Origin of the sequence: Stutzerimonas stutzeri (assembly GCF_024448985.1) — a bacterium.
GTDB classification, from domain to species: domain Bacteria; phylum Pseudomonadota; class Gammaproteobacteria; order Pseudomonadales; family Pseudomonadaceae; genus Stutzerimonas; species Stutzerimonas stutzeri_AP.
The window spans coordinates 1-92650 of record NZ_JAMOII010000015.1 but is presented as its reverse complement, the minus strand read 5'-3'; the positions used below and the strand labels follow the sequence as shown (position 1 = coordinate 92650).

Below are 92650 nucleotides of genomic sequence, written 5' to 3'. Positions count from 1 at the left end.
ACCTCAAAAATTCTCTCGGCTCCGATGACACGCTCTGCCAGATGGGCTAGGACACCGATGTCACGCAAAAGCGTCTGGGGTTCTTGCGCACGTATCCAGATGGTCATTGACCACCTTTTGAACGCCCAGCGCGCCGCCGCGACGGACTCCAGCGGCTGTAGGCAAATGTTTGCAAGCGTTCGCGTAGCGCGCGACTGTTTATCGTATGGTCGTTATGCTTAGAATTAACAGACACGAGGCCAAAAGCCTCCTAATGTATTTAAGCGAGTTCTACTGCAACCCCTCCTTATTGCTCCAGTTGGGGTTTGCCCAGCCTGAACCAGAGGCGCGCAGGTCAAGCTGCGCGCCTTTTTTTGGGCGATTGGCGGTTCGATAGGCAAGGTCGGACGAGCAAGTACCCTAACAGCCCCTAACGGCCCATTAGCGCCTGACGCGTCGCTGGATTCGAACACTGTACTTAGGAACACGATGATGGCCGGTCAGGATTGGGCAGTACGAGCCCCACAGACAAAGCTTGAGCGTATGGAAGCGTACTTTGGTGGCTTTGGTTTTGAGCCTCACAGACACGACACCTACGCAGTTGGTCGCACCCTTGCAGGGGTTCATCGTTTCCGTTATCGAGACGGCATGAAACACAGCCTGCCGGGCGGCACAATAGTCATTCATCCAGATGAATTGCACGACGGTGAGGCAGGTAGCGCTGATGGGTTTCACTACCGAATCCTGTATGTCGAGCCCGCACTGCTGCAGGAAGCCTTAGGCGGAACCACGTTGCCGTTTGTACCCGACGGGATTTCACGGGATCCGCATCTGTACGCAGCTACCCAGACGCTGATGCAAGACATGGACTGCGAGATCGAGCCGCTTGAAGAGGAGGATGCGATCTACGACCTAGCGCATGCTCTCGCCCAAGTTTCAGGCATAAGAAAGCGTCGACGGACGCTTAACTACAGAGCAGCTGAACTGGCTCGTGAGTATATTCATAGTGCACTAGATAGCACTATTTCGCTTGATGAGCTCGAAGCTGCCAGCGGCCGTGATCGTTGGAGCCTGTCTCGTGACTTCAGGGCGCTATATGGAACGAGCCCCTATCGATATCTGACGATGCGGCGTTTAGATCAAGTGAAACGACAATTACTGCTTGGGCAACCATTGATCGATGTGGCTTTCAACGTCGGGTTCGCGGACCAAAGCCATATGACACGACATTTCAAAAAGGCTTACGGAATCTCTCCGGCGCGGTGGCTTGAGATGCTCCGACGCTGCTAATTGTCGCCCCTCCTCAAAGCTGCACGATCGTTCAATACCGCCGCATAGCCTCTCTCTAGACTCGGTCCCGCAGCGTGTTCTGCTCGCGAGCATCGCTTCGCGGCACTCCGTTGCGTCTCAGGTCGGCTCCTTCTATCGACCTGGGCTGACACTGACTAATGACCAGGGCTCCCGAATCTATCGGTCCTGAAGGCTATGAGAGGATTCCTAATGAACACAAATCACATGAGCTCAACAATCGACGATACCGGCCAGGAGCTGTTGAAACCTACCGTAAGCAGCGGCCGATACAGGCGAAGATTTTGACCGGCGAGGCTCAGACAAGAGAAGAGGAACTGACCCGGCAACTCATTGCTCGGCATATCCTCGTACCGGCCAGTTCTCTTCGGATGCCGAGTGAGCCTGCAAGGTCAACATCATCCAATTGATTTTGGCTAATGCCTGCAATTTCGGCTGTACGTATTGCTTCGAAAGCGTTCAGGGCAAGGAAATGTCTACAGAAGATGAATACAACAAAGTTGACAGCTCCAGGCTTATCGCCCGTGAAGGAATAAAGGTAAACACCGAAAACTCGATATATGCCTCGAAGGAGCGCTTTGATCATCAGTCCGACCCGAAGAACAGATCGATGAAGCCGGCAGATCATGAAAAATGTCCTGAGTCTTTTCGTTAGGGTCGCAAGCTTGCAACGCGCTGGGGGAAGCGTTACTGCCCTCCAGCGTGTTACTCCGACGGCTCTGGCAATCGTTCCGGTAAGCATGCTGTTTGGTGTGCTTGCCGCGCGGGCTGACTGGACGTTGCTAGAAATTCTCGCGGTAAGTGCGCTGGGGTTTTCTGGAAGCGGCCAATTCACGCTGCTGCCCCTGGCCGAGGCTAACGCAAGCTTCCTAACAATGCTGCTCGTTACCGCCTCGATCAATAGCCGATACCTTCCAATCGCTTACGCATCAGCAAGGCGCCTGCCACGATCCACTGCCAGACGTGCGTTTGTTGCTCATATGCTGGGCGATGAAGCGTATGCAACAGAGCAGGAGTCCGACAGCTGGCAATCAGTGTTTTTGATACGAGCAGTGATCTTTGGGGCATGGGTGGCTTCAGGCTTGATTGGTGCACTGCTCGGGCAGTTCATTCCGGCGGAATGGTTAGGTGAGAGCGTAAATCTAGGCCTCCCAGCAAGCGTTGTTCTTATGTACCTGTCGGTGTGTCAGCTCCGGTCCAGGTTGTGGCTGTCGCAGAGCGGTTTGCATGGTCGTTACGGTTTACTAGCCGCCGCCGGATTGTGTGCAGGCATCGCACTGCTATTGATCAACCTGATCGGTGCTCACTACTTCTGGATACCGAGCGTACTGATTGCTACCGTCATCTTAGGTTGGACAAAGCTATGAGCCAGTCGCCCGAGATCGCCATCGCTGCTTTGTTTGTGACGAGCTGCCTGGTACGGATCCTTCCTGTATTCATAAGGGTGAAATTGGGACCCGAGAGCCAACGCTATCTAGAGCGTGTCCTTCCTGTTGCGGTGTTTATCAACTTCGCCGTCTACATTACGTATACAGAAGCGCTGCAAGAGCCAACTGCCGCTCTGGTCTCGCTTGGCGTGGTCGCTGGCATCGCTTTGCTGAATCTGTTTGGATTGATCACTGCTGCGGGGATTGGAACCGCTGTTTATTTTGTGCTCGTTGCTTGAAGCCTCGACACCATACCCATCAGCAAGCTGACCCACCCGCAGCTGCAGTGTGGTCGCCACCCTGGACAACATTTACGGCTCCCGAGCGCATATCTTCCAGCCACATCGGTTATCCACCTTTGTTTGACGTGAAGGGTGCAAAGTGTTCACCCCATATGCGCTGGGATGGTTGCGCCGCGTGCCGCATAAAACATGCGCACGCGCACAGGCCAGGAACGCCAGACCGGTTTCAGACCCGAGCAACACTGGAACAATCGCAGTCAGCCCATGTTGAGCCAGGCATTCCCTATGACCAAGGCACACAGGCATGACCAGGCGCACCTAGTCCGAAGATAAAAAACAGCCGAACAGCAGCGAGATGAACGGGCAAAAAACGACCCCTCAAAAACAGCACAGCTTGTAGTCGCGCCGGAAGGTGTCCGCCGATACACGCAGCCTCGCCAGCTCGTCCTTCGTGAGCTGGAAATTGGTGATCTGGTCGAGCTGCAACTGGCAGCCTACCCGCACACCGATTGGCTGGTAGGCGTCGACCTGCTATGGCCGCGTCGCCCGGGCAGTGGCGTGGCTGAGCGCTGGCTCAAGGCACGTTTGATGCAGAGCAAGGTGTTCGAACTGGACGCCAAAGGCCAGGCAACGACGCTGTGAACTGCCCTGTGTGGATTGACGCGGAAGTCTGGGATGGCCTAATCAAGAACACACATTTTGGCCCTGTGGGCTGGGGAGTGGCGGCGATAGCGTTTGCTCACCGCTTGCGCAAAGGCACCGGTGCACTCTCACTACCATAGGAACAACGCCATGTCCCAACGTCTTGATTACTTCAAGCTATCTCCCGACGCCGCCGGCAAATACATCGAACTTACCCAGCTGTTGAACGAGAAGCCGTTTCTGTCCGAGGTGGGGCATCTCGTCACGCTGCGGGCCTCGCAAATCAATGGCTGCGCATTCTGCGTGGACATGCATGTAAAAGAGGCAAAGATTCATGGGGAGCGTGAATTGCGCTTGCATCACGTGACGGTTTGGCGTGAGTCGACGCTGTTTTCGCCCCGTGAGCGTGCCGCGTTGGAGTGGACTGAAGCATTGACTCGGCTTGGGCCGCACGGTGTGGCGGACGAGATCTACAACGACATGCGCGAGCATCTGTCTGATGCAGAGCTGGTGGATTTGTCCTTCCTCATAATTTCCATCAACGGATGGAACCGCCTGAGCGTAGCGTTCCAGGCTGTGCCTGGGTCGGCTGACAAGCTTTACGGACTGGAAAAGGCCGACCTCAACTGAAGGTCGAGCCGAACGGACGCGACGGGCCGAAGGTGCGCGGATTGTGCAGCCGGCTGTCCGTACGGAGGGCAGGGCATCAGTCGAGAAGTCCGGCGACGCGCGCGGCGAGGTCCGCCGCCGCGTCCGCATCCTTCACATTGGTGAACCCCATCAGCAACCCTTGGCGCGCGGGCGCGTCCCGGTACCATTCCGAGAGCGCCTGCACGGCCAGGCCGGCACGCGGCGCACGCGCGGCTATGACGCTGTCCACCAACCCGTCGGCCAGGCAGCCCAGCACGTGCAGGCCCCCGGCTCGTAACTCCAGATGCATGCGGCCGGCGAGTGTTGCGGTCAGGGCATCGCTCAACAGTGCTCTACGATGAGCGTACAGGCTGCGCATCTTTTTTAGATGGCGGGCGAAATGGCCTTCTTCGATGACGGTCGCGGTGGTGCGTTGCAGCAATTGCGGGCAATGGTTGTGCAAGGCATCGGCCATCCGCGCGAAGTGCCCAACCTGCTCGTTCGGTACCACGAGATAGGCCAGGCGCAGGCCGGGTATCAGCACTTTGCTGAACGTTCCGGTGTAGAGCACGCGCCCTTGCGTGTCGAGGCTCTTCAAGGCGGGCAACGGTCGCCCGATGTAGCGGTACTCGCTGTCATAGTCGTCCTCGATTATCCAGCTGCGCTGGTCGCTTGCCCAGGCCAATAGCACCTGCCGACGGGGCAGGGACAGGGATACGCCCAAGGGGCTCTGGTGCGATGGGGTTACCACAGCAAAGCGTGCATCGGCGCGCGCTCGATACCGATATCCACGCGCAGACCATGTTCGTCCACCGGAACAGGAACCAGCGGCGTGTTTGTTTCTTCAAAAAACCGCCGGGCGAGAAAATAGCCTGGGTCTTCGAACCAGCCGCGGTCACCTGCGTTCAGCACGCTGCGCGAGATCAGCTCCAAACAGGCCCGATACCCTGCGCAAATGAACACTTGATCTGGTGTGCAGGCGATACCGCGGGAAATGGCAAGGTAGCGGGCAAGGGCCACGCGCAGTGCCTCATCGCCCTGCGGATTGGGGTAGATCATACCGTCCAGGCCGCCTTGTTGAATGGCACGGCTGGCGAGCCGCGTCCAGGTCTTGCGTGGGAATGCATCGAGTGCCGGCAAGCCCATCTGCAGAGGCAACGGCGCGCGACCCGTGTGGATCCCCGTACACGCCGTAGGCGCAGGCGAGGCTGGAGCTACGCGGGAGACTGGTGATGACAGCTGCGGGCACACGATCGTACCCGCCGGACCCCGAGCCTCCAGATACCCCTCGCCGATTAGCAATTGATATGCCGCTTCCACCGTGCCCCGTGCCAGATTCAGCTCGGATGCCAACGCCCGCACTGATGGCACACGATCGCCCGGCTTCAACCGGCCGGAGCTGATGGCGTCGCGGTAGCGCACGTACAGTTGGCGGAAAACAGGGACGGCGTTCTCGCGATTCGGCACTTCGCGACCTGACATCGTAGACCTCCTGGAGATGGCCATCGGATAGTAGCGCAAGCGCGCATATCGGTAGGAGAGCGTGGACCGTGGCGCAAGCTGATCGTTTATTGCTTCGGATGGGGTCGAGCCGTCACGCGCGGCGATGGCCCATGCATTGCGGTCGTTCTTGGCCCTGTGGTCGGAGCTGCGGTCGACTTATGGTGAAGGCCCATCTCGATGAGACATGACCATGAAGACTGTGCCAACCGTTCGTTATCTGAGCGAGGAAACCGACCTGCGCGTAGCGTTCGAACTAATGCGCGAGCTACGGCCGCATTTGCTGGAAGAGGCTGCATTCCTCGCTCAGATCGCGCGCCAGTTCGAGAAGCATTATCGTCTGTTAGGGGCATGGCTTGGCGCTGAACTGATCGGCCTGGCGGGCTTCCGTGCGCTGGAGAATCTGCTCTATGGCCGTTTCGTCTATGTGGACGATTTGGTGGTCGCGCGATCACAGCGTCAGAACGGAATAGGCGCGCAGCTACTGGATGCGGTGCGACGCGAGGCTATCGCCGATGAATACGCGCATCTCGTGCTTGATACCGGTTTGCACATGCCGCTCGCGCAGCGGTTCTACTTCCGCGAAGGCCTGCTTGCCAAAGGCATGCACTTCATTCAGCCGCTGCGAGAGGAGGGACCGCGCCATGCGTGAGGTTCTGTTGATCAATGCAAGTCCGCGCCCCGATGCGTCCATTGGTTATCAGCTGGCGAACGAACTGGTCGATGCCCTGCGCGTTCGCCGTCCCGAGCTGATCGTGACACGGCGGGATCTCGGAGTCGCCACGCTCGCGCCGCTGGACGATGCCTATGCCGATGCGCTTACCCGTCGAACACCGGATACCGCTCCGGTCTTCGCCTTGTCGGAAAACCTGATTGGCGAGCTCGAGCGCAGCGATGCGATGTTTATCGCCACGCCCATGCACAATTTCACGCTACCGGCGGCGCTCAAGCTCTGGATCGATCACGTCGTCCGGATCGGACGCACCTTCGCGGCGACACCCGATGGCAAAGTCGGTCTACTAGAGGACCGTCCGGTTTATGTGATCGTCAGTTCTGGCGGCTTTCATCGCGGCGCTCGAGCCCGTCAGCCCGATTTTCTGACGGCTTATTTGCGCCATGTGCTGAGCACCATCGGCCTGTTCGATGTGCAGTTCGTGTATCTGGAAGGGCTGGTCTCAGGGGCGGAAACGGTTAAGGCTGAACGTGAGGCAGCGCGCCAACGATTACTTATGGAGCCGCTGTTCGTAGGGCTTGCATCGGCCTAGTCGCAGAGCGTGATGAAAGCGTGCGCAGGGTTCGCTAGTAAGACCAACCGCTCTGACTCGCGCGGTCGAACAGATCGATCGGCATGCTGACGGCCATTCGCCGCACGCTGGATCTGCTGCGCCGGCACGGCCGAGGGGATCTCACGTTGGCGACCATTCCGGCTGAGGATGCGGCCACCTACCGCATGATCAGCCAGGCCGACACCCTCGGGGTATTCCAGATCGAGTCGCGGGCGCAGATGGCCATGTTGCCGCGCCTCAAACCCAGACTTTCTACGACCTGGTGTTCGAGGTGGCGATCGTTCGCCCAGGGCCCATTGTCGGCGACATGGTTCATCCCGACCTGCGTCGGCGCAACGGCGAGGAACCGGTGGTTTATCCGTCCGAAGAGCTGAAGGAAGTCTTCGAGCGCACCCTGGGTGTGCCGCTGTTCCAGGAGCAGGTGATGAGACTGGCCATCGTCGCCGCCGGCTACGGCGCGGGTGAGGCCGATCAGCAGCGGAAAGGGCGCCCTCGGTGCCCAGAGCCACTCGGTGGCCTATTACAAAACGGCATGCCCCGCATCGCACAGTTCTATTAGTGCTGCGCGAAAACTCTTGGATAGCATCGCTGGCAGTTCCTCTCGGTTCACACCGCCACTGGGATAAAAATAATGAAACCAAGCGATGCCCCTATACCGAACACCTGTGCTTTCAGCCGTTGCGGACCGCTGCTTGGCGCCATGCTTTTCGCAGTCTGTGCCGTGCAACCTGTGCTGGCGGCAGGTATTGCCAGCACTGACGTCATGCAGGGTTTTCCGCCTGCTGTGGAGATGCGCGTGAACAAAGCCAATGCGTTCATTCAGCCCTATTTGCGTTGGTCGATGCGTCACGCCCGCGAGGTGTCACCTACTCGCAGCATTCTCCGCGCAGAACGTCCGCTATCGCTGCCCGTCGGTACTCGCTTGGACCTGGGCGCGCTCATGTTCACGGCAGGCGACGAGACGCTTGATCTTGAAACGTATCTACAGAAAACAGTGACCGACGGCCTGATCGTGCTACATCGGGGCACGATTGTTTTTGAGCAGTACATGGATGGTTTTAATGACCGTCAGCCCCATATCTGGGCGTCCATGACCAAGTCGGTCACTGGTTTACTCGCCGCGCAATTCATCGCCGAAGGCAAACTCGACCCGCACGCCAGGCTTGCCCGGTACGTGCCGGAACTGAGCGGTACGCCTTTCGGTGAAAGTACGGTACGCCAGAACCTCGATATGCAGGTGGCAGTGACCTATCCAGATGTTCCCCCGGACCTGGGGCTGTTCGCGGCTACCGGGTTGATTCCGCGCAGGCCCGATATGCCGGGTGACATCTACTCATTCCTGCAGGTGTCGGAGATGGCCCAAGGCACTGTTTCGCAGCCTTTGTTCTTCTATCAGAACGGCTCGCCGGAGGCACTGGCATGGGCGTTGCGGCGCATATCCGGACAGAACTGGGCCGAGCTGGTGTCAGAGCGGATCTGGTCACGCTTCGCCCAAGAGGACGCGTATGTCCAAGTCGATGAGTTGGGCACCGAAATGGCCAGTGGCGGCATTAGCAGTAACCTGCGCGATACGGCGCGCTTCGCCGAGCTGGTGCGTCGAGAACTTGGACGTGACGTTGCGGGTGATAGCTTCAACCAGGCCGTTCGCAGTCTTCTGGATACCGGTGACGCGGAACTCTTTGCCAAAGGCAATCTCGGACCCGGACGTCCCGGCTACGCCTACCGCAATTATTGGCTGCAGAAGAACGACGGCGACGGGTCGCTGGAGGCCAGCGGACGTTTCGGCCAGAAGATCTACATCAACCCGAAACGCGAGATCGTGATCGTCAAGCTGTCAGCGACTCCCGACCAGGCCCGACGAGCGACCAGTGCGGACGGCCCGGCCAAGGTGGCGTCCAGGGTGATCGACGCTCCGGTCACCTTCAACAACATGGTTAGCGCGATGCTGGACGCCATGCCGCAGTAAACAAAGCGTTGCCCCCCCGGAAAAAACTGCGCAAGCGACTGCGCATCGGCGAGCTATTGCCCGCAAAACACCGCAACCCGGACCCGACAAAAACAACGAGAGGGTTACATGAAAACCTTGATTGCTTGGCATCCGACACATCGACAACGCTTCACCCGCACCGCGCTTGCGCTCGGTGTCGCGCTGGCCAGCCAATGTTCGCTGGCGGCCACCTGGGATTTCGAGAACGACTGGAGCCTGACCACCAACACCACCTTGTCGCTCGGTACCAGCTGGTCCCTGCAGGACGCCGACAGGGGGCTGCTGAACAAGGCGGACGCCGCCAGTATCGGCAAGGTCGGCGTAGGCACCAACTACAACGGTGACGACGGCAAGCTCAACTTCGATAAGGGCGACACCATCTCGACCCTGTTCAAGGGGCTGACCGAATTCGACCTGAACGACGGTTCCCAGGGCGCCTTCATCCGGTTCAAGTACTGGTACGACCATGCCATGGAAACCGGCAACGGCGATTTCCGCCGCTTCGACGACTCTGGGTGGCAGGATCTAGCCAAGTTCAAGGGATTCCAGGTGCTCGATGCCTACGTATGGAAGGATTTCGAACTGGCCGAGCGTCCCCTCAGCCTCAAGGTAGGTAAGCAGGTACTCAGTTGGGGCGAGGCGCTGTTTCTGCAAAACGGCGTCAACGCGATCAACCCGCTGGATGTCTCGGCATTCAATCGGCCCGGCACCGAATTGAAGGAAGGCCTGCTGCCAGTAGAAATGATTTCCTTCAACTACGATCTGGCCGACAACCTCAGCGTCGAGGGCTTCTGGCAATACAATTTCCGTCCCTCGGTGCTGGAAGGCTGCGGTACGTTTTTCAGTAACAACGACGCGCTTCAGGAAGGCTGTCAATACAACAAGCTGATCGCTGGCGGCATCTCTACCACCGATGTTTCCAGCATCGAGAATGTCATCGACGCGCCGCCGGGCATGCAACCGGCGGCGGAGCGCTACCTTCGTCGCACGGCGACCGAATGGGCCAGCGACACGGGCCAGTACGGCTTGGCCATGCATTACCTGATCGAGTCGCTCAACCATGCCGACCTTGGCCTCTACTATCTCAATTACCACAGCCGCACGCCGCTGCTGTCCGGTGTGATTGCCCGTCAGGCTCCCAACGCTGGCGGAAATCCGGGAGCCAATCTCAACACGGGTGATTACTCGACCATCTACCCGGAGAACATCCGGCTGTTCGGCGCCAGCATCAGTGGCGTGGTGGGCAGCACGGCGGTGTTCGGCGAGCTGAGCTACCGCCCCAACATGCCCCTGGGCTACAACTCAGCCGATATGATCAACCTGCTCGCGGGCCAGACCAACAGCTGGATCATGCCGATGAGCCCGGCTGAACTGGCCAACGCCCGTGGCAGTCGGGTCGACGGATATACCCGCAAAGAAGTCTGGCAGGTCAGCCTGGGGGCTGCCGATAGCCTGTCCAACGTGCTCGGCGCCCAACGCCTGGTATGGGCGGCGGAAGTAGGTGGCAACTGGATCGCGGGGCTTGATCCACAGGACCAACGCCTTGGCCGCGCAGGCTCGTTCGGCCGCACGCCGACGTCGGACGGGGGGGCCTGTTCGACGCCCTCTGCACAAAACCCCGCAGGTCTGACGGACGCCGAGCTCGCCGCCGCTACCAACTGCAACACCAAGGGTGTCATGACCGCGCTTTCCTGGGGCTATCGCCTGCGCGCTGGCCTGAACTACGAAAACTTGTTTCCGGCTACGGTCGTAACCCCTTCGGTCAGCTGGCGCCACGACGTAGAGGGTTATGGCCCCAACTTCCAGGAAGGACAGCAGGCCCTGGGTCTCGCCCTGACCTTCGACTACCGCAACGAGTACTCGCTCGAATTGGCCTACAACAGCTTTTTCGGCTCGAACGAGTTTTCCCTCATCGATGACCGCGACTATGCCTCGGTCACTGTCAAAGCGAGCTTCTGACCATGACTGCCATAAAGATGCTTCCTCTTGCCCTTGGCCTTCTGGCTGCCTGCACCCTTGCCCATGCCAAGGAAAACGACCCGGCACGCCTGGACAGCGTGTTGACACCCGTGGGAGCCGAGCGCGCCGGCAATGCCGATGGCAGCATTCCTGCCTGGGATGGCGGTATGAAGCCCGGCGTGGCGGCGATCAGTGCCAACGGCGATTACAGCGATCCGTTCGCCGCCGAGCAGCCGCTATACGTAATCACCCAAGCCAACGTCAGCAAGTACAAAGACCAGTTGAGCGTCGGCCAGCAAGCGATGCTCGAGCGCTATCAGGACTACCGCATACCGGTATACCCGACGCACCGTAGCGCCTCGTTGCCCCAGGCGTACCTCGATGAGAGCAGGGCGAATCTCGATAAAGTGACCCTGAGCGATAATGGCAACGGCCTGGACGGTTACAACTTCGGTGTCCCGTTTCCCCAGCCCACCGAAGGCCTGGAAGTCATGTGGAACCACCTGACGCGCTATCGCGGCGGCTCGATCCGACGGCAGTTCGCATCGGCGACCGTGCAGGAAAAAGGCGACTACACCCTGGTCAGTTCGGACGGCCTGACTGGCTTTCGCGAGCGCATCAGCGACCTCGACCCGAACGAGAACGTATTGCTGCTCAATCGTGTGCTTACTACCGCTCCGTCACGCTATGCCGGCGAAGTGACGCTTGTGCATGAACCGCTAAACCTGGCGGAGGACACACGCTCGGCATGGCGCTACAACCCGGGCCAGCGACGTGTGCGCAGGGCACCGACCGTGGCGTACGACAGCAGCGCGCGGTACAGCTTCGGTCAAGTAATCGCCGATAGCGTCGATGGCTACAACGGCGCCCCCGATCGCTACGAATGGCAACTGCAGGGCAAGCGGGAAATGCTGATTCCCTACAACGCCTATCGCATGGCCAGCAAGCAGACCAAGTACAGCGAGCTGCTGACGCCGAGGCACCTCAACCCTGAGCACGCGCGTTACGAGAAGCATCGTGTGTGGGTCGTCGAGGCAACACTCAAGGAAGGCGTTCGGCATGTGTACTCCAAACGTCGTTTCTATCTCGACGAGGACACTTGGCAGATCGTCGCTTCGGATATCTATGACAGTCGCGGAGAGCTGTGGCGCAGCTACGAATCCCATATCGTCATGCTGCACGATATCCAATTGCCGATGACGGCGGTTGAAGCGACCTACGACCTGATCTCTGGACGCTATGCGGTCAACTATCTAGCCAATGAGGTCACCAGCAAGGCGCAATTTGGCGAAACGCTGTCGAAGTCCGAGTTTACTCCCGCGCGGTTGAAGCGCCTGGGTAGATAAAAACTCAGCGCCCAGCCGGTCGGACGATCGCCGGGGAGGTTGCCGGCGCGGGTCTCTCGCCACAGCTGGGCGCATATGCTGCATATTTTTATCTATAACAAGATTGGAAAGAGCCTAACCTCATGCCTAGTTTTCGCCTTAGCGCCTTCACCCTGGCGCTTATCGCGTTCGGTGTTCATGCCGAGCAGCCCTTACCTGCCAAGCCCGCTACCGAAGCCACCCACGAGCGCAACCAGGCCTGGCTGCAGCGTCTGTCGTTCGAGGACCGAGCCGATTTCGATAGCGCCCGGCGGGGGCTGATCGAGCCCTTCGAAGGGGTGATCGAGAACGCGGACGGAAAGCCGGTATGGAACCGCATGGCGTACAACTTCCTCGATGGCAACGATGCGCCGGCGAGCGTCAATCCCAGTCTCTGGCGCATCGCCCAGCTCAACAACATTGCCGGCTTATTCGAGGTGCGCGAACGCGTCTATCAGATTCGCGGCATGGACTTGTCGAACATGACCATCATCGAGGGCGACAGCGGTGTGATCATCATTGACCCGTTGATCAGCACCGAAACAGCCCGCGCCGGTCTCGAGCTGTACTACAAACATCGCCCGCGCAGGCCGGTAGTGGCGGTGATCTACAGCCATTCTCACGTCGATCACTTCGGCGGCGTGCGCGGGGTGATCGACGAGGCCGACGTGAAAGCCGGAAAGGTGATGGTGATAGCCCCCGAAGGCTTCTATGAACATGCGGTTAGCGAGAACGTTCTGGCCGGCCCGGCAATGATGCGCCGTGCGCAGTACATGTACGGCTCGCTGCTGCCGCGGGGCGAGCGTGGGCAGGTCGACTCCGGCCTCGGCAAGGGCACGCCGACCAATGCCACCGTGACCTTGATCGCGCCGACCGATCATATCGTCGAGCCGCTGGAAGCGCACAATATCGATGGCGTGGATATCGAGTTCCAGCTTACCCCCGGCACCGAAGCCCCCGCGGAAATGAATATGTACTTCCCGCAGTTCAAGACTCTGTGCATGGCGGAGAACGCCACCCACACCCAGCACAACGTGCTGACGCTGCGCGGCGCCCTGGTACGTGACGCCAAGGTCTGGGCCCACTATCTGGACGAAGCGCTGGTGCGGTACGGCGACAAGGCAGAGGTGCTGTTCGCCCAGCACCACTGGCCGACCTGGGGCCGCGGCGAAATTCGTAACTACCTGGCCGACCAGCGAGACATGTACGCCTTTCTCGACAGCCAGACGTTGCGCCTGATCAACCAGGGGCTCGGCCCGACCGAGATCGCTGCCAAGCTGGAGTCATTGCCGCCGCGCCTGGCCAATAAGTGGTACAGCCGTGACTACTATGGGTCGCTCAGCCACAACGTGCGTGCCGTGTACCAGCGCTACATGGGGTTTTACGACGGGAACCCTGCCAACCTCGACCCGCTGCCCCCTGTGGATGCGGGACGCCGCTATGTGGCCGCCATGGGCGGTGCCGACGCGGTGCTGAAGACCGCCCGGCAGGCCTTCGCCGACGGCGACTACCGCTGGGCGGCGCAGTTGCTCAATCACTTGGTGTTCGCCGATCCGGAGAACGCGGCGGCGCGCGAGCTGCAGGCCGATACCCTGGAGCAGCTCGGCTACCAGAGCGAGAACGCCACCTGGCGCAACGTCTACCTGAGCGGCGCCCACGAGCTGCGCGAAGGGGTGACCGAAACCCGCGCGCGCAATGGCGCGCCGGACATGGTGCGGGCGCTGACCCCGAGCATGTTCTTCGACTATCTGGCAGTGCGCATCGACGCGATGAAGGCCGCCGACGAGGATCTGCTGATCAACTGGCGCTTCACCGATTTCGACGAAGACTACGCCCTGACACTGCGCAACGGCGTGCTGACCCACCGCCAGAAATCGCGCCACGCTCGGCCGGATATAAGTGTGAGAATGACCAAGGCCCTGCTTGACCGTATCGCGCTCAAAGAAACCGGGTTCCTCAAGGAGGCCACTATCGGTGGTGGTATCGACATCGAAGGTGGGCGTATCAAGCTGCTCAAGCTGCTCGGCGGCTTGGACGAGGCGAACCCGCAGTTCAATCTGGTTACTCCTTAACCGCTCATCAAAAACAGCCCCGTCCGGCCTTAGCCGGGCGGGGCTTTTTCATTGGTAGCAAATATAGAGGAGTCCGGGGCGGCGTGTGCAGCGGTTCAAACGCCATGGAAAGCGGACAGGGCCGGTGCGTATGGCGCAACCTGCGGGGGCGAAACCGGCGGCAGCGATGGCTCACGGCAGCGTACGGATGGCCGATGGCAGCCAGCGCTGTTCCAGCACCGCGGGTAGCGGCCAGTACAGGCGCAGGAACAGGTAGCCGAGCTCGCTGCCGAGGTGCTGCAGTGTGGACTGCTCCAGGTTGCAACCGTTGTTGAGCAGCCCGGCGGCGCGGATGCGCTCGAGCATGGACGCGTCGTCGGCGCGGGGCGGGTTGTCGCGTTGCAGCTCGCAGAAGGCGATAAAGAAAGCTTCACGGCTCCAGCCGGCCAGTTGCCGGTCCGGTCTTTTGCCTGGGTCCAAGGCTGGCAGTCCGACCATGGCTGCGGGGGCAGGCGCAACTGAGCGGCCCTGCCAGGCACTGAGCGGCATGAGGCGGAAGCGGTCCTGTAAGGCATGGGTTTCGGCGTCGTCGGCCGGGCTGCGGCTTTTGATGCGTCCGATCATCCAGGCCAGTTGCGTGGGGACGCGGATCGGCTCCATGCCTGTCGGTATTTCCCTCCGCCAAGTGGGGCCGACGACCAAGAAAGTCCGTGCGCCGGTGCCTATGGTTCGGGTACCGGGGCTGCTAACAACGTTCGCCCAGGCATCCATGATTGGCAACGCGTAGTCATACCCGGTGGTGTCCGGAATGCTCATGACCACCGGTTCCTGGCGCAGGTCGAAATGAACGATGCTGTGCAGGATATCGACGTTCGGTGAAACCACGCTGCTGAAGCCGGCATCCGGGAAGCGCTGGTTGTACCGAAAGACGTTGATAGCGGCGGTGTCGAGTAGCGTCTGGTGCTGTTTCGTCAGCTCCATCAGTACCAGCGGGTAGGCGAACAGGTAGGCCTGCGCAGTCTCCCGCGCCTGTTCAACCACGCGGTGGCCCGCCAAGACACCAGCCAGCAGAGCAATGCTGGCTACCCCCAAGCCCCAGCGGCTTTTTTTGTGGATTTGTCTACCTCTGATCCGCTGGAAGGCATGCTGGGACGCATAGCTTCGTTGCGAAGATCTGATCATCGTTGCTATCTCCAGTTTGAATGGGCCATCCGCCGACTTGGCGAAGCGGGGCGGCGATAGGCGAGCGGCCTCATCACATTTGGCAGATCGTCAGCGCGTGGAGCATCGCAAGAGCAGCCATCGCCACGAGCATCAGGCCGGTGCCCAGCACCGTTAGCACCCGCGCCTGTCCGCGTTCTTCGCGCAGCATCGCCAAGCTGTGTTGGTAGCTCCGTTGCTGACGTAGCCAGATAAGGCCGGCGGCGATCAGGCCGATGAGCACTACCGCGGCGTTCTGTCCGCGCAGGGCCAGGCAGGCGACCACCAGCAGTGAGAGCTGCGTACGGCGCCAGGCCAGCTCCGTGCGTTCGGCCTGTAACCCGGCATCGACCGAGGTGTCAGCCATGCCAGCGAGGCCAGAACAGAGCGGCCAGCACCAGCGCCGCGAGGCAGCAGCCGAGCGCCAGCAGCGGCACAAGCACTGGCAGAGGTAGGGCGCGGCGATGGCGCAGGGCGCGCTCGACCGACAGCCAGCGCAGGCAGGCGCCGGCGCTGATGAGGACGCTCAGCGACAGCAGGCCGAGCGTGATGGTCAGTCTTAGAGACAGTGAAAACGCGTCATCGGCGAAGGCCTCGACAGCGATGCCGCCACCGAGCAGGGCCAGAGCGGTACGGATCCAGGCCAGGAAGGTGCGTTCATTGGCCAGAGTGAAGCGTGGGTCGGGTTCGTCGCCACCGAGCAGGAACTGAATAAGCGGTTTGCGGGACGTCGAAGCGGGCATGGCGGTCCGGAATAAGAAAATTGTCGAGCGGGAAGTTGAGGCCAGAGAACCTCCGCACCCCGATCAGGCGAGAAATATTCGCTCGCGCAAAACGACGGATCGCGCCGAAGGATTAATGCGGCTAGTTACCGTCTGAACTGTAACGCCGAGCCGCGGATACTCCCCTTCGTGTCAGCGTTTCAGGGATACTAGGGAGCCTCGAAAAGCCCCACAAATAGTGTCTTCGGATAGATGCCATAACGCTTCGGCATGGACCAGGGAGAACCGTATGACCCTCAAACAGCTCCGTTATCTGATCGCCATCGCCGAGGCCGGGAGCTTTTCGGCTGCCGCCAGGCGTGCCTACATCGCGCAGCCGGCACTGAGTCGGCAGATCGGCCTGCTGGAGAGCGAATTGCGGATGCAACTGCTGGAACGCCAGCATGATGGTGTAGCGCTGACCGACGCCGGGCGGCGACTCTATGAAGTGGCACGTTCGGTAATGCAGAAGCTCGACTCGGTGAAAGACGAGCTGGCTTCCACCGGTGGCGATCCCAAAGGACACGTTTCCATCTCGATCCCGGCGACCGCATCGGCGCTGCTGTTACCTGAAATCATTGCGCGGGCTACCGCGAAGTTTCCCAGCATCACCCTGACGGTGTGCGACGGTCTCACTCGTGAGGGTGGCTTGGCCATCGAGCTGGGGAAGGTGGATTTCGGCGTAGTGCCAAATGCCGAGGAGCTGGAGCATGTTGCTGCTGAGCCGATCTTCACCGAGGATTTGTATTGGGTTGGAGAGGGCGCCGACACGCAGGACGGCTCACCCATCACGCTGGCCGAGGCGGGTGCCACACGCCTGGTAATGGCCCCACGCGCGCTGCACCTTCGCCGACGCATCGACCAGGCAGCAATGGAGGCGGGTGTGGTACTCAATGTGGCCTACGAGCAACAGTCGGCGCCGGGTATCGCCAGTCTGGTGCGCAGTGGGCTGGCCGCGACCATATGCAACTGGCCGCCACTCGAAGAGCTATATCAACCAGCAGCGGCGAGGCTGGTCATCGAGCCGCGTATTACCCGTACGGTCTCGATCGCCTATTCAGTGCACAAGCCACTGTCGTTCGCGGCCTCGTGCATGCGCGACCTGGTGCGCACCATCCTGTTGGAAGCAGTGAGCACCGGTCGCTGGCGCGGCAGTCTGATCGAGCGTAGCGAGTTGGAGGACACTCAGGCCCGAGAGTAGATCGCTGGCGCTTCGTCCTGAGCCAGGCGTTCGCGCGAACGCTGCGGGTTCATGCTGACCAGACCGATCAGACCCGCTGCCACCATCACCAGGCCGCATACCAGGAAACCTTGGGCGTAGCCTTCCGGATGGCCGGCTCCGGCGTCTTGAACCAGCAGGCCGGTGATCACTGGCGCCGACAGGCCGGCCAGCGAAGCCACCGCATTACCGATGGCGAGGATGCCGCCCCGCTGGCTGCTGGGGGTGAACTCGGCGAGCATCGCCGGACCCACCGAATACATCACCAGCGCCAGGCCGCCGCTCAGCGTGAGGGCAATGATACGCGCGCTCACTGACAGCTCGGTGAGCATCAGCGAGGCGGAGAACAGTCCTCCGGCGATCAGGCAGGCCGAGACGAAGGCGCCGCGAGCCAGGCGTGAGGGCACGCCCCGGCGCATCAGGCGCTGAGAGAGCCAGGCCATGAACAGGCTCAGGGGTGTGGTGATCACCACGAACAGGACGAACATGTGGCCCGTCTTCAGCGGGTCGATGCCCAGGCCAATCTCCAGATAGCTAGGCACCCAGGTCAGGGTCAGCGCCAGCGACCAGTTGGCGGCGAAGTGGCAGGCGTAATTGCCAAGCACGCTGCCGTCACTGAGCAGCCGTCGATAGGGTACGCGGTGATTGTCTGTGGCCACCTGGCCGGCGCGTAGGTTATCCAGCGTGCCTTCGCGGCCTAGCATTAGCCACAGCGCGCACCAGACCAGGCCAATGGCGGCGAGCACGGCGAAGTTGGTGCGCCAGCCGTAGTTCAGGCTGATCCAGGGAATCATCGCACCGGCAACCAGCAGACCCATGGCGCTGCCGGAGTGCAGCAAGGCAACCGGCAGGCTCCGACGGTCGTCGGGGAACCACTTGTACAGGGCATGGGTGGCCACTGGCGAGGCCGGCCCTTCGCCGATGCCGAGAAGCACGCGACAGGCAACGATCATCCACAGCGAGCTGACGAATAGCATGGGCAGCTGGATCAGTGCCCAGAACAGGCCCATGCCGAGCAACAATGTGCGGGTCGGTCGGCGGTTGGCGAGGAAGCCGCCGACCACGGCGGAAACGGCGAATAGCCAGTGCAACGCGCCGCCAATCAGGCCGAACTCGGTCGGTGTCAGGCCCAATTCCTGAGTCATGGGTACACCGACAAGGCCGATCACGACCTTGTCGAGGAAGTTGACCAGCATCATGAAGGCCAGCAGGAAGGCAATCGTCCAGGCGCTACGCGGACGGAAGCCCGTTTCTTCTCGGGTCATGGGAGCTCTCTCTTGTTGTTGTGAATGCCCGTCCGTCTTCCCAGGCGGACGGGCTGGGCCGCTTCATCAGCTGGGCAGCAGGATGCCCTTGGCAATGGTGTTGCGCTGAATCTCGCTGGTACCGGTGAGCACGCGCATCATTCGGGTTGCGCGGAACAGCCACTCTACCGGGTGCCCTTTGATCAGGCCTGTCCCGCCATGGATCTGCACCGCCTTGTCGGCGATGCGAAAAGCGGTTTCCGAGGCGAACAGCTTGCACATCGGCGCCTGGACCTTGATGTCGCCACCGGCGTCGTTGTTCGCCGCAGTGGCATACATCATGCTGCGCGCGGCGTACAGCTCGGTGGCCATGTCGGCAAGCATGTGGTTGATGGCCTGGAACATGGCGATGGGTTGGCCGAACTGTTTGCGGGTGCGAGAGTGGTCCAGCGAGCGGTTTAGGGCCAGACCGGCCATGCCGAGCATGGTGGGGCAATGCAGCAGGCGATTGAGGGTGATACGCCCCATGGCCAGCTTGAAACCGGCACCTTCGTCGCCGATGCGGTTTTCCACCGGGACACGCACATCCTCCAGGGTGATGTTGCCGTGGGCGCCGCCACCGGACATTACCGAGTAGTCGTTGTCGATGCTGACGCCGTCACCGTGTAGGTCGACAAAGAATGCCGAGATGCCGTGCGGGCCGCGGCCCGGACCGGTTACCGCGAGCAGCACGGCGAGGTCGGCGTAGGGTGCGCCTGAGATATAGCGCTTGGCGCCCCGCAGCACGTAATGGTCACCGTCGCGGCGCGCCTCGGTACCAATAGCGGTGGCATCGGATCCGGCCTCGGCCTCGGTGAGGGCGAAACAGACGGCCTTTTCGGCGCGACAGATCGGCCGCAGGAAAGCTTCGATCTGATAGTCGCTGGCCACCTTAAACAGGTGACCGACGCGTGGCGGGCCGGACAGTTCGCCCAATATGTGCGGGGCGAGGGGCGAGCCGGTCAGTACCGCCGCCTCCTTCACCGCACAGAGATCGACGACGTTGAGCCCTGCGCCGCCCAGCGCTTCTGGCAGCATCGCGTTGTAAAAGCCCAGCTCGCAGGAGCGTTGCCAGATGTCGTTGAGTAGCGGCCGGGCGACAGGCTCGCCCCAGATGATGTTTTCGCGCGCAGCCAGCGGCGCCAGTTCGTCACGCACGAAGGCGTTGATGCCGTCGATAAGGCGAGCGGCCTTTTCGCTTGGTTTGATCATGTGTCTTTCCTCAGATCCGTCGATCGCTGTTGTGCCAGTACGCTTCGCGGATCAGGCGACGCACGACCTTGCCGTTGGGGTTCTTTGGCAGCTCCTTGACGAAGTCCACTGCGCGAGGCTTCTTGAAGCCCGCGAGGGTTCGACCGCAGTGTTCGATGACGTCTTCGGCGCTGAGCGTCTCACCGTCCTTGAGCACCACCACCGCCCGAACCGCCTCGCCCCATTGCTCGTCGGGTACACCGATCACAGCAGCCTCGAAGATCTGTGGCAGGGTGTAGAGCACCTGCTCCACTTCGGTGGGATAGATGTTGAAGCCGCCGGAGATGATCATTTCCTTCTTGCGGTCGACGATGAACACATAGCCTCGCTCGTCCACCGTGGCGAGGTCGCCGGTGAGGTAGTAGCCGTCGCGCATCACCTCGGCGGTCAGCTCCGGTGCCTGCCAGTAGCCCTGCATGACGTCCGGGCCCTTGACCACGATTTCGCCAATTTCGCCGGGCCTGACGTCCTTGAACGCTTCGTTGACCACGCGTAGATCGGTCTCGAAATAGCACCGCCCGCACGAAGCCAGGCGGCTGTGATCGTCGCCCTCGAGTAGATGGTCCTGTTCGGTGAGCACCGTCACCAGGGAACAGGTTTCGCCAGCGCCGTAGCCTTGCGCGAGAATCGGTCCGAATACTTTGATGGCGCGGTTGACCAGCGCTGGCGCCATGGGCGCTGCGCCATACATCACCAGGCGCAGGCTGGAAAGATCGAAGCGCTGCACGTCTGGAAAGTTGACCAGCCGGTTGATCATGGCCGGCACCAGGAACAGACGGGTCACCCGCTCACGCTCGATGGTTTCCAGCAGCAGTCGATCGTCGTAGCGCTCCAGTAGCAGGTTGCAGGCACCCAACGCCAGTAGCGGCATGACCTGCATGCCGCTGGCATGAGTGATCGGCCCGACATGTGCCATCACGTCGCCAGGCGCTGCGCGGCGGGTAGGGCTGGCGATGCTTTTGCGGATCAGTGCCTTGCGGTTGCCGAACGACAGCATCGCGGCCTTCAACACGCCGGAGCTGCCGGAGGTGTAATGCAGCACCGCCAGCGCATCATCGGCTGGGTCGCTGTATACCTCTGCGTCGTTCCCGCGCTCCAGCACGACGGGATAGCTGGCGTCGCCGGTGTCGCCATCAAGGGAGATGATCCAGCGCAGGCGAGGGAGCTCGGCCCGGCGTGCATGCAGGGCGGCGGCGAAGCGACCGTCGGCGATTACGGCCTGGCTGTGCGAATCGTCCAGCACCTGGATGATTTCATCAAGAGATAGCCGGGCATTGATTGGCACTTTGACCATCGCGGACTTGTAGAAGGCGATTTCCGCTTCCACCAGCTCGACGCGGTTGAGCGCCAGTATCGCCACATGGGTGCCCCGGGCCACGCCCATCGCCAGTAACCCGGAGGCCAAACGATTGGTGCGTAGTTCGAGCTGAGCGAAGGTGATGCGCTGTTGAGCATCGACCAAAGCTTCGTCGTCGGGCCAATACAAGGCGCTGCGACTGATGATTTTTCCTAGATTCAATTTATTGTTCTCATCGGCAGGACAACTGCGTCGATGCTAACCAAGCGATTTCGAGTGGAACTAATAGAACTGTGCGATGCGAGGCATGCCGTTTCGGAATGGGTAGCGGGTCGGAAGAGGGGCGGCGTTACGCTTCTTCGCTGCGGCCATTGCGGTTCGTCCGCTGAGCGTATGGTGCTGCTTTGCGTCTTGAACGTGCGGGTGCTTCGCGTGTTGCGCTGAGCTCGATCTTAATCGCCCGAATTCTCGACTTCGGGTCGCGCCCGTTCACCTAAGCCGTACGGCTTATAGTTCAGGGAGCTGGGTGCTTCGGTCAGCAATAACTGCCTAACGCTGAGGCAGTTGCCCAATGGGTCGCTCATAGTGGCGCTGGATGCGCGCTAGCTCGCCCGAGCTGCGCAGCTTTTCCAAGGCACTGGCCCACTCGGCTACCAACTCATCGTCGCTGTCGGGGCTGAATGCAATGTAAAGCGCTGAACGATAGATCTCGACAGGAATCCGCCGCAGCGTACCTGGCGCGATTTTCAACCGGTTGCTGTAATAGGCGACCCCCGCATCGGTGTCGCCGATGATGATGTCGGCGCGCCCAGCGAGCAGCATGCGATAGAGCTGAGGGCTTCTCGCTACGCTTTTATCGAGGTTGTTGAACCCCCGCGATTGTAGGAGATCGGGCACCAGGCCGGCATGTCGCGTGGTGATCTTGGGGGCGCTGAGTAGCTGTTCCATAGACGTTACTGGCTGCGGTGAGGTAGCCAGCTGATAAGGATGAATAGATGCTTCCAGTATCGGCCCTACCCACTTATACAGCGGCTCTCGCTCGGCTGTGCGGAATAGGGCGAACATGATCGTCTTGTCCCGAGTCTGCAAAGCGCGGGTGGCTCGCATGCTGGGCAACAGTTCCATCTGAAACTCATCTCCGGTCAGCGCCATGATGGCCCGGATGATATCCGTGGCCATACCGGTTATCTGGTCGTTCTCCAGATAGTTGTAAGGTGCCCAATCTTCGGTAACGACCTGATAGTCATCGGCTTTGGCAAAGAAGCTGAACAATAGCCCGAGCAGCGTCGCGGTGAGGGTTAGATGCTTCACGTTAGTTGCCTGACGCACTGTTCGTTTCAAGGGACGCCGACTAGAACAAGCATAGACCCCGGTTAAAACGAGTTTGCAAAAGCCGATCGTGTGGGTTCCGTCTTCGTTCTCGAGCAGGCTTGCATAGACCGTGGCGGGGAAGGTCGAGTCATCCAGGCTCACTGACAGGTAACGGCGTTCGGATTGGCTGAGTTTCTTCCAAGCGGCGCTGATCTCGTATCCACCTGCGGCCACGATGCGGTAGTCCGGTGCGTTCGCGCTACCCTTGTCGTTGGGAACGATGGCGACCTTTGCTTGCGGCGTAAGGGTGCGCAGCGTGCCGGTGAAGCCGTCGTCGAGCGTTGTGAAAGAGCAGCTTGATAGGCCCAGCCTTGACTAGCACCAAGGCTGGGCCTATCGCTCGATCTCGAGGAAACCTACGTCGTCACGGCGCGCTGGCGTGGTCCAGCACGCCGGCTCTATGATCGAGCCGATACGAGCCTTGGTGCAGCACTAGGCTGTTAGTCGGCTCGCCCAAACGACTTACTGACCCTGGGTCACGAAGGCCGAATTTCCAGTACCGTTTTGCATGATGAGCGCCGTTTCCTGAGTGATGCTGCTGGAGTTTCCGATCTGCACCAGCGATGCATAGTTCTCAGTGCCTGTCTGCTGGATGTCGCCGACACCGTAGTAACCCGTCTGGTCAACGTCGATCTCGTTGCGAGTGCCGTTCTGGGCGATGGTAAGACTGCTACCGTCGGAGTTCTGACGAATGTCTACCCGGTTGAAGTCGCCGGTGGAGGTGCCTTCTACCGTGGTCGAGCGACCGCCGTGCTGGGCGGTTAGCTCATTTCCCGTTCCGTCCTGGGTGAAGCTGAAGCTGCCGAAGCCGCTGCTTTCCGATACGTCGGCGATATTGTCCGTGCCGACCTGTACCAAGCGTACGTCGCCTGCGCTGTATCGACTGGCTTGCTGTGAGAGGTTGACCTCGTTACCGGTACCGTCTTGACTGATCGAGGCATAAGCTCCTGAAAACCCGCCGTCCTGGTGGAAGTCGATGGCATTGGCATTCCCGGTCTGGCTTATATAGGCAGTGGTATTACCGAACTGCTCGACCAGAGCGGTATTCCCGTTGCCGGTCTGCTCCGCGCCGAGATGGTTGGCGGTCATTTGCTGCGACACATCGACAGAGTTGCCTTCGCCGTTCTGGTAAATGTCAGCGACGCTGACGGCACCGTCGACCTGTTCGACATAAGCGAGATTCTGGCTGCCGACTTGCGAAATGGTCGCCGTATGGCCCACTTCCCCGTATGCCTGCTGGTAAACGGTGGCGAGGTTATAGCTGCCGTCCTGTGAAACGTCTGCCTGACTGATTAACCCGTCTTGCTCGATCATTGAGATATTGCCCGCGCCGCGCTGCTCGCTAGAGGCTGTCAATTCCGATCCGTTCTGTAATGTGTAGGCAACATTGGCATCTCCGTCCTGAATCTGACTGCTGTAGTTGTCTGTGCCGGTCTGCTGTACCACATCGGCATAATTGTCGGTGCCGGTCTGGTCTTGTTGTGCCTCGTTGAGGGCCGCAGCTTGGTTGGCAATCAGTAACGAGATAGCGCCTGCTAACAGTGTTTTTGTTTTAATCATTTCAGATTCCTTTTTGAATGGGCGGGAGCCCGGCTTTTAACTGGCGCGTTCCCGGCGGGGAATAAGCCTCATGGGCTATACAGGCTGAACGGCGAATTAATCCCAAAACGAACCGTGCTGAAAGGTCGAGAAGTCGTGCTTAATCGGCAAAAAGGCCATCATTGTGCTTTGTATTTTGTTGGAATAAAGAGACTAACGCTTTCATTAATTTGGAAATAAAGCGAAGAAATTGCTCGAACTTTTCCGCCTATGTACGGACCATAGCCATCGATACCACCGCGCGCTTCTACGAGCGTGCCAATCGGAAAAAGAGGAAAAGCATGAACAGCAAGGTCGTATTCATCACCGGTGCCACATCAGGTTTTGGTCGCGCTACGGCTCGCCGTTTTGCTGAAGCAGGCTGGTCGCTGGTACTGACCGGTCGACGCTCGGAGCGACTGGAAGCACTGAAAGAAGAGTTGGCCGACAAGGTTCCGGTGCATGTTGCAACGCTTGATGTACGCAAGAGCGAGGTGGTCGCAGACGTCGTCGCCGAACTGCCTGAAGCCTTCCGTGCCGTGACTTGCCTGGTTAATAACGCGGGCCTGGCACTGGCTCCGGAACCTTCGCAGAAAACCGATCTGAACGATTGGCACACCATGATCGACACCAATATCACCGGCCTCGTCAACGTAACCCATGCGTTGCTGCCAACGTTGATCGAGACAGGCAAGGGCGCCAGCATCGTCAATATAGGCTCGGTAGCAGGCCAATGGCCCTATCCGGGGAGTCATGTCTACGGGGCCAGCAAGGCGTTCGTTCAGCAGTTCAGCTACAACCTGCGCTGCGACTTGATCGCCACGGGCGTACGGGTCACCGACATCGCGCCTGGCATGGCCGAAACCGAGTTCACGCTGGTGCGGACCAAGGGCAATCAGGCGGCGTCCGATGCGCTTTACAGCACCACCACGCCGTTGTCCGCCGAAGACATCGCCGAGCAGATTTTCTATGTCGCCACGCTACCGGCGCATATCAACATCAACCGGCTGGAGATCATGCCGTCGCGGCAGGCTTGGGCGGGCTTTGCGATCGACCGCGACAAGTGAGTCGCAGCGACGAATGGAGTTGGCGTGGCCGGGTCGAGAGCCGTATGCGGCGACAAAGCCGACGCTTCGTTACGGTTATACCTGAGGGCAAATGTAACGGGGGGTGGAGCGGGGTGCGCGACCGGGCGATCAGCGCCTGGACAGGCGCTGCGTCCGTAAGGACGTCAGCGACCCGGTATCCCGAGATACGGATGGATTAGTTCACCGCATCCTTCAGTGACTTGCCTGGCTTGAAGCCTGGCAGCTTGGCCGCGGAGATCTTGATCGTTGCGCCGGTCTGCGGGTTGCGGCCGTCACGGGCGGCGCGCTCCTTGACAGCAAAGGTGCCGAAGCCAACCAGCGTCACGCTGTCCCCGTTCTGCAGGGTATTGGTCACGCTTTCGGTGAAGGCGTCCAGTACGCGAGTGGCGGTGCTCTTAGGGACATCGGCGGAGGCTGCGATCGCTTCAATCAACTCGGCTTTATTCACGGGTGTGACTCCAGATTGGATGGGGGGACAGTATAAGCAGCGTCTCGCTCTGTCGCCTGCGGCAAATTTCCTCTTTTTTAAAAAATATCCCGCGCGGGCCGACAAATCCGCATGCTGCGGCTGATTCGAACGCTTCTGTCTGGACAGCGGCTTTTCGGCTTCGGTTCATTCATCTGCAGCCCGGCCATCGGCAGCGCCGACGATGGTGTGGGTGTTGCAGAAAGTATGACCGGATACAAATCCCGTCTGCCTTTTCAAGTAGTGAGGTGCCGCTTGCTCAACCGGAACCTGGGCCACCATCAGTAGCGAATATCAATGTCGATTTCGCTCGGCGCGTCGCCGGCTACCTGGAACTGACTGTCTTCGAACGCTGGCGGGCCCATCACCTTCGGGTTGTTGGACAAGCCGTATCCCTCTGTCGGGAACATGCCGAGACGACGATCCAGCTCGCCGTTACCGTTCTCGTCGTGGTACGCCATGATGGCGTATCGGCCAGCCGGAACGTCGTCGAACACTAGATTGACTGTCCCGGTTTTTGCCGGCTTTTCGCCTGAAGCGAATGCCTGATCAGCTTTACGGAAGGTTTTCGGGTCGGCGAACAAGGCAACTCGAACGGTACCACGATCATGTTCAATGCCATTGAGCCGGACGGTCATAGGCTGGCCTTCTGCGGAAACTGTTCCGCTTGCCGTAGCTGCTGCCAAGATTAGCGCTACACGTAAAATCATAGATTCGCCCCTGTGACATGGCATGTTCGATGGACTGCAGAGCTACGAGCCTGAGTCGCCCCTCTCGAAGATGTGATATTGCTCCGCTTTGCGATGAACCACTAGCGCATCGGCACGCTGGAGGATGGGTCATGGCTACTGTCGCAGCATTTTCATCGCTCTTGTCAGGCTGGCGCGTGATAGCTCGCCGAGATGGCTGCCGACTTGCCGACCGTCTGCGTCGTAGAACAGAGTGGTCGGCAAGGCTCGCGAGCCGACGTGCTGTCCAAGGCGACCACCGCTGTCGATCAGCATATTGCGTAATCCAAGGTTGTGACTCTGTAGAAATTGCCTGATTTCGCCTTCACCTTCGCCCTGGTTGACGAAAAGGAAGACCAGCTCCTGGTTGTTCGCTTGCGCCTCGGCGAGTACCGGCATTTCACGGCGGCACGGCGGACACCAAGTGGCCCAAAGGTTGATGACCATCGGCTTGCCGCCGAAGTCGGCCAAGCTGACCGACCTGCCATCTATGTCGCGCAGGGCTATCTCAGGCAGACGCGTCCCTCGTTCGAAGGCATGCCAGCCAAAGCTGGCGAAGGTCCAGCTGGCGAGTCCCACCACCAAGGCGAGGCCCAGTGGTTTGCGCAGTTCTCGGTCACGCCATATCAGCCAACCACCGGCCAGTAATGCGGCTCCGACACCCGGCCAGGCGATGAAGCCGCCGTCGCGGATATCCAGTACTCGCCACCAGGCGCCGGAAAAATCGTCGATGTAGACCGCTACGAAGGACAGGCGCGCAACCAGCACAGCCAGCAGCATAAGCCGGAATATCTGTCGCTCGGGGTTTCGCCCGTGCGGTCGGCCCGCCCACCAGCCGGTCAGCGTCGCCAGTAACAAACAGCCGACCAATAACAGATGGGGTGTGCCGATCGTCAGCGGGCCCAGGCTCAGCGTGAGCATTTTGTCTCGTTCCTTTGCGTTGATTGATTTCGAATAAGGTTCGCACTTTACCTGTCGTGTCTGGCGGCGCTGTGTTCGACAGGTCGCCGGATGTTGCAGAAAGGCGCATCCAGCCGGCGTGGCTCTGTGGGCGTAGCGATGCCATGCTAGAGGCCCAGCACTACCGTCCCGAGCCTGCATGAACAAGACCGATCTCCAAGCACTTATCATCGAAAAGCTGCAAGCCGATCTGACTATTGCCAAGGACGCGCTGAAGGCTTCCCACGAGGCGGCGACGCATGCCGAGAGCAAGGCGGAAAACAAGTACGACACCCGCGGACTCGAGGCTGCCTATCTTGCTGACGGACAGCGTCGCCGTGTGCATGAGATCGAGATGGCGCTGACCCGTTATCGCAATTTGCCGGTGCGCTCGCAGGTCGACGAGCCGATCACGCTCGGCGCGCTGGTTTCGCTGGAGCAGGCCGGCGTCGGGCGCTGGGTCTTCCTCGGCCCCGATGCCGCTGGGTTGCGAGTGGACGTCGCGGAAACAGCAGTGCTGGTCATTTCACCGCGATCGCCTCTGGGCCAAGCGCTGCTTGGGCGCCGCGATGGTGATGAGGTCGAAGTGCTTGTGGGCGGGCGCCGCCAGCAATACGAGATAGTTGAGGTTCGCTAGCGGGCCATCGTTGTCGCCACGTCATGGTCCGCATAGCCGGCGGTTGAAACCCCACTCGCTTCACCCCCTTCTTAAAGCCAGCCGCAACCGCGTTCGACCTAAGCGCCAGCAAACCGTCCCCGCCGTCAGCAAACAGAAATAATTTGACGCATCTATCGCCGATGACTATCGTTGACGCCAGCAAATGATAATCAATCCCATTATTGTTACGTGGAGGTGGTGGTGAACGCATTGACTCGCGTCGCCTACAACGGACCAGGCGTGGGATATAAATTCCCGCCGTCGTATCGATTTTATTCACCAGCAGGGGGCATCGAAGCCAGCGGTTGTTTCAAGGCGATAGACACGCCGGCAGAGGGCGCGGGACCAAGCTTGGAGCGTGACGTTCGGCAAGCTTTCGCCGAGGCGCAGGCAGCCGGTTTGAGCAATCCCGTGCTGGTTGGTGTGATTCCCTTCGACAAGCAGCAACCCTCCAGTCTGTTCATTCCGCGTCACGTTTCCCATCTCCCTCCGGCATCTCCGCCGACCGCGGTTTGCGGATTCGCCTGCGGCGCGGCGCGCCAGTGCACCGAGCAACCCAATCAAGCTGGTTTTCAACAAGCCGTTACCCGTGCGTTGGCGGCGCTGCGTAATGGCCGTCTGGACAAGGCGGTGCTGTCTCGTTTGCTGCAACTGGAATTCGATGAGCCGCCGTGTGCAGCGACTATTTTTCAAGGCCTGCGTCAGCAAAACCCGGAGGCCTACCACTTCTTCGCCGATCTGCCGGACGGTGGTGTTTTGATCGGCGCCAGCCCTGAGCTTTTGCTGCGCAAAAAAGGTCAGCGCCTGGAAACCAATCCACTGGCCGGTTCCGCCAGACGCTACGCCGATTCAGCAGCAGACGAGCGGTCGGCGCAAGACCTGCTCGATTCTGGCAAGGATCAGCACGAGCATCGGCTGGTTATTCAAGACATGGCGCGTCAACTACGCCCGCTATGCCGCGAGCTGCAGATACCGGCCGCGCCCGCCCTGATGAGCACCGCCAAGCTCTGGCATCTGTCGACGCGGATCGAGGGCGAGCTGGCCGCGCCGATATCGGCCCTGAGCCTGGCGTGCCAGCTGCACCCGACGCCGGCGCTCTGCGGTTTCCCCACCGCGGCGGCCAAGCAGCTGATCGCGGAGCTGGAGCCTTTTGACCGTGGTGTGTTCGGCGGCATCGTCGGTTGGTGCGATGCGGCCGGTAACGGCGAATGGGCCGTGGTGATCCGCTGTGGTGTGATCGATGAGCGCAAGGTCCGGCTGTTCGCCGGAGCGGGGCTGGTGTCAGCGTCGTGCCCCGAATCGGAGTGGCGCGAAACCGGTACCAAGCTCGGCACCATGCTTGCTGCGTTCGGCCTCGATCGGGAGGCGGTATGAACTTGGTTCCGTTCACCCGCTGGCCTGAAGCTTTCGCAGAGCGTTATCGACGCGCTGGATGTTGGCGGGGCGTGCCACTAAGCCAGATGCTCATCGAGCAGGCCAGCCTTCAGCCGGACGCCATCGCAGTGGTTTGCGGTAACCGACAGCTCAGTTACGCCCAGCTGGATGAGGCATCGACGCATCTCGCCCAACGGTTGGCCAATCGTGGCCTGGGGCAGGGCGATAGGGCGTTGGTTCAGCTGGGCAACCAGGCTGAGCTGTACATCGTGTTCTTCGCGCTGATGAAGGCGGGCATCGCCCCGGTCAACGCCTTGTTCAGCCACAACCGTCTGGAACTGGTCGCCTATGCCGCGCAGATTCGTCCGCGGCTGTTAGTGGCAAGCCGCGAGCATGCGCTGTTTGACGGCGATGCATTTATCGATGAGCTGACCGAGTTGATTACTGAACTCGACACCGTCCTGCTGCATGAGGATGAGCAGCCGGAACGGTGCCTGAGCAACTGGTTAGAGCCTGCACCGGCAGAACGCCCATTCACTCCGACTCCGGCCAGCGAAGTGGCTTTTTTCCAGCTGTCCGGCGGCAGCACCGGCACGCCGAAACTGATCCCGCGCACCCACGATGATTACCTCTACAGCGTCCGGCGCAGCGTCGAGATTTGCCGTTTCGACCGCAGCACTTGCTATCTCTGCGCATTGCCCGCGGCACACAACTTTCCGCTCAGTTCACCCGGCGCGCTGGGCGTATTCGCGGCCGGTGGACGGGTCGTGCTCAGTGCAGACCCCGGCCCCGCCAGCTGCTTCCCGCTGATCGCGCAGCAGCAGGTCAACGTCACCGCACTGGTGCCGTCGGCCTTGTCGCTGTGGTTGCAAGCCGCGCCGGCACACCGCGATGAACTCGCCTCGCTGAAGCTGGTGCAGGTTGGTGGCGCCAAGCTGCCGGAGGCGCTCGCCCGCCGCGTGCCGCAGGATCTCGGTTGCCGTCTGCAGCAGGTCTTCGGCATGGCTGAAGGCTTGGTCAACTACACCCGGCTGGATGACAACGACGACCGTGTCTACCTGACCCAGGGCCAGCCGATGAGCCCGGACGACGAAGTGAAAGTTGTCGACCGCGACGGTAAACCGGTGCCAACCGGCGAAGTTGGCGCGCTGATGACCCGCGGGCCCTACACCATTCGCGGCTATTTCCAGAGCCCGGAATACAACGCCAGCGCCTTCGATGCCGAGGGCTTCTACCGCTCCGGTGATCTGGTGCGGCAGCGCGAGGATGGCTATTTGGTCGTCGTCGGGCGAATCAAGGATCAAATCAACCGCGGTGGCGAGAAGATCGCGGCCGAAGAAGTGGAAAACCTGCTGATGGCGCATCCCGCCATCACCCAAGCGGCCCTGGTGTCGATGCCGGACGCGGCCATGGGTGAGAAGAGTTGCGCCTTTATCGTCAGCGCAAACCCCTCCCTTAAAAGCATCGCGCTGCGCAAGTTTTTGCGCAGTCTCGGTCTGGCCGACTACAAGCTGCCGGACCGCTTCGAACACCTCGACGCACTTCCCATGACAGCCGTAGGCAAGGTGGACAAGAACCGCCTGCGTCGCCGCGTCGCTGAACAACTGACCGTTATCGAATAAGGATTCGTTTCATGGCTATTCCCACCCTGACGCCCTACAGCCTGCCCAGCGAGTGGACCGCGAACAAAGTCCAGTGGACGGTCGATCCTGATCGCGCGGTGCTGCTGATTCACGACATGCAACAGTATTTTTGCGACTTCTGGGGTGAAGACAGCGCATTCATCGCCGCGCTGGTCGCAGGCTTGGCGCAGGTCCGCGAACGCTGCAAAGCACTGGGAATTCCGGTGGTCTACACCGCGCGATCGAGCGTCCATTCGATATCGCCAGCGCGCTGTTGACGCGGGTCAATCTGCTGGAGCTGGGTGCGCGTGAGCATCTGTTGATGATCAACCAGCACCACATCATCTCGGATGGCTGGTCGGTGAAGAATATGTTTGCTGATCTGAAAACCGCGTTTCTCGCTTACCAGAATCGCCAGCCATTGAACTGGTACCAACCGCCGCTGACCTACATCGACTACGCGCGCTGGTTCAACTCGCCGTTGTTTCGCGATTACCACGAGCAGTTCAAACCCTTCTGGGTTGAACGCCTGGCTGGCATTCCCGAGGTGCACAGTCTGCCGCTGGACAAACCACGGCCGGCCCAGCAGGCCAGCGGCGGCGAAGTGGTGTTCTCGACCATTGACAACAAATTGTGGGAGCGCTTCAAGCAGCTCTGCCAGCACCACAACACCTCGCCCTTTATTGGCTTGCATGCATTGTTCGAGCTGTTGCTGGCGCGGCATTCCGGTGAGCGCGACATCGTGGTCGGCACGCCGCTGGCCTATCGCGAGCGACCGGATATCGAGTCGCTGGTGGGATTCTTCGTCAACACCTTGGTGCTGCGCACGCAGCTGCCCGAGCAGCAGTCTTTTATCGACTATCTGCGCCAATGCCGGACCGATGATCTGCAGGCGTTCGATCACCAGCTCTATCGCTTCGAGGCATTGAGCGAGGCGTTGGGCGTGGACCGCCACACGGCGATCAATCCGATTTTCCAGATCATGCTGGTGTACCAGGCGCGGGTCGACTTCAACGACTTGATTCCAGGCTGCGACGCGGTGGAAGAAACCTCGCCGGTGCTGCCGGCCAAGACCGATATCTCGGTCAAGGTCACCGAGCTGATGGACTCCGTCCGGGTCGATTGGCTCTACGCCACCGCGCTGTTCGAACGCAGCAGTGTCGAGGGTTATGCGAGTCGTCTGCTGCGACTGCTGGAAGCGGTGGTGGCCAACCCGGAACAGGACATCTGGCAGCTGCCGATGCTCGATGAATCGCTGCGCGCGCAGACGGCACAACGACTGGCCGCGCTGCCGGCGGCTTATCCCGATGGGCTGACCGCGTTGTCGCTGTTCGAGGACATGGCTCGATCGAATGCCGCGCGACCGGCACTGCGCCAGGGCGAGGGCAGCGTCAGCTACGCCGAACTCGACTCACGAGCCAACCGGCTGGCGAGCTGGCTGCAGTCTCAGGGCTGCGCGGCGGGTGATTTGATCGGCGTGCTTGCCCGCCGTGAAAATGCCTTTGCGGTCGCGCTGCTGGCCAGCTGGAAGCTCGGCGCCGCCTATGTCCCGCTGGACCCCGATTACCCCGAGCAACGGCTCTCGCACATCATGCGCGACGGCAAGCTGCGGCTGATCATCGGCCAGGGCGCCGCGCCCTTTGCCCTGGATACGGAGCGGCGTTGGGTGGACCTTGGCAATCCCGAAGTGCAGGCTCAACTGGATGCTCAGTCGCCCAGCGCGCCGTCGATCCGGCACGACCCGCAACGTCTCGCGCAGGTGATCTATACATCGGGCTCGACGGGTGTGCCGAAAGGCGTAATGGTCGAGCATGGATCGCTGGCTAACCTGCTGCTGGACCACGGTCGGCGTCTGGGCGTGGCATCTGGCGACCGGATGCTCGATTGCATGTCGCTGTCGTTCGATGCGGGCAACATGTGCGCGCTGGTCCCGCTGGTCCACGGCGCCTGCCTGCTCTGGGCCGAACCTGGCGCAGGGCTGCTGGATGAGATCGAGCGAACCGCAACCACGCATATGATTTTCGCCACGGCCTTGCTGGCAACGCTGCCGGAACGACCTTTGCCGGCGATGAAAGCTGTGGGCTTCGGCGGCGAAGCCTGCCCGCCGGCGATCCCGCAACGCTGGGCGAAGCAATTCCGCCTGATCGACATGTACGGGCCCACCGAGGCCACCGTAACCGCGTTGACCAAGACGCTCAGCCCAGACGAGCGCCGGACCATCGGCGCTCCTATCGATGGCATGCAGGCGGTGGTGCTGGACCGGCACGGCGCGCTGTGCCCGATCGGCGTCCCCGGCGAACTTTGTCTTGCCGGTCTGGGGTTGGCTCGCGGCTATCTCAATCAGCCAGAACGCACTGCCGAGGCCTTCCGTGAACACACCGTAGCGGGTGTGAAGGTGCGCCTGTACCACACCGGCGACCGCGCGCGCCTGCTGTCTACCGGTGAATATGAATACCTGGGCCGCCTCGATGCGCAGATCAAACTGCGCGGCTACCGCATCGAACCGGGTGAAATCGAAGCCCAGCTGCATGCCAGTGGCCCGAGCTTGCAGGAAATCAAGGTGATCGTCGCCAGTCAGGGCGCACGCCAGGCGCTGGTGGCCTACGCCACGGTCAAACCCGGCGAGTCCGCCCCGGAGCCGGATGCCGTGTTGCAGGCCGTGGCGCGTCGTCTGCCCGAATACATGGTTCCGCTAAGGTTGATGCTGCTCGACAAGATGCCGCTGACCGCAAACGGAAAGTTGGATCAGCGACGCTTGCCGCCGGTGGAACTGGCTGCGACTGAACAGCATGTGGCGCCCGTAGGGGAGCTGGAGCGCCAGGTGCTGGAGATCTGGCAAGGCGTGTTGGAGCAGCCGCTGGGCGTGGAATGCGATTTTTTCCGGCTGGGTGGCGATTCCATTCTAAGTATTCAGTTGGCGACCCGGCTGCGCGATGCCGGCTACCCCTGCAGCGTCAAGGAAGTATTCGAGGCCAAGACCGTGCGGAGGCTTTGCCGTGTGCTGGCAGGCCCGCGCGAGGCACAGACAATTCGCGCCGAACAGGGCCTGCTGACTGGCGATCTGCCTTTGCAGCCGATCCAGCAATGGTTCTTCGAACAGCCGTTCGCGCAGCCGCAGCACTGGAATCAGGGCGTGGTGCTGCGGCTGCCCGGCAACGTCGGAACGGCGCAATTGATGGATTACATGCGGCAGCTGTTGCAGCAGCACGACGCCCTGCGACTGATCACCCTCCCGACTGGCCAGTGCTATCAGCAATACCTGTCTTTGGCCGAACCCGCTCGATTGAACGCCGCCGAACTGGGCGCAGTCGGGCTTCAGGAGGCGATGACTGAATTGCAGGCGCACCTGGACCCGGCCAGTGCACGCACCTTGGCGTGGGCGGTGATCGATGGGTTGCCGAACAACGAACGTGGCCTGTTTATCGCGTTCCACCATTTGGTCATCGATGCCGTGTCCTGGCGCATCCTTATCGAGGACCTGCAACGGCTGACGCGCGGTGAAACGCTGCCCGACAAAACCAGCAGCTATCGACAGTGGGGCGAGGGGCTGGCCGTCTATGCGCAGCGTGCCGAGGCGCAGTTGCCGTACTGGCGCGGACAGATTGCGGGGATGAACTACCGCATCGCCGCCGATTGGTCGTCAACTCAGCCGTCCGAACCGCAGCTGCTGCAACTGGACGAAACCACCACACGCCAGCTGACTCAGTTTGCCACCCGGCATTTCGCGACGGATGTCCGCGAATTGTTGCTGGCGGCGCTGACTCGGGCGTTGGTGGAGCTCGGGCTCGGTGAGCGGCACTGGATCATGCTCGAGGGGCACGGGCGGGAGACGATCGATCCCGGCCTGGACGTGAGCCGCACGGTGGGTTGGTTCACCAGCATGTTCCCGGTCGCGGTGCAGAATCAGGCGGACTGGACTGCGCTGGTGCGGCATGCCGCCGAGCAGCTGCGCCAGGTCCCGGACAAGGGCGTCGGTTATCTGCCGCTGCGCAGCAACCCGGCCCACCGCGACAGCCTGCCGTTGCCGCCGGTGGCGTTGAACTACCTGGGCGTCTATCAGAGCGGAACTGGAGACTGGCAGGCATTGCCGGTGGCACCTGGCAAACCCAGCGATCCCGGCAATATGTCCGCCGAGCTGATCAGCCTGCACGGCGGCGTCTTCGACGGCCTGCTGACGCTGCGCCAGATCGGCAATCTGCGTGCGGATCTGAGCGCGCGTCTGCTGGCATCCATGCGCGACAAGCTGCAGACGTTGGCTGCACTGGCCGAGGATGAACGATGAAAGCGATCAACGAGCATTTCGCCGACGTGTTTGCCCACCATGCCGCGCTGCCCGCTCTGGGTTGTCTCGGCGCCAGCTTCAGCTATGCCGAGCTGCACGCGCGGGTCGGGGCCATCGTGCTGCAATTGCGTGAGCAGGGCTTGGTCGAGGGCGCCCGCGTCGGACTGCATCTGGCGCGCGGTCCCGACCTTATCGCCACGGTCCTGGCCTGCCTGCATGAGGGTGTGTGCTTCGTGCCGCTGGAGCCAGACTTTCCCCTGGAGCGGTTGCAGGGGATCGTAGACGATGCACAGCTGCGCTGGGTCATCCAGGACGAGCAGCCGTCAGGGTCGCTGTCGCCGTCCTTGCGCTTGCTGCCTGGATTGGCACAGATGCCTGCGCCGCCGACGCTGGATGAGCGCTTGCCGGCTTATATGATGTTCACCTCCGGCTCTACCGGAAAACCCAAGGGCGTGGTCATCGAACGCGCCGCATTGGGCAATTTTCTGGATGCCGCGACCCGGCGTATCGGGGTCAGCACGGCGACTCGCTGGGTGTTCACCACCACGCCGGCGTTCGACATTTCCCTGCTGGAAATGCTCGGGCCGCTGTGGGCAGGCGGATACGTCGAAGTGGTCTGCGCTCCGGCGCACAAGGATCCGGTTGCGCTACTGCAACTGCTCGACGGCCGCCCGGACCTGAACACACTGCAAGCCACTCCGGCGTTCTGGCGGATGCTACTGAAAGCCGGCTGGCAGGGCCGCGACGGTCTGGTTGCGCTCTGCGGCGGAGAAGCCCTGGACGTGGCGCTGGCAACGCGCCTCGGCGCGGCGGTCGGTCAGCTCTGGAACTGCTACGGCCCCACCGAGGCAACGGTCTGGTCGATGATGTCGCAGGTCGAACTGCCGCTTGGTGAGCAAGGCGTGCGGCTCAGGCAGTCATTGGATGGCTATCGACACTGGGTGCTGAACGAGCAAGGCATCGCCGTCGAACCGGGTGATGAGGGCGAGCTGTGCATCGAAGGCCCGTCGCTGGCGCAGGGCTACTGGCAGCGACGCGACCTGACCGAACAGGCCTTCATTGCATGGCAGGGGCGGCGTCTCTACCGAACGGGCGACCGAGTGCGACGTATCGCCGAAGACGAGTTCCAATATCGTGGTCGTCGCGATGATCAGATCAAACTGCGCGGTTTTCGCATCGAACTAGGGGAAATCGAAGCGAGCCTGCGCCACATCGAGGGTGTATTGGAGGCTGCCGTGCGGCTGCTGGGGGAGGGCGACGAAGCCTGTCTGGTGGGATATGTGGAGCTGCGTAGCGGTGGCCCGACTCGGGTGGAAATCCGCCGGCAGCTGCAGCGCAGCCTGCCGTATTACATGATCCCGAGCCGCATCGTACTGCTCGACTCGTTGCCCAAAACCGCCAGCGGAAAGATCGATCGCAAGCGTTTACCTGAACCGGTGTGAGCGGTGTTCAGCACCCCGGTGCGCTCCGGGGTGCTGAGTCGATCAATCTTTCGCGACCGGCTCGGCGTCGGACTTGCCAACGATCCCTTCGATATCCTCGATCACCTGCATAGCTGCCATCGGGCCGCCGACCGACGTCCATAGCGAGCCGTCGACCGCGCCGAAGCGCTTGCTCTGAATTGACGAGAGTTGGCGGAACGCAGCGGTCTCTTCGGCCTGACGCATGGCGTCGACGGCTTCGCCGTTGGTAGCCAAGGTGCCGATCACCAGCCAGTCGGCGTCGAGCAATTCCAGCGATTCCAGGCTGAGCGCCATGGAGTGCGTATGACCGGGGTCCTGTTGGTGCGCCGGCCGTACGAGGCCGACATCACTGGCGACGGTGCTGGCGAACGAATCCTTGAACATGTACGACGGACCCTTCGGGTTCCAGCGCACGATGCTGAAGGTTTCGCCTTGATGATCGCTCAGCCGCTCACGAGCCTCCGCGGAGCGGGCTTCGTAACGCCGCAGAAACGCCTGGGCTTCGGCATCCTTGTTCAATATATGAGCCGTGCGCTGCATGCTTTGCTGCCATGGCTGCCCCCAGTTGAAGGTGACCGCGGTCGGTGCAATCTCGTTGAGGATGGCCAGCTGCTCCGGCTTTACCGGGCCGGTAAGGATCAGATCCGGTTCCAGCTCCAGCAGCGTTTCCAGGTTGGGGTTATCGAGATCGCCAACCACTTTGATGCCGGCCGGCAGTTTGCCTTCCAGATAGCGCGGCGGCGCGGCCTGGCCACGGCCGTTGACGGTGCCTACGGGTGTCACGCCGAGGGTTAGCGCGGTATCCAGATCTATTTCGCTGAGAGTGACGACGCGCTCGGGCGTGGCTGGAGCGGTCACGCTGTTGCCAAGGGCATCTTCGATTTGGCGGTCTTCGGCATGAGCGTTGAGGACCAGCACGGCGGCAAACAGCGCGACGGTGAGGCACCAGGGGTTTGGTTTGATCATGGGGTCGTGTCCTGTTGAGCGAGTTCATGCACCGCAGGGGTGCGAATAGCGGATGGGGGAGTAGCGGAAAGCCGACGGCGACGCGGCACGATCACCGGGGCGCCGTCGCCGGGCGCGGGAAGGATGTCCACTTCGGTCTGGTAGAGGCGGTCCACCAGTTCCTTCGTCATCACCTGGCGAGCCGGGCCCATGGCCTGGATGCGGCCATCGGCGAGCGCGATCAGCTCATCGCAGTAGCGCGCGGCGATGCCTAGATCGTGGATGACGATCAGCACGGTGCGGCCTTCGGTGGCGATCCGATGCACCGCTTCCATCACTTCGGCCTGGTGACCGATATCCAGCGCACTGGTGGGTTCGTCGAGAAGAATCAAGTCGGTGTTCTGCGCCAGGATCATGCCCAACCAGGCACGTTGCGCCTGCCCGCCGGAGAGCGACGATGCCTGCCGTTGCCAGATGGCGTCGAGCTGCATTGCCGCGCGGGCACGCGCCACCTGGCGCGCGTCTTCCTCGCTCCACTGGTTGAACCAGCCCTGGTGCGGGTGACGGCCGTACTGCACCAACTGCTCGACACGAATACCCTCGGCCATCACCGGTCGCTGCGGCAGAAATGCCAGCTGGCGGGCCAGGCTTTTCATCGAATAGCGGGGCAGTGGCTGACCCTGGATTTCGATCTCGCCGCGTCGCAATGGCAGCTGGCGTGCCAGCAGTTTGAGCAACGTGGATTTGCCGCTGCCGTTGGGCCCGACGATGCCGATCAGCCGACCTTTGGGAAGGGAGAAGGACAGATCGTCCAGAACGACCTTGTCCTGATAGGCGAAATGTAGGTTTTGTACGCTCAGTACCGTCATCAGTCGGCCCCTCGTCTGTCCTTCAATAGCAGGCCAAGCAGCAAGATGCCGCCAAGCAGGCGCGTCATGATCCCGGTGGGAATCTCTTCCGGCTGTGCCAATACTCGCACCAGGGTGTCGCTGCCCAACAGCAGCACGGCGCCGCAGATGGCCGACAGCCAGAGCGGGGCAAGGTTATCGCGCGCGAGCCACGACGCGAGGATCGGTGCGGCCATGGCGATGAAGACGACCGGCCCGCCGATCGCCGTGCCCAGTGAAGCCACCAGAATTGCCAGGCCGAGTACGCCGAGCTGTACCAGCGGTACGCGAATGCCGAGGTTCTGCGCCGTGGCATCGCCGAACCGCAGCAGCGCCAAAGGCCGGTTGAGCAGCGCCATCAATGGGCACAACAGCAGCAATATCAGCGCGATCGGGTTGACGGTCTGGTAGCTGACGCCGGCGAAGTGGCCCATGGTCCACAGGTAAATGCTGCCCAGGTGCACCAGCGGTTGGGTGGACATGGCGAAGTCGCCCACCGCACCGAACAGTTCGGACAACGCAATGCCGATGACGATGAACAGATAACCCTGCTCGCCGGGCCGACGGCACAAGGTAAACAGCGCAGCCGCAGCCAGCATGGCGCCCAGCGGCGAGGCCCACCAGGGCCAACTGCCGAACGTGAGATAGAGGGAAAAAACCACCACTGCCAGAGAGGCGCCTTCGTTCACGCCAATCATGTCCGGCGTGGCCAGGCGATTGCGCACCAGCGTCTGGATCAGGCAACCGGCCATGCCCATGGCGAATCCCGCGACGATGGCTGCGGCGACGCGAGGTAGGCGGATCTTGAATACCATGATTTCGTTCAGCTTGCTGCCGTGCCCGAGCAGGGTCGCAAGTACGTCGCGTGTGCCCATCTGGCCCGAACCGAGGCTGATCGCAATGACCGCCAGCGTTGCCAGCACCAGCGTAAGCAAGCCGCACATCAGCCAATTGCGACGATGCAGCAACAGGCTCATGCCGCCCAGACGCAGCGCCCAAACGCCGCTGGGAGTGATCGACGCCATGCTTACCTCACCGCCAGTAATGAACGGAAGCCGCCGCGCAGCACGATGGCAATCAGCGCCGGTGCGCCCAGTGCGGCCAACAAAGTGCCGACTGGCAGCTCGAAAGGTTGCAGCAGCCAACGCGCGAGCACGTCGGCGGCCAGCAGGAACAACATGCCGAACAACGTCGAGAACAGCAGTTGACGCAGCAGCGCGACCGGTTCGATCAATCGTGCGCAGTAGGCCGCGAGGAAGCCGACGAAGCCGACCGGGCCAGCAAGGGAGATCGCGCAGGCCGTCAGCAGGGTCGAGGCAACCAGTACGCCCAGGCGCACCCAGGTGGTGTGGATGCCCAGCGCCCGCGCCTGGCTGTCGCCCATCTGCATCAACGTCAGTTGCCGGCAGAGCAGGGCAGCCAGGATCAGGCCGATCAAGGCGACCGGGGCCACAGTAGCCACGGCGTCCAGGCTGGATGCCGACAGCGAGCCAAGATTCCAGAAACGAAACTGTTCCAGCGCCACGCGGGTGCGGAGCAGCATGAAATTCGCAAGACCACCGAAAACGGCATTCAGCGCGACGCCGGCGAGGATCAGTTTCAGCGGGCTGGCCTGGCCCAGCATCAGGCCGATACCCAGCACTACGAGATTGCCCAGCAGAGCGCCGGCGCCGGACCACAGCAGATAACCACCGGTCGATTCGACGCCATAGAAAATGAGGCCGATGACCAGCCCCAGCACCGCACCGGCATTGACACCGAGCAGGCCGGGTTCGGCCAGCGGATTGCGTGTCGCGCTTTGCAACAGTGAGGCGGCAATCGCGAGACTGCCACCGACTACCAGAGCCGCCAGGGTCCGCGGCAGGCGCAGGGTTTCGACCACCATGGCGAGCTTATCGTCCGCCACGGCGAGCGGATCACCCAGCAGGTAATGCAGCACATCGATCGCGCCGTAGACGCCCGCACCCGTGCTCATCGATAGAATCAACAAGCCCAGCAGGATACCGCCGCCCCCGAGGAGCACCGCTTGCTGGTAGTTGGGAAATGCCTCATCCGTTCTGGTCATTGTCGCGCTGTAGTTCTCCAGGTAGGCCGGCGACGGTGCCGCCGGGAGCGAATGGTTAGATGTCGTAGCTGAAACCGACGAATAGCGTGCGTCCCATGAGGATGTTGTCCACCGATTGGGCAACGTCGTCGCGCTTTTCGTTGGCCAGGTTGTTGAGTCCGCCGTTGACTGTAAATTGGGAAGTGGCCTGGTACTTGGCTCCGACATTGACGACATGGAAAGCACCGCTTTCTTGACTTCCGCCAGTAGCAGGCGTGGGGAGCCATTGGCTGCCGGTATATTGGTAGTCCAGGTTTAACGCAAGATTTGACCGCGCTTGCCAGTCCAGACCGATATTGGCGACGTGTTGCGGGGTATTGATTAGCGGTGTAGCTGCATCGCGATCTTCAGCATCGGAATAGGTGTAGTTACCACGCAGTCCAAGTGCGTCGTTGAAGGCGTAGCGGCCTTGCAACTCGTAGCCCTGCACACGCGCTTTGCTGATGTTGCTATACGTCATTACGGTTGGCCGGTAACCCGCACGCCACCGGTCGCTGACAATCATGTCGTCAATTTCTGTCTGGAATAGCGTGATTCCGGCTTCAAGCCCGCCGTTCTGGTAGAGCGTGCCCAGCTCGTAACTGATGGCTGTTTCTGGTTTGAGGTCGGCATTGCCCATGACGCGGCAACCGCCCTGACACGCTGCAATGCTGTAGCTTTCATCCGATTGATAAATAGCCGGTGCTTTAAACGACTTGCCAACGCCTCCCTTGATTACCCAGTTATCGGTAAGGTTGTAAACGCCGTAGGCACGAGGACTGATCTCGCTGCCGAATACTTCATGGTTATCCCAGCGCGCCCCTAGCGTTACGTCCAGATCACCCAACGAGAATTCGTCCTGAAGATACAGGGCGGACTGATCCACATTTGTTTCTGCGCCGAGGTTCTGGTTATGGCTGAACTCGGTACGCCGGCGTTCGGCACCCAGCGTAATGAGATTGCCCGCAACGAACCCACTGATCTGTCCGTCAATCGTGTGGTTCTTTTGCTCCGCTTCTCCAACTCTTCCGGCGTTGAATTGCGTCATCAGTGCCGACGCATCGGCCAATTCAACGTCTTCGTAGTAATAGCGGACACGGGTGTCGAACCCATCCCACTTACCGTTATGGGCTAGGCCAAGGCTGGTTCGCTCCATTTCCTGGACATTCTGGACCACACCATATCTCAGGCTGGGAAACCAGTTCGCCACGCGGTCGTCCTGGCGATGCGTCACGTCGAGGTCGATCGTCTGACGCTCGTCGAGCAGCCAGCTCAGCGAGCCATAGACGCTGCCGGCCTGGCTGTGTTCGGCTGCGTCCGCATCGGGTGCGACGGTTTGGTCGGAGCGCCAGGCAGCCTGGTCGGTACCTTCGACGATTAGGTTGCCCAACAGCTTGTGCTCGATCAGCGCGCCGCTGACATAGCCGCTGGCTTTGTGGCTATCGCCTGCGTCGCCCTCGGTAGGCGTCTCGTAGGAGTAGGCCACCCCAGTCCTAGTCTGGTTGCTCGGCTGGCGGAGGATAACGTTGACCACGCCGCCTATGGCATCAGCGCCATACAGCGACGACATCGGTCCGCGAATGACCTCGATACGCTCGATCGCCGCTATCGGGATCGACGACAAATCGAAATCATTGGCGTATTCGGACGTCAGAACATCGCGCGAATTGATACGGCGGCCGTTGACCAGCAGCAGCGTGTAATCCGAATCCAGCCCGCGCAGCTTGATTTCCTGGCGGCCATAAGTGGACGACGGGTTGAGATGCACGCCCGGCAGGTATTTCACCGCGTCGGCCAGGTTGTAGACCGGCCTCTTTTCCAGCTCTTCGCGGGTCACGACCGACACGCTGGCCGGGGCGCTGAGTTCGCTATGCGCCGTCTGGGTCGCGGTGATGACTTGCTGCTCCAGTGCCATGGGCTCGTTCGCCAGGGCGGCGAACGGCAGAAGGCTGGCCAGGACGGTCAGGGACAGGTGACGAGGGCGGCCAATGCCCCGGTTGCTTACGATAGTCATAGCATGCTCCGTTGCTGCTCGATGTTTTCGAAATGGACTCATCACGTATCCCTCGGCGGTTCATCCCGCCTGTTGTTCTGCTGTCGCTGTCGGGTTCGCATCGCGCTGTTTGATGCCGTGGATCAGGTACAGCACGCCCAAACCGGCCACGATGCCCAGCACTGCGTAGAGCGCCGCCAGCTCTTCGAAGCCGAGTAGTTGATGCTGTGGCCCGTCGGTCAGATAGCGCGCCGAAATCAGGCTGCCGAAGCCGGCCGCGACATTTGAAACCGTTCCCTGAAACGCCATGAACGCGGCGCGCTGATGGGCCGGTGGTATGCCAGCCGCGATGGTCATGGTGCTGTTGCTACGTACGGCGCTCAGCGCCATGAACAGGGTGAAAATGACGTACAGAGAAACGCCCACCGGCCATGCGAAACCAAGCAAGGTCACCAGCGCGAGGCTGCCGCTACTGACCAGCACGACCGTCACGGCACTGCCGCGGTCGATCCAGGCACCGCCAATACGCATCGCCGCGATACTCGCCAACCCGCCGAGCAGATAGAGCAAGCCCAGGTTTTCGCGAGGAAAGTCCACGTTGAATTGAAAGTAGGTAGCGAAGTGCGGAACCAAGAGGAAATGTCCGAACATCTGCAACATGGTGATAGCCAGCGCCGCCATGCACAGGCGCGAAGCGAGCAGCGGTCTGACCGAGCCCGAGGGCCAATGAGCCGCAGACGGTGACGGAAAGAACAGCTGACAAAGCAGCGCCAGAATCAATCCGGTGCCGCCGAGCAGCACGAAGGGGGTCGTCCAGCTCCAGCGCATCGAGCATTCCAGCGCGAGCGGGATGACCAGAATCGCAGCCAGGGAAAACCCCATGCCGATGTAGGCAAGCTTTCGGCCGCGTTCGGCGGGCGGAATCAGGTCCAGCATCGTGGCCATCAAAATCGCGCCCATGGGTCCGGCGACCAGACCGGAGAGAATGAACAGCGCAATCAGTTGAGTCGGGTAGGTCGCCAGCGCGCAGCTGAGCAGCAAGGCAAAACGCAGCACCAGCAAGACGATCAGCGCGCGTTTTCGGTCGAAGCGATCCAGCCACGGCGCTGCGATAAAGGCACTCAGGGCGGCGGCAAGGGTGGCGCCGCCACTGATATAGCCGATGTGGCTGGCCTCCATTCCCAAGTGGCGCACCAGATCCGGACCCAGCGGCATGACCATCATCAGGCTGCCCAGCGACAACATGTTGATCAGCATCGCAAGGTGGACGGCGATCCTCGACTGGTCGGCAATATTCATAAGGTGCGGCACGCTCTATTGGCAGGCGGGCAGCATCCTAAGGGATGGCGAACGCTATATCAAACACAAATCGTTCGCATTTAAATTTTTGATTGTAGATATGTATCGCTTGGATGAATCACGGTGCGGCAGAGAACAGCCCCGTCGTAGACCTCGCCGGGACGACCGGATCTGTGAGGCTTTCCCGCCTCTTTCTCCGCCAGCGAAGCGTGGGCTACTCAAAAACAAAAGGCCTGACACAGGATGTGCCAGGCCTTCGGTGGAGCGCTGCGAAACGGAAGTTACATCGGTTCGCCAATGGCCGCGCAGGTGTTCGGTGTTGCGGCGTGCTTTCTTAGAACTGGCAGCTGAGGTTGCTCTGCACCTCCCGATACGTCCAGCGCCAGGATGTACTTGCCCCACCAGGGACCGGCGGCCCAGTAGGTGAGCGGTACGCAGTTTTCTCGCAGGTAGCCCAGCAGATTGTCCATCGCGACGATCGCATCGGGCGCATAGCCCGGTACGCCCATCTCACCGATGAAGCCGCGAAGATTGTTCGTTCGCAGCCAGTCCACGAATGGCTTGGCGCGGTTAATGCCCAGATCCGGTGCGAAGGTTTCGGTCTTGTCGGCGTACATGCCCGAGGTGTCGCGGTCGAGGTACATGTGCGCTTCGAAGATCAGGTTGTTCTGCGGGTCGCGCATCCACGGGTCGGCAATGAGCTGGGTGTTGGACTGCGGCCAGTGCCATGCGCTGGAGAATCGATCACCGGCGACATAGATCCAGTTGGTCTTGTCCACCGTGCGGATCGCCTTGGAGGCGGCCAGCGCTGCTTCAGGCCAGAGCCCTTTGGTGTTCGGCTCGTTCATCAGGCCATAACCGCTCAACGCGGGATGGTTTCCGACTTTCAGTGCGATTCGCTTCCAAGCATTGGCGAACGACTTGATCGGTACGTTTTCGGAGCCGATCGGCTGCTTGTAGTAGCGGTAATAGTTGTGCATGTCGAGCACGACCTTGACGCCGTGCTTCTGCGCGAAATCGAGCGATTGGGTGAGCAAAGCCAATTGCGCGGCGTCCAACTCGGTATCCAGTTGCGGCTGTATACGCTCCCAGAGGAACGGCAGGCGAACCAGCTTCAACCCTTGCTCTGCGTATTTCTTGTAGTACGACTCGGCCGGATAGATGTAGTTGGTGCCGTGCTTGCCGGGCAGAACCGAAGGTCCGAAAGCGGCACCGGAAAGCGCAACGCCCACCAGTTGCACGGGTTCGTTCGCTGTGAGCGCTGCATCTGCGATCGGATCGGGAGACAACGCTGGGTGGGATGCCGGAGCAGCTACCAGGCTGAGCTTGTTCGGATAGCCAATGATGTTGCCGTCGAGCACGGGACCGTCCATGAATACGGTCAATGCGCCGCTCGCCGGTTTGACTGACGTGACGGTGCGTACCTGGCCGTCCGCCGTGCGGACCGATGCGCCGATGACGAAGGCTGCGCTGTTCTTCGCGGTAGCAGCGACCGAAACACCGGCCGATGCTCGCCAGGAGCCGTTCAGCCAATAGCTGTTGGTGAACTTGTTGATCAGCGCGGCATGGCTTGGCGCAGCGGCCGGCGGGCTTTCCGGTGCGGTGACAACCGGCGTCGAACTTGCCACCTTGCTGACGCTGAGTCGGTTGGGATAACCGATCACGCTGCCGTCTAGTACCGGTCCCGTCAGGAAGACAGTCAGCGCGCCGCTGGCGGGCTTGACCGAGGTGACGGTGCGTATCTGACCATCAGCCGTTCGCACCGAGGTGCCAACACGAAAAGCGGCGAGGTTCTGCTCTGTGGCAGCGACCGAAACGCCAGCCGATGCGCGCCAGGAACCGTTCTGCCAATAGTTGTTGGTGAACTTGTTAATCAGCGCCGAGTAGGAGAACCCCGAGGTGCTGGTGCTGCCAACGGATGCCGCGCTGACATTGCTATTAGGGAAAAAGCTCAGCAATGCGGCCAGGGCGATTGCAGACATGAGGCCTTTACGGGCGCTCGGAAAAATTGTGACGGACATTTCGGCTCACCGTGACTATGAACGTCCAAACGCGATACACGGGACGTAGTGACAGGGAGGTTGATCAATAAGAGGGGCTGCCCAAGGGGCGAATTTCCACAAAAGACCGAACCAGAGGCGAGACGGAACCCAAGTGGCTCTTCGTTTCGCTGGCGCTTTTATAATTTGTTTTTCTAATGATTAAAACAGTAAAGGACTGAATAACGGCGCCAACAAATTGTCTTTTTAAGCGGATGGTAATGTTTGTCGTCCTTGATTAGGCAGTTCCATAGGCCAATGCTGCATAGGTCGCGCCTCTTGAAGTTCGAGGCGCCATTTTTTTGAACAACACGCCGTGACTATTCGTTTCGGTTTCCGACAAGTGGTTGGAACTATTCGAGCTGGCAGCGCCATGTCTTGTTTCGCTATCGATTCCTCATCGAAGCTACGAAGGGGTTATGTCGGATAGAGCCGGGCTTTGTAACGCTTGTATTGCGTTCCGGCTTCGGGCAGGGTCGATGCCAGCTCTCTAGCTGCGGAGTGAACCCATGTCAGACCTTTTTCCTAGTGTCGATCCTGATGGATTGATTGAATACTCGGTCGTGTACACCGACCGTTCGCTGAACCATATGTCCCGGTCGTTCCAGGCCGTCATGAACGATATCTCCACCACGCTCAAATCCGTCTACAACGCCCACGCGGTTGCCGTCGTGCCGGGCAGCGGTACGTTTGGCATGGAGGCGGTGGTGCGCCAGCTGGCGCATGGCCGCAAATGTCTGGTGATTCGAAATGGCTGGTTCAGTTACCGCTGGACGCAGATTTTCGACATGGGTGGGATGCCCGCATCGTCCACCGTGCTCAAAGCGCGACCACAGAGCCAGGCATCCCAGGCTGCATTCATCCCGCCACCGATAGATGAGGTAATTGCGACCATTGCGGCGCAGAAGCCGGATCTTGTATTTGCCCCTCATGTGGAAACCTCGTCAGGGATGATCCTGCCGGACAACTATCTACGTGCGGTGGCAGATGCTGTGCATGCGGTTGGTGGGTTGTTCGTTCTTGATTGCATCGCCTCCGGCGCGCTATGGGTTGACATGCAGGCAAGCGGAGTGGATGTGCTGATCAGTGCACCGCAGAAAGGTTGGAGCGCTTCGCCTTGCTGTGCGCTGGTGATGCTCAGCCAGGCTGCGCAGTCTCGTGTCGAAGCGACTCAGAGCAGCAGCTTCGCCTGCGATCTCAAGAAATGGCTGCAGATCATGCAGGCTTACGAGCAGGGCGGGCATGCCTATCACGCGACCCTCCCCAGTGACGCTCTGATGCGTTTTCGGGACGTCATGCTGGAAACACGGGATTACGGCTTCGACGCCCTTCGTGCCGACCAGTTGGAGCTGGGCCGGCGGGTGAGGGTGTTGCTGGCTGAAAAAGGATTCAGAAGCGTTGCGGCGGAGGGCTTCGAGGCGCCGGGCGTGGTGGTTTGCTACACCACCGACAGCGAAATCAGGAGCGGCAGCAAGTTCGCTGCGCAAGGTCTGCAGATTGCCGCGGGCGTCCCCCTGCAATGCGACGAGCCAACCGACTTTCAGACCTTCCGCATTGGCCTGTTCGGATTGGAAAAGCTGAGAAACCTGGACCGTACCGTCGAAATTCTCCGGCGCGCGCTGAACAAGATTCTCGGAGTGGATCGTTGATCCGCTGACATCAAACGTCGCCGCGTGTCGCCATGGCTGGATGTGACATGACGGTGACGGCACTGTTGTTCGATCCGTTGGCGTTAACGGAACTCTCAAAAAAAATCGCTGTAACCGGCGTGCTAGACACATTAATGACACAAAAATATGGTTGCGCATGCGCGCAGGGTAGCTACGCTGAAGCTTGTACAAGGCGATTAAAACAACAAAGAGGGGCTCAGTATGATCAACAACCAGAATGCTCAGGTCGTTGCACTCGAATTGTGGCGCTTCTGTGCACATTGCATGGCCATACTCGTCGTCGTTGGAGCTGTACTGATCGGGTTCCTTGGATCCTGGGACCTCGCGCTCAAGGTGGGCGTGCTGCCACTACTGGCCCTCGTGGCCGCAGACGTACTGGCCAAGCGCAAAGAACAGGAAATTCTGCTTCGAAACTTCTGATCCCTTGATCACCCTGCGCAAACCGACACGGGGCTTGCGCAGGGTCAACGAGTCTGAGCGCAAGCCCAGCCGGGCATAGACTCAAACAGTGATTCCTTCTCCTGCGCCAATCCCAAATCTCAAAAATCCAGTACCGATTAGTCAGCCTTGCAGGCCGCCACGGCATCAGGAGTCAACGCTGTCCGCCAGATAATCGGTGTAGTAATCCAGAGCGGCAAGATTCTTGTCTTTGGCCTCGAACATCATGTCGAAGCGGTCGAGGAATTCGCGAGCGTACTGGTTGGTCCAGTGATTCCACATACGCTTGCTGTGGCCATAGAGGTCGCGCTTGCTGATGTGTTGAAGCAGGGCCGGCATCTCCAACTTCTGTTCCGGTGAAAAGCCACGCTCAATCAGGCTTTCGGGCGGCTGTGAGTAGTGCATGGCTGGGCGCACACCGCGCCAGCTGTCGATGATTCGGGCGACGCGTGGGTCATGCGGGTCGATGTAGCGTTCTTCATTGATCCAGCAGTGATGGATGTCTAGCACCACCGGCGCGAGGTCTGCGAGTTGCAAACAGTCGTCGACCCCATAGGTCTTTTCTTCATTCTCGAAGGTGATGCAGTTTCGCGCTTCCTGCGACAGGCGCGGCCAGACCGCGCGAATCCCATCGACGCCCAGCCGCCCGGCGATATGCACGTTGCACTTGAAGTCCTGAAACTGCCGGCCGAAGCCCATCATGCGGATCATGTCGGCGTGGTATTCGAACTCCGCCAGGCTGTTTTCCACAACCTGCGGCTTGTCCGATCCGAGCACACAATATTGCCCTGGGTGTAACGAGAGGCGGATGCCCAGCGCCCGAGCGCAGTCGCCGATCTGCGCAAAACCCTTCTCGATCACATTTCGCACATCGGTCTGGCGATAGAAATCGACTGCTTCTGGATGACTGTAGAAGGGCAGCAGATCGCTGCTCAGACGCAGCATGTGCAGCTGGTCCGGCAGCGTCCCGACGTACTCGAGTAGCCGCAGCTGCGCAGCTAGGTTGTGTTCGATGATGCCGTTCAGTTTTTCGCGAGCCGCGTCCTGCGTCACGCTGTTGAGCCAGCGCAACGTGGTCGAACGTGGGTTGAAGGCACGCTCGATGGCCTCCAGCTCCTTTAGCGATTCACTGTGGCCAGGATGGCGATACATGCAGGCGAAACCGATTCTGTGCATAGATACCGGAGCAGCCGCTTATAGGGATGGGGATTTCATTTAGTGACCCGTACGCGCGCAGAGGTGCGGAGCAACCGACGAACGCATCGCGTCAATTTGCGTTGAGAAGCCAGCCGCCTGCGAAAAACCCTTACCATATCAGCCACTTGTTCATGTCTGGTTGATCGTCATGTTGTCTGCCGTCAAACGCTACAAGCGCCTGGTTTCGGGAGCATTGGCGCGCTGCTTTCCTCGAACCTCGGCCTATTTGCAATCGGAAGAAGAGCTGATCCTGCACCGTTGGCCCGGCTCCGCTCCCAAACAGGCCGGCAAGCGAGTCGCCAAACACACCGGCAAGCCGCCCGCCGCAGTCGGTCGCAAGGTCAAGCAAGCAGATGCAACCGCCAAACCCAGAGCGAAACCCCGCAAGCCCGCCAGCGAAGGCATCTACGGGCCGGCGAAACTGCCGGTCGAAGATCAGCAGATCCAGGCGATGCGCCTGCGGGTTGGTCGCGCGGTCGACGCCGGGGTGATCTGCGCGCCGTCCGAGGAACAATGGGCGATGATCCTCAGCGACAGCCCGGTAACGCGGATCTTCGCCGGTGCCGGCTCGGGCAAATCCACCACGCTGGTGCTGCGCGTGGTGTTCATGCTCTGTCATCTCGAGATCCCACCGGAGCGGCTGACGGTGATTTCCTTCACCAATGCCTCCTGCATGCAGCTGCGCGAGCAGTTGGTGCGGGTGCTCGGCTACTGGAACTTCGAGTTCGACCCCGCCAGCGCGCGCCAATGCGTACGAACCTTCCATTCGGCCATGGCGGTGCTGGCCAAGGACGTGCTGGGCAAGCCGATCTGGTTCGAGCAGCTTGACGAAAAGGGCGCGTCGCCCACCGAGCTGGATAACCCGCTGGCCGCCTCGCGTTTGCGGCCGGGACAGCAGCGGTTGCTGAAGCAGGCCTATCAGAGCTGCTATGCCGAAGAGGAAGGCTTCCGGACACTGGTGCACCAGTTACTCGATCTGCCGTCGCCGGTTGCAGATCAGCGCAAAACGCCAAAAGCGCCGCTGGATGCGTTCAAGCTGACTGGCGAATTCGTCGCTGTCCCGCTGTTCGAGGCGTTTTATGCGCAGGCGGGTTTCATCGAGAGCATCGGCATCCGTATTGAACAGATGCAGACCAGTCGGATGGCCAGCTCGGAACGTGAATGCAGGTTCATCGATGCCCTGGTCCTGTTCTGGAAGCATTTCCAGGCAGCACTGCAGGCGCAGGGGCTGATGACCTTCAACGGCGCGTTTCAGCAGCTTACGCAGCGTCTGGCGGCGGGCGGGAAGGGTGCGTCCGCCGAAGCATTGGCGCCCTTCAGTCATTTGCTGATCGACGAGTTTCAGGACATCTCGCCGCAGATCGTTCAATGGCTTCAGGCGTTGCACCGGTCGTTGGCTGGCCTGGCCGAGCCGGTCAGTCTGATGGCTATCGGTGACGACTGGCAGTCGATTTACGGCTGGCGCGGCAGTTCGCCAGAGCTGTTCATGGATTTCGACAAATACTTCCCCAGCAAGGGCGCGTCGAAGAAGAGCCAGGTGCTGATGCTGGAAACCAACTATCGCTCCATCGAACCGATCATTCGCGATGGTGAGGCGGTACTGGCTGGCGTCCAGTTCAAGCAGGACAAAACCAGCAAGGCCGGCAAGGTCACTCAGCCGGGCGATCACGGTGTGAAATTGATAACAGGCTTCGATGTGAAGGCGCGATTGCCCGAGCTGGTTCGAGAGGTCAAGGCGCAGTGCGAGCACGTCGCGACGCGGCTAGAGGCCGATCGCAACGCTGTGCTGGTGCTCAGTCGACGCAACGAGCCGTTGCGCGCCATTCAGGCCGAGCTGGACAAGAAGCTACCGGTCAAGACCTACACCATTCACCGTGCCAAAGGCTTGCAGGCGGAGGTCGCGATCATCGTCGATGACTGCTTACCGCCGGAAAAGCACCCGCTGCGCAACGCGTTGTACGCCTATTCAGGTTTTTTCCGAAACAGCTATGACCAGGCCATGGCCGACGAGAGCCTGCGCCTGGCTTACGTGGCGATCACCCGTGGCGTCAGTCGCGTCCTATGGTTCACCCAGAAAACCCAAGGCGCAACGCGTCTGCTGAAGTCACGAAGAAAAGCGCTCTGATCGATCAAACATCGCTCGCGTCATCAGTTGCGGTTAGGTTTGGTCTTGGCGATGAACGCCGAAGACGGAGGGTGAATGCATGTTGACGCTGTGGGGTCGAAATAACTCGACCAATGTGAAGAAGGCGCTCTGGTGCCTCGAAGAGCTTGGTGTTCCCTATACCCGCATCGATGCGGGAGGCGCCTTCGGCGTGGTGGGTGGAGCCGAGTACCTTGCGAAGAATCCGAATCGCCTGGTGCCATGTCTTGAAGACGGCGAGCTGGTGCTGTGGGAATCGAATACCATCGTTCGCTACCTCGCCGCACAGTATGGCGAGGGCACGCTATGGAATACCGATCCGCGTCAGCGCGCCGGGGCGGATAAATGGATGGACTGGACGACTTCAGCCCTGGCCACGCCCTTCCGCCCGCTGTTCTGGAACATCGTGCGTACCGCCCCGGAAAAGCGGGATATGGACGCCGTGCAAGCAGCGTTGGCTGAATGTGGCAAGCTGCTCGCCATTGTCGATCGAGCCTTGGCCGAACAGCCGTATCTATCGGGTGAATCATTGGGCATGGGCGATATCCCGCTAGGTTGCTTCGCCTACGCCTGGTTCGAGATGCCCATCGAGCGGCCGGACCTGCCGCACCTGCGGCACTGGTATGAGCGGCTGCAACAGCGGCCGGCATATCAGACGGCGGTGATTACGCCATTGACCTGACAGGTTCAGCGACTGCCAGACTCGCTGTCAAGCCAGTCGAAGAAGGCCTTGACCGGCGGGTGCCGCTCACGGCCCGGTACGCAGAGTGCTGTGTAGTTTGCGCCGGGCACCGTGATCTCGGTGCGGTAGGGCTGCAGCAGTCCCATCGCCAGACTTTGTGAGACCAACACATTGCTCGCCAGCACCAGGCCTTGCCCGGCTATGGCGGCCTGCAGGGCGTAATGCTCTTCGTCATATTCGCGCAGTTCGGTGCGCTCCAGCCATGACTCGCCAGCCGCTTCGCACCAGGCTTTCCAGCTGCGGTCGTAAAGCTGCGAGTTGCGCCAGCGCACGGTAATCAGCGTCAGCCGCATCGGATCGAAGGAGGCAAGCAGACCCGGTGCGCCATAAACGCCGAAGCATTCATCGAGCAGGCACTGGCTGTGCAGGGTGGGGTGGTCGCCGTAGCCATAGCGGATCACCAGATCGATGCTGGCATCCTGATGCAGATCGAGCAGCTCGGTGCTGGTTTCGACGCGTACCTTGATGCCGGGGTGCGCCTGATAAAAGCGACCAAGGCGTGGGATCAGCCAGAGCGCCGCGAAGGCTGGTGTGGTGGACAGGGTCAGGCTGCCAGTACTCGGTTGTGGACGCAGTTGATCGACCGTCTGCACGACGTCGAGCAGCGCCCCGTGCAGGCTGCGAAACAGCCGCTCGCCGCACTCGGTCAGGCGCACGCCTCGAGCCATCCGCTGGAACAGCGGCACACCCAGCCATCCTTCGAGCGATTTGATCTGATGCGACACCGCCGTGGGCGTGACGGCGAGCTCCTCGGCCGCCGCCTTGAAGCTTTGCAGCCGCGCGGCGGATTCGAAAGTGCGCAATGCGGTGAGCGGCAGGTTTGCAAACATCGAACACCTCAGGTGAATTAATTTCATTCGGCAAGAGTATTGCTCATTTGTAGCCGTTTGCTGCTGCCAATAAGGTTGGCTCCGTCAGCTGCATGGTGCGGCATGAGGAGACAGAGATGAAAAGAATTCTAGCCATACAGGGCAGCCCGCGCGGTGAGCGTTCGCATTCACGGCGCTTGCTCGACCACTTTCTTCAGGCCCTGGCTGCCGAGCAGCGCGATATCGTGATCTCCCGGCGGGAAGTGGGGCGTATCGCGCTGCCGCCGGTTACCGAGGGCTGGGTAGCCGCGGCTTTTAGCGCGCCACACGCACGCACACCAGCGATGCATGCCGATTTGGCGCTCAGCGACGAGTTGGTCGACGAGCTTCTCGCCACGGACCGCCTGGTCATTGCGGCGCCTATGTACAATTTCGGAGTTCCCAGCGGCGTGAAGGCCTGGATTGACCAAATCGTCCGCATCGGTCGCACCTTCGATTTCACTCCCGAGGACCCGATAAACCAGTACAAGCCGAGAGTCCTTGGCAAACGCGGCCTGATCGTGACCACGCGGGGTGATCGCGGCTACGGCCCGGAGGGTGTGAACGCATGCCTCAATCATGCCGATACCCATCTGCGCGATGTGCTCGGGTTGATTGGCATTACCGATGTCGAGGTGGTTGCGGTGGAGAACGACGAATTCGGCGGGCTGGCTTTCGCGGATTCATACCAGGCGGCAGAGCGACGAATGGCCGAGCTGGCGATGGACTTCTGATGGCCAGCAGCTGGTATTTCTCTTGCTGGCGGCCGGCTTCGAGGTGCTGTTCGCGATGTCGATGAAGTACGCCGAGGGTTTCACTCGGCTACTTCCCAGCGGGCTGGTGGTGGTCGCGGCGAGCGCGGGTATCTACTTCCTGACCCTGGCGCTGCGCGATCTGCCGGTCAGCATCGCCTATCCGATCTGGACCGGTATCGGCACGCTGGGCACGGTATTGCTGGGCGCCTTGCTGCTGGGCGAGGCGTTGACGCCGCTGAAACTCCTGTCGGTCGCGTTGATCGTGGCGGGGATAGTCGGGCTCAAGTAGCCCGCAGTCGGGACGGTCGATTTCAGGGCCGAGGGCTCCCAAACGCCTGTTGGATGAGTTCAGGCAGCTTTTCACCGGCTGGACCGGCCAGCGCGTATTCCCGTTCGGCATGGCTGGCTCTGGCTTGAGGGTTTACATGGATGACGGTCGCGCCGGCGCGCCAGGCCAGCCCTGGCACTTCTGCCGCAGGGTAGACCAGCCCGGAGGTGCCTACCGATATCAGCACATCACAGTGTTGCGCCGCTGCGAATGCGGCATTCAGCGGGTCGAGCGGAAGGCTTTCGCCAAACCAGACCACGCCGGGGCGCAACAGCCCATCGCAGAGCGCGCACTGAGGTGGCTGCACTCGACGACCGCCTTCCGGCTCGTCGGGCATGCCAAGCGAATCGCTTGAGACTTCTCCGCACGTGAAACAGCGCGGCCTATGCAAGCTACCATGAAGATGAATGACCTCAGCGCTGCCGGCGCGCTCATGCAGATCGTCGACGTTCTGGGTGATCAGCGTAAGGCGCGGTACATACCGGCTCAGCTCGGCGATGGCTCGGTGTGCCGGGTTCGGCTGAGCCTGCAGAACCTTCATGCGGCGCCATTCGTACCAGCCCCAGACCAGTTCGGGGTCCGCACTGAAGGCCTCGGACGTAGCCAGGGCAGCGGCATCAAAGCGCTCCCAGAGTCCGGTCAGCGAGTCGCGGAACGTCGGGATGCCGCTCTCAGCCGACACGCCTGCGCCTGTGAACACCACAGTGTGGCGTGCGTTGCGTACGGCTTCGATAAGCGGGGCTGGAATCATGAGTCTGGCTCCTGTGGCCGAAGATTCTGCGAGCCTCAATCAATAACATCCGAAGCACTTGAGAACTAGCTCCAGGGTTGCGTTCATCGCTCTAGTCCATGCCGCACAAACTTTATCGTTTCAGCAAGCACGGGTTGTTATCAGGCTCGTAGCGACGCGATAAACGGCGATGGCCAACTGATTGCCTAGGCCCATCCACTGTTCTAAAGTCCGCGCCGCAACCATCCGTAGCTGGATCGCTCAAAATGCCCTTTCAAGACGCCACGCCTGAAGCTTGCCGACGGGAGATCAAACGCCTGCAGGCGATCATCGCGCATAACAGCGACTGGCTCTGGGAGGTCGACGTGCAGGGTCGCTACACGTTCTGCTCCGAACACAGTCAGCAGATTCTTGGCTATTCGCCAGATGAGGTGATTGGGCGCACTCCGTTCGATTTCATGCCCGCGCAGGAGGCCGAGCGGGTAGGTGCGGAGTTCGCCGCCATTGTGGCGCAGCAGCGGCCTTTCGCCGGGCTGATCAACCGCAACCTGCACGCCGACGGTCGTCTTGTGGTGCTGGAAACAAGTGGCATTCCGCTGTTCGCCAATGACGGCACTTTGCTTGGCTACCGCGGAATCGACCGCGATATTACGCCTGCAATCGGCTCACTGAGCCCGCGCCTCGTTCAGCTCGAAGCACTTTACGCAGCAGCACCGGTTGCGCTCGGGCTGGTCGACCGAGAAGGACGCTTCGTCAACGCTAACCATGCGCTGGTCCGCCTGATTGGGCGCGGTGACAAGGCACTCGCTGGACAACCCGTTGCGGCTTATCTATCTCCCGAGCAGCTGAATGTACCCGATGCCTTTATGCGGCTAGAGGCCGGTCAATCGATGGCCGATCTGGAGTTGGTCTACGGCGACCGTCATCATCAAATCGCGATCCAGGCTGTACGCGAGCATGACGCCGATCAGCTCATCGGCATGACGCTGGCGATCACCGACGTTACCGAGCAGTTTCGATTGCGGCTTGAGCTGGCCGAAGCCAATAACAGGATGGCGCTTGCCAACGCCCGCTTGAGTGTAATGGCTGATACCGATCATCTGACCGGTCTGCCGAACCGGCGTCGTTTCGACGAAACGCTGCTGGCCGAGGTGGCGCGCTGCCTGCGAGAGGGGAGCGCCTTGTCCCTGATGCTGCTGGATATCGATCTATTCAAGCTCTACAACGACCACTACGGCCATCAAGCCGGGTATGAGTGCCTTCGCGCTATGGCGCGGCTGTTACGTGATGGCGTGTTCCGTGCGGGCGACCTGGCGTGTCGTTATGGAGGCGAAGAGTTCGCGGTCATCCTGCCAAATACCGATGGCGAGGCCGCCGAACGAGTGGCCAAGCGGTTGTATGCCGAATTGCAGGCAGCAGGATTGGAACATGTGCTGGCTCCGACGAAGCAGATCACTGCAAGCATGGGCATTGCCACACTTAAGGGTGTGCATGCTCTCTCGAGAGGCGCACCTGTCGCTCAAACGGCAGCAGCGCTGCTCGGCGAGGCGGATCGCCGCCTGTATATGGCCAAGCGCGGCGGGCGCAATCGAGTAAGCGTGGCAAGTCTTTAAGTACGAGCCTCTCCCAGGCTTCTGAACGCAGAAAGGGCACGTTCACGACTGGTCGGCAAGTCGATGATGGGTGGTGGATAGTCCACCGTCTTGAACAAGTCGTTGAGCTTCGTTGGGCTGTGGATGTCGCGTGTGTCCGAATCGGCTAGTTCTGGCAACCAGCGGCGCAAGAAGAGCCCCTCTGGATCGAACTTCGCCGATTGGCTGAGCGGATTGAACAGACGGAAGTAGGGCACCGAGTCAGTGCCGGTCGAGGCGCTCCATTGCCAGCCGCCGTTATTCGCGGCGAGGTCGCCATCAATCAGATGCCGCATGAACCAGCGCTCGCCTTCGCGCCAGTCGATCAGCAGGTTCTTGCTCAGAAACATGGCGACCAGCATGCGCAGGCGGTTATGCATCCAGCCGGTTGCCAGCAACTGCCGCATGGCCGCGTCGATGATTGGAAAGCCGGTGCGCCCCTGCTGCCAGGCGGCCAATTCATCGGGCGCGTTGCGCCAGGGCAGGGCTTCGGTTTCGAGACGAAAGGCGCGCCCCATCGAGACCCGCGGATAGCCCACCAGGACATGTTTGTAGAATTCGCGCCAGAGCAGTTCGTTGATCCAGGTGACGGCGCCCGGATTACCACTGTCGAGTTCGCCCCGGTTCGCTTCCAGAGCGGCGTGCAGGCATTGCCGAGGCGAAATGACCCCAGCGGCCAGATACGGCGACAGCTGACTGGTCCCAGGCTCGGCGGGAAGGTCGCGACGGTGTTGATAGTCCGCCATGTCGTCTTCGGCAAAGCAGGCTAGGCGTGTACGTGCGACCTCTTCGCCGGCGGGCCAATACGAGCGCAGTTGCTCGGTAGGCCGGGCGAAGCCTTCTATCGATGTCGGGAGCGGATCGCTTGAAATGGACAGCCGCGCTTGCGGCGTGGGGATCGGCAGGCAGTTAGGCAGCGAATGACTCAGGCGTGAATGACAGACCTTACGGAACTGGCTGAACACTTTGAAGCACTGGCCGGCCTGGGTTTGCACGCTGCCCGGTGCAAAGAGCAACTGATCCAGATGACGCCGCAGCGACACGCCGGTGTTGCGAAGCGCTGCGGCCACCGCATCGTCCCGCCGCTGCTCGTTCACGCCATATTCGTCGTTGATATGCACGCTGCCGATTTCGTGCTCGCGGCAGAGATCGGCCACAAGCATCGGCACGGCCTGCCAGTCCTCGGCGCGGCGGATCAGTAGCGGCACGTTCAGCTCGGCGAGGCGTACCGAGAGTGCGCTCAGGTTACGCAGCCTGAAATCGACCTTGCATGCCGCGTCGTCATGGGTGAGCCACTGCCCCGGGGTGATCAGGTACAGCGCAATGGTCGGGCCGGCATTCATCGCAGCGGATAGGGCGGTGTTGTCGGTCACACGCAGATCGCTGCGCAGCCAAATCAGTTGATTCATTGCGGCAGTCAGATCCCGTTACGCAGGCTGAGGTCTTCGGGATGCGGTTGTAGATAGGCCTGGTTGGCTACGTAGCGATCCGGATGTCGGCGGAAGTGGTGTTTGAGCAACGTCAGCGGCACGACGAGGGGCACGACTCCTTGGCGGTACTGCGTGATCAGACGTTGCAGCTCCTGTTTGTCTTCGCCTTCGAGGTGTTTTTTCAGGTATCCGCTCAGGTGCTGCAGCACATTGCTGTGGTTGCCGCGCGAGGCGGTCTTTTTCAGCGCCGCCATCAACTGGCTGAAGTAGGCCGGAGCGAAGGCTTCCAGCTGCGTCTTGCCGACTCCGGCAACCATTCGACCCAGTGCCTTGTATTGCTGCGGGTCGCTCGCCATGAGCTGGTACTTGTAGCGTGAATGGAAATCCACCAGCGCCTTGCACGTCAGCCCATTACGCAGCAGACGCTGCCACTCGGCGTGGGCAAATATTCGTGTCAGAAAGTTCTCCCGCAGTACCGGGTCATTGAGCCTGCCAGCCTCTTCGACTGGCAGATCTGGGCGCATCCGCATCAGACTCTTGGCAAACAGACCGGAGCCGCCACCGTCGACGGGATGGCCGTTGGCCTGGTAGACCTTCACCCGCTCCATGCCGCAGGACGGAGATTTCTGCATGAGGATGTAGCCGCTGATGTCGTCCAGCTCCGCGGCGATTCGCTCGCCGTAAGCGTTCAGCGCATCGCTGACGTCCAGTTCTGGATGCACCGTACCGACCGCGCGTGGGTGATCAGGATCGCCGACCAGCCGGATTGGCTCGCGCGGCGTACTAAGCCCAATGGCGACTTCGGGACAGATCGGCACGAACTGAAAGTGACGAGCCAGCGTTTCGCTGCATAGGCGCGACTCCTTGTGCCCGCCATTGAAGCGCACCGGATCGCCAAGTAGACAGGCGCTGATACCGACCTTGATGACAGCGAGGGGTGTAGACATCGGGCTGGCCTCGATACGTGCCTGTACAAGCCTTCATGTTTGTACAGTATTTGCTGGTATCTTAAGGTCGGACTTGTACAAGTCAACTTGCTTTGTACAACTGACTCGTTGCCGTAGATTGCTAGCCCCGATGGTCGTACCGTCCGTGATACGGCTCGCGTGTGAAATCAGATCGACCAAATTGCCCTGATAGATTTTCTGTTGCGGCAGCCCGCTGCGCACGCGTCTTACAATGCCGCTCGCCGCAGCCAACGGGGATTGCCAGGGGCCGATACTGGGAAACTGGATGCGGCATTGGAACCTGCGCAAGCCGCAGCCGCCTGTGTGAAAATGGCGCGCCCGGCGGGGCATTGAAGTTGTTCAATCAGTAGTCAGGAATGTGCATGTCTGAGCAGGCGTTGTTGTTGGTAAACCTCGGGTCACCGGCCTCCACCGATGTGGCGGACGTGCGGCGCTATCTCAATCAGTTCCTGATGGACCCTTACGTCATCGACCTGCCGTGGCCCGTTCGACGCTTGCTGGTGTCGCTGATTCTGCTCAATCGTCCAGCGCAGTCCGCTCACGCCTACGCGTCGATCTGGTGGCCGGAGGGGTCGCCTCTGGTGGTGCTCAGCCAACAGCTGGCCGATGCGGTGCGCCCTCATTGGACGGAGGGTCCGGTGGAATTGGCGATGCGCTATGGCGAGCCATCGATCGAGGGCGCGTTGGTCAGGCTGGCGAAGCGGAATATCAAGCAGGTGACTTTTGCGCCGCTGTATCCACAATTCGCCGATAGCACCACGACTACTGCAATCGAGGAAGCACGCCGGGTTATTCGGGACAAGCACCTCGATATCAGGCTATCGATCCTGCAGCCTTTCTATGATCAACCTGAATACCTCGATGCACTGGTCGACAGCGTGAAGCCATACCTGACCCAGGACTTCGACCATCTGTTGCTGAGTTTTCATGGCTTGCCCGAGCGCCATCTGCACAAGGCCGATCCGACGGGCTCGCATTGCCTGAAAGGCGCTGATTGCTGCCAGCGGGCCGAAGGAGCCGTTCTCGCCAACTGCTATCGCGCCCAGTGCATACAAAGCGGCGCTGCATTTGCCGAACGCGCCGGATTGCGCGAGGAGCAGTGGTCGGTGTCGTTCCAGTCACGACTCGGTCGCGCCAAATGGATCGAACCCTATACCGAAGCGCAGCTGGACGAATTGGCGGCCAAGGGCGTTAAGAAGCTGCTGGTGATGTGCCCGGCGTTCGTTGCGGACTGCATCGAGACGCTGGAGGAGATTGGCGACCGTGGCCGTGAGCAGTTCATCGCCGCCGGTGGGGAGGAACTTCAACTGATTCCTTGCCTCAATACCCATGAGAGCTGGGTGCAGGCGCTGGTTGCCTTGTGCAGACGTGCCCCCGCAGGCGTTATGAGGTAACTGCAATCATTGCTTCAGCGCGGCGAGCTGTTCCTTGAGCTGGCGCACTTCAGCCTCCAGCTCGATCACGCGCTGTCTGGCCTCGACCTCACGGCTGACATCCTTCTGAATGCCGATGAAATAGGTGAGCTGGTCAGCGTCGTTGAGCACGGGAGTAATCGAAAGCTCATTCCAGAACGCGCTGCCATCCTTGCGGTAGTTGCGAAGAGTCTGACGACACGGCTGGTGGGTTCTGATCGCTTTGCGAATCGCTGCGATACCGGACTGGTCTCGGTGACCCGCCTGTAGAAAACGGCAATCCTGATAAAGGATATCGTCCACTTCATAGCCGGTCAGACGCTGAAAGGCGGGGTTGGCATAGATGAGGATGTTGTCCTCGCCTTCCTGTTCGGCGACCACGATCCCATCGTTAGAGGCTTCGATTACCAGCTGCAGTAGTTTGGCATTGATCATCTAGGGGGCTCTTGGCGATATCGCGACATTCTAGGGCAGGGGTGGCGCGGCGCAAGGCCTCGGCACCACCCGTACGGTCGATGGGCAAACCCTGCGCTACAATGCGCCCTTCCTTCTGCATGAGCTGCCCGCGTCATGATTGAACTTGCCCGTGCGTCCACGCTGCTTTCTTCTGATTCGCTCAAGAGGGAAGAGCTGTTTCCCATTCGAGAAGTTTCGCGCGTGACCGGGGTCAACCCGGTCACGCTGCGTGCTTGGGAACGGCGCTACGGTCTGATCCAACCCACCCGAACCGAAAGTGGTCATCGCCTCTATTCCATCGCTGACATCGAAGCGATTCGCAGCATCCTGGCCTGGACTGAACGTGGTGTCGCAGTGAGCAAGGTAGGCGCCATTCTTTCCCGCAGCGTTGCAACCAGGGCCGTCGAACCGGCGGAGCAGCAAGCGGTGGCAGGCGAGTGGGGCGAATGGATGACGCAGGTGCAGCGCGCCGTGAGCAGCTTCGATGAGTCTCGGCTGGATCAAATCTACGGGCAAATCTTTTCCAGTTATCCGCTGTCGGTGGTCTTCCAAGACGTGTTGCTGCCGTTGTGGCAGCAACTATTGCTGCGGCAGGATGACTATGGCCAGACCAGCGCATGGCTGTTTCTCGACGCCTTCCTCCGTGCCCGCGTACTTCAACGGTTACAGCTTGCCCGAGGGCAGGCGGAGCGTCGCGTATTGCTGGCCGCGGTACCGGGACAATGCCGCGAGCTGGAGCTGCTGGTCACTGGTCTGCTGCTCTCCAGCGACGCCGTTGCGGTTAATGTCCTGGCGATCGGCCAACCACTGGATGAGCTGCCGCTGGTCTGCGAAAAATTTCGCCCGCAAGCCCTGGTGCTGTATTCCAACGTCCCGCCGAACGCGATGTTGCTCCGCCAGCTCGCCAAGCTCACGCTGGGTCTCGACTGCCCGCTGGCAATGGCGGGTGAGGCAGCGGAATTCTCGGAGCAAAGCCTGCGAGGCTCGCCGATTGCCTGTCTCGGCAATTCGGGCAAGCTGATGCAGCGCCGTCTGCTGCAGTTTCTTGATGGGCGTCTGGATACCTGACGCTTGATGAGGGAGCGCCGGGTTCGTTGCCTGGCACCCTTGTTTTGACAGAAGTTGGCGCGACGCTCCATTGACCCGGCCGAAACATGATGCCGCCATGCACCAATCCGCCGAACCAGCCTAACGCAGCCGCAACTGATCAACGGCCGCCGACCGCTTCGGCGACTGAAATCCTCAACCAAACCAGGGTGTCTCTGGTTACCTTCGCGCTATAGCTGGCAGAGGGCTCGACAGAATAACTGGCAAGGTCGCCCGTGCGATCAACCGAGGCTAGGCTACCCTTCGTTCTCGTACGGCTCATTCGGAAACTGGATCAGGCAAAAGCCGTTGCCGAATGGGTCGCTCAGCGTGACCAGCCTGCCCCAATCAAACACACGTATCGGCGTTTCCTGGCGTGCACCTGCCGCTACCGCGCGCGCGACGGATGCTTCGATATCGCCGACGACGAAGTCGGGGTGAATGGGCGTCCAGTGGCGGGCATAGGTACGAATGCCATCTCCGACTGCGGTGGCCGGTTCCGATCCGGCGTGCTCGATCAAGTAGATGCGGCAACCAGCGCCCAGCATTTCCGCTGCCTCCCCGTTGAACAGGGAGCGCGTGTGGCGCAAACCAAGGGCGTCCCGGTAGAAGGGGATCGCCTTGTCCAGATGTGCGACGTCGATGTTCAACAAAAGCTCCATTGTCGTTCGACTCCGTCATGCTTTGAGCGGCTAATCTGCGTGCCCTGAGGGTTTGGCGTTGTCACGCAGAATGGCTTGCCGATCGGTGACAATACGGTCCGCCGGCAGCTGCCCGGTGCCATCGCCTAGAGCTAGGTATACCTGTAGCGCGGCGTAGGCGTCGTTAGCGGCGTAATACCGTTGTGCATCGGTTAATGTTCGATTTGCCCAATTGGACGTAGAGACGCTGCGAGAACTGCGGGTGACGATTCACCACAACGAGTCATCAATATCGGTCAGCGCGCCCCGCGCCTCCGCTGGGGACATGCGGACGTTACAACAACCATTTCAGCAAATGGAGCGGCAAGCTGGACCGGAACGCCACTATCTCAGTGGCGTTCTCGCACGACGGACCGGCAGCCTAAGGCGCGGCGGCTCAGGCCTACCGCATCCGTGGATGCCGGAAAAACCAGATTGCCAGCGGTGAGGCGATCACGATCACGCATAGTCCCAGCAGCGTGATCGCTGCGGGCAGGCCGTGGTGGTCGGCAATCCAGCCTGCGGCGATCAAGGGCGCGATGCTGCCGACGTAGCCGCAAACCAGGTAGGTCGAAATCAACCCCGAGCGCTCTGTCGGCGTGGCGATGCGGTTGACCATGCTGATGCCGGCCAGCAGGCACATGCCATGGCCTGCTGCCGCGGCGCAGACGCCAACGATGAACACGATGGGCGATCCGAGCTTGAAGTTGAGCACGAGCATGGCGTTGCTGAGCACGACCGCCAGCAAGCCGAGAAATCCGCACCAACGCAGGCTCATCCTGGCGCACGTCAGCTGCATCATGGCCGAAGCCAGCAGGATGACGCCGATGGATGTACCGCTCACCACCGGTCCATGCCAGGGCAGCATCTTCTCCAGAAATAGCGGGGCCATCGAGGCGTAGATGCCAAACACGCCGAAGGCGAAGAACGGGCAGGCGCAGGTAAGCGTGAACGCCAGCGAATCGCTGCGGCCCGTCCAGGCCAGGCGAGGCATGAAGGTTCTCCAGCTCGGCGATGCGGTCGCCAGTTCATCTGTATGCGGTTTCAGTTGCACGCGCATCAAGGCATACACAGCCAGTACACCCAACAGTAGTGAGGGTACGTAGGTCACCATCAGCGGGTTCGGTAGCCACTGTCCGGTGATGCCGCCCGTTATCGGACCCAGACCAAAGCCAAAGGCGAGCAGGAAGCTAGTGATCATTGATATCCGTTGCGAAGCCCCGTCGCGCGAGATCTGTACCAGCCCGACCGTGGCGCTGGTGACGATCAGACTGGACGACAGACCCACCGCGAAACGACCCATGTTCAGGCTCGACAAGTCCCACGCGAGCATCGTCAGCAGGGTGCCGCCCCAACCCAGCAGCAGGCCGGCCAGCATCACCTTGCGAAAGCCCAGCGTGTCCGACAGCCGCCCCATGAATAGCAGGCCGAACAGCGCGCCCACCATGTAAACCACGTAAATCAGCGAGACGTCACTGGTACGCAACTGCCAGGCCTGCTGGTACAGCGGATAAAGCGGCGAAATGAGCGCTGTGCCCATCACACCCACGCACATGGCGAAGCAGACCCAGGGGAAGGCCGACCAGTTTTCTTTCATCTACACGCCTGCATAAAAAGTGGGTGAAAGCAGTTCGATGATTTCCATGAGCAGCCTAACGGTTTTTCGTTGCTGGGGCGATTGCCGAGGTGAACGTTTCCGTAGCCACAATCGCAGCGTGGCCTGGCGTCTGGAACAGAGGCTGACCAATGACGCTGCGCTGGTCGGTACATTGATTAGAGACACCCCCCGATGATGAGAGACGCGCCGGGCACTACCCGCAAGGTGTGTCGCCTCGTTCCAAGTGGGGGCTATAGGCTGGCGGCCAATCCGCAGCCCTAGATAGAGGAGCCGAGGCATGTGGGCCAAAATGCTTTCATCGACCTGCGTATTAGCTTCGAAGTCACCATGTACTTCGTCAACCGCTGATTTATCCGCCCCGGCACAGGCTGGGGCTTCGTTTTAAAGGATTGCAATGTTTATCGAGATATCGGTTCTGCTGCGGGCGGCCCTTCCTCAGTGGAACTGAAAATGTGCCGGGTTGCGTAACGGCGCCTTGCACGCGTAGGCGCGTACCCGGTTTTCCATCGCCATCAGCGATAACGGTAAACGCCTCGCTGCAACCGGCTCACATGACCCGTAGCTGTTCGTACCGGCGCTATACGCTCTCTCTGCGCGGCGGCATCGACGCGGGCTCAGTAGTGGCGCCAGCTTTATGGTGGCAGCGATTCGCTAAGGTCGCATCGCGACCGCAGCTTAGGATGCTCGCGGTGCAAACATGATGATTGCCATGCCGAGGAAGGCGACTGCACAGCCGAGCAAATCCCAATGAGTTGGGCGAACGCCATCGACCAGCCATAACCAGAGCAGCGCTACGCCAACATAAACGCCGCCGTAAGCGGCATAAACCCGGCCCGCTGCGGTCGGGTGCAATGTCAGCAGCCATGCAAAGAGTGCCAGCGACAACGCGGCAGGTACCAGGAGCCAGGCGCTTTTGCCGTGCTTGAGCCAGAGATAAGGCAGGTAACAACCGACGATCTCGGCAACAGCTGTGACAGCAAATAGTGCGAAGGTTTTAAGCATGAAAGTCTCTTGGTGACCCGTTGCGTTGTCGAAGTCGTGGGGAGTGTACCGCCCGAATCCGTGCTCAGCGGTATCAACCAGCCTGTGCCTTACGTGAGCGGCGTGGTTGTGATGGCTGAATCGGATGTCGAGTAGTCGTGTGTCGCGGGTCAGCTGACATTCTGAAACCCGAGCAACAACAGCGAATAACCGACCGAGCCGATCAGAAAGGCGCCGAAGCGGCTGTTGCGCTCTTCCGGCAGCTCCTCTTTGAGCACGTTCAATATGATCGAGCCGCCAATAAAGGCGGTCAGCGCCGAAACGGTCAGTTCTGAAACATCGGTAGTGGCCCCGAAGCCCCACCCAGCCAGTGGCATCATCGCGAGTACCCAGCGGCCCCGGCGTTTGAACAGATCCTTGTGGTCGTTTTGCAGCGCGAAGTCATTGACCAGAAAGTGCATCCCCATCGCGACGCAGTAGAGCAGCAGCGAGTACGGTTTGTCATTCGCGCCATGCGTCAACAGGTAACCAATCAGCCCGTTATAGAGGGCGAAGGCAGCGATGTGCAGCCAGAACACACCGGCATGGGACTCTTCATGCTCCTCCAGCTCGCTCCGGTGCTTCTTTATCAAGCGCTCTAAGCCATAAAAAGTAGCGAGGCCTAGCAATGACAGCAGATAGGCGTGATGCTCGAGATAATTGAGTAGCCAGATATCGCTACCGTCTATCACTTCCTGACCTCGGGCCAGTTCCGGCAAGAGGTGAGCGAATACATATGCCACCGAAATGCCACCGGCCAACGAAAGCCAACGGCTACGAGGCAGGTGGCCAAGTGTGCGCAGGCGTCCTGCGAGCAGGTGAACGGTAGCCAGGAGGAGGGCTGCAATGAGGCTTTCGAACAAGAAGCGGTACCGGTGACGAGAGCTATATCGACCATAATTCGGACTGGTACGCCTGCCTATCCGTTCACACAGAGTTCCTGACACTAGGCCAAGGGCGTGATGTCATCTGGCCATTTTGCGATGTATGGTCTGGGTAAGGCGGTGAGTTTTTGTTAAAGTTCGCCGCTTATGAAGCGAGCAGCCAGCCAGCTTTGAATTTGCACTGAAAGAGGTGTCTGCTTGATTAGGGTGCTGGTGGTCGATGACCACGATCTAGTACGCACAGGCATTTCCCGAATGCTCGCCGATATCGATGGCCTGCAGGTGATTGGGCAGGCTGAATCGGGCGAGGCGGCGATCAAGAAGTCGCGTGAACTCAAGCCGGATGTGGTCCTGATGGACGTCAAGATGCCGGGCATCGGCGGCCTCGAAGCCACCCGTAAGCTCCTGCGCAGCCATCCCGATATCAAGGTCATTGCGGTCACCATCTGCGAAGAAGACCCCTTCCCGACGCGACTGCTGCAGGCAGGTGCCGCCGGGTACCTGACCAAGGGCGCAGCGCTCGATGAGATGATTCAGGCGATCCGCATGGTATTTGCGGGTCAGCGCTACATCAGCCCGCAGATTGCCCAGCAGCTGGCGCTCAAGTCATTCCAGCCCAAGGTCAACGGGTCACCTTTCGATCTCCTATCCGAGCGAGAAATCCAGATCGCCCTGATGATCGCGAACTGCCAGAAGGTCCAGGCCATCTCCGACAAGCTGTGCCTGTCGCCGAAAACCGTCAACACCTATCGCTACCGTATCTACGAGAAGCTTTCGATTACCAGTGACGTCGAGCTGGCGCTGCTCGCTGTCCGTCACGGCATGGTCGACACCATCAATTGATGAGCGGCTTCGATTCCTCCGCATTTCTGGCTTCGTGCAGCGGGCGTCCCGGCGTCTACCGAATGTTCGATGCCGACGCCAAGCTGCTTTATGTGGGCAAGGCGAAGAACCTCAAGAAGCGCCTGGCGAGCTATTTCCGCAAGACTGGGCAGGCGCCGAAAACAGCCGCGCTGGTGGCCAAGATTGCTCAGATCGAAACCACGATCACGGCGAACGAAACCGAAGCGCTGTTGCTCGAGCAGACCCTGATCAAACAGTGGCGCCCGCCGTACAACATCCTGCTGCGCGACGATAAGTCCTACCCCTATGTATTTCTGTCGAGCGGGGACTTTCCCCGGCTCAGCATTCATAGAGGTGCGAAGAAGGAGCCGGGGCGTTATTTCGGTCCGTACCCCAGCGCTGGCGCCATTCGCGAAAGCCTGAGTCTGCTGCAAAAGGCGTTCTTTGTGCGCCAATGCGAAGACAGCTATTACCGCAACCGCACCCGACCCTGCCTGCAATATCAGATCAAGCGTTGCAAGGCGCCCTGCGTGAACCTGGTAAATCCAGAAGAATATGCCGATGACGTCCGGCATTCCGTGATGTTTCTTGAGGGGCGCAGCAATGCGCTGGCCGAGGAGCTGTCGAAAAACATGGAAAAAGCGGCGATGGCGCTTGATTTCGAGCGTGCCGCGGAAATCCGCGACCAGATCGGCATCCTCCGTCGCGTGCAGGATCAGCAAAGCATGGAAGGCGGTAGCGGCAACGTCGACATCGTCGCGGCGGTGGTAAGCCCAGGCGGTGCCTGCGTGCATTTGATCAGCGTGCGTGGCGGACGGGTCCTGGGCAGCAAGAATTTCTTTCCGCAGGTCGCCATTGAAGAGAGCGTCAGCGAAGTCCTGCAGGCCTTTCTCGAGCAGTATTACCTCGGCTCCATGGAGCGCGATCTTCCCTCCGAACTGATCGTCAATACGGTTCATGAAGACTTCGATACGTTGATCAACGCTATTACAGAACTGCGCGATGTCGAGCTGACAATTAGCCACCGTGTTCGCGGTACGCGCGCACGCTGGCAACAGCTGGCGCTGACCAATGCCGAGCAGGCGCTGGGTGCGCGCTTGGCGAATCGGCAGCATCTGGCTGCACGGTTCCAGGCCCTGGCCGAGGCGTTGGATCTCGAGGAGCTGCCGACACGGCTGGAGTGCTTCGATATCAGCCACTCCAGTGGGGAAGCGACTGTAGCGTCCTGTGTGGTGTTCGGTCCGGAAGGGCCGCTGAAGTCCGATTACCGCCGTTACAACATCGAAGGCGTTACTGCGGGCGATGACTATGCCGCGATGCACCAGGCGCTTTCTCGCCGATTCAAGAGGGCTGTTGAGGGAGAGGGCAAGCTGCCTGACATATTGCTGGTTGACGGTGGCAAGGGGCAGCTCAACATGGCCCGCGAGGTGCTGCAGGAGCTCGCCGTGCCGGAGTTGATTCTGCTGGGCGTGGCTAAGGGTGTCACCCGCAAGCCGGGTCTGGAAACGCTGTATCTCAACGACGCAGCCCATGAATTCACTTTGCCAGGCGACTCCCCGGCGCTGCACCTGATTCAGCAGGTTCGCGACGAGGCCCACCGTTTCGCCATCACAGGCCACCGTGCGCGGCGTGGAAAAGCACGAACGACTTCTACGCTTGAAGGGGTAGCAGGCATCGGGCCGAAGCGCCGCCGCGAACTGCTGAAGCACTTTGGAGGTCTTCAGGAACTCAGCCGCGCCAGTCTTGATGAAATCGCCAAGGCGCCCGGTATCAGTAAAAAGCTTGCCGAGTCGATTTATGCCGCTCTGCACAGTGAGTAGAATCACCCTCTAAATCCGCGGACCAGTGGTATCGATGAACATTCCAAACATTCTCACCGTGCTGCGTGTGCTGCTGATCCCCATCATCATCCTGCTGTTTTATCTCCCATTTCAGTGGAGCTATCTGGCGTCGAGCGCGGTGTTCGCCATCGCAGCGGTAACCGATTGGCTGGATGGCTATCTTGCTCGCAAGCTCAAGCAGAGCACTCCCTTCGGTGCGTTCCTCGATCCGGTCGCTGACAAGCTGATGGTGGCGGTAGCGCTGGTACTACTGGTCGAAGAGCATTCCAACCTCTGGCTGACCTTGCCGGCGGCTATCATCATCGGCCGGGAGATCGTGGTTTCAGCCCTGCGAGAGTGGATGGCCGAGCTGGGTGCGCGAGCGCAGGTAGCCGTATCCAACCTGGGCAAGTGGAAAACTGCGGCTCAGATGGTTGCGCTCATCATCCTGCTGGCCAACCCGCCGCTGGCCACTATCTGGGTCGGGCTTGGCTACGCATTGCTGATCATCGCCGCCGCCCTGACGTTGTGGTCGATGGTCAATTACCTGATGGCCGCCTGGCCTCATCTCAGCCCTACGGAAAAGAAATAAAACTTTTTAATCAAAGGCTTGACGGGGCGTGCTGAAACTATAAAATGGCGCCCGTCATCAAGACGACGCGGGAATAGCTCAGTTGGTAGAGCACGACCTTGCCAAGGTCGGGGTCGCGAGTTCGAGTCTCGTTTCCCGCTCCAATTTGTTGACGATGGCGCCGCAGTATGCGGCGTCTTCGTTTTGAGGCCGGTTGGCAGAGTGGTTATGCAGCGGATTGCAAATCCGTGTACGCCGGTTCGATTCCGACATCGGCCTCCATTAATAAAGAAACCGTAAGCGCAAGCTTGCGGTTTTTTTATGTCTGCGATTTGAGCTGCCAAGCATTCGTTAGCGCTGGTTTAGCGAGGTAGAGTTAGCGCGGCTAATGGTTCGTTCAAACAAACGGAACAATGAGCTGATACTCTATTTCGGCAGGCTAGCCTTACAGTTCCGCAACGACAATTGAGGCCCGCCACCCGTGGGGCTTTCTGATTCTGGGCGCTGGGTTTTAGTGATGGCGTTTTGATATATTCCGCACGCCAACAACACAACGCGGAATGGATTCATGAAAAAACTACTATTGGCAGCTGCCACTATTGCCCTCACTGGATGCTCCAGCATCGTCAGCGAATCTAACTACCCGGTCTCCGTCCAGTCGAGCCCTGCAGGCGCTAGCTACGAAATTACCAACGAAACGGGCATGGTGGTCAGCTCCGGCGTAACGCCAGGACAGGTGACCCTGAAGGCCGGGGCAGGTTATTTCGACGGAGAGCTTTACCGTATTACCTATAAAAAGGATGGCTACGAGGACCAAATCTCAATGCTGGATTCAGAGCTTGATAATTGGTACTGGGGGAACATCATCTTCGGTGGGCTGATCGGCATGCTCATCGTCGACCCTGCGACCGGGGCGATGTATAAACTCCCTAGCTCGGCGCATGGCACTCTGGCTCCGGTTCCGACGCCAATAGCCTCGACGGAAGGCGCAGAGATCGCTCAATAATTAAACGGCCCTGCTGATGCGGGGCTTTTCGCATCTACAAGATGGTTTTTGTTGGCCGATTGCTGCTAAACACGGGCCTCACCTATCAAGGGGGCGACGCTATGGATTCACATCAATACAACCGCTAGTAAAGAGCATCGATGGAAACGCAGCCGAGCTAGCTGATCTCAAATGCGTAGTCAGCGTTTGGTTCTTCATATCGCCTGTATGGGTTGCTCCGCCAGTTTGAGCCAAAGCCGAAAATGGGCGACCAAGAGGAATAAGGTTGGCAGTCGGTCCGCCAGCGAAGCCATCAAGGCGCTGTGTTTGCAGCTGCCGGAGCTACAGCGATTCCTGGCCAACGCTCATCTAAGAGGCATGGAATTCGCAGTTTTTCGCGGTAAGCGGAACATCGGCGAGGACGAGCTAGGATTTGGTGGGCCGGAGGTGCTGCGCAATGCCCCGGTAATTCGCGGAAGCAAGCGAGAGGGTGTCCTGCAGACGATTGTTGGCATAGTGCTGATTGTCATCGGCTCTTCGTGCCTGCCCTGGCGCCATATCTCTACCCGGCTGGTATAGAGATGATTTGCGGGAGGGGTTGTATAAACGCTCAACCCCAAGTCGGCGGACTCAATCAATCCGCCGCTCGCAAGAACCCTCCCAGCTACGCTTTCGGCAGCGCGAAACACCACGGCCAGCGGCAACCCGGCGCCGATCTGTTACGGCAAGCGGCGCTGGGGCAGGGCGATTATCTCCGCGTCTATAAATGCCGAGGTCAAGGTGTGGCCTTTCACCGTATCCGCAACCCGCTCCGGCGGGTTTCTTTTTGCCCGCAGGAGAGCACATGAACGCAGCAGTAGGTATTCGTGGCCCCAAGGGCGGCGAGAGCAAGCCCAAGGCGCCGTACGAGGCCGCAGACAGTCTGCAGAGTACCGCTAAAGATCCTGATCGCGGTGGGCAAAGTAAATTCGACGAAAACTCGGATGCGCGGAATATCTACCTCGACAACACGCCGCTGGCCAAAGCCGATGGCGGGCTTAACTTCGCCGGTGTGACCTTGGATTGGCGCCCGGGCTCGGTCGAGCAGTCGTACATCCGGTCGGCTATCGCATTGAATACGCGGTGGATGTGGCTACTGACGGTGGCGCCTATGTTGAGATTCTGCGTGAGGCGGTAGATGGAGAAACTGCCAGCCGATTGTTGCTGTTGGGGGCCGTCATTGCTCTAGCGGGATGCGCTGGCCAACCGTCCGAGCCGGAGCCTCGCATGGTGCGGGTAGAGGTGCCGGTGGCCGTGCCGAACTGAGCCTGTAGCGGTCCCACCGTTGGCTGCTGAAGGTTTGCGCCGCGCGGACAGCTTTGAAAGTGAAGGTAAGAGCGTTGCTGGCGTAGGCAGACTAAGAGGTATATCAACGAGCTACTGGCGGCAATGAAGCGTGTCGGTAGGAAATTGAGATTGCCCGGCCGGGCAGTGAACGGGAATTGCGGAAAATATCTGGAATTGCGGAAATGACCGCTCTGGTGCTGAAATTTCCGAAGCCGCGCTGCTGGTGCCCGGAGCGGGAATCGAACCCGCATACCCTTTCGGATGAGGGATTTTAAGTCCCTTGCGTCTACCAGTTTCGCCATCCGGGCAGGACGGTGAGCGCGATGCTCTATCGCGGCGCAGGACTATAACCAGCCACCGGTCGAGGCGCAACCCGAACGGTGGATCTGATATGGGTTCGGTCTTTGTCTGTGATCATCAATCGCACCAGCCCAGCGATTGGGTTAGGCGCCATGGTGACCAATGGCACCTAACTGCCTGAACGCTGAAGCCCGCCAACCCTCTTAATTTGTACAGAGCAACGGCAGAGGTGAGTGATGAGCATCGAGAGCCAGAATCAGCAACCGCTGAACGAACCCCGTACGAATGCCCAGGCCGAGGGCGACGATGGCATGGTGATTCCGGGTTCTGCGCCACCGTTGAGCCCAGGGCGCACCGATGTGAATCCGGATGACCAGGCGGGCGTCGACGAGCTGCCAGGAAATGAACTGGAGATTCCGCGGGATAGGTCGGATGACCCTATCGAACGCGAGACGCCTGATATCGACGTTGACAATGCCGAGATGGATGACGCACCTGACCCACGCTAGCGCAAGTTCCCGATCCAACGAAAAGCCCGCAAGGATGGCTGTACTTTTGTTCTGAGTCCGCGTCTGAGGGTAGCAGCCAACGAGGCCCGTCGAGCCGCAGGTGCCGGCGGCCAGTCTCGCTCAATCACATCGAGCCGAATTATTGATGAACAACCTAAGCAGGCAATGTGCCGTTATTGTCGCTCTGGCGGCCTTGCTGAACGGCTGCAGCGCCATTGAAACCGTGTCCCCGGCAGACGGCACCGACGAATATGTGTTCACTTGCACCAAAGTCGCGGGGCAACCGGGCTGCGCGACGCGTGCGCGCGAGGTCTGCCCGGAGGGCTACGAAACCCTGAGCAGAGAAGAAAACTTCGATCGTAAGGAGCTACGGGTTCGCTGTACCGGCGAGGGCAGCGAGGGCAGCGAGGAGATCTGACAGCTGCCACCGAGCAGCCGCCGATGCGGCAGATGCTCGGTGGTGAAGACGGAGGGCTATTCTGCTATGCCGAGCAAATCCTGGGCTTCTCCCAGTACCTCGAGCGATTGCTCATGCTCACCAGCCTTATGCAGCGCCTCTCCTTCGGCGCGCAGCTCTTTGACGCGGGTCAGAGTAGCGGGGTCGCTTGGCGGTTTTGTTTTCAGGTGCTCGTCGATCTTTGCCATGTCCATTGGGCAATGCATCGCCCAAAGGGGCATGCTGACGACGGCAGCTGCGATGGACAGAATGATGCGGCGCATGGTGTCGATCTCCTTAGAGGGGGCTCCGTCAGTATAGGAGCCGCCTGGGGGCAGTGCGGTTTTCAGATATAAGGTTGGGGACAGAGAATTAGGGGTGCCGCATAGTTATCGTACAACTACTGGGCTATGATACGGCTTACTTCGCTTCAAAGAGATCGATGTGTCCATGGAAAACCAGAGCATCCAGCCACGCGTTCGCCGAAAGCATCGCAGCCTTGCACAGGAGTTGGTGACCGAATTGTCTCAGCAGATACGCGATGGCGTTATCAAGCGTGGAGACAAGCTGCCTACCGAATCTGCAATCATGCAGGCGCAGGGGGTGAGCAGGACGGTGGTGCGGGAAGCGATTTCACGATTGCAGGCGTCCGGGTTGGTGGAAACTCGCCATGGAATAGGTACTTTCGTGCTCGATACGCCGAGCACGACTGGGCTTCGCATCGATCCGGCGACCATCGGCACGCTGCGTGACGTGCTTTCGATCTTGGAGCTGCGCATCAGCCTGGAGGTCGAGTCAGCAGGGTTGGCGGCGACACGCCGAACACCGGAGCAGTTGGCCGCAATGCGGGCGTTTCTCGATTCGCTGCAGCAAAGTGCAGCGCTTTCCAGCGAAGCCGCCGTGTCGGACTTTCAATTCCATCTGCAGATTGCCGAGGCGACCGGTAATCGTTATTTCACCGACATCATGAATCACCTGGGTACGGCGATCATTCCACGCAGTCGGCTCAACTCGGCACGTCTGGCTCACGATGACCAGCCGCACTATCAACAGCGCCTCGGCCGCGAGCATGAGCAGATCTACGACGCCATCGCGCGCCAGGATGCAGAATCCGCCCGCGCAGCGATGCGTCTGCACCTGACGAACAGTCGCGAGCGTTTGCGCCAGGCGCACGAGGAAGCTGAGACCGAGCCTAACTGAGGGGTTTCGCCGCCGCCTCTGGGTCGTTCCGAAACGGTTCCTATAGGGCTTCGTTCGAGCGGGCGGGCTCCAAATCAATTCCTGGCTTCGCCACTCACCAAAGCAGGGTGTTGCTCATGAGCAACGCTCTGATCTTCCCGCTGAAGCTCATTCCTGACTGGCTACCCCTGCTGGAGCGAAGCCGATATCGTCAGGCCTTCTTCATCGACCAGTAGCTGGGCCTGAACAGGTCCCGTTCACCGAGCAACACCACGCCCGCCGCGAAGGCACACAGCATCAACGCGATGTACAGGCACAACTGGAGCAATCCGTGCGGCGTGGGTAGCCAGTGCAGTAGAGCCGCAACGGTAGCGCCTGTGGTGATCCAACGCAGGAGTACGCTCGGAGCCAGACCCGTCGGCGATGCACGATAAACATATAGCCCCATGAACAGCGCCTGCAGTGCCGCCCCGCTGGAAAAAGCGAACGCCAAACCTTCAGCACCGTATGGGCCGTAGAGCAGCGCATCGAGGCTGATGGTGAGCGCAGAGCTGACAAGCGTGATCACCAGAAACAGCCGTGACTGATGCTGAGCGAGCAGGGTGCGGCCCCATAACAGCGCCAGTCCCATCGCCGGCAGGCCAAGTGAATAGAGAACCACCAGCGATGCAGTGGCATCTGTTTGCGCAGCTCCGAATTGGCCCCGCTCCAGTAGCACCGACACCACGGGCTGCGGAAATGAGCAGAGCACCACGGTCGCCGGGACCAAGAAGAGCAGAGTGGCCAACAATCCTTTGCGTATCACTGCGGCGTGACCAATGTAATCACCGTCATTCCAGCTCGAGACGAAGCGGGGGAAGAGCACTGATAGGACTGACAACGCGTAGAGCGTAAGCGGGATGGTGACGATGCGGAATGCGAAAGACAGCATGGTGATGCTGCCTTCGTCGAGATAGGAGGCGAACATCCGTTCCGCAAGAATGCAGCCTTGTTGTGCCCCTGCGGCTAGCAGGACCGGGGCGAACGCGAGGCCGAAGCTGCCGTGGTGCCCCTCCACTTCAACGTTTTCACTTCCACGCAGATAGGCGATCCGCCTGTGCTGCAGCCAGATCAGCGCAAGCTGCGGCAGCAGCATGCCGATGAAGATCACCATCCCGGTGGGCTGGAACAGCAGAATTCCGATGATCGCACCGGCGTTGAGCAACACCGTGCGCGTCATTGGCAGAATGAAGATCTCATCCATGTTGAGGAGTGCGCCCTGGCAATACAGGACGGCCTGAACGGCGATCAGCGCCGCGCCCACACAGAACACGATCTGGCCGGTGGCGACCTGAGCGTCCGTCCAACCGGGCGCCAGAAGATTGAGGATCCAGTAACTGCCGGCGATGGCAACGGCACTGAACGCCGCACCCGTGCCCATGACACGCCAATAAAGCCAGCGGCTGACGGTCTCGAACAAGGCTTGGGATTGGCTGCGCAACTTTTGCAGGTACGGAATCATGGCGTCGCGAAGGGCGAGGCCAAAGAAATTCTCGAAGAACATCGGCAGGATCAGCGCAACGAAGATCAGGTCGGCTTCCCAGCTCAGGCCGAAGGCCTTGGCAATGAACAGGTCGCGTAGAAAACCGAGAAGAAAGCTGGCGACAGTCAACGCCAGAATAACCAGTGATGCGTTCATTCCTTGATCCTGTGCAGGCCATTATCGGACGGCCTGATGAATAGCGGCATATCGCACCAGATGCGATGAATCGACAGAAGTCAGGTTCACCAGCTGCCGAGCGAACGGTACATAGACTGGATGGCTCAAACATGGTTCCTGAGCCTGGAACGCACGCTTAAAAAGCCGTGTTTGGCATCGACAAGCTCGGTTACGTAAAAATGCCGTAAATCCGCTTTCCCAGCGGGGCTCGACTGCTTATGGTTCACCCTCATTTCCAGGCGAACCCAGTTCATGTCCGAGGCAAACACTTCTCGCGCCGGCGCGTTGCAGCGCTGGCTGATCATTGGCGTCGTGGTCATCGCGATTGCGCTCCTGCTCTGGTGGCTATGGCCTAGCGCAGCGGAACAACCCCAACAGCGAGCCGGTGGTCGTCCGGCATTCGGAGCGTTCGGTGGGCCAACGCCGGTGCGGGTCGCTTCGGTCGAGCAGGGACGGTTCGAGGTCTACTCCCAGGCGCTCGGCACCGTCACGCCGTTGAACACCGTGAACGTACGCAGCCGTGTGGCCGGAGAGCTCGTCGAGGTGCGCTTCGAGGAGGGCCAGCGCGTCAAGTCTGGCGATCTGCTAGCGGTCATCGATCCGCGCCCCTACGAGGTGGCGTTGCAGCAGGCGGAAGGCACCTTGCAGCAGAACCGCGCATTGCTGCAGAACGCGCAAGTCGATCTCAAGCGTTATCAGGGTTTGTTTGCCGATGACAGCATCGCCAAGCAGACGCTCGACACCCAGCAGGCGCTGGTCAACCAGTACCAGGGGACGCTTGCGGCCAACCAAGCAGCGGTCAACGAGGCCAAGCTGAACCTGCAATTCACCCAGATCCGCGCGCCGATCGATGGCCGCGTGGGCCTGCGGCAGCTGGATCAGGGCAACCTCGTCGCGGCTAACGACACCACGCCGCTGGTCGTCATCACCCAGACCCAGCCGATGGCCATCAGCTTCACGCTGCCAGAGGGCGAGTTGCCGCCTGTCATAAGCCGTTTCCGCCGCGGTGACGAGTTGTCGGTTCAGGCTTGGGACCGCAGTGAGCGAGTCCTCTTCGGCGAAGGGGTATTGGAAAGCGTCGACAACCTGATCGACACGACCACCGGCACCCTGAAAATGAAAGCCCGCTTCGACAACGAAGCCGAGCTGCTGATACCCAACCAGTTCGTCAATATCCGCTTGCGTGTGGAAACGTTGGAGGATGCCGTCCTGATCCCTTCCGCGGCGCTTCAGTTCGGCTCGCGCGGAAACTTCGCCTATGTGGTCGGCGACGATTCTAAGGTCGAGCTACGCATCCTCGAAGTAGGGCCGAGCAACGGCGATCATACCGTCATCACCAAGGGCCTGAGCGTGGGTGAACGAATCGTCATGGAGGGGACCGACCGCCTACGCGACGGCAGCGAAGTAGAAGTGGTGGATCGCCAGACGCTCGCTGAAGAAGCGGCCGAAAATCCCAAGGTCGACCCCCAGAACGCCAAGGAGCGCCCGGCGCGATGAACATCTCGCGGTTGTTCATCCTGCGGCCGGTGGCGACCACGCTGACGATGATTGCGATCTTGCTGGCCGGCCTGATCGCCTATCGCATGCTGCCCGTATCGGCGCTGCCTCAGGTGGACTATCCAACCATCCGGGTCATGACGCTGTATCCCGGTGCCAGTCCCGAAGTCATGACCAGCGCCGTAACCGCGCCGCTGGAGCGCCAATTCGGTCAAATGCCGGGGTTGACCCAGATGTCTTCGACCAGCTCGGGCGGCGCGTCAGTGATCACGCTGCGTTTCTCCCTCGAAGTCGAGCTGGACGTGGCCGAGCAGGAAGTCCAGGCGGCCATCAATGCCGCAAGCAACCTGCTACCCAACGACTTGCCGGCGCCGCCGGTCTACAACAAAGTCAATCCGGCGGATACGCCGGTGATGACTTTGGCGGTCACGTCAGAAAGTCTTGCGCTGCCGGAGCTGCATGATCTGGTCGATACGCGCATGGCACAGAAGCTGGCGCAGATCAGCGGCGTGGGCATGGTCAGCATCGCCGGTGGTCAGCGCCCCGCGGTACGCATTCGGGTCAACCCAGAAGCGCTTGCGTCGTACGGATTGTCGCTGGCCGACGTTCGTTCGCTGGTGACCAGCTCCAACGTCAATCAGCCCAAAGGCAATTTCGACGGCCCCACCCGGGTATCGATGCTCGACGCCAATGATCAGCTGAAAACTCCGGAGGAATATGCCGAACTCATCCTGGCGTATGAAAACGGCGCGACGCTGCGCTTGAAGCATGTCGCCGACATTATCGATGGCGCCGAGAACGAACGCCTCGCCGCCTGGGCCAACGAATCCCAGGCCGTGTTGCTGAACATCCAGCGCCAACCCGGCGCGAACGTGATCGATGTGGTCGAACGTATCCAGGCGTTGCTACCCGAAGTCACCGCCAGCATGCCGGCCGGTCCCGACGTGGTGGTGCTCACCGATCGTACCCAGACCATCCGTGCCGCCATCACCGACGTGCAGCATGAGCTGTTGATGGCCACGGTCCTCGTGGTCATGGTCACGTTCGTATTCCTCAAGCGGCTGTCGGCGACGATCATTCCGTCGATTGCCGTACCGTTGTCGCTGGTGGGCACCTTTGCGATCATGCATCTCGCCGGCTTTTCCCTGAATAACCTGACGCTGATGGCGCTGACCATCGCCACCGGCTTCGTCGTGGACGATGCCATCGTCATGCTCGAAAACATCGCTCGCCATGTGGAGGAGGGTGAGACGCCACTTCAGGCCGCGCTCAAAGGGGCCAAGCAGATCGGTTTCACCCTGATTTCGCTGACGTTGTCGCTAATCGCCGTGCTGATTCCGCTGCTGTTCATGCAGGACGTGGTAGGACGTCTGTTCCGCGAGTTCGCGATCACACTGGCGGTCGCTATTTTGATATCGCTCGTGGTGTCCCTGACGTTGACGCCGATGATGTGCGCCAAATTGCTCAAGCCGGCCACCGTGGATGAAGCCAAGCCGGATTGGGTCGAGCGGCTCATCGGCGGCTACGCGCGCTGGCTGACCTGGGTGCTGGGGCACCAGACGCTGACCCTGCTGGTTGCTGTGTTGACCCTGGGATTGACCGTGGTGCTTTACCTGGCTGTGCCGAAAGGTTTCTTTCCGGTGCAGGATACCGGCGTGATTCAAGGCATCAGTGAAGCGCCTCAATCGATTTCCTTCCGCGCCATGAGCGAACGTCAGCAATCACTTGCGCGAGTGATCCTCGACGATCCGGCGGTGGACAGCCTGTCGTCCTATATCGGCGTGGACGGTGATAACGTCACGCTCAATAGCGGTCGTTTGCTGATCAACCTCAAGCCCCACGGTGAACGGGACGTCACGGCCAGCCAGGTCATCGATCGGCTACGACCGGAACTGGCGAAGCTGCCAGGTATCGAGTTGTACATGCAGCCGGTGCAGGATCTGTCGATCGAAGATCGGGTCAGTCGTACACAGTTCCAGTTCAGCCTCGAGTCGCCGGATGGCGAACTGCTGCAGGAGTGGACGCCGCGGCTGGTAGAGGCGCTCCGCGAACGCCCGGAACTGACCGATATCGCCAGCGACCTGCAGAGCAATGGCCTGCAGATTTATCTGGACATCGACCGCGATGCCGCAGCTCGTCTCGGAATAGAAGTTTCGGCCATCACCGACGCGCTGTACGACGCCTTCGGTCAGCGGCAGATTTCGACGATCTTTACTCAGGCCAGCCAGTACCGCGTGGTGCTGGAAGCCGAGTCGGGCAGCCGTCTTGGCGCGCAGGCGCTGGAGGAACTGTTCGTGCAGAGCGAGGGTGGCACGCCGGTGCGGCTGTCGAGCCTGGCGACGCTGGAACAGCGTAATGCGCCCCTGCTGATCAACCATATCGGTCAGTTCCCGGCCGTCACCTTGTCGTTCAACCTGGCCGATGGCGTCTCATTGGGCGAAGCGGTGGAGGTGATCGAAGGCGTCGAAGCCGAGATCGGTCTGCCCGCAGGCATACAGAGCCGTTTTCAGGGCGCTGCCGAGGCTTTCCAGGCTTCGCTGTCGAGCACGCTGCTGCTGATTTTGGCCGCGGTGGTGACCATGTATATCGTGCTCGGCGTGCTATATGAGAGCTATATCCATCCGATCACCATTCTCTCGACGTTGCCGTCGGCGGCCGTCGGCGCCTTGCTCGCATTGTTGCTGACCGGCAACGACTTGGGGCTGATCGCCATCATCGGCATCATCCTGCTGATCGGTATCGTCAAGAAAAACGCGATCATGATGATCGACTTTGCGCTGGAGGCTGAGCGTCAGCAGGGCATGAGCCCGCAGGATGCGATCTACCGGGCGGCACTGCTGCGCTTCCGTCCGATCCTGATGACCACATTGGCCGCATTGTTCGGCGCGGTACCGCTGATGCTCGCTTCCGGCTCCGGTGCCGAGCTGCGTCAGCCGCTGGGTTTGGTCCTGGTTGGTGGTCTACTGTTGAGCCAGTTGCTGACGCTGTTCACCACGCCGGTGATCTATTTGTTCTTCGATCGGTTGGGCAGTCGTTTTGCCCGTAAGAACGTGGCAGGACAAGAGGTGGGCGTATGACCGGTTCGAAAAGACGCCCGAGGCCAGCCCGTAGGATGGGTGCAACCCATCACCTTGGCTCGATGGGTTGCACCCATCCTACGGTCGGTTACAAGGTTGTCGATGATATGGCTGGGGGGCAAAAGCGCTTGGTGCTGCCGGCTCGTCCAGTCTCCAGCCTTCAATCTCCAGCGGCTTTTGCGCGATGAACTTGTCCGCACCTTTCATCGCCCGTCCGGTGGCGACCATGTTGCTGAGCCTGGCGATCCTGCTGTTGGGCGGGGTCAGTTTTGGCTTGCTGCCGGTGTCGCCGCTGCCGAACATGGATTTTCCGGTAATCACGGTGCAGGCCAGTCTGCCTGGGGCCAGTCCGGAAATCATGGCGTCCAGCGTGGCGACGCCGCTGGAGCGGTCGCTCGGCAGCATCGCCGGTGTCAACCAGATGAGCAGCCGCAGCAGTCAGGGCTCGACGCGGATCATCATCGAGTTCGACCTAGACCGCGACATCAACGGTGCTGCGCGTGAGGTTCAGGCAGCGATCAACGCTGCGCGCAATCTGCTGCCCAGCGGTATGCGCAGCATGCCTACGTACCGCAAGGTCAACCCATCGCAGGCGCCGATCATGGTGCTGTCGCTGACCTCCGATGTGCTCGACAAAGGCCAGCTCTACGATATCGGCTCCACGGTGCTGGCGCAGAAGTTATCGCAGGTGCCCGGTGTGGGTGAGGTGCAGGTCGGTGGCAGTTCGCTTCCGGCGGTGCGCGTCGAACTTCAACCGCAACAACTCGAGCAATACGGCGTGTCCCTCGACGAGGTCCGTCAGACCATCGCCTCGGCTAATGTACGCCGACCCAAAGGCATGGTCGAAGACGATCATCGTCACTGGCAGGTGCAAGCCAGCGACCAGTTGCACGAGGCGGCGGATTATCTGCCGCTGATCATTCGCTACCAGGATGGCGCCGCCTTGCGCCTGAGCGACGTGGCCAAGGTCAGCGATGCGGTGGAGGATCGCTACAACGACGGCTTCTTCAACAACGAACGCGCCGTGCTGCTGATCATCAACCGCCAGGCCGGCGCCAACATCATCGAAACCATTGAAGGCATTCGCAATGAACTGCCCGCGCTACAGGCTATCGTGCCTGGTAGCGTCAAGATGGCGGTGGCGATGGACCGTTCGCCGGTCATCCGCGCGACACTGCACGAAGCCGAGCGCACATTGCTGATCGCGGTAGGGCTGGTCATCGTGCTGGTGTTTCTCTTCCTCGGACGGCTACGCACGGCGTTGATTCCGGCGCTGGCGGTGCCGGTGTCGCTGGTTGGCACCTTCGCCGTGATGTACTTGTTCGGCTTCTCGCTCAATGTGTTGTCGCTGATGGCGTTGATTCTGGCGGCCGGGCTGGTGGTGGACGATGCCATTGTGGTGCTGGAAAACATCGCACGACACATCGATGACGGCGTCCCGCCAATGCGCGCTGCGTATATAGGGACGCGGGAGGTGGGCTTCACGCTGCTGTCGATGAATCTGTCGCTAGTGGTGGTTTTCGTTTCGATCCTATTCATGGGCGGCATCGTGGAACGGCTGTTTCGCGAGTTCTCCATCACCCTGGCGGCGGCCATCCTGGTCTCGCTGTTGGTGTCGCTGACGCTGACGCCGATGCTTTGTGCCCGTTGGTTGAAGCCTCACGAAGCCTCGCAAGAAGGAGGTCTGCACCGCTGGAGCCACGATGCGCATCAATGGCTGCTGCGTCATTACGATCGATCCCTGGGTTGGGCGCTGCGCCATCACCGGATTACGCTGTTCACGCTGCTAGCGACCATTGGGCTAAACGTTTTTCTTTATATCGAAGTGCCCAAAACCTTCCTGCCACAGCAGGATACCGGCCAGCTGACTGGCTTCATCCGCGGCGACGATGGGCTGTCGTTCCAAGTCATGCAGCCTAAGATGGAAACCTACCGCCAAGCCGTGCTGGCCGATCCAGCGGTGGAAAGCGTGGCCGGTTTCATTGGCGGGCAGGGCGGCATAAACAACGCCTTCATGATCGTCCGGCTCAAACCACTGGCAGAACGCGAGATATCCGCACAGAAGGTCATCGAGCGGATCCGCGCCAATCAGCCGAAAGTCCCGGGTGGACGCATGTTCCTTATGGCAGATCAGGATCTGCAATTCGGTGGAGGACGTCAGAGCAGTTCGGCATATTCCTACAACCTGCTGGCCAGCGATCTGGCCGACCTGCGCGCCTGGGTGCCGCAGGTGACACGCGCGCTGATGGCGTTGCCGGAGTTGACCAGCATCGATGCCAACGACGGCGAAGGTGCACAGCAGATCAGCCTGAAAGTGGACCGAGACGCAGCCAAGCGGTTGGGTATCGATATGGGCACGGTCACTACCTTGCTGAACAACGCCTTCAGCCAGCGGCAGATCTCCACCATCTACGAATCGCTTAACCAGTATCAGGTGGTGATGGAGATCGACCCGGCGTACGCCCAGAATCCCGAAGTGCTTGAGCAGATTCAGGTGATCACCAGCGATGGTCGGCGGGTGCCCCTGGCTGCGTTTGCAAGCTATGAGCGCAGCCTTGAAGAAGACCGTGTCAGTCATGATGGGCAGTTCGCCGCGGAGAACATCGACTTCGATCTGGCGCCCGGTGTGAGTCTAGATCAGGCGACACGGGCTATTGATCGTGCGGTTGCCGCCATCGGCATGCCCAGCGAGGTGCAGGGGCGTCTAGGTGGCACCGGTGATGTCTTCAAGGCTACGCAGGAGGGGCAGCCGCTGATGATCTTGGGCGCTCTGTTGCTGGTTTACATCGTGCTCGGCATTCTCTACGAAAGCTATATCCATCCGTTGACGATCCTCTCCACGCTGCCGTCTGCGGGCGTCGGTGCGCTGTTGGCCATCATCCTGATGCGCGAACAGTTCAGCCTGATTTCCCTGCTCGGTCTGTTCCTGCTGATCGGTGTCGTCAAGAAGAACGCGATCCTGATGATCGATCTGGCGCTGCAGTTCGAGCGCAACGACCACTTGTCTCCGCAAGAGTCGATCCGCCGTTCATGCCTGTTGCGCTTCCGCCCAATTCTGATGACCACCATGGCCGCGATCCTCGGCGCCTTACCGTTGCTCATGGGCGGTGCCGAAGGGGCCGAGATGCGCCAACCGCTGGGCCTGACCATCGTCGGCGGGTTGATCCTCAGCCAGATCCTCACGCTTTACACCACGCCGGTCGTCTATCTGTACCTGGATCGCGCGCGTCATCGCTTCAACCGCTGGCGTGGTGTGCGCACCGATGCCGCCCTGGAAAATCCGCTATGAATTCGTCGTATTTGAAATCTCCCTTGCGCCCGCTGGCCCTGATGGTCATGGCGTTTTCGCTCGGTGCTTGCACCTTGGGTCCCGACTACCAACGGCCGGAACTGCCCGTTGCCACGGAGTTCAAGCAGGCCGAAGGATGGAAGACCGCCGCCCCGGCGGACGTCTTGCAGCGTGGCGACTGGTGGGCGCTCTACGGCGATGCCGAGCTGAATGCGCTGGTTGGTCGGCTGAACGTTTCCAACCAGAATCTGGCGGCAGCCGAAGCGCAGTATCGCCAAGCGCGTGCCTTGGTACGGGGGGCGCGTTCGCAGCTGTTTCCCGTCGTGGGGGCCAGTGGCGGCGTGTCCCGTGGAGGGCAGGGTAGCTCTGGCAATAACTCGTCGCAGTACGTCGGTAGCGGTGGCGGTGTAAGCGAGAGCTACGATGTCGGCCTCGACGCGTCATGGGAACTCGATATCTGGGGGCGCCTGCGCCGCAATCTGGAGGCCAACCGCGCCAACATGCAAGCGAGCGCAGCGGACTTGGCGGCGGTCCGTCTGAGCCTGCAGTCCGAACTGGTCCAGACCTATCTGCAATTGCGCGTGATGGACGAGCAGCAGCGGTTGCTGGACCAGACGGTGGAGGCTTTTGCCCGCTCGTTGCGCCTGACAGAAAACCAGTACGAGGCTGGCATCGTGCCCAAGTCCGACGTCAGCCAGGCCCTGACCCAGCTGAAAAGCACCCAGGCCCAAGCGATCGACCTGCGCTGGCAACGCGCGCAGATGGAGCACGCCATCGCGGTGCTCGTTGGCGTGCCGCCCTCGGAGCTGACCATTGCCGAACGACGCGACATTCCACAATTGCCCGAAGTACCACTGGCCTTGCCGTCGCAATTGTTGGAGCGGCGGCCGGACATCGCCTCGGCCGAGCGCCAGGTCATGGCCGCCAATGCGCAGATCGGCGTGGCCGAAGCGGCCTGGTATCCGGACCTGACCTTGAGCGCTAGCGGCGGCTATCGCAACAGCAGTTTCAGCGACCTGATCAGCGTGCCCAACCGCTTCTGGTCGCTGGGCCCTCAGCTGGCGCTGACGCTACTCGATTTCGGCGGTCGCCGTGCCGACCTCGAAGCGGCTGAAGCCAGCTATGACCAGACTGTGGCCAGTTATCGCCAGACGGTGCTCGACAGCTTCCGTGAAGTCGAGGACAACCTCGTGCAACTGCGCGTGCTTGCCGAGGAAACGGTTGTGCAACGAGAGGCGCTGGAAGCGGCGCAGGAATCGCTGCGTCTGATCGAAAACCAGTATCGCGCTGGGACTGTGGACTTCCTCAGCGTGGCGACGGTGCAGACCACTGCATTGAACAACGAGCGGACCAATCTCGCATTGCTGGGGGATCGGCTGGCGGCCAGCGTGCAACTGATTGCGGCGCTTGGCGGTGGTTGGGACGAGGCTCAACTGGAGCAGGAGCCGGTGTTCGAAGGGGCGGAGCGCTGAGTGTTTGGCGCCTGTGATTGCCGGTGATGGATGACGGGGATTCGTCCAATACCCGCCCGCGATGTAGAGCGTTCGATTAAAAAACGAAACCCCGCAATCGCGGGGTTTCGTCAGAGTAGGCGAGCGCCTGGGCAACTGGTAGATCAATCGCGTTGCTTGCGATTCACCGTCTGTGCCGCTTTGATGATGTCGGCACCGATCACCGGCTCGAACTCCTTCCATACCGGCCGCATGGCTTCACGCCAGGCTTCGCGCTCGGCAGCAGTGAGCTCGATGATTTGCGACGTGCCGGCCTGGCGGATGCGCTCGCGATGGGCCTGGTTGGCTTCTTCGGCGGCGCGGTTCACCGCGTAGGTCACCTCATTGATGATGCCTTCGAGTTCGGTGCGAATGCTGTGCGGGATGCCGTACCAGAAGCGCGTGTTGCTCACCAGCATGTAGTCGAGCACGCCGTGGTTGCTCTCGGTGATGTACGGCTGCACGGTATGCATGTTCTTACTGTAGATATTCGACCAGGGATTTTCCGCGCCCTGGACGGTGCCGTTCTGCAACGACGCGAATACATCGGCAAAGGCGATTTTCTTTGTAGGTGCCCCTACCTGGGCGAACTGTGATTCCAGAACCGCCGACGGCTGAATGCGGAATGCCAGGCCGTTCGCATCGCTCGGCAAGCGCAGCGCCTTGGTGGCCGACAGCTGTTTCATGCCGTTGTGCCAGTAAGCCAGGCCGGTAATGTTTTCTTTTTCCATCGAACGCAGCAGCTGACGCCCCTTGGCGCGCTTTTGGAAGCGATTGACGGCGTCCAAATCGTCGAACAGGAACGGCAGATCGAAGACCTGCACCTGCTTGGTGTACTGCTCGAACTTGGCCAGCGAAGGCGCGAGCAGTTGGACTTCGTTCTTGCTCAAGGCATCCAGTTCGTCGGCATCGCCATACAGGGTAGAGTTTGGGTAGACCTCGACGGTTACCTGGCCCGGCAGGCGCTCTTCGACCAGTCGTTTGAACAGCAGGGCGCCCTTGCCCTTAGGGGTTTCTTCGGCAACGACATGGGCGAACTTGATAACGATTGGCTCTGCTTCGACCACTGTCGCGGTCAGTGCCAGCATCAGTCCGGCGAGGGTGATGATCGGCTTGATCATTTGAAAGGCTCTTTATTCTGGTTGGTTGGCATTGCATCCGGGAGCCGAATGCGATTGAGCTTCAACGCGACGTTATGCCAAATAAGCCGAACCATCTAAAGCGCATTCTCGCAAAATTCATGATTGAAAGAGCGGGAGCGGAAACGCATCACAATTTGCTCCCATGGACCACTGCTTTGCCTTGCAAAGCAGTGGTCCAGAGCTATCCGCGGGTCAACTGTTGGATAGCTGCCAACCGCCACCCAAGGCTTTGTAGAGCGCGACGACACCGCGATAGAGCTCAATTTCGGCTTGGGCCTGAGCGTCTTCGGCGGCCAGCCGTTCACGCTCGGCGTCCAGTAGCACAAGGAAGTCCACCGTTCCTTCGCGATAGCGGATCTCGGCCTGTTGCGCCGCTGCGCGGCTGGCGCTGGATTGACGTAGCAACGACAGCAGCCGTTCCTGGGCACGGGCGTAGTCGCTGAAGGCGTTCTCAGACTCTTCCAGCGCCAGCAACACCTGCTGTTCGTAGCCTGCCAATGCACCCTCGGCATCGGCTTCGGCACCGCGCAATCTGGCACGTACGCTACCCATGTCGAACGCCGCCCAGCTGATGCTCGGTGCGGCTCCCCAGGCCTGCGCGGCGCTGGAGCCAATCTGCGAACCGCGCCCGGCGATGAAACCGAGGAAGCCGGACAGGCTCACCCGCGGGAACAGATCCGCCGTCGCAACGCCAACATTGGCCGTGGCTGCGGCCAGTTGACGCTCTGCCGCCCGGATGTCTGGACGACGACGCAGCAATTCGCCGGGATCGCCGATCGGCAACGCTTTGGCAATCGCCGGCAATTCACGTGGCGACAGGTCGACGCTGAGCTGATCGGCGCGCTGGCCGAGCAGAGTAGCGATGCGATTGCGCGCGCGGCTCTGGGCGGCCTGAAATTGCGGCAGGCTGGCCTCGGTAGCGGCCAAACGGGCATCGGCGCGCAGGACATCGAGTTCGCTCCCCATACCGGCGTCGCGCAGTTGTTCGGTCAGCTGATGCGAGTCGCGCTGATTGTCCAGGTTCTCCCGCGCAATGCGTTCACGCAGCTGGGCGCCGCGCAGCTGACCATAGGCGTCCACCAGCTCGGCGATCAGGCTCACTTGCAACTGGTAGAGCTCAGCTTCGGCGGCTTCAGTCTGTGCTTCGCTGGCTTCGATACGCCGCTGGATACGTCCGAACAGGTCCAGTTCCCAAGCCATATCCAGGCCCAGATCGTAGCGCTCGATGTTGCTGCGTTCCTCGCTGAAACCGGGTTGCTGGGCTTTGCCGTATTCGGCGCTGGCCCCGGCAGTCACGGTGGGTAAGCGATCATTGGCGGCATCGTCTCGGATCGAACGCGCCGCACGTAACCGGGAGAAGGCGATGCGCAGCTCACGGTTCTCAGCCAAGGCCTGACCGACCAGGGCATCGAGCGTCGGGTCTTCAAATTGGTGCCACCAGGCGGATTCGAACCGTGAGCGGTCGAAGTCTTCTGCTGTGGCCCGATCAATTTCTGCCGGAGCCGTTTCCGGCGTACGGTAGTCGGGCCCCACCGCACAGGCGCTGAGCGTCAATATCGCGGCTAGCAGGAGCGGGGTGGTGATTACAGCCTTCATGCATGAATCTCCTTCAATACAGCTTTTTTCTCCTCGCGCCGTTCGACGAAGGCGCGAATCACCAGATAGAACACCGGAGTCAGTAGCAGCCCGAAGAAGGTCACGCCAAGCATCCCGCTGAACACCGCGACACCCATGGCATGGCGCATCTCGGCACCGGCTCCGGTTGAAAGTACCAGCGGTACCACGCCCATGATGAAGGCGAAGCTGGTCATCAGAATCGGCCGCAGCCGCAGCCGGCAGGCTTCGAGTACCGCAGCCAACCGATCCATGCCTTCTTCCTGCTTGTCCTTGGCAAACTCGACGATGAGGATCGCGTTCTTGCACGCCAGCCCCACCAGCACGATCAGGCCAATCTGAGTGAACACGTTATTGTCGCCACCAGACAGGATCACTCCTGTGATGGCCGACAGCAGCGTCATCGGCACGATCAGGATCACCGCCAGCGGCAAGCTCCAGCTCTCGTATTGCGCCGCCAGCACCAAGAACGCCAGCAGGACGCAGAGCGGGAAGACGAACATTGCGGTGTTACCGGCCAGAATTTGCTGATAGGTCAGTTCGGTCCATTCGTAGCTCATACCGTTCGGCAGCTCGGCCTGAAGCAGCCGCTCCATGGCGTCTTCAGCCTGGCCGGAGCTGTAGCCTGGAGCCGCCGCACCGTTGATTTCAGCGGTGAGGAAGCCGTTGTAGTGCATCACCCGATCGGGACCTGCGCTGTCGCTGACCTTGACGAAGGTCGACAGCGGGACCATTTCGCCGCGATCGTTGCGTACTTTCAGTTGGCCGATCTGCTCGGGCGTCAGACGAAACTTCTGCTCGGCTTGAACGTTCACCTGATAGGTGCGACCGAAGCGGTTAAAGTCGTTGGCATACAGCGATCCGAGGTAGACCTGCATGGTGTCGAAAATCTGGTCGATCGGAACACTATGGGTTTTGGCTTTTTCTCGATCGATATCAGCATCGATTTGCGGCACGTTGACCTGGTAGCTGGTAAACAGCCCGGCCAGCTCCGGATACTCGGCGCTCTTGGCAAGGACGTTCTGGACTTGTTTGTATAGTTCTTCGTAGCCGAGGTTGCCGCGATCCTGCACTTGTATGCGGAACCCCCCGATGGTGCCCAGACCCTGAACCGGTGGCGGCGGGAAGATGGCGATGAAGGCGTCCTGGATCTGCGCGAACTGCCCATTCAGATCTGCCGCGATGGCGTTGGCCGAAAGCGCCGGGTCTTTGCGCTCGTCGAACGGCTTGAGCGGGGTGAAGACGATGCCGCTGTTGGGGCTGTTGGTGAAGCCATTAATCGACAGACCCGGAAAGGCGACGGTGTTCTCCACTCCCGGATGTTCGCTGGCGATCTGCGACATGCGTTTGATCACATCCTCGGTGCGATCCAGCGTGGCGGCATCTGGCAACTGCGCGAAGGCCACCAGGTACTGCTTATCCTGCGGCGGCACGAAACCGGTCGGCGTGCTGGCAAAGCCCATATAGCCCAGTCCCACCAGCCCGATATAGACCACCAGGGCAATGCCGCTACCGCGCAGGATGCGCTTCACCGCGCCGACATAACCGTGACTGGCACGCTCGAACATTCGGTTGAACGGCGCGAACAACCAGCCGCCGAAAAGCTTATCCAGCAGGCGTGAGAAGCCGTCCTTAGGTGCGTCGTGGCTGCGCAGCAGTGCAGCGGCGAGTGCTGGCGACAGAGTCAGCGAGTTGAACGCCGAAATAACTGTCGAGATGGCGATAGTCAATGCGAACTGCTGATAAAACTGCCCGGTAAGACCGGAAATGAACGCAGTCGGGATGAATACCGCGCACAGCACCAGGGCCGTAGCGACAATCGGCCCCGTCACTTCCTTCATCGCTTGCTTGGTGGCTTCGACCGGCGACTTGCCGAGCCCAATGTTGCGTTCGACGTTTTCCACCACGACGATCGCGTCGTCCACCACGATGCCGATCGCCAGAACTAGGCCGAACAGCGACAGCGCATTGAGCGAGAAGCCGAGCATGTGCATGACGGCGAAGGTACCGATCAACGATACCGGCACGGCGGCTAGCGGGATGATCGAGGCACGCCAGGTCTGCAGGAACAGGATCACCACGAGGACCACCAGCACGATGGCTTCGAGCAGGGTATGCACTACCGCCTCGATGGAACCGCGGACGAAAATGGTCGGGTCGTAGACGATTTCGTAGTCCACGCCCTCGGGAAAGTCCTGCTTCAGCTCGGCCATGCGAGCCCGTACCGAGTCGGAGATTTCGATGGCATTGGAGCCGGGACGCTGGAATACCGGGATGGCGACGGCGGGCTGGTTGTTCAGTAGCGACCGCAGGGCGTACTGACTGGACCCCAGTTCGATACGCGCAATGTCCCGGAGACGGGTAATCGAGCCGTCTTCGCCGGCGCGAACGATGATGTTCTCGAATTCGTCCTCAGTGACCAACCGGCCCTGCGTGTTGATCGAAAGTTGGAAATCAGTCGCACCCGGAGCAGGCGGCGCGCCAAGTGAGCCGGCTGCGACCTGACGGTTCTGCTCGCGGATCGCGTTGACCACATCGGACGCGGTGAGGTTGCGCGAGGCGACCTTGTTTGGGTCGAGCCAGACACGCAGCGAGTAATTACCCATGCCGAACAACTGTACGTCGCCGATGCCGTCCAGCCGCGCCAGCTCGTCCTTGACGTTGAGAGCCGCGTAGTTGGACAGATAAAGCATGTCGTAGCGCTCATCCGGCGAGGTCAGGTGCACCACCATGGTCAGGTCCGGCGAGGCCTTGTCCACCGTTACACCGAGGCGCTGCACTTCGGTGGGCAGCGTCGGCATCGTGCGGGTCACACGGTTCTGCACCTGCACCTGGGCATTATCCAGATCAGTACCGAGGGCGAAGGTGATGGTCAGCGTGAGCTTGCCGTCGGCGGTGGCCTGAGACGACATGTAGAGCATGCCCTCAACGCCAGTAATGGCCTGCTCCAGCGGCGAGGCGACAGTTTCGCCGATCACCTTGGGGTTGGCGCCGGGGAACTCGGCGCGCACCACCACAGTGGGCGGAACGACCTCCGGGTACTCGCTGATCGGCAACTGGAACAGGGAGATGGCGCCGCCGATGAGGATCACCAGGGACAACACCGCCGCAAAGATTGGCCGCTGAATGAAGAATTGAGAGAAATTCATGACGCACTCCGGGGGAGAGGGTGCGCATTACGCACCCTGACGGAATCGATTGTTTTGATGTGCGCCGAAGCGCTCGGACGACGGGCTAGGCGTTAGCTCAGCTGCTATCTGTTCAACTGCTAGGACGCCGCGCCACGCTGCGGTCGACCACTTCGGTCTTGAACGCCGCAGTGATGGCGCGGTGCTGCTCCTTGAGCGCGGCGAGGGTATCGGCGTCTGCCATCGGCACGGTTTGCGGCTCAACTGCATTACCCGGACGGACACGCTGCAGGCCGTTGACGACGATAGTCTCGCCTTCATTAAGGCCACTGCGGACGATGCGCAGCCCTTCGAGCTTCGGCCCCAGTTCGATGGAGCGGTAATTCACCTTCCCGTCCTCGCCAAGCACCAGCACGAACTTCTTGCCCCAATCGGTCCCCACTGCGACGTCCTTGATCAGCACTGCGTCGTAGGTGGCGCTCCCGACCAGCTTCATCTGTGCATAAAGGCCAGGCGTGAAGCGCCCGTCACGGTTGTCGAACACGGCGCGCCCGCGGATGGTGCCGGTACGCGGATCGACCTGGTTGTCGATGAAGTCCATGCGGCCGAGGTGCGGGTGACCGTCCTCACTGGAAAGGCCGAGATACACCGGAGTCGATTCGCCACGTGTGCCGTTGCGGGCCAGCTCGCGGTACTTCAGGTAGGTACGCTCATCCGCCTCGAAGTAGGCGTAGACCTCGCTGGTGGAAACCAGCGTGGTGAGCAGCGCCTCGCCAGCGTTGACCAGATTGCCGGCGGTGATCATGGCGCGACCCGCGCGGCCGTCGATGGGTGCAGTGACGCGGGTAAAGCTGAGGTCTAGCTTGGCTGCGTCCAGTTGTGCCTGGATCGCCGCGACTGCGGATTTCGCTTCGCTGGCAGCGCTGACGCGGGCATCGGCCAATTCAGCGGAGATCGCATTATTGGCCCGTAGCCGCTCGCCGCGCTGGGCTTCGCTGGCGGTGCGTTGTTGCGTGGCGCGCGCCTGTTGCAACTCGGCTTGCAGGCGTTTTACCTGAGCCTCGAACGGGCGCGGATCGATCTGGAACAGCAGATCGCCTTTCTTAACCAGCGCGCCTTCCTCGAAGGCGACCTTGTCGATGAAGCCGGAAACCCGTGGTCGGATTTCAACCGACTCCGGCGCTTCCAGACGCCCGGTGAGTTCGTCCCATTCGGTGACTTGCTGCTCGATGACTTCGGCGACGCTGACAGCCGGCGCCGGCATTGCCGCCTCGGTGGCTTCAGGCGCCTGCCCGCATGCACCGACAAGCGCAGCGACAACTGCAACAAGTGGGTAACGCAGGGCGTTGAGTGAACGTTCCATGCTTGACTCCGCAACTGGGTTTTTATGTTGGGCGAAGTGTGCGGGGCGGGTTCTCTATGCAGAAATCGAACGAGGCGAATGTAGTTATCACTTCCGATGATGATTCGGGTAGGGCGGGAAGGCTCGTTTCGGCAAAACGGCCGGA

The 92650-nt window shown here is 60.6% G+C and carries 74 protein-coding genes, 3 tRNA genes and 5 pseudogenes; 45 read left to right on the top strand and 37 right to left on the bottom strand.

Annotated features, from left to right (window positions below):
- Positions 1-468 precede the first annotated feature (468 nt).
- From NA647_RS15375 to NA647_RS15360, 4 genes are all read left to right on the top strand, one after another.
- On the top strand, positions 469-1269 hold the full coding sequence (locus NA647_RS15375; protein WP_423836483.1) for a helix-turn-helix domain-containing protein: 801 nt from the start codon (positions 469-471) through the stop codon (positions 1267-1269).
- 644 nt (positions 1270-1913) lie between these two features.
- Positions 1914-2654 (top strand): AzlC family ABC transporter permease, encoded by a 741-nt coding sequence (locus NA647_RS15370; protein WP_256058489.1) that lies wholly within the window; start codon positions 1914-1916, stop codon positions 2652-2654.
- Positions 2651-2953 (top strand): hypothetical protein, encoded by a 303-nt coding sequence (locus tag NA647_RS15365; RefSeq protein ID WP_256058488.1) that lies wholly within the window; start codon positions 2651-2653, stop codon positions 2951-2953. The genes NA647_RS15370 and NA647_RS15365 overlap by 4 nt, the downstream gene beginning before the upstream one ends.
- Positions 2954-3748: 795 nt before the next feature.
- Positions 3749-4228 (top strand): carboxymuconolactone decarboxylase family protein, encoded by a 480-nt coding sequence (locus NA647_RS15360; protein ID WP_256058487.1) that lies wholly within the window; start codon positions 3749-3751, stop codon positions 4226-4228.
- A gap of 76 nt (positions 4229-4304) precedes the next feature.
- Here NA647_RS15360 and NA647_RS15355 read toward each other — a convergent pair.
- Positions 4305-5710: pseudogene (locus tag NA647_RS15355) on the bottom strand (PLP-dependent aminotransferase family protein).
- 211 nt (positions 5711-5921) lie between these two features.
- Here NA647_RS15355 and NA647_RS15350 point away from each other — a divergent pair.
- From NA647_RS15350 to NA647_RS15320, 7 genes and pseudogenes are all read left to right on the top strand, one after another.
- The gene (locus NA647_RS15350; protein ID WP_256058492.1) at positions 5922-6380 is read left to right on the top strand and encodes a GNAT family N-acetyltransferase; all 459 of its coding nucleotides are present in this window, start codon (positions 5922-5924) and stop codon (positions 6378-6380) included.
- The gene (locus NA647_RS15345; protein WP_256058486.1) at positions 6373-6993 is read left to right on the top strand and encodes an FMN-dependent NADH-azoreductase; all 621 of its coding nucleotides are present in this window, start codon (positions 6373-6375) and stop codon (positions 6991-6993) included. Before NA647_RS15350 ends, NA647_RS15345 begins: the two co-directional genes overlap by 8 nt.
- Positions 6994-7067: 74 nt before the next feature.
- A pseudogene (gene dnaE2 / locus NA647_RS15340) lies at positions 7068-7498 on the top strand (error-prone DNA polymerase); the annotation flags it as partial.
- A gap of 147 nt (positions 7499-7645) precedes the next feature.
- Complete coding sequence (locus tag NA647_RS15335) at positions 7646-8980, top strand: serine hydrolase domain-containing protein (protein ID WP_256058485.1); 1335 nt, start codon at positions 7646-7648, stop codon at positions 8978-8980.
- Positions 8981-9088: 108 nt separating this feature from the next.
- Positions 9089-10960, top strand: a complete 1872-nt coding sequence (locus tag NA647_RS15330; RefSeq protein ID WP_256058484.1) for a DUF1302 domain-containing protein — start codon at positions 9089-9091, stop codon at positions 10958-10960.
- A gap of 2 nt (positions 10961-10962) precedes the next feature.
- Positions 10963-12306: a DUF1329 domain-containing protein gene (locus NA647_RS15325; RefSeq protein ID WP_256058483.1), complete on the top strand. Its 1344-nt coding sequence runs from the start codon at positions 10963-10965 to the stop codon at positions 12304-12306.
- Positions 12307-12428: 122 nt separating this feature from the next.
- Positions 12429-14396, top strand: coding sequence for an alkyl/aryl-sulfatase (locus NA647_RS15320; protein WP_256058482.1), 1968 nt, complete (start codon positions 12429-12431; stop codon positions 14394-14396).
- Positions 14397-14567: 171 nt separating this feature from the next.
- Here NA647_RS15320 and NA647_RS15315 read toward each other — a convergent pair whose 3' ends face one another.
- From NA647_RS15315 to NA647_RS15305, 3 genes are all read right to left on the bottom strand, one after another.
- Positions 14568-15467, bottom strand: a complete 900-nt coding sequence (locus NA647_RS15315; protein WP_256058481.1) for a DUF1254 domain-containing protein — start codon at positions 15465-15467, stop codon at positions 14568-14570.
- Positions 15468-15630: 163 nt separating this feature from the next.
- On the bottom strand, positions 15631-15942 hold the full coding sequence (locus NA647_RS15310) for a DUF202 domain-containing protein (RefSeq protein ID WP_256058480.1): 312 nt from the start codon (positions 15940-15942) through the stop codon (positions 15631-15633).
- Positions 15935-16318 (bottom strand): YidH family protein, encoded by a 384-nt coding sequence (locus tag NA647_RS15305; RefSeq protein WP_256058479.1) that lies wholly within the window; start codon positions 16316-16318, stop codon positions 15935-15937. Before NA647_RS15305 ends, NA647_RS15310 begins: the two co-directional genes overlap by 8 nt.
- Positions 16319-16586: 268 nt before the next feature.
- On the opposite strand from NA647_RS15305, the gene NA647_RS15300 reads away from it, so the two are divergent.
- The gene (locus NA647_RS15300) at positions 16587-17537 is read left to right on the top strand and encodes a LysR family transcriptional regulator (protein ID WP_256058478.1); all 951 of its coding nucleotides are present in this window, start codon (positions 16587-16589) and stop codon (positions 17535-17537) included.
- On the opposite strand, the gene NA647_RS15295 is transcribed toward NA647_RS15300, so the two are convergent.
- From NA647_RS15295 to NA647_RS15270, 6 genes and pseudogenes are all read right to left on the bottom strand, one after another.
- Entirely contained in the window at positions 17522-18820 is a 1299-nt protein-coding gene (locus tag NA647_RS15295; protein ID WP_256058477.1) for an MFS transporter, read from the bottom strand. The genes NA647_RS15300 and NA647_RS15295 overlap by 16 nt on opposite strands.
- Before the next feature lie 66 nt (positions 18821-18886).
- Positions 18887-20050: an acyl-CoA dehydrogenase family protein gene (locus NA647_RS15290; protein ID WP_256058476.1), complete on the bottom strand. Its 1164-nt coding sequence runs from the start codon at positions 20048-20050 to the stop codon at positions 18887-18889.
- A 10-nt stretch (positions 20051-20060) separates the two neighbouring features.
- The gene (locus NA647_RS15285) at positions 20061-21608 is read right to left on the bottom strand and encodes an AMP-binding protein (protein WP_256058475.1); all 1548 of its coding nucleotides are present in this window, start codon (positions 21606-21608) and stop codon (positions 20061-20063) included.
- 327 nt (positions 21609-21935) lie between these two features.
- Entirely contained in the window at positions 21936-22697 is a 762-nt protein-coding gene (locus NA647_RS15280) for a substrate-binding periplasmic protein (protein ID WP_256058474.1), read from the bottom strand.
- A gap of 84 nt (positions 22698-22781) precedes the next feature.
- Positions 22782-23066: pseudogene (locus tag NA647_RS15275) on the bottom strand (DUF736 domain-containing protein); the annotation flags it as partial.
- Between the two features lie 153 nt (positions 23067-23219).
- Complete coding sequence (locus NA647_RS15270; RefSeq protein ID WP_256058473.1) at positions 23220-24317, bottom strand: hypothetical protein; 1098 nt, start codon at positions 24315-24317, stop codon at positions 23220-23222.
- Between the two features lie 320 nt (positions 24318-24637).
- On the opposite strand from NA647_RS15270, the gene NA647_RS15265 reads away from it, so the two are divergent.
- On the top strand, positions 24638-25402 hold the full coding sequence (locus NA647_RS15265; RefSeq protein WP_256058472.1) for an SDR family NAD(P)-dependent oxidoreductase: 765 nt from the start codon (positions 24638-24640) through the stop codon (positions 25400-25402).
- Between the two features lie 196 nt (positions 25403-25598).
- On the opposite strand, the gene NA647_RS15260 is transcribed toward NA647_RS15265, so the two are convergent.
- From NA647_RS15260 to NA647_RS15250, 3 genes are all read right to left on the bottom strand, one after another.
- Positions 25599-25976, bottom strand: coding sequence for an HU family DNA-binding protein (locus tag NA647_RS15260; RefSeq protein WP_256058471.1), 378 nt, complete (start codon positions 25974-25976; stop codon positions 25599-25601).
- 194 nt (positions 25977-26170) lie between these two features.
- Entirely contained in the window at positions 26171-26599 is a 429-nt protein-coding gene (locus NA647_RS15255) for a DUF2141 domain-containing protein (protein WP_336604958.1), read from the bottom strand.
- A gap of 135 nt (positions 26600-26734) precedes the next feature.
- Complete coding sequence (locus NA647_RS15250) at positions 26735-27538, bottom strand: redoxin domain-containing protein (protein ID WP_256058469.1); 804 nt, start codon at positions 27536-27538, stop codon at positions 26735-26737.
- A 178-nt stretch (positions 27539-27716) separates the two neighbouring features.
- On the opposite strand from NA647_RS15250, the gene NA647_RS15245 reads away from it, so the two are divergent.
- From NA647_RS15245 to NA647_RS15220, 6 genes are all read left to right on the top strand, one after another.
- The gene (locus NA647_RS15245) at positions 27717-28193 is read left to right on the top strand and encodes a GreA/GreB family elongation factor (protein ID WP_256058468.1); all 477 of its coding nucleotides are present in this window, start codon (positions 27717-27719) and stop codon (positions 28191-28193) included.
- A gap of 222 nt (positions 28194-28415) precedes the next feature.
- On the top strand, positions 28416-29588 hold the full coding sequence (locus tag NA647_RS15240) for an isochorismate synthase (RefSeq protein WP_256058467.1): 1173 nt from the start codon (positions 28416-28418) through the stop codon (positions 29586-29588).
- Positions 29585-31210 (top strand): (2,3-dihydroxybenzoyl)adenylate synthase, encoded by a 1626-nt coding sequence (locus NA647_RS15235; RefSeq protein ID WP_256058466.1) that lies wholly within the window; start codon positions 29585-29587, stop codon positions 31208-31210. The genes NA647_RS15240 and NA647_RS15235 overlap by 4 nt, the downstream gene beginning before the upstream one ends.
- 11 nt (positions 31211-31221) lie before the next feature.
- The gene (locus NA647_RS15230; RefSeq protein WP_272889708.1) at positions 31222-31488 is read left to right on the top strand and encodes an isochorismatase family protein; all 267 of its coding nucleotides are present in this window, start codon (positions 31222-31224) and stop codon (positions 31486-31488) included.
- The gene (locus NA647_RS15225) at positions 31485-35492 is read left to right on the top strand and encodes an amino acid adenylation domain-containing protein (protein WP_272889707.1); all 4008 of its coding nucleotides are present in this window, start codon (positions 31485-31487) and stop codon (positions 35490-35492) included. The genes NA647_RS15230 and NA647_RS15225 overlap by 4 nt, the downstream gene beginning before the upstream one ends.
- Positions 35489-36934, top strand: a complete 1446-nt coding sequence (locus NA647_RS15220; RefSeq protein ID WP_256058465.1) for an amino acid adenylation domain-containing protein — start codon at positions 35489-35491, stop codon at positions 36932-36934. Before NA647_RS15225 ends, NA647_RS15220 begins: the two co-directional genes overlap by 4 nt.
- A 42-nt stretch (positions 36935-36976) precedes the next feature.
- On the opposite strand, the gene NA647_RS15215 is transcribed toward NA647_RS15220, so the two are convergent.
- From NA647_RS15215 to NA647_RS15185, 7 genes are all read right to left on the bottom strand, one after another.
- Complete coding sequence (locus NA647_RS15215; protein WP_256058464.1) at positions 36977-37921, bottom strand: iron-siderophore ABC transporter substrate-binding protein; 945 nt, start codon at positions 37919-37921, stop codon at positions 36977-36979.
- Positions 37918-38769 carry an ABC transporter ATP-binding protein gene (locus NA647_RS15210; protein ID WP_256058463.1) on the bottom strand — a complete coding sequence of 284 codons (852 nt, stop codon included), beginning with the start codon at positions 38767-38769 and terminating at the stop codon, positions 37918-37920. Before NA647_RS15210 ends, NA647_RS15215 begins: the two co-directional genes overlap by 4 nt.
- On the bottom strand, positions 38769-39812 hold the full coding sequence (locus NA647_RS15205; RefSeq protein ID WP_256058462.1) for a FecCD family ABC transporter permease: 1044 nt from the start codon (positions 39810-39812) through the stop codon (positions 38769-38771). The genes NA647_RS15210 and NA647_RS15205 overlap by 1 nt, the downstream gene beginning before the upstream one ends.
- 2 nt (positions 39813-39814) lie before the next feature.
- Positions 39815-40852, bottom strand: a complete 1038-nt coding sequence (locus NA647_RS15200) for a FecCD family ABC transporter permease (RefSeq protein WP_256058461.1) — start codon at positions 40850-40852, stop codon at positions 39815-39817.
- A gap of 55 nt (positions 40853-40907) precedes the next feature.
- A complete protein-coding gene (locus NA647_RS15195; protein ID WP_256058460.1) occupies positions 40908-42884 on the bottom strand; it encodes a TonB-dependent receptor domain-containing protein in 1977 nt (658 codons plus the stop codon).
- 60 nt (positions 42885-42944) lie between these two features.
- Positions 42945-44162, bottom strand: coding sequence for an MFS transporter (locus NA647_RS15190; protein WP_256058459.1), 1218 nt, complete (start codon positions 44160-44162; stop codon positions 42945-42947).
- 281 nt (positions 44163-44443) lie between these two features.
- A complete protein-coding gene (locus tag NA647_RS15185) occupies positions 44444-46183 on the bottom strand; it encodes a glycoside hydrolase family 5 protein (RefSeq protein ID WP_256058458.1) in 1740 nt (579 codons plus the stop codon).
- A gap of 527 nt (positions 46184-46710) precedes the next feature.
- Here NA647_RS15185 and NA647_RS15180 point away from each other — a divergent pair.
- Positions 46711-47850, top strand: a complete 1140-nt coding sequence (locus NA647_RS15180; protein WP_256058457.1) for an aminotransferase class V-fold PLP-dependent enzyme — start codon at positions 46711-46713, stop codon at positions 47848-47850.
- A 222-nt stretch (positions 47851-48072) separates the two neighbouring features.
- A complete protein-coding gene (locus NA647_RS15175; RefSeq protein ID WP_256058456.1) occupies positions 48073-48291 on the top strand; it encodes a hypothetical protein in 219 nt (72 codons plus the stop codon).
- A 165-nt stretch (positions 48292-48456) separates the two neighbouring features.
- On the opposite strand, the gene uvsE is transcribed toward NA647_RS15175, so the two are convergent.
- Positions 48457-49485, bottom strand: coding sequence for a UV DNA damage repair endonuclease UvsE (gene uvsE / locus NA647_RS15170; RefSeq protein ID WP_256058455.1), 1029 nt, complete (start codon positions 49483-49485; stop codon positions 48457-48459).
- Positions 49486-49654: 169 nt separating this feature from the next.
- On the opposite strand from uvsE, the gene NA647_RS15165 reads away from it, so the two are divergent.
- Both NA647_RS15165 and NA647_RS15160 read left to right on the top strand, forming a co-directional pair.
- Entirely contained in the window at positions 49655-51631 is a 1977-nt protein-coding gene (locus NA647_RS15165; RefSeq protein WP_256058454.1) for a DEAD/DEAH box helicase, read from the top strand.
- A gap of 79 nt (positions 51632-51710) precedes the next feature.
- Positions 51711-52331 (top strand): glutathione S-transferase, encoded by a 621-nt coding sequence (locus NA647_RS15160; RefSeq protein WP_256058453.1) that lies wholly within the window; start codon positions 51711-51713, stop codon positions 52329-52331.
- 5 nt (positions 52332-52336) lie between these two features.
- Here the strand turns inward: NA647_RS15160 and NA647_RS15155 are convergent, their stop codons facing one another.
- Positions 52337-53221 carry a LysR substrate-binding domain-containing protein gene (locus NA647_RS15155; RefSeq protein WP_256058452.1) on the bottom strand — a complete coding sequence of 295 codons (885 nt, stop codon included), beginning with the start codon at positions 53219-53221 and terminating at the stop codon, positions 52337-52339.
- Between the two features lie 116 nt (positions 53222-53337).
- Here NA647_RS15155 and NA647_RS15150 point away from each other — a divergent pair, with 116 nt between their 5' ends.
- Both NA647_RS15150 and NA647_RS15145 read left to right on the top strand, forming a co-directional pair.
- On the top strand, positions 53338-53973 hold the full coding sequence (locus tag NA647_RS15150) for an FMN-dependent NADH-azoreductase (protein WP_256058451.1): 636 nt from the start codon (positions 53338-53340) through the stop codon (positions 53971-53973).
- 10 nt (positions 53974-53983) lie between these two features.
- Entirely contained in the window at positions 53984-54283 is a 300-nt protein-coding gene (locus NA647_RS15145) for a DMT family transporter (RefSeq protein ID WP_256058491.1), read from the top strand.
- Between the two features lie 22 nt (positions 54284-54305).
- Here NA647_RS15145 and NA647_RS15140 read toward each other — a convergent pair whose 3' ends face one another.
- Positions 54306-55073 carry an SIR2 family NAD-dependent protein deacylase gene (locus NA647_RS15140; protein ID WP_256058450.1) on the bottom strand — a complete coding sequence of 256 codons (768 nt, stop codon included), beginning with the start codon at positions 55071-55073 and terminating at the stop codon, positions 54306-54308.
- Positions 55074-55318: 245 nt separating this feature from the next.
- Here NA647_RS15140 and NA647_RS15135 point away from each other — a divergent pair, with 245 nt between their 5' ends.
- The gene (locus tag NA647_RS15135) at positions 55319-56665 is read left to right on the top strand and encodes a sensor domain-containing diguanylate cyclase (protein ID WP_256058449.1); all 1347 of its coding nucleotides are present in this window, start codon (positions 55319-55321) and stop codon (positions 56663-56665) included.
- Here NA647_RS15135 and phrB read toward each other — a convergent pair.
- Together phrB and NA647_RS15125 are read right to left on the bottom strand one after the other, a co-directional pair.
- The gene (phrB, locus tag NA647_RS15130; RefSeq protein WP_256058448.1) at positions 56662-58092 is read right to left on the bottom strand and encodes a deoxyribodipyrimidine photo-lyase; all 1431 of its coding nucleotides are present in this window, start codon (positions 58090-58092) and stop codon (positions 56662-56664) included. The genes NA647_RS15135 and phrB overlap by 4 nt on opposite strands.
- An 8-nt stretch (positions 58093-58100) precedes the next feature.
- Positions 58101-59060, bottom strand: a complete 960-nt coding sequence (locus NA647_RS15125; protein WP_256058447.1) for a YbgA family protein — start codon at positions 59058-59060, stop codon at positions 58101-58103.
- A gap of 383 nt (positions 59061-59443) precedes the next feature.
- Between NA647_RS15125 and hemH the strand changes: the two genes are divergently transcribed.
- On the top strand, positions 59444-60475 hold the full coding sequence (gene hemH / locus NA647_RS15120; RefSeq protein ID WP_256058446.1) for a ferrochelatase: 1032 nt from the start codon (positions 59444-59446) through the stop codon (positions 60473-60475).
- A gap of 6 nt (positions 60476-60481) precedes the next feature.
- On the opposite strand, the gene NA647_RS15115 is transcribed toward hemH, so the two are convergent.
- Entirely contained in the window at positions 60482-60928 is a 447-nt protein-coding gene (locus NA647_RS15115; protein ID WP_256058445.1) for a PAS domain-containing protein, read from the bottom strand.
- Positions 60929-61063: 135 nt separating this feature from the next.
- Here NA647_RS15115 and NA647_RS15110 point away from each other — a divergent pair, with 135 nt between their 5' ends.
- A complete protein-coding gene (locus NA647_RS15110; protein WP_256058444.1) occupies positions 61064-62017 on the top strand; it encodes a MerR family transcriptional regulator in 954 nt (317 codons plus the stop codon).
- Between the two features lie 275 nt (positions 62018-62292).
- Here the strand turns inward: NA647_RS15110 and NA647_RS15105 are convergent, their stop codons facing one another.
- Together NA647_RS15105 and NA647_RS15100 are read right to left on the bottom strand one after the other, a co-directional pair.
- Positions 62293-62685, bottom strand: coding sequence for a VOC family protein (locus NA647_RS15105; protein WP_256058443.1), 393 nt, complete (start codon positions 62683-62685; stop codon positions 62293-62295).
- Between the two features lie 433 nt (positions 62686-63118).
- On the bottom strand, positions 63119-64312 hold the full coding sequence (locus NA647_RS15100; protein WP_256058442.1) for an MFS transporter: 1194 nt from the start codon (positions 64310-64312) through the stop codon (positions 63119-63121).
- Between the two features lie 300 nt (positions 64313-64612).
- Here NA647_RS15100 and pqqA point away from each other — a divergent pair, with 300 nt between their 5' ends.
- Entirely contained in the window at positions 64613-64681 is a 69-nt protein-coding gene (gene pqqA, locus NA647_RS19715; RefSeq protein ID WP_423836484.1) for a pyrroloquinoline quinone precursor peptide PqqA, read from the top strand.
- A gap of 327 nt (positions 64682-65008) precedes the next feature.
- On the opposite strand, the gene NA647_RS15095 is transcribed toward pqqA, so the two are convergent.
- Entirely contained in the window at positions 65009-65335 is a 327-nt protein-coding gene (locus NA647_RS15095; RefSeq protein WP_256058441.1) for a YnfA family protein, read from the bottom strand.
- Positions 65336-65484: 149 nt separating this feature from the next.
- A complete protein-coding gene (locus NA647_RS15090; protein WP_256058440.1) occupies positions 65485-66216 on the bottom strand; it encodes a hypothetical protein in 732 nt (243 codons plus the stop codon).
- Positions 66217-66435: 219 nt separating this feature from the next.
- Between NA647_RS15090 and gacA the strand changes: the two genes are divergently transcribed.
- The 9 genes and pseudogenes from gacA (at position 66436) to NA647_RS15045 (ending at position 71847) form a co-directional block, all read left to right on the top strand.
- Entirely contained in the window at positions 66436-67080 is a 645-nt protein-coding gene (gacA, locus tag NA647_RS15085; protein WP_131648857.1) for a response regulator transcription factor GacA, read from the top strand.
- Positions 67080-68900, top strand: a complete 1821-nt coding sequence (gene uvrC, locus NA647_RS15080) for an excinuclease ABC subunit UvrC (RefSeq protein WP_423836482.1) — start codon at positions 67080-67082, stop codon at positions 68898-68900. The genes gacA and uvrC overlap by 1 nt, the downstream gene beginning before the upstream one ends.
- A 34-nt stretch (positions 68901-68934) precedes the next feature.
- The gene (gene pgsA / locus NA647_RS15075) at positions 68935-69492 is read left to right on the top strand and encodes a CDP-diacylglycerol--glycerol-3-phosphate 3-phosphatidyltransferase (protein ID WP_256048827.1); all 558 of its coding nucleotides are present in this window, start codon (positions 68935-68937) and stop codon (positions 69490-69492) included.
- A gap of 67 nt (positions 69493-69559) precedes the next feature.
- Positions 69560-69635 (top strand) — tRNA-Gly (locus tag NA647_RS15070).
- 44 nt (positions 69636-69679) lie between these two features.
- Positions 69680-69753, top strand: a tRNA-Cys gene (locus NA647_RS15065).
- Positions 69754-70039: 286 nt separating this feature from the next.
- Entirely contained in the window at positions 70040-70477 is a 438-nt protein-coding gene (locus tag NA647_RS15060; protein WP_256058438.1) for a hypothetical protein, read from the top strand.
- Positions 70478-70719: 242 nt separating this feature from the next.
- Positions 70720-71236: pseudogene (locus tag NA647_RS19710) on the top strand (tail assembly protein); the annotation flags it as partial.
- A gap of 64 nt (positions 71237-71300) precedes the next feature.
- Entirely contained in the window at positions 71301-71633 is a 333-nt protein-coding gene (locus tag NA647_RS15050; RefSeq protein WP_256058437.1) for a hypothetical protein, read from the top strand.
- A gap of 20 nt (positions 71634-71653) precedes the next feature.
- Positions 71654-71847, top strand: a pseudogene (locus NA647_RS15045) (hypothetical protein).
- A gap of 156 nt (positions 71848-72003) precedes the next feature.
- Here the strand turns inward: NA647_RS15045 and NA647_RS15040 are convergent.
- A tRNA-Leu gene (locus NA647_RS15040) sits at positions 72004-72090 on the bottom strand.
- 228 nt (positions 72091-72318) lie between these two features.
- Here NA647_RS15040 and NA647_RS15035 point away from each other — a divergent pair.
- Both NA647_RS15035 and NA647_RS15030 read left to right on the top strand, forming a co-directional pair.
- Positions 72319-72591, top strand: a complete 273-nt coding sequence (locus NA647_RS15035; RefSeq protein ID WP_256058436.1) for a hypothetical protein — start codon at positions 72319-72321, stop codon at positions 72589-72591.
- 145 nt (positions 72592-72736) lie between these two features.
- Complete coding sequence (locus tag NA647_RS15030) at positions 72737-73009, top strand: hypothetical protein (RefSeq protein WP_256058435.1); 273 nt, start codon at positions 72737-72739, stop codon at positions 73007-73009.
- Between the two features lie 56 nt (positions 73010-73065).
- Here NA647_RS15030 and NA647_RS15025 read toward each other — a convergent pair whose 3' ends face one another.
- Positions 73066-73311, bottom strand: a complete 246-nt coding sequence (locus NA647_RS15025; protein WP_256048831.1) for a hypothetical protein — start codon at positions 73309-73311, stop codon at positions 73066-73068.
- 166 nt (positions 73312-73477) lie between these two features.
- Here NA647_RS15025 and NA647_RS15020 point away from each other — a divergent pair, with 166 nt between their 5' ends.
- Positions 73478-74227, top strand: coding sequence for a FadR/GntR family transcriptional regulator (locus NA647_RS15020; protein ID WP_131648988.1), 750 nt, complete (start codon positions 73478-73480; stop codon positions 74225-74227).
- A 190-nt stretch (positions 74228-74417) separates the two neighbouring features.
- On the opposite strand, the gene murJ is transcribed toward NA647_RS15020, so the two are convergent.
- Positions 74418-75884 (bottom strand): murein biosynthesis integral membrane protein MurJ, encoded by a 1467-nt coding sequence (gene murJ / locus NA647_RS15015; RefSeq protein WP_256058434.1) that lies wholly within the window; start codon positions 75882-75884, stop codon positions 74418-74420.
- Positions 75885-76157: 273 nt separating this feature from the next.
- On the opposite strand from murJ, the gene NA647_RS15010 reads away from it, so the two are divergent.
- The 4 genes from NA647_RS15010 to NA647_RS14995 all read left to right on the top strand — a co-directional run bounded on the left by NA647_RS15010 (position 76158) and on the right by NA647_RS14995 (position 85240).
- Positions 76158-77402 carry an MdtA/MuxA family multidrug efflux RND transporter periplasmic adaptor subunit gene (locus NA647_RS15010; RefSeq protein ID WP_256058433.1) on the top strand — a complete coding sequence of 415 codons (1245 nt, stop codon included), beginning with the start codon at positions 76158-76160 and terminating at the stop codon, positions 77400-77402.
- Positions 77399-80479, top strand: coding sequence for an MdtB/MuxB family multidrug efflux RND transporter permease subunit (locus NA647_RS15005; protein ID WP_256058432.1), 3081 nt, complete (start codon positions 77399-77401; stop codon positions 80477-80479). Before NA647_RS15010 ends, NA647_RS15005 begins: the two co-directional genes overlap by 4 nt.
- Before the next feature lie 184 nt (positions 80480-80663).
- Positions 80664-83768: an efflux RND transporter permease subunit gene (locus tag NA647_RS15000; RefSeq protein WP_256058431.1), complete on the top strand. Its 3105-nt coding sequence runs from the start codon at positions 80664-80666 to the stop codon at positions 83766-83768.
- Complete coding sequence (locus NA647_RS14995; RefSeq protein ID WP_256058429.1) at positions 83765-85240, top strand: efflux transporter outer membrane subunit; 1476 nt, start codon at positions 83765-83767, stop codon at positions 85238-85240. Before NA647_RS15000 ends, NA647_RS14995 begins: the two co-directional genes overlap by 4 nt.
- 143 nt (positions 85241-85383) lie before the next feature.
- Here NA647_RS14995 and NA647_RS14990 read toward each other — a convergent pair whose 3' ends face one another.
- The 4 genes from NA647_RS14990 to NA647_RS14975 form a co-directional block, all read right to left on the bottom strand.
- A complete protein-coding gene (locus tag NA647_RS14990) occupies positions 85384-86376 on the bottom strand; it encodes a TRAP transporter substrate-binding protein (RefSeq protein WP_336604959.1) in 993 nt (330 codons plus the stop codon).
- Between the two features lie 216 nt (positions 86377-86592).
- Positions 86593-87996, bottom strand: coding sequence for an efflux transporter outer membrane subunit (locus NA647_RS14985; RefSeq protein WP_256058427.1), 1404 nt, complete (start codon positions 87994-87996; stop codon positions 86593-86595).
- Complete coding sequence (locus NA647_RS14980; RefSeq protein WP_256058425.1) at positions 87993-91163, bottom strand: efflux RND transporter permease subunit; 3171 nt, start codon at positions 91161-91163, stop codon at positions 87993-87995. The genes NA647_RS14985 and NA647_RS14980 overlap by 4 nt, the downstream gene beginning before the upstream one ends.
- A gap of 112 nt (positions 91164-91275) precedes the next feature.
- On the bottom strand, positions 91276-92505 hold the full coding sequence (locus tag NA647_RS14975; RefSeq protein WP_256058424.1) for an efflux RND transporter periplasmic adaptor subunit: 1230 nt from the start codon (positions 92503-92505) through the stop codon (positions 91276-91278).
- Positions 92506-92650: the final 145 nt, after the last annotated feature.

Bases quoted from the DNA above. Each gene is read 5' to 3' on its own strand.
- NA647_RS15375 (WP_423836483.1), top strand. From the start codon at position 469: ATGATGGCCGGTCAGGATTGGGCAGTACGAGCCCCACAGACAAAGCTT.
- NA647_RS15370 (WP_256058489.1), top strand. From the start codon at position 1,914: ATGAAAAATGTCCTGAGTCTTTTCGTTAGGGTCGCAAGCTTGCAACGC.
- NA647_RS15365 (WP_256058488.1), top strand. From the start codon at position 2,651: ATGAGCCAGTCGCCCGAGATCGCCATCGCTGCTTTGTTTGTGACGAGC.
- NA647_RS15360 (WP_256058487.1), top strand. From the start codon at position 3,749: ATGTCCCAACGTCTTGATTACTTCAAGCTATCTCCCGACGCCGCCGGC.
- NA647_RS15350 (WP_256058492.1), top strand. From the start codon at position 5,922: ATGAAGACTGTGCCAACCGTTCGTTATCTGAGCGAGGAAACCGACCTG.
- NA647_RS15345 (WP_256058486.1), top strand. From the start codon at position 6,373: ATGCGTGAGGTTCTGTTGATCAATGCAAGTCCGCGCCCCGATGCGTCC.
- NA647_RS15335 (WP_256058485.1), top strand. From the start codon at position 7,646: ATGAAACCAAGCGATGCCCCTATACCGAACACCTGTGCTTTCAGCCGT.
- NA647_RS15330 (WP_256058484.1), top strand. From the start codon at position 9,089: ATGAAAACCTTGATTGCTTGGCATCCGACACATCGACAACGCTTCACC.
- NA647_RS15325 (WP_256058483.1), top strand. From the start codon at position 10,963: ATGACTGCCATAAAGATGCTTCCTCTTGCCCTTGGCCTTCTGGCTGCC.
- NA647_RS15320 (WP_256058482.1), top strand. From the start codon at position 12,429: ATGCCTAGTTTTCGCCTTAGCGCCTTCACCCTGGCGCTTATCGCGTTC.
- NA647_RS15310 (WP_256058480.1), bottom strand. From the start codon at position 15,942: ATGGCTGACACCTCGGTCGATGCCGGGTTACAGGCCGAACGCACGGAG.
- NA647_RS15305 (WP_256058479.1), bottom strand. From the start codon at position 16,318: ATGCCCGCTTCGACGTCCCGCAAACCGCTTATTCAGTTCCTGCTCGGT.
- NA647_RS15300 (WP_256058478.1), top strand. From the start codon at position 16,587: ATGACCCTCAAACAGCTCCGTTATCTGATCGCCATCGCCGAGGCCGGG.
- NA647_RS15295 (WP_256058477.1), bottom strand. From the start codon at position 18,820: ATGACCCGAGAAGAAACGGGCTTCCGTCCGCGTAGCGCCTGGACGATT.
- NA647_RS15290 (WP_256058476.1), bottom strand. From the start codon at position 20,050: ATGATCAAACCAAGCGAAAAGGCCGCTCGCCTTATCGACGGCATCAAC.
- NA647_RS15270 (WP_256058473.1), bottom strand. From the start codon at position 24,317: ATGATTAAAACAAAAACACTGTTAGCAGGCGCTATCTCGTTACTGATT.
- NA647_RS15265 (WP_256058472.1), top strand. From the start codon at position 24,638: ATGAACAGCAAGGTCGTATTCATCACCGGTGCCACATCAGGTTTTGGT.
- NA647_RS15255 (WP_336604958.1), bottom strand. From the start codon at position 26,599: ATGATTTTACGTGTAGCGCTAATCTTGGCAGCAGCTACGGCAAGCGGA.
- NA647_RS15250 (WP_256058469.1), bottom strand. From the start codon at position 27,538: ATGCTCACGCTGAGCCTGGGCCCGCTGACGATCGGCACACCCCATCTG.
- NA647_RS15245 (WP_256058468.1), top strand. From the start codon at position 27,717: ATGAACAAGACCGATCTCCAAGCACTTATCATCGAAAAGCTGCAAGCC.
- NA647_RS15235 (WP_256058466.1), top strand. From the start codon at position 29,585: ATGAACTTGGTTCCGTTCACCCGCTGGCCTGAAGCTTTCGCAGAGCGT.
- NA647_RS15230 (WP_272889708.1), top strand. From the start codon at position 31,222: ATGGCTATTCCCACCCTGACGCCCTACAGCCTGCCCAGCGAGTGGACC.
- NA647_RS15220 (WP_256058465.1), top strand. From the start codon at position 35,489: ATGAAAGCGATCAACGAGCATTTCGCCGACGTGTTTGCCCACCATGCC.
- NA647_RS15215 (WP_256058464.1), bottom strand. From the start codon at position 37,921: ATGATCAAACCAAACCCCTGGTGCCTCACCGTCGCGCTGTTTGCCGCC.
- NA647_RS15210 (WP_256058463.1), bottom strand. From the start codon at position 38,769: ATGACGGTACTGAGCGTACAAAACCTACATTTCGCCTATCAGGACAAG.
- NA647_RS15205 (WP_256058462.1), bottom strand. From the start codon at position 39,812: ATGGCGTCGATCACTCCCAGCGGCGTTTGGGCGCTGCGTCTGGGCGGC.
- NA647_RS15200 (WP_256058461.1), bottom strand. From the start codon at position 40,852: ATGACCAGAACGGATGAGGCATTTCCCAACTACCAGCAAGCGGTGCTC.
- NA647_RS15195 (WP_256058460.1), bottom strand. From the start codon at position 42,884: ATGACTATCGTAAGCAACCGGGGCATTGGCCGCCCTCGTCACCTGTCC.
- NA647_RS15190 (WP_256058459.1), bottom strand. From the start codon at position 44,162: ATGAATATTGCCGACCAGTCGAGGATCGCCGTCCACCTTGCGATGCTG.
- NA647_RS15185 (WP_256058458.1), bottom strand. From the start codon at position 46,183: ATGTCCGTCACAATTTTTCCGAGCGCCCGTAAAGGCCTCATGTCTGCA.
- NA647_RS15180 (WP_256058457.1), top strand. From the start codon at position 46,711: ATGTCAGACCTTTTTCCTAGTGTCGATCCTGATGGATTGATTGAATAC.
- NA647_RS15175 (WP_256058456.1), top strand. From the start codon at position 48,073: ATGATCAACAACCAGAATGCTCAGGTCGTTGCACTCGAATTGTGGCGC.
- uvsE (WP_256058455.1), bottom strand. From the start codon at position 49,485: ATGCACAGAATCGGTTTCGCCTGCATGTATCGCCATCCTGGCCACAGT.
- NA647_RS15165 (WP_256058454.1), top strand. From the start codon at position 49,655: ATGTTGTCTGCCGTCAAACGCTACAAGCGCCTGGTTTCGGGAGCATTG.
- NA647_RS15160 (WP_256058453.1), top strand. From the start codon at position 51,711: ATGTTGACGCTGTGGGGTCGAAATAACTCGACCAATGTGAAGAAGGCG.
- NA647_RS15155 (WP_256058452.1), bottom strand. From the start codon at position 53,221: ATGTTTGCAAACCTGCCGCTCACCGCATTGCGCACTTTCGAATCCGCC.
- NA647_RS15150 (WP_256058451.1), top strand. From the start codon at position 53,338: ATGAAAAGAATTCTAGCCATACAGGGCAGCCCGCGCGGTGAGCGTTCG.
- NA647_RS15140 (WP_256058450.1), bottom strand. From the start codon at position 55,073: ATGATTCCAGCCCCGCTTATCGAAGCCGTACGCAACGCACGCCACACT.
- NA647_RS15135 (WP_256058449.1), top strand. From the start codon at position 55,319: ATGCCCTTTCAAGACGCCACGCCTGAAGCTTGCCGACGGGAGATCAAA.
- phrB (WP_256058448.1), bottom strand. From the start codon at position 58,092: ATGAATCAACTGATTTGGCTGCGCAGCGATCTGCGTGTGACCGACAAC.
- NA647_RS15125 (WP_256058447.1), bottom strand. From the start codon at position 59,060: ATGTCTACACCCCTCGCTGTCATCAAGGTCGGTATCAGCGCCTGTCTA.
- hemH (WP_256058446.1), top strand. From the start codon at position 59,444: ATGTCTGAGCAGGCGTTGTTGTTGGTAAACCTCGGGTCACCGGCCTCC.
- NA647_RS15115 (WP_256058445.1), bottom strand. From the start codon at position 60,928: ATGATCAATGCCAAACTACTGCAGCTGGTAATCGAAGCCTCTAACGAT.
- NA647_RS15110 (WP_256058444.1), top strand. From the start codon at position 61,064: ATGATTGAACTTGCCCGTGCGTCCACGCTGCTTTCTTCTGATTCGCTC.
- NA647_RS15100 (WP_256058442.1), bottom strand. From the start codon at position 64,312: ATGAAAGAAAACTGGTCGGCCTTCCCCTGGGTCTGCTTCGCCATGTGC.
- NA647_RS15095 (WP_256058441.1), bottom strand. From the start codon at position 65,335: ATGCTTAAAACCTTCGCACTATTTGCTGTCACAGCTGTTGCCGAGATC.
- uvrC (WP_423836482.1), top strand. From the start codon at position 67,080: ATGAGCGGCTTCGATTCCTCCGCATTTCTGGCTTCGTGCAGCGGGCGT.
- pgsA (WP_256048827.1), top strand. From the start codon at position 68,935: ATGAACATTCCAAACATTCTCACCGTGCTGCGTGTGCTGCTGATCCCC.
- NA647_RS15060 (WP_256058438.1), top strand. From the start codon at position 70,040: ATGAAAAAACTACTATTGGCAGCTGCCACTATTGCCCTCACTGGATGC.
- NA647_RS15050 (WP_256058437.1), top strand. From the start codon at position 71,301: ATGAACGCAGCAGTAGGTATTCGTGGCCCCAAGGGCGGCGAGAGCAAG.
- NA647_RS15035 (WP_256058436.1), top strand. From the start codon at position 72,319: ATGAGCATCGAGAGCCAGAATCAGCAACCGCTGAACGAACCCCGTACG.
- NA647_RS15030 (WP_256058435.1), top strand. From the start codon at position 72,737: ATGAACAACCTAAGCAGGCAATGTGCCGTTATTGTCGCTCTGGCGGCC.
- NA647_RS15025 (WP_256048831.1), bottom strand. From the start codon at position 73,311: ATGCGCCGCATCATTCTGTCCATCGCAGCTGCCGTCGTCAGCATGCCC.
- NA647_RS15020 (WP_131648988.1), top strand. From the start codon at position 73,478: ATGGAAAACCAGAGCATCCAGCCACGCGTTCGCCGAAAGCATCGCAGC.
- murJ (WP_256058434.1), bottom strand. From the start codon at position 75,884: ATGAACGCATCACTGGTTATTCTGGCGTTGACTGTCGCCAGCTTTCTT.
- NA647_RS15010 (WP_256058433.1), top strand. From the start codon at position 76,158: ATGTCCGAGGCAAACACTTCTCGCGCCGGCGCGTTGCAGCGCTGGCTG.
- NA647_RS15005 (WP_256058432.1), top strand. From the start codon at position 77,399: ATGAACATCTCGCGGTTGTTCATCCTGCGGCCGGTGGCGACCACGCTG.
- NA647_RS15000 (WP_256058431.1), top strand. From the start codon at position 80,664: ATGAACTTGTCCGCACCTTTCATCGCCCGTCCGGTGGCGACCATGTTG.
- NA647_RS14995 (WP_256058429.1), top strand. From the start codon at position 83,765: ATGAATTCGTCGTATTTGAAATCTCCCTTGCGCCCGCTGGCCCTGATG.
- NA647_RS14985 (WP_256058427.1), bottom strand. From the start codon at position 87,996: ATGAAGGCTGTAATCACCACCCCGCTCCTGCTAGCCGCGATATTGACG.
- NA647_RS14980 (WP_256058425.1), bottom strand. From the start codon at position 91,163: ATGAATTTCTCTCAATTCTTCATTCAGCGGCCAATCTTTGCGGCGGTG.
- NA647_RS14975 (WP_256058424.1), bottom strand. From the start codon at position 92,505: ATGGAACGTTCACTCAACGCCCTGCGTTACCCACTTGTTGCAGTTGTC.